This window comes from Arsukibacterium ikkense, from assembly GCF_000987775.1.
Taxonomy (GTDB): Bacteria; Pseudomonadota; Gammaproteobacteria; order Enterobacterales; family Alteromonadaceae; genus Alishewanella; species Alishewanella ikkense.
Genome location: NZ_LAHO01000011.1, coordinates 57,672 through 173,014 on the forward strand (window position 1 = coordinate 57,672; position 115,343 = coordinate 173,014).

The window sequence follows — 115,343 nt, forward strand, 5'->3', positions numbered from 1 at the left end:
CGGTAAAAATTATTAACCTGAATAACGGCTATTTAGGTATGGTGAAGCAGTGGCAGGATATGAACTATGAGTCACGCTATGCCAGCTCATATATGGACTCCCTGCCCGACTTTGTCAAACTGGCGGAAGCTTATGGCCATGTAGGCATTCGGGTAACCGAACCCGAGCAACTTATTCCGGCGCTGGAGCGGGCCTTTGCCCTGAAAGATCAGCTGGTATTCCTCGACATTCATATTGACCCGAAAGAGCACGTTTACCCGATGCAAATTCCGGGTGGGGCCATGAATGAGATGTTTTTAAGCAAAACAGAGAGGACTTAACATGCGACATATTATTTCTGTACTGCTGGAAAACGAATCAGGCGCCTTAGCCCGGCTGGTAGGTTTATTTGCCCAGCGCGGTTACAACATTGACTCGCTAACCGTGGCCGCCACTGAAGATGCGACCTTATCGCGCTTAACCCTGGTTACCCATGGAAATGATCAGGTGATTGAGCAAATTACCAAGCAGCTGCATAAACTGATTGAAGTGGTAAAACTAACCGACTTAAACGACTCGCCGCATCTGGAGCGCGAGCTGATGCTGATTAAAGTTAAAGCCAGCGGCGCCCAACGCGATGAAGTAAAACGCTGTGCCGACATTTTTCGCGGCCAGATCATCGATGTTACCGCCAGCACCTACACCGTGCAGTTAGTTGGTACCAGCGATAAACTGGATGCCTTTATCCAGGCACTGGCCGGCACACCCATTCTGGAAGTGGTGCGCAGCGGTGTGTCAGGTATTGCCCGCGGTGAAAAGACCCTGGCGTTGTAAGGCGCTATTTCCACAGCATGGTAACGATATCATGCTGTGGGATCCTGCTGCATTTACATTGAACAGGTACAATGTTATTTTCGGCTGCTAGCCATTAAGGAGCCATGACAGCCAATGCTTTTTTTCCGCGTCATTTTCGTTGTTAGCTGCTTTGCCAGTAACCTTAGCTATGCGAACGACAGTTTGCCACCGGTATTAAACAGTTATCCAAAGTGTGAATACCCGCTGCTCATGCAGGCTAGAGCCTCTGATAAAGCCATTGTCATGGAAGATAATATTGAAGACGCAAAACAAGCCCTACTACAAAACGCGATTATTAAAGTAAGGCAGCAGGCAGCTGCAGCTGGCGCTGACGCAGTTATTTTGACCGAGGTTCAGGGGATCATGGGCAACAGTCAGTCTCTCAGAACCATCAGGCATTCCGGCTTCGAAGTAAAATATAGCCTTACAGGCGAGTTAATTTCCCTGTGTCAGGAAGACCTTTCATTACCCACAGTCTACACACCTTACAGCAGTGCAGGTGTTCGCCAAGGTCAGACCCAGCAGCAAGCCCTGGCCACCAATATACAGTTTGAAATTTCTATACCCGTTAAAAACCAGCAAGCCAGCGAGAAACTGCTGCCACTGGCGGAAGCTATCTCGCTAACACAAGGGTTTTATGGCGCTGAACCCGGCATGAGCACCGAGCAAGTACAGACGTTATTTGGCACGCCTGACGCCGTGCTGACCCTGAAAAATAACAACATGGCGTGGATTTATGGTCAGGAGCATCTGGTCATCTTTGCTGGCAGCACTGCCGTTGCTTTTCAACAGAGCAACCATATACTGTCAGCAGAGATTAAAATGCGTCTGGTCGAAAACCTGCGCTTTCAGCAGCACAACTGGCAACTTGATAACCGTTTTGGTCGGCGCACTGCAATCGCAGATATTAGGGCCTTTTATCAGGAGCAGCTCATTCAACTGGATCAATATCAATTTGCCCTGCAGCGGAAGGATCGCCAGTTAATCCTTGAGTTTGCTCCCTATCTGGATGTAAAGAGTAGTGAAAACCAATTACAGCTGGTTAATATCAGCCTGCTGTCACGCCCGGTTGCTCTCGAAAAAATACAGCTGAAGTTACCCTCGCCTGACGAACTAACGTCGCTGAAAAGCAGCCTGGCGAAATTGGCCACATTAGCAGCAGCAGGCTCTTTTACCATTCCCCAAAATACTATTTTTAATCGAATTCAGCTACGGGATGGTAATGAACTTAGTGTGTTAACACCAACCCTGGCCGTGAGCTATCGTAATGGTAATATTGCCGGCCTGCGCGTTACTAACATTATTAACGATTATGCAGTCAGTGATATTCAACAACAGCTGGCATTGCTGGCGTTGCCAGCTAGCCGGGATGACTTTATGGCGCAGTTTCCTGATGCTTTTGACAGCCTGAATCAACTGACCCTGTACGGTGATAATGTAGAAATAAAAGCCACTTACAACAATGAGGGCCTGCTCGACAGCCTTAATATCAACTGGTACTAAGGCGTGTTGAAATGTTCACGACAACAGCCCGCTGAACCAGGCTAAGAACAACAAAGCAAAGCCGGTCAGATACAACAGCCCCGCCCAGCTCAGTAGTTTCAGTGGCCAGCTTAAACCCATATCACCTTTGCCCGTCATCAAACTGTAGTTCAGCCAGGCGAACACCGGGGTGGTTAAAAACGCCAGGGTCATAGCAAAGGTGAGCAAAGGGCCAAGGGCGGCCTGGAAGAACAAAATCAGCGCCATGCCACTGGCCGCCTGCAGCAGCAACCAGCCACTCAGGCTGGCGCGGTTGTCCGGCTGTTGCCAGCCCAGCAGCGTGCACGACTCGTTCAGGGTGCGGGCATAACCATCCAGCACGGTGATGGTGGTGCCGAACATACATAGAAAGGCTATCAGTGCTACCAGTGGCCTGGCCCAGTCGCCAATAGTGCTGGCATACATGCCAATCAGTTGCTGGGCAAAGGCCGCCCCGGCCATGGCGATATCCTGCTCGGAGCCGTATTGCACCAACGCCCCCAAACTGACAAACACTAATGCCAGCGCAGCGGTAAGCCAGTAACCCAGATTAAAATCGAACAGCCCCTGCTCACGGCTAATGGTTTGCTGGCGGAGTTTAGCTTTAAGCCACAACGAACTGATGGCAGATATTTCAATTGGCGCCGGCATCCAGCCCATTAACGCCACCAAAAAGCCCAGCGATACCAGTTGCCAGGGCGAGGGGCCGGCAAAATCGGCCGGGGCATTACTGCCGTTACTTACGGCAATAATCACCGCCGCGACGGTGGCCACCGTTAACAGCAGCATAATCAGCTTGGCCACCTTATCCAGCGCCCGGTAATGGCCCAGCAACAAAATGACTAAACAGACAGCCAGAATTAATGCACAAAGCAGCGGTACCGCTACCGGCCAGGGCAGCGCATAATGCAGTAAGCTGGCCGTCAGCAACAGCACGCCGGCGGTATTAACCACAGCGGCAATAATATTTAAGCCGATAAAGCTGTAAAAGTAGGCTTTACCCTTGCGCTGATAGCCCTGCAACAAGCTTTCATTGTGCTGCAGGGTGTATTGCACCCCAAACCGGAAAAATGGATATTTTAGAATATTAACCAGTAAGATCAGCCAGATAAGCTGCCAGCCATATAAGGCACCGGCCTGAGTAGAGGCCACCAGATGTGAGCCACCAATAGCGGCGGTTGCCATTAATATACCCGGGCCTAATGCCTGCAGGCGGCCTCGCCAACGTTCGCGCCAACCTTGTTGCTGAACTTGCATAGTCTACACTGCTTATTGTTATTTGTTGCCGGCTAGCTTAGCCTAAGCAAATTAACGATGCAGCAACAGTTTGCCTACCCTGGCAAACAATACAAGGTTAGCACTATGCAGGATGAACAGCTCGATCAGGCCATGTTGTTTGAAGTGGTCGAAAACCAATTAGCCGACAACTACCCCAGCGAAGTAAAGGCTACCCTGATGCGGTTGCGGATGACCGGCAGCAGCTATGATGATGCTATTGCCATGATAGCCTGCGCCCTGGCGCCGGAAATGGTCGATGTGATAGAGCACCAGCAAAGCTTTAATTTGGCGCGCTATGTCAGCCATTTAAACTTATTACCACAAACGCCCTGGCTGGAGGAAAGCTAACCATGGACGCTGACGATATTATTCACCAGGCCTGGCACCAGCGTTTTGTGCTGGCCGGCGACGGCGAGCAGGCACAACTGGATTATCAGCTGGCCGGCAATACCATCAACTTTACCAATACCTTTGTACCACCGGAGTTGCGCGGCCAGGGCCTGGCTGAAAAACTGGTGCGCTACGGCCTGGCCTGGGCCAGAGCACAGAACTTAACCATTTATGCCAGCTGCTGGTATGTGAAAAAATTCCTGGACTAAAAAAGGACTTACTATGTTATCACGCCTCACTTTTGCCCTGGCGGTGCTGTTAGGGAGCACCATCCTGAGCGGATGTAACACCAACAGCACCATCGCTGCTGAGCAGAGCAGCAGCCTTAATGTGCCGCAATACAGTGCCGAGCAATTTTTTGCCACCAAAACCTATTTTGGTAATGATATTAATCATAATGCCACTGCGATGTTGGTCGCCTCGGATGAAAGCGGCGTATTTAACCTGTATCGGGTAAGCCTGGATGGCAGTAACTGGCAGCCATTAACGCAATCGACTACCGATCCGGCCTTTCCGGTCAGCTGGTTTCCACAAGATGACCGGCTGCTGTATACCGCCGATCAGGGCGGCAACGAGCTGAACCATGTGTATTTGCGTGAAGTGGATGGCACAGTGCGGGACCTGACCCCCGGCGATAAGCTTAAAGCTTACTTTGTTGGCTGGCATAACGACCATAGCTTTTACATTGCCAGCAACGAGCGCGACCCGCGCTTTTTTGACCTGTATCACTACAACGGCAGCGACTACAGCCGCCAGCTGGTATTTAGCAATAGTGATGGCTATGGCATCAGCGCCGTGAGTAAGGACGGCCGCTATGTGGCACTGAGCAAAGAGCGCAATAATGCTGACAACAACCTGTACCTGCTGCAGCTTGGTAACAGTAACGCCAGCCCGGTATTAATTACCGGGCACCAGGGTAATATTTCGCATCAGGTGTATGGTTTTACCCCGGACAGCACAGCATTGCTGTTTGGCGCCAATGGCAGCAGCGAGTTTGTTGCGGCCTACAGCTACAACCTGCAAAGCGGCGCGACCTCACCCTACAGCCAGGCCGACTGGGATATCAGCTTTATTTATTTCAGCGATGATAAACAATACCGGGTACAAGGGGTCAATGCTGATGCCTCAACGGTGCTGAGCATTACTCACCTGCCCACGGGCAAGGCCCTGCAGTTGCCAGAGCTGCCGGCCGGCGATTTACGCGGCGTGACCTTTTCCGCTGACAGTAAATATCTGAGTTTTTACTTAAACGCTGATAACAGCCCGTCTAATCTATATGTCTGGCAGCTGGGCAGCCCCGCTGCAAAACGTTTAACCCAGGCGCTGGACAGCAGCATCAACGAGCAGCATCTGGTACAAAGCAAGGTAGTGCGCTTTAACAGCTTTGACGATGTAACCATACCAGCGCTGTTGTACAAACCACATCAGGCCACAGCTAATACGAAGCTGCCAGCGGTGATCTGGATCCATGGCGGTCCGGGCGGCCAGTCGCGTACCGGCTACAATCCGATGCTCCAGCATCTGGTTAATCATGGATACGCGGTATTATCGGTTAATAACCGCGGCTCAGCTGGCTATGGCAAAACCTTTTTTCACCTGGATGATTTGCGCCACGGTGAGGATGATTTGCAAGACATTGTGTACGGTAAAAAATACCTGCAAACCCTGGACTGGGTAGCTGGCGATCGCATTGGCGTAATGGGCGGCAGCTACGGGGGTTACCTGACCATGGCAGCCATGGCCTTTACCGACGAGTTTAACCTTGGCATTAATATTTTCGGGGTAACAAATTGGGTGCGCACCCTGGAAAGTATTCCACCCTGGTGGGAGGCATTTCGGGAGTCGTTATATGCCGAGCTGGGTGATCCGGCAGTAGACGGCGAGCGGCTGCATCGCATATCTCCGCTGTTTCACGCTGATAAGGTTAAAAAGCCGGTGCTGGTAGTGCAAGGTGCTAACGACCCACGGGTGTTGCAGGTTGAAAGTGATGAAATGGTCGAAGCCATTCGCGCCAATAATGTGCCGGTAGAATATGTATTGTTCGAAGATGAAGGCCATGGTTTTCTGAAAAAAAGCAACCGGATCACCGCCCAGCAGGCCTATCTGGCATTTTTAAAGCAGTATTTGTAACAACAGGCTTTGCAAATAACCACCTGTCGCTGCCAGCGGCACGTGGTTATGCAGCAAAACCATTACTAAGCCACGATACCAAGGCCAGTTAGCGCAGCAGTGAAAACTGATTACCACCGCGGCTTTGTGCATGCAACATAGCAGCAGCTGCGCGCTCGATCAGCAAGCTGGCATCGTTACCATCTTCCGGAAAGCGGCTAATGCCAATACTGGCCGTAATGTCCAGTGGCTCAGGACAAATGCCATTAAGCAGGGTCAGCTTTTGCATCAGCTTTTCCGCCACCAGCACGGCATCATAGATGCGGCTGACATCGGTGATTAACAACAGAAACTGACCATCGGCCTGCTGACTGATGCTATCGCACTCGCGTACAACGGCCAGCATGCGCGCCAGCGTCAATTCGCTCACCTGCTTCGCTACTGTTATGCCATAGCGTTGCCCAATATTCTGATAATGATCCAGCTGTACAAATAACAATGCAAAGCCATGGCTGTGGCGTTGTGCCTGTTTAATCATAAATTGCAGCTGGCGCCGCATATGCTGTTTATCTGGTGTATCAGTGTGCTCAGCTGACTGCTGACTCTGGCGCAGCGCCAGCATTTCGCAAAGCGTCCGTTCAGTCAAATCTTCTGCCCGTTGCAGTGCCTGCTCTAACTGAGCATAGCTACGCCTGGGGGCCAGCAGAATTTTGTGATGCAGAATCGGCCAGACACCATAAATATGGCTGATACCATTAGGTTTACTTTGCATACTGGCCTCCTGCCTGCTGTCGCTAAATCCTGCGACCGCGGATCAGCCGCACTGCCACTACTACCAGGGCTACCACCAGCAAAATATGAATAAAGCCACCCATGGTGTAAGACGACACCAGGCCAAGGGCCCACAGAATAATCAGTAATACAATAATGGTTTCTAACATAACGCTTTCCCTGTTAACTGTCCAAAGAGTCTGACTATACCGCAATGTATTCCGCTGGTATGTGCGCTGTCACACATAGCTATTGATATTTTTCAGGGTGCGCTAACGCACAGAGAACGGCTCAATATCCGCGTAAGCTGGCTAGGTTATCAACTGAGGATCTGAGCATGAAAATACTAACTACTTTACAGGCGTTGCTGTTGACGCTGCCGCTGCTGGCTGTAACCGGCTGCGACAACAAACCGGCAGCAGCGGGTCAGAATAGCCAGCAACAGGACAACCGACTTGGCAGCGCCGTCACCGAAGCATTACAACGCGATGCCGTTTTTGCCCGCAGTGATATCAACGTAATGGTGTCAGCAGCAGGTCAGGTAACGCTGAGCGGCACTGTGGCATCGAGTGAAGACAAAAGACGCGCAGCTGAAATAGTGCAGCAAGTTGCCGGCATAAAAAACGTAAACAACGAGCTGGACGTTGTCAGCCCGGCTAATCCTGATTAGGTGCTAACCATCGGGCGTGCCATAGGTCAGGCACGCCATGCAGCATATCTGACCTGACTTTTCCCTCTATGTTCGACAACGAACAGAGTTAACAACTAGTCCAACTATACTGATAAGCTGTCAACATAACGATAAGGACAATCTTATGCCACAGTCGGCCAACAAGCAGCCGCTTGCTGCTACTTTGCACCAACCTGAACATAACCATCTGCTGAACGCGCTTTCTGCGGACGTGCAGCAACGGCTATTCCCGCATCTGGAACTGGTAGAAATGCCGCTGGGAAAAGTACTATACGAGTCTGGTGATGTGCTGCGCTATGTGTATTTCCCCACCGATTGCATTGTATCCTTGCTGTATGTAATGGAAAATGGCGCTTCTGCCGAGATTTCAGTGGTAGGGTTTGAGGGGCTGGTGGGTGTGGCACTGTTTATGGGCGGCGAAAGTACCACCAGCAGAGGCGTAGTACAAAGCGCGGGCTATGCTTATCGGTTATTTGGTAATCGGATGAAAGATGAGTTTAACCGCCACGGCGAATTACTGTATTTAATGTTGCGCTATTCGCAAGCGTTGATCACCCAGATGGCACAAACCGCGGTGTGCAACCGCCATCACAGTATCGACCAGCAACTCTGCCGCTGGCTGCTGTTATCCCTGGACCGCTTAAAAGATAACCACCTGATAATGACCCAGGAGCTGATCGCCAACATGCTTGGCGTGCGGCGCGAAGGTGTCACTGAAGCTGCTGGCCGGTTGCACAGACAGGGCGTTATTGATTACAGCAGGGGCCATATCCTGGTGACCAACCGCTGCAAACTGGAACAACTAAGCTGTGAATGTTATAGCGTGGTAAAAACCGAAACCGACCGCTTGCTGCCGTTTAACAAGTTAGATAAGGCCTTTAAAAAGTAGCTGTCTCTATAATTATTAATGCTAAAAATTCTAAAGCAGTACCAGCAGTTCTATGTACGATAGCGCACCGACTGCAGCGTAAGCACAGGCTAAGCTAAGCCATTAACATTGATGTTATTGGTTGCAGGTTACTATGCCTTTACTTTTTCGCACTACATTGGGTGCCCTTTTTCGGCCACTTTTACACACTTTTCGTACTTTAGTGCAGCACACCAGTGTTCGGTTTTCTCCTGCGCTATGGCAGCAAACTGCGCCAGTGCGGGCCGAATTATTCAGTGTCGAGCGACTGCAACTGCATGCCCATAGCCTGGCAGCTGCCCAGCCCATTGTCAGCGATACCACACTGTGGCAACAGTTCAGGTTGTATTGCCGCCCGGCCTTGCAACAGCGGCTGAGCGCCAATGCCCGAACCTTGCTGGCAGCTTACCGGGTCAGCGCAACACAGTTGCAAGCCGGGCATAGCATTGTCCCCGCCGCAGAATGGTTGCTGGACAACTACCATATTGTCGAGCAGCAAATCCGGGAAATTCGCGACGATTTGCCACCCGGCTATTACCGCCAGTTACCTAAACTGGCCAGTGGCCCCTTTCGTGGCTATCCCCGAGTGCTCGGCATTTCCTGGGCTTATGTCGCCCATACTGACAGTCACTTTGACCCGGCAATTCTAAGTCGCTTTTTGGCCGCGTATCAGCACGTGCAACCGCTGAGCATTGGCGAGCTGTGGGCGGTGGCCATTACCTTACGCATTGTGCTGATTGAAAACCTGCGCCGCTTAACCGACCAAATCAGCCGGGGTCTGGCGCAGCGCGCAGCAGCCGACGAGCTGGCCGATACTATTTTAGCCGGGGCAGACTGGCAGCATACCGTGCTCCAGTACCGTGGCGCACTGGATGACAGCTTTGCCGCTCAGCTGGCAAAACGGTTACGCGATCACGACCCTGGCGTCACACCCGCTTTGCAATGGCTCAGCCAGCAGTTAACCGCACAGAACGACAGTATTGAGCAGGTGGTACTCAGAGCCCAGCAGAGACTGGGCGCTTCTAATGTCAGTGTGCGCAATGTGATGACCAGCATGCGGCGGATTTCAGCCATAGACTGGACCGAACTGTTTGAAAAGGTCAGCCTGGTCGATCTGCAACTGGTTGCTGCCAGCCGTTTTGCTGAGATGGATTTTGCCAGTCGCAATTTATACCGCACGGCCATTGAGCAGTTAGCACGCCTGGCGAAATGTCCAGAGCTCACGGTAACCGCCAAGGTACTGCAGGCCGCCAGCGAGAGTGCCGCCCAGTGCAGCAACCCGGTACAAGCTGAGCGCGAAGCCGATTGTGGTTATCATTTACTCGGCCATGGCCGGGGGGCATTGCAACGGCAGCTTGGCATCAAACCCGGTATCTGGCACGCGCTGCAGCATTGGTTGGGCTGGCGCGGCATTACCAGTTATATCAGTCTGTTTATGGTGCTTTGCGCCGGTTTAATGCTGCTAGCCGGCACACTGTTAGCGATCAGCGGCCTGAGCTGGCTGTGGCTGGTATTGCTGGCCGCGATACCGCTCACTGAACTGGCCAGTGCTCTGCTGCAACATATGGCCAGCCGCTTTAGCACTGCCAATGTGCTGCCGGCGCTTGAACTAAGCCAGGGGATACCTGCTGAGCTGCGGACCCTTGTCGTCGTGCCTGTACTATTGAGCAATAAAGCCGAGTTACGCCAGCACTTACAGCGTCTGGAAGAACACTATCTGGCCGCCGGCAACGGAGATATCTACTTTGCCCTGCTGTCAGATTTTACCGACGCCCACCAGCAACACCTGCCGGCAGATCAGGCATTACTGCAACAAGCTATAGATGGCGTTGCGGCATTGAATATGCACTACACCACTGCTATAGCGCCTGCTGGTGCTGCGTCCTGCCCACGGTTTTTATTACTGCAACGCCAGCGTCAGTACAATCCCAGCGAGCAAACCTGGATGGGTGCAGAGCGCAAACGCGGCAAACTCAGCGATTTAAACCAGGTACTGCTGGCCGCCGGTAAGCAGCCGATGGCTGACGCTGGCAAGCAAAACCCGTTTTGTGGCAGCAGCGCAGCATACCCGCTGTTATCGAATGCCGTGCCGGCGCAGGTAAGGTATGTGATTACCCTGGATGCCGATACCCGACTGCCGCGCAATGCTGCGGTGAAACTGGTCGGGAAAATGGCCCATCCGCTGAACCGGCCACAATTTTGCCGGCAACAACAACGGATCATTGCCGGCTACGGTATTTTGCAACCACGCGTTACGCCTGCACTGGCATTCGCCGGGCAAGGCTCACGCTACCTGCACTTAACATCGGGCCCGGCCGGCATTGACCCCTACGCCAGCGCAGTATCTGATTTGTATCAGGATTTATTTGCTGAAGGCTCCTTTACCGGCAAAGGCATATACGATGTTGCGGCCTTCAGTGCGGCCTTACACAACAGGGTGCCCGCCAACAGCATGCTCAGCCATGATTTATTTGAAGGCATATTTGCCCGCGCCGGCCTGGTGTCAGATATCGAAGTGGTCGAAGAGTTCCCGACCCGTTACGACGTTGCCGTCAAGCGGCAGCATCGCTGGACCCGCGGCGATTGGCAGTTGCTGCCCTGGCTGGCTAAGGCACTGTTTAGCCGGCGTCAGCCTGCCTCAATCCGGATGCCCTTGCTGGGTCGCTGGAAAATGCTCGATAATCTGCGCCGATCAATGCTGGCGCCGGCCGGTTTTCTTGCCCTTACTCTGACGTTACTGCTGCCGTGGCCGCTGGCACTGCACGCCACGTTATTGCTCGCTGTGGTATTACTGCTGCCACCATTAATGCTGCACCGTTTTACCTTATTACCCCGACACAGTATTTTGCAAAACGGTGGGGCTGTTCAGCTACGCAGCCTTTACAGCAACTTACTGGCAGACTTTGGCCAAACCCTGCTCCAGTGCTTGCTACAGCTTGTATTACTGGCCGATCAGGCCTGGCGGATGAGCCATGCTATTACCATTACCCTGTGGCGTTTGCTGGTGAGCCGTAAACTGCTGCTCCAGTGGCTGACTACTGCCCAGAGTAGTGCTCAGCCGCAACGATCCCTGGCCGGCTATTACCGCCAGATGCTGCCCGGCTTAATCCTAAGCTGGTTCAGCGCTGTGCTGGTCATCTGGCAGGCGCCGCATAATCTGCTCCTGTTTGCGCCGCTGTTCAGTTTATGGCAGCTGGCACCAGCCCTGATGTATTGGCTTAGCCTGCCTGTCAGCCAGCAGCAAAGCCGGTCGCTTACCAGCACTGAGAGTAACAGCCTGCGGTTGATTGGCCGGCGCACCTGGCGCTTTTTCGAACGCTTTGTCAGTGCCGATGACAACAGCTTGCCACCGGATAATTTTCAGCAAACCCCCGAGCCGGTTATTGCTCACCGCACCTCGCCCACCAATATTGGCGTCTACCTGCTATCTGTGGTGACAGCCCGCGATTTTGGCTGGCTCGGCACCCACGCCAGCGTCTGCAGACTGGAGCAAACCTTTGCAACCTTAAGCCGGCTTAATCGCTTTCAGGGCCACTTTTACAACTGGTACGATACCCAGAGTTTACACATCCTGGCCCCCGCTTATATCTCATCGGTTGACAGCGGCAATCTGGCCGGGCATTTGCTGGCTCTGGCCAATAGCCTGGAAGACTGGCAGCAACTGCTGTTGGCACCTCAGGCACTGCAGGGGGTAAGCGACAACCTGGTACTGGCCCAACAAAGCCTGCAGCACAGCGGCTGTATGCTGCAGCATGATCCAGAGCTACACGCTTGCCTGGAAAGGCTGGCCGTTCAGTTGAAAAATACCAGCCAGCGCCTGGCACCGCTGCACACCAGCTTAATTGAACTGGCGAACCAGGCGCTGAGTCTGTACCAGAGTAGCAGCGAGTGCCACCCGGCCACGGCAACCGCGCAGCCGCACAGTGACAACCTGCTGTTTTATTTGCAGGCACTTTGGCAAACCCTGCAACAGCACCAGCACGACAACCTGGCCAGCAGCGCTGAACAGCTGCAGTTGCAACAGCGTTTAGCCAATTTGGCCGTGGACGCCAGAGCAATGGCGCTCAACATGAACTTTCGGTTTTTACTGAATACGGAACGTAATTTGCTGTCAATTGGCTACACCGTTGCCGACAATCAACTGGATAGCAGCTGTTATGATTTACTGGCATCAGAGGCCCGCCTCGCCAGCCTGTTTGCTATCGCCAAAGGCGATATCGACAGCAAGCACTGGTTTCGGCTCGGCCGCAGCGCCACGCCGCTGGGTAATGGTGCTGCCTTGTTGTCATGGTCAGGCTCAATGTTTGAATACCTGATGCCATCGCTGGTAATGCGTGCGGCAGTGGGCAGTCTGTTGGAGCAAAGTAACCGCCTGATCGTGGCGCGACAAATCAGTTACGGCCAACAACACCATATACCCTGGGGGATTTCAGAATCGGCCTATAATGCCCGCGACCTGCATCTCACCTATCAGTATTCTAATTTCGGTGTACCCGGGCTCGGTTTAAAACGTGGCCTGGCACAAAACCGGGTAATAGCCCCTTATGCCACTGCCTTGGCCAGTATGGTCGATGCACCCGCCGCCTGCCGTAACTTTGCCTGGCTGGCCCGGCTGGGTGCGCTGGGTGATTATGGTTTTATTGAAGCGCTGGATTACACGCCAGCGCGCCAACCCCAGCCCGACCAACCGGTGCTGATCCAGAGTTTTATGGCGCACCATCAGGGCATGACCCTGATCGCGATTCTCAATACCCTGCAACAGGGGCTGATGCGTAACCGCTTTCATCGCGAGCCTATCATCAGCGCCTGTGAACTGTTACTGCAAGAGCGGGTGCCCCGCGATATCCTGAATGTGCACCCGCAGGCTGAAACGGTCAGCATTGCCGCTGCTGGCAGCGAATCACTGGTGGAACTCAGTCCCGAGCCAACAGCGGCCGGCACCCCCTACACCCATATCCTCAGTAACGGTAATTACAGTGTGATGTTAAGTGCAGCAGGCAGCGGCTACAGTCGCTGGCATGGGATCGCGATTACCCGCTGGCGCGCCGATAGCACCCTGGATAATGGTGGCAGCTATATTTTGTTGCGTGAGCGCAGCAGCCCGCAATGCTGGGCGGTTAGCCTGCAACCCGCTGTCGTCAGCAACACGCCGGCGAGTGGCCATGCCGTGACCTTTAGTGAAGCAGCGGCAGAATTCAGTGTGCAGCAGAAAAAAATCAGCGCCCGCTTAACGGTGGTCGTGTCATCTGAGCACAACGGTGAAGTGCGTTGTGTCACCCTGTGTAATCATAGCCAGCGCGCGCAAACACTGGAGCTTACCTCTTATGCTGAACTGGTGCTGGGCAATACCCAGAACGACAATGCCCACCCGGCATTTTCCAAGTTGTTTGTACAAACAGAGTTTAGCAGCGAGCTCGGTGCCATTATTGCTACCCGCCGCCCGCGTACCCCTGCGGAAACACCGCTGTGGCTGGCCCATTTTGCTGTGGTGCAAGGGCTGAGCAGCGCTGATCTGGTGCAAAGTGGCGCCTTACAATATGAAACTGATCGGGCCTTGTTCTTTGGCACAGGCAACAGTTTGCAGCAGGCACAGGCGATGCGGCGCTATCAGCCGCTAAGCAACAGCACTGGCACTGTGCTCGACCCCATCCTCAGTATCCGGCCAACCGTCACCGTTGCTGCTGGCAAACAGCTAAAAGTGGCATTCTGGACCTTGCTGGCCAGCTCACGCGAGGAACTGCTGCAACTGATTGAACAACATAACGAGTTCAGTGCCTTCGAACGCACCGCTACCCTGGCCTGGACCCTGGCACAGGTGCAATTGCGTCACCTTGGCGTCAGTGTCGCCGAAGCAGCGCTATTCCAGCGCCTGACCGGCCCGTTATTATTCAATGACCCGCGCTTTCGTTCGCCGCCGGCAGCCATTAAGCGTGGTGCCGATTCGCAGGCTGGCGTCTGGCAACATGGCATCTCCGGCGATTTACCGGTAGTTCTGTTGCACATTGATGATATCGACGATATTGACAGCGTCCGCCAGTTATTGCGGGCGCACGAATACTGGCATTTAAAGCAGCTGGCGGTAGATCTGGTGATCATCAACGAGCGCGCCAGCTCTTACGTGCAGGACTTACAACAGGCGATAGAAACGCTGGTTCGCAGCAGCCAGAGCCGGCCAGCCGTCATACCGCCGGCCAGCGCACCAACGTTAAGCAGCGGCAATGTGTACACGTTGCGTGCCGATTTGATGAGCGTCGCCAGCCGCAGCTTGCTGGCGGCTATTGCCCGGGTGGTACTGTATGCCCGACGCGGCAATTTACAGCGACAGCTGCAACGTTTAGCCCCTGAGCCAGCGCATCAGCCCATAGCCGTGCCAGCAGCTGAAACCGTTGCCAGCGCACAACTGACCGACAACACAAGCGAGGCCATCGCGGGTTACCACAGCAGTAAACTGGAGTTTTTTAATGGCCTGGGTGGTTTTGCCAATGATGGCAGTGAATACGTCATTCTGTTACAGCACTACCAGCGTACGCCAATGCCCTGGCTGAATGTGATTGCCAATGCGCAATTTGGTTTTCAGGTATCCGCCTGCGGCAGTGGTTACAGCTGGGCAGAAAGCAGCCGGGAAAACCAACTTACCCCCTGGTCGAATGACCCGGTTACCGATCCCTGCGCCGAAGCCATCTATGTGCAGGACCTGATCAGCGGCCAGCTGATTACCGCCAGCTGTACCCCGGTCAACGATGGTGGCCCTTACAGCGCTTGCCACGGCTTTGGTTACAGCCGCTTTCAGCACCACGCACAGGGCCTGCAACTTAGCTTATTGCAGTATGTGCCGCTGAACGACCCGATTAAGATCTCCCGCCTGACCCTGCTAAACACGTCAACCAAACCGCGGCAACTGCAGGTCACCGCTTATGCCGAATGGGTACTGGGCAGGGATCGTGCGGCCTGCGCCCCGTATTTAATCAGTGAATTTGCCAGTGAGCACGCTGCATTACTGGTGCAAAACCCCTGGCAAACGGCTTTTGCCGGCCGGGTGGCTTTTGCGGCGCTGGGCGGCAACACCGCGTTATCCGGCTGGACCGCTGATCGCACCGAGTTTCTTGGCCGCAATGGCAGTAGCCAGAACCCACAGGCATTGCTGGCGCAGCACACATTGTGCGCGGCCAGTGGCGCAGCACTCGACCCCTGTGCGGCCTTGCAACACAAGCTGACCCTGGCCCCGGGCGAGCAAATTGAATTAGTGTTTTTTCTTGGGCAAAGCACTGATAACGCCAGTGCGCTGGCGCTGCTGACGCGCTACCGCCAGGCTGATTTAGCCGCTGTACTGCAGCAGGTGAAGCAGCACTGGCAACAGCTATTGCAGGCGGTACAGGTCAGAACACCGGACCGCGCTATGGACATTATGCTAAACGGCTGGCTGCTGTATCAAACCATAGCCTGTCGGGTGCATGCCCGGGCCGCCTTTTATCAGGCCAGCGGGGCTTATGGCTTTCGCGATCAGCTGCAAGATACCATGGCGTTAAGCTTTGCTGCACCAGAGCTAACCCGGGCCCAGTTGTTACGGGCAGCACAGCGGCAGTTTGTTGAAGGTGACGTGCAGCATTGGTGGCTGCCACACAGTGGCCAGGGCGTGCGCAGCCGTATTTCTGACGACAGGGTTTGGCTGGCTTTTGCCTGCAACCGCTATATCGAAACCTCGGGTGATAGTGCAGTACTGGATGAGGACATCAACTTTTTGCAAGGGCCGGCGTTAAAGCCTGAACAGCATGACGCATTCTTTCAGCCAATGCCAACCGACACAGTAGCGTCTTTGTATGAGCATTGTGCCCGCGGCCTGGACCTGGCAATCAGCCTGAGCAGTAAACGCGGTTTACCGCTAATTGGCAGTGGTGACTGGAACGATGGTATGGACCAGGTGGGCAGCAAGGGGCTGGGCGAAAGTATCTGGCTGGGCTGGTTACTGCTAAGCGCCCTGCGGCCATTTATTGCATTGGCTGTTGCCAGACAAGACCCGCGCGCTGCGCAGTGGCAACAGCATAGCGACACCCTGCTAAGTGCCATGGAACATTATGGCTGGGACGGCAACTGGTACAAACGTGCTACCTATGATGATGGTAGCTGGCTTGGCAGCCAGCATAGCGACGAGTGCCAGCTGGATTCGCTAAGTCAGTCCTGGGCGGTGCTATCCGATGCGGCTGAGCCGGCGCGCGCGGAAGCGGCAATGGCCGCAGTCGACCAGTACTTAGTGCAACAGCAACACCAACTACTGTTGCTGTTTACCCCGCCGTTTGACAACAGCGTCAATAACCCGGGCTATATCAAAGGCTACCCGCCGGGGCTTCGGGAAAACGGCGGCCAGTACAGCCATGCTGCCATGTGGGTAGTGATGGCATTTGCCAAACTGGGGCAGGCAGATAAAGCGCATCAGCTGTTTAGTATGTTAAATCCGCTAAACCATGCGTTAACCCCTGCTGCGGTAGCGCGTTATCAGCTGGAACCTTATGTGGTGGCCGCTGATATCTATTCCGTGGCACCGCATATTGGCCGCGGTGGCTGGAGCTGGTATACCGGCGCAGCAGGCTGGATGTACCGGGCCGGTGTTGAAAGCCTGCTTGGCCTGACCCGCCATGGCAACCATATTCGTCTTGCCCCTTGTCTGCCAGCACACTGGCCGGGTTTTAGCGCTACCGTGAACATTGCCAACAGCCGCTATGTGCTGGAGATTAGCCAGAACGTATTACCTGAGCAAGCAGGGCTGACGCTGGACGGCAACCCTATACCAGCAGAGTCTGCATTGTTTAGTCACGCCAACTGTCTAACGCTGCCGTTAGATCAACAGCAGCATCAGCTCAGCTGGCGCACCGCTCAGCAGACTGAACGTTAATGAAGGGCGTTGGGTGTTGTAGCGCACAGACGCAGACGCACGCTGGCAGTATCTTTAGGGTTCAAGGCTGCATGGCACCGGCCTTGAACCAATTGGGTCAACTCAGTGCTGAAGGCTTTAGTGATGTCTGCTGCACCAGTCCCGCTTATCAGCAATCATTTATTGCAATTATTAAACAATACTGCCCGGCAGGCGCTACTGCAACACTGTGACGTGGTGCAGTTGCAGTTTGCCGACATCCTGTGCCAGTCAAACCAGACTTATCAGTATTTATACTTTCCGCTCAGTGGTTTTATTTCGCTGGTAACCAAACTGGATAACCACAAGCCGCTGGAGTTGGGCATTATTGGCAATGAGGGCATGTTGGGCGCAACACTGGCACTGAATGTCAGCCTGGCCCCGATGCAAGCGGTGGTGCAGGGCAAAGGTAGCGCCTGGCGGATTAGCCTGGCTAAGTTACAGCAATGTATCCGGCAATGCCCGCAGCTGAAGCAGGTTCTGCAGCAATATTTGTTTGTGCAGCTGGGACAACTGGCCCAGAATGTTGCCTGTGCCCACTTCCATGAACTGCGGCCGCGACTGGCCCGCTGGCTGCTAATGAGCCATGACCGCGCCCACAGCAGCAGTTTTTACCTGACCCATCAGTTTCTGGCCGGCATGCTGGGTGCACGACGCAGCGGCGTTACTGTGGCAGCTGGCATGCTGCAACAACAGCAAATCATCAGTTATAGCAGAGGCATGATCAGTATTCTGGATCGGCAGGCGTTGCAGGGCATGGCCTGCGAATGCTATCAGGCAGCGCTGGACGATTACCACCGGATGCTGGGTGAACCTGCCCCGGACGACAGTAACGCCGTCAGTGCCAGCTAGCCACTGCCGCGCTGCGGATTACCTGACATCAGTACGGCCATAAAAAAAACCCGCGGTTGCGGGTGCTTTAACAGGCTTAACTGGCGTCTGGCCGGCGACGTGGCCGGTTTAACCACCAGCTGAGCAAGAGACCGCCGGCCACCGCCAGGCCAATTGCCAGCAGGGGGTTGCTGCGCACCCGGCTACGGGTACTTTTCGTCAGTTGCTGCTGCAGGTTATGCAGCTGCTCTCCTTTGTGCGAGATAGCATCAGCAGCATAATGGGCACCATCGGTCATTTTATTTACCGTATTATGGGCACTGTTGGTCATTTGTTTCAGCGCCGGCGAGGCCGCGGCTGAAGCGTTGTCAATGGCTTTGTGCATGCTGCCGGAGGCGGTATCCACCCCACGGTTAAAGGCGTTATTGTTGCTGCTTGGATCGGTTAAGTTGTCCATAATGATTCCGGTAATAAATGACAAAGGCCCTATTGCCGTTGTCTTAATCTCAGTATGCCAGTTGACGAACAACCGCTCGGTGCGCCAACGCGCTTATGCCCGATCGTCGCCGCGCGGCTACCTCATGCCAGGCGCGGTTGTGGCTATTGCGGGATGTTGGCAATAATCACTTCTACCCGCCGATTCTGGGCACGACCCTCGGCGGTATTATTGCTGGCAAGCGGCATATCCAGGCCTTTACCTGAAGCTTGCAGCCGGCTGGCGGCAATGCCCTGGGCAACCAGAAAGGCTTTAACCGCTTCAGCCCGGCGCTGCGATAGCAGCACATTGGATGCGGCTGAGCCCACATTGTCGGTGTGTCCTTCAATCAGCGCCGTTCGCTCGGGATGTTTATTTAAAAACTGGCCCAGTTTTACCAGATGATTACTGCTGGCGCTTTTCAGGTTAGCCTGGGCGGTATCAAACAGTACATCGCCCAGCGTCACTACCAAACCGCGGTCCGTCGGTCGGGCATTCAGCTCAGCGATTTGGGCTCTTAACTCAGCTGACGTTGCGGCAGACGCATCGGCTTGCTCGCGGGCAGTGCGGGCGTCATCCCGGGCGCTGGCTGCCTCTGTCAGTGCCATGTTTTCGCGGTTGGCCGCTTGTTGCGCCTGTTGCCGTGCCTGCTCAGCATCACTGCGGGCGCCACTGGCATCCTGACGAGCTGCGCTGGCATCAGCCCTGGCACTGGCTGCCTCGCGGCTGCGGGCAGCTAAGCGGACCTCATCACGCTGCTGGCTTAACCCGGTGCGCTGTTGCTCCAGCTGACGGGTTTGCGCCTGCGTCAGCGCCAGTGCTACTTTGCGTTCGGCCAACACTAGCCGGTGGGCCGCTAGCACACTGTCTTTTTCTGGCTGCTCTGCCACTCTGACCGCCTGTTCGGCATCTTTAATGGCCAGCGGCGCCAGTACGGCCAGTTGTTGATCAGCCTGCAACTGATTGAGTTGCAGGCGCACGTTGGCGGCACCCTCCGGGCTGGTGGGGGCGGAAGCACAACCGCTTAGCACAGCGCCGGCAAGTGCCAGGCTCAGCAATGTTTTACTGCAAGGCTTGAAACTGTTCATGGTTTGACTCCTGACTGATTACGCTGTGCTTCCTGCCTGACCGCTTCAATACTTTGCTGCATATCCTGGTTTACTTCCCGGGCTTTTAGCAGTTCGGCTTTGGCCATTGCCAGCTCGGCACTTAATTGTGCCTGCAGCGCCAGACGTGCGGCCTGCGGCATGTTTTCTGCCAGTAGCGCCTGACGTGCGCCAGCCAGTTCCTGGCGCGCCGTATCCAGTTCAACACTGGTGTAACGGGTAACCTGCGCCCGCTCGGTAACGCTAATGGCCCGTTCAGCGGCCTCGAGTTCTGCAGACGGCGGCTGCGGTGCTGCAGCGCAGCCCGCCAGCAACACAATCATACTGGCCAGCAGCATGGCTCGCTGAGCCAGCATGCCTGGTCTGTGGTTTTTTGACTCGGTAGTAATGATGGGGGTATTCATCTGCAGCTCCTGCTAGTAAGGGGCAGCAGTAAGGGGCAGCAGTAAGGGTGCGCCCAGCGCTATGATGCGCCTGGCGCTGCCAGCTTATCTGTGCGCTGGCGCGCTTAGTACCAAACATTTGCCCCTAAGTGCGAAGCAACCGGACTAGCACGTTGTATTTCTCGTTTTTTTTGCAAGGTACATGGCAGCATCGGCATAGTTGATTAATGCTGCAGGGGTATCACCATCCAGTGGAAATATGGCAACACCAATGCTGGCCGACAGCGTGACACTGTGTTCATTAAACTGGCAGGGCTGAGCCAGGGTGTACTGTATCTTGGTAGTAAAGGCACTAATATCCTCGCGGTGTTTCAGATCGGTCAGCAGCAACAGAAACTCATCGCCACCGTGGCGGCTAACCGCGTCGCTCCCCCGCACTGCCGCCATTAACCTGGCACTCATTTGTTGTAACACGGCATCACCCGCAGCATGACCGTAGCGGTCGTTCACCGGTTTAAAGTTATCTAAATCGATAAACAGCAACCCAAACTGGCTGTGCTGACGTTTCGCCACACTGATGGCATGGCCAATCCGGTCCAGCATAGTACTGCGGTTCAGAGTTTGGGTAAGGGTATCGCACTGGCTATTAAGCATCACTTGCTGTAACCGCAACTGCGTATGGCTATGCAGTGTACTGGCCTGCAGCAGCGCCATCGACAACAGCTGATTACTTTGCAGCATCTGTTGCTGTTGCTGGTACCAGATATTATGTTGCAATAAAAACTCACAACGCATTCGCACCAGCTCAGCACTTTGTGCATCAACATGCAGCTTAAGTACTGAGTTTCGTAAAAGCTCTATATTAGGATGCTGAGGTTCATTCATACTATCCTTCCCTGTACCTACTCTGATTAACGGATCATTAATTATTTGTTTTATGGTTGCGTACTTCAGACATCAACAACAGGCAAATCACTTTTAAGTGAACGACAAGTGAATTATAAAGGTGCCTTGTGACATTTATCGGTGCGGTAGCGCGCATAAGCGGGACAAGATGCAACAATGACCACTATAGGTCAGTTTATCGTCGGTTATTGCCACCGCGCTGTTTGTGCTGCTGGGCAGCGCGCTGTCTTTTCTGGCGCGCTGCTAGGCGAAAAAATAAAGGGCTGATATCAGCCCTTAGTTAATACGTCTTTAGTTGAGCAGAATCGGCCTTTCCAGCACCTTTTTCCAAATGATATTGTAACGCCCTGCCCACGACAGCTGATCCTGCTCCAACTGCGGATAGCCGGTTGCACCTCCCCGGCCAAAACTGTCATAAAAGCGATGATCAATAACAATCGACAGTTCCTGCTCACCTGCCGCCGTCAGGTTGCCCAGATTATTCAGGTGAATCGCTCTGTCATTATATAACTGACAGCTATCTTCAGCTGCTGGCTGCCAGCCCGTCGGTTGGCAAATTCGGTTATTTTCATTGCTGCGATAACGTCTGACATGCAAAGCACCAGCTTCATCAATTTGCCAGAAGCCAGGTTGTTGCGCTATTTCATTGTCACTAATTACACCATCCCGGTTTGTATCTCCAATAGATACGGTGATTGCCGTATTGTCCTCATATAACTCAAGCCAGAACATATCCGTAACGTTGAGTGGATCAGCCGGAATAACATATATACCGGGCACTGAATCTTCTAACCACCGCTGTTCACGCTTCGCAGCCGCAGCATAGGTGATTGCCCGACTATAACCACCAACCAGTGAACGGACACTGACGACAGGATTATCCTGTGTCCGCCTGACGGGCAAAACGCTGATTTCGATGGTATCAGAATCTGATAGAGTAATAACTGCCTGGCCTACACCATTAATATGCCATGGATATGAGCTTGTCTCTGCAGCCAGCCCGTCAGGGGATACGTAGTCTGCCGTGGTAAAATAGGCTACACCACCCGTTTCAGGGTTCCCGGTAAACTCAACTTCTGCAACACTCAACAATGTAGTGATATTAAAAAGTGATTCAGGAGCAAAAGTAGAGTTCTGACCAGCATATGGCAGGGCATAGGCCTGATCCATGTCGAGTACGGTAGATGCGTTTATCAGGGCATTTGGTTTAAACGCTTTAAAAGAATCAAGCTTTATGGTTATTTCAGGGTCAACCATCCCGCTATCGCGAGGAGGCATCGCCAACACCTTTTTTGCTACGAATTGCACAATGTCTGTGGTCTGGCTGGTTATCGCTAATGTCGCCGACAAAAGATAAGTTTCACGTGACTCGTTGCTTAGCAGCAAACCTGGCGTACCGAAGTCAACAACAATGCCTTCGCTTGTTTGATTCCAGTTAAAATCACCACCTGCATTGCTTTGTAACCAGCTGCCTGTTTTATCTGCCCGGATAATAATTTGCGCAAGCTCTCTGCTGTTAGCCATTTCACGGTCAATAAAGTAGTGGCCAATCAAATCAGTGAGTGCTAACTGCGACCTTACCAATTTATCGTCTGCCAGGATGGCAGCTGACGCTTCGTCGTAGACAGCACTTGCCTTAAGCTTTGCGTGATGAACGTATTCTCTGACTGCTGTGCCATCAGCTAACCAGTCTGCAATATTTGCAAACTTTGCTGGCAGAACTAGGTCAGCGTTGTCTGCAGAGTAATCCAGCACCAGCTTTATTGCCGTGGCAATAGGTAGTAACAAATCGCCATTCATCTCCGACGTAGCCTGCTGCAACTCAGCCGGGGTAGCAGGTGCAGTCCCATTATTAGCGTGCATTAGTAAGGCGTAATGAGCTGAGGTAACATTGGTGATGTTGGTGGCAAACAGTTCATTGTTGGTCAATGTGCTATCGTTGCCTGCGGCGCTGAGGATTTCAACTGTTGTGCCTAGTACCGACTGAAAAGCCACAAGGCTTGAATCTGGCGACGTTGCATTTAACACTATCAGTTCATCACTTGCATCTAATCTCAACTGAACTTCAAGGTTATATTCGCCGCTGCCATTCGCTGTAGTTGCATACCAGACCCCATCAATTCTGGCATTGACTGCCGCATTGCGAATTGGAGCATCTGACACAACTCCCTGAATATTAAATGTTACATCAACGACTTTCACTAACACCACCACACCAGCAGTAGCGTTTTTACCAAAATTATCTGTTGCGGTGACCGTAAAACGCAACTCAGTATCACGCTCAACATCTGGTGTGGTAAAACTTAGCGTTGCGGTCTCTGCGCCACTTAAGGTAACAGCCGGCCCACCTGTTTGTTGCCAGTTTATCGCAGCAATTTCACCATCATCGCTGATGCTGGCAGTAAGCTGTGTTGTTGTTTGTTCATTCGCTTCAATATCCAACAGGGCGATTACCGGCGGTTGATTGAACTTAACCGTAACAGTGGCTACTGCTGAGGCGGTAGCCCCTTGATTGTCTGTCACTGTGACCTGAAAGCTTAAATGCTGTTCTGCGCTAACCGCTGGCGCAGTGAAAGTGATATTCGCAGAGCTGGAATCTGCCAGTGCTACGGCAGTGCCATTGGTTTGCTGCCAGTGATATTTACTAATAGTACCATCATCGTCGGTTGCTATAGCGGTAACAGTGACCACTTCCGTTTCATAAGCGGTAGCATTAGTTACTGCAACCCGGGGGGCTTTATTCTGCGCAACTGCAACGTCTTCGCTACCGTTACCACCACAACCCGCCAAGATAGCCAGCGCCAATAAAATCCATGAATTCTTCCTAAACAAGATAACTATCCTTTTATTATTTTTTATAACAACGTTATATGTTTTCCGTGCCTGAAATGACGAGGAATTATGCAGAAACCACATAAAAATGAACAGTATCTTAATAATAAAAATATCAAATTATTTTTTATTTGCCGGTGAATAAACCATTAACCCTGCGTTATAGTAGGTCGCACTACTAGCAGCAACAGGAGTGCGGTGTTGCAAACCAGTCAGTTATTAATTCAGCTTATGCTGTATGTGTTTTTGCCGCTGTGGGGTATTGCCGGTTTTGTCGACTGGTGCTGCCACCGCGCTACCCGCATTGAGTACACCTCGGGCCTGCGGGAGTCACTGATCCATTCGCTAATGGGCATTCAGATGGCGGTGCCGATTTTGCTCTGCCTGCTGTTTCAGGTGAATGTGCTGATTATGCTGATTTGCATTGTGGCCTGGCTGGCGCATGAAGCCGTGGCGCATTACGACGTACATTACGCTGCACCGAAACGGCATATCAGTGTGTGGGAAATGCACGCCCACAACTATCTGGCTACCCTGCCACTGTATATGTTGCTGCTAATCGTTGTAATTAACTACCCGGTATTTGTGAAACTGATTAGCTTTAACTGGCAGGGCGAATTTTACCTGCAACGCATGCCCTATGCGCATGGTGGCGATAGTTATTTACCCTATTATCTGGGCTTTATGGCCGTGGTCTGTGTCCTGCCATATCTGGAAGAAAATCTGCGCTGCTTATTCACCGCCTTAAAACATCCGCAGGTACGGCTATGAGTGTCTATATTACCAGTAGTGGCCACTTTTTACCGGGGCCGCCAATTAGTAATGAGCAAATGGAGCCGCTGCTGGGCTTGGTGCATGGCAAGCCCAGCCGCTTAAAGCGGCGCATTTTACAATCGAACGGTATACACACCCGCCATTACGCCATGGACGCCAACCACCGCACTACGATCAGTAATGCCGGCATGGCCGCCAAAGCTGCAGAGCACTGCTTAAGCCAGAGTTTTTTGGGTAAACGACAAATTAAAATGCTCAGTGCCGCCACCAGCCAGGGCGATGTGGTACTACCCGGCTTTGGCTCAATGCTGCAGGCCGAGCTGGACTTAAGTGATATTGAGCTGCATAGCAGCCATGGCATTTGCTCCAGTAGCATGATGGCGTTAAAGGCCGCCTATACCAACCTGCTAGCCGGTGAGCAGCACAACGCCTTAGTGGTGGCCAGTGAGCTAACCTCGCGCTTATTTAAAGCCAGCCGCTATGAAGCGGCCGGCAGCGAGCTGGACTTTAACGCCGAGTTTTTGCGCTGGATGTTATCCGACGGCGCCGGTGCCCTGCTATTGGAGCGCCAGCCGCGTGACAAGTGTTTCAGAATAGACTGGCTGCGCAGTTTTTCGCACGCCGATGCTTACCCTGTTTGTATGAGCGTGGGCTATCCCAGCAACAGCAGCGACAGCCGCAGCTGGCAGGATTATGCCACCTATGCCGAGGCCGAAGCAGCCGGTGCACTGCTGATCCGCCAGGATGTGCGGCTACTGGAAAATATCGTCAAGCTCGGCGTCGATGGCTATTTGCGTTTAATCAGTGAAGGCCGGGTGCAGCCAGATAACGTTAACCATGTGCTCTGTCATTATTCGTCACATTATTTTCGTGGCAAAATCTTCGACATGATGCAGCGCGCCGGCGTGGGTATTGCTGAACACAAATGGTACAGCAACCTGTATAGCCGCGGAAACACCGGCTGCGCCTCTATTTTTATTATGTTGGATGAATTTCGGCGCACACAGCAATACCAAAACGGCGACACTATTTTGTGTATGGTGCCGGAAAGTGGCCGCTTTAATAATGCTTATATGCAATTAACCGTAGTGGAGGCCTGAATGACGGAACAAGTATTAAGCCCAAAAGGCCAACAGTGTTTACAGGCGCTAATGCGGGTGTGGTTTGAGTTTGAACGCCAGCTCGGCCGGGTACCGCTGTTGCAGCGGTTAGAGCGTGGCCAGTTTAGTAAAGCCGATTATTGCCAGTTGCTGCTGCATTGGCGCCAGCAGGTAATTGAGGGCTCGCGCTGGATCAGCCGCTGCGCCTCCAGTTTCGACCGCGACTACAGCGACGTGCGCTCGGTGATTATCGGCCATGCCCGCGAAGAACACCGCGACTATGAAATGCTGGAACAGGATTACGTTGCCGCCGGCGGCAGCCTGGCCGATATTCAACACGCAGCACGTAATATCGGCACCGAGGCCTTACACGGCTTTTTAATGTATCGGGCCAGCCAGAGCAACCCGGTCGATTTAGTGGGTGCCATGTGGATTATTGAAGGCCTGGGCCAGAAAATGGCCAGCGACTGGGCGACACAAATAGACAAAACAACCGGCGGCGATGGCAGCTACAGCCGCTTTATGCGCTACCACGGCGCCAATGATGATGACCATTTGCAAAAGCTGTATCAGTTGCTCGACCGGCTGTGTCAGAGCCCGGCGCAGCTTAGCGCGATAGTGCGTACCGCCCGGGTTACCGCCAGGCTGTATTGCCTGCAACTGGAAGAGGTAGACAATGAGTACTAGCAAAAAACCAGAGCCAAGCGCCTACCTTAACGCCATTGCCAACGATAATTCCTTGCCAATAGAACAGGCTGCGCTGGATTTATGGCTCAAAGACTTACAAAACCCGCTGCGCTGGGGCGTGCGGCCACTGCTGCAGTTTATTTTTGCCATTTTACTGCACCTTATCTGGTTTTTTAAACGGCTGCCGTTGCCGCAATTCAGCGCCCACCAGAGCTTACAGAAACTAATTTGCTGGTTTTGCACTCACTTTGTCAGTAAGGAAGCCAACTTACTGATCCTGCGCCACTATGCCACGGAATCGAATGTGTTAAATTTTCTGGCCGCCAATAGCCCCGCCAGCGATATTGCGCCGGTACAACTGTATCCCAAATGTATTGCCGACATGCAGCAGGCCAGCTTTGTTGAACATGATCAGCAGCTGTTCCGGTTATTTGGCGAACTGGGCAGCTGGCACCATCCGCCGCAACCGTTGCCAGCCACAAAGGTAAGCTGGCAGCACTGGCAACCTATTGATATGGCAAAATTTCAGCTCGCTGAGAAGCGCACGCAGTGGCTGGATTTTGAAAGCGCCCATGCGCTGTTTATGTGTTTATTCTGTTTATTGTTAACCCGCGAGCAGTACCGCGATGCCATTAACGGCTTTAACCTGGATCAGTCTATTGCTATCCGGATTGGTGATCTAGTCGGTGACAGCAACCTGCGTGAGATGGCCTATAACAAATTTCCGCATTACTTAGTCGGGCCCTGGAACTTAGGCCAGCGCTTTTTAATGCACGGTTTTTTTACCGAGCAGCTGTACGCTTATCTGGAGCAACGACGGCTGGCCAGTAACTACCCGGCCTGATGCTACGGCTCCTGATGCTACGACTAAAGTCAGCCGGCCGATAGCTTGTCGGATTGGCCGCCAGTAGCTATGGTAAAGCAGGATCAGCAGCGGACAGCGCCATGCAGCTTTATCAGCAACCAATAGCCCAGCGTATTGCCTGGCTGGAGCAACTGGGTCAGGCTCACAGCAGCCACTTTTTAAGTGCGCCACAACAGCAGGCGCGGGCGCAGTATCAGGCGGCCCACCCCAGTGCCATCGTGGCGTTAAAATGCATGGACGGCCGGCTGCATCTGCCGGTGGCCACCCAAACCCCACAGGGCATTATTCAACCGTTTCGGAATCTTGGTGGCATTTTCGATTTAGGCTGGCCTTATCTGGGCGATTTAATTGCTGACACCGTATGCCAGGCCGAGCGAGCCAACCGGCCGGTACTGGTGCTGATCACCTATCATTTCTCCCGTGGCAGCAAAGCACGCGGTTGTGCCGGCTTTAACTGTAGTAAAACGGCGGCACTGGCCGCGGCCCGCCAGCTGCAACAGCAGTTTCGCCAGTTATATCCGGATCTGAGCCGGGTGTACCCACTGGTTTGTGGTTTTGAAACCGATAGCGATGGCTTACTGATCCATGGCGGCCTGCTGCCAGACGACCAGGCAATACTCGACCTAACTTGCCTGACACCTGACACCACTATTGCCCCCTTGTTACAGCAACTTCTACCCGATATGTCAGCGCGGTTGCAGGCCGACCTACTGCCGCTGTTGCAGGGCAACCTGGCCCATATTGCCGAAATACATGGCAGCAAGCGACCGTTAGCGCAGGAGCATCGCGAGTGGATGCTGTGCATTGGTCGCGGCTTCGACTTTCTGCATGTGCCAAATACCGCACTGATTATTGGCCCGTTCAGCCCCGATCTCACCCTGCCGCTGCGCCAGGCGGCGGCGATTATTGCCGCCAACATGCAACAACGGCGGATACCGGATGATGGTGCTTTGCTGCTGGCCTCAGTACCCTATCAGCAAGCCGGCGGCGAGCAACGCCGCGCTACCTTAAAAGCAACATTTTTAGCCAACTTCGCCATGGCCACCGTGCAACAGCACCAACCGCAACTGGCTGAAAAGCTGTATATCAAAACCGCTACCCTGCACTGGCCGAGCCAGCAACTTGAATTTTTTAGTCCGCAGTAATTTGCCTGCTGAACTTAACAATCACGTTAATATCATGCAAATATCATAATTCCATGTAGTTTATTTTTCGTTTCAGCGTAGGGTTGGTTGTTTAACAACTGCACACGAGGGATTGTATGCGTATCAGTTTTCCATTACCGGCTATCACGTTAATCACTGCCAGCTTAGTGCTGGCGGGTTGCAACAGCGCTACTCCGGAACCTGCACCTGAGCAGGAACAAGTCAGCATTACCTATACATCCTATGGTGTACCGCATATTAGCGCGACCAGTTACCGTGGTATGGGCTATGGGGTCGGCTACAGCCAGGCCGCTGAAAATTTATGTACCCTGGCCGAGCAGATCACCAAGCTGAAATCTGAACAGGCCCGCTTTTTTGGGCCGGGCCCGGGCCAGCAGTTTGTGCTAAGTGATCTGGGCTACAAGGGCCTGCGGTTAACTGAGCGCGCCAGCGAGCTGCTTAGCAGCTTACCCGACAACGCCAGCGCCACACTGCATGGTTATGTGGCAGGCTTTAACCAGCGTTTAAGCGAGTTTGCCAGCCCGGCAGCTTATCCCAGCCCCTGTCGTAACGCCGCCTGGGTAGCCCCTATTACCGCCACTGAGTTGCTGGCCTATCATCTGGATTTAGCCCTGTTGGCCAGCAGCCGCAATTTTATCAGCGCTATGGCCGCAGCCCAACCACCGGGCAACGATACCGGCTACCAGCTAACACTGGATGCCAGCCGGATATTTAATGCCAATGGCCTTGGCAGTAACGGCTGGGCACTGGGGCCAGAGCGCAGCCTTGGCGCCAATGCCAGCATCCTGGCAAACCCGCATTTCCCCTGGGATGGCGAACTACGTTTTTTTGAACAACACCTGACCATCGCCGGTGAGCTGGACGTTACCGGAGTCAGCATGATTGGTATGCCAGCGGTACTTATTGGTTTTAATCAGCAACTGGGCTGGACCCACACAGTGTCACAGGGTAAACGTTTCACCCTGTACCAACTGGAACTGGACCCGGCAAACCCCCTGCGCTATCGCTATGGTGATAGCTATCGGGATATTGAACAAACCGAAGTCAGTATTGAAGTGCAGCTGGCCGATGGCAGCCTGCAGCTAATTAATCACACCCTGTACCGCAGCCACTTTGGACCACTGGTTAACCTGGCCAGTATCGACCCCAGCCTGGGCTGGAACAGCCAGAGTGCCATTGCCATTAAAGATGCCAACCAGAATAACAGCCGGATGCTGCAACAGTGGCTGGCGCTGAATAAAGCCAGTGACACCACCAGCTTTTTTGCTGCGCTGGCAGAGCATCAGGGCATCCCCTGGGTCAATACTCTGCTGGCCAGCAGCGAAGGGAAGGCCAGTTACGTTGATGCGTCGCAAGTACCGCGCTTAGCCGGGCCGGTCGATGCCATGCTTAAAGTTGCGGTGCAACAGCCACCGCTGTCCTTGCTGTGGCAGGATGGCGATGGCAGCCTGCTGCTACCTGGCAATGACCCGATGTTTGAATGGCAGGATTCCGGCCACACGATCGCACCCGGCTTAGTGCCACTGGCAGAAGCCCCGCAGCTTAGCCGTAACGACTATGTGTTTAATGCCAACAGCAGCCACTGGCTCAGCCACCTGACTGCCAGGCTGCAAGGTTACCCTTTGGTGTATGGCCCCGAGCAAACTATTCGCAGCCCACGCACCCGCTACAATGGCCTGCTGCTTAATTCAGACTGGGTGGCCGACAGCGAGTATAAATTTGATTTAGCCGCACTTAAGCAGGTGTTTAACCACAACGGCTCGCTGTTTGGCCAGTTATTCGTGGCTGATATTGTCAGCCGTTGCCAGGCGGCACCGCCATTACAACTGCCTGGCCAGACAGTAAACTTAGCTGCGGCATGCCAGACACTGGCAGCCTGGGATGGCCAGTATCAGCTGCATAGCCAGGGCGCCCAGCTGATGCGCGAGTTTCTGGCCAGCTTCCGGATACCCAGCCACCGTGCTTTGGCTGATGTGCTGTATGCCAGCGGCTTTGACAGTAACGATCCGCTCGGCACCCCAGCCGGTATTGCACCAGCCACTGCCGTAGCCGAGCAGGATCCGGTGTTACTGGCGCTGGCCAGCGCGATGCAGCGCTTGCAACAGGCTGGCATTGCCCTGAATGCGCCCCTTAATGAAGTGCAATACCTGATTAAAGCGCAGCAGCAAGCGCCCATAGCGATTGCCGGTGGTTACTCGTTTGAGGGCGCGTTTAATATGGCCGAGGGGGTGAGCGGCTCACGCAGTACCTCTAAGCTGGCCACCGTGATCACCGGCCAGGGCCGGCCCGATTCACCGCTGCTAACCCTGAGCGAAGATAACCTGAGAGCAGATGCCTACCGGCTGAATTATGGCTCCAGCTTTGTGATGGCCTTGCAGTTTACTGAAGCTGGCCCCCAGGCAGAAATGTTGCTGGCCTACAGCCAGTCGCACGATCCGGAATCGGTGCACTTTGCTGATCAAACCGCAATGTTCAGCCAGCAGCAGTGGCGGCCAATGCGCTTTAGCGCAGCCGATATTGCCGCTGATCAGGTTAGCCAGCTGTTGTTAACGGTGCCGAACCCAGATTAAAAAATAAGAAGAGGCAGTGGCCATTTAGGCTTGATATAACGCAGGATGACGCTGACGATGGCGTTGAAATAAATACCGGCGCAATACATCACGGTTTTGTTTACAGGCGGTTATGCGAGTCGCCAGCATGCTGCCATGTTGTCTTACCGGTACCATACTTAATTGCAATAACTGGCCGTCGGGTAGCTGCAGCGTAATTTCGCTGCTTAGGCGCATTTGCGCAGCTACCTCGGCACAGTCCAGCTGCAATGCCATACCAGTACTGGACAGCGATAACACTTTCACTTTACCGGTATAGCTGGCATTGCTTACACTGAGTTCATCCAGCTCCGTTAAACGCCAGCTGCGCTGATTCCCTGCATATTCCACTACTTCCGGAATGCCTAGCACCGGATTCAGCTGGCCAAACTCATCCAGAGTCATCTCCATCGGAAACCACAGCTTATAGTGTCCCACTTCGGCCAGTAAGGTAAATTGCGCCTGACCGAGCAGCGAGCCAATAAGCTTTGGCACTTCCGCCGTAACCGAGATCATATGGCTTAAGTTGTCCGAACCAGCAGGGACAACCGTGATCTCTTCATCGAATAGCGCTGCAAAATAGCCGCGCTCTTCTTCGCTAAGTATTACATTCCGTTGCATCTTACTCACACCAGGCTTTCGTAAAAGTTTCACAAATCTAACACATGCTGAAATTTCAGGCAATTTTTTGTGATAACAACTTGCATATTATAAGAAGTTGAACTAAGGCCTAGAACCAATAGCCAGCGGCTATGCCACTATAATCGCTGTGCCAGTTGGCCGGCTTGCTGTAGCCAGCGTTGGCGCTGCGCTAAAGTAGAGCTAATCACCGGCCCCAGTAGCAGGCTTTTTACCGTTTTTATGCCGCAAAACCCCAGGGTGGTGCGGCTGACCTGCCTTAAACCCGGCGCGCCATCTACCCAGCGATAGTACCAGGGCGGGGTGTCCATGGTCAGCAGCAAATGGGCAGTGCGGCCAAGCAGTAACGGCTGCGGATATTTTTTACCGCTCTGGTATTTATAGGCAAAGCCAGGCAGTAACACCCGGTCAAAAAAGCCTTTTAGCAATGCTGGTACGCTGCCCCACCAGATGGGATAAATGAGGGTAATATGCTCAGCCCAGAGTATATCGGCCTGAGCGGCCTGTAAATCCGGCTCCAGCGCTGGCGCATTTTGGTAACCCTGCAACAGCGGGTTAAAGCTAAGCTGATCCAGTTGCAGACAGCGGATGTTGTGGCTTGCCGCTGCTGCACTGTCGGCATAGGCGGTGGCTAGTGCCTGGTTTAAGCGCTCTGTGCCGCTATGTATACTGATAATTAACAGGTTTTTACAACTCATGCTACTGCCCCACTGGCGAATGACTATCTGACAGATCGCTGCATACAGTCTGTCCCTAAGGGCAGAGTCAAGCGCGGGCGGAGCAGGCCGCAATGGGCGGTATCGGCGTCTGACTGCTGCAATCAGATATTTCCTGCATAATTAACTGTAATTGCTGCTGAAGGTGCTGTAATCGGGTTATTTCGCGGCAAATTGCCGCTTGTTTCGTCGCTAACTGTTGCGCCAGCGCCGGCCAATCCGGACTGGAGCCACCGGCATTGAGCAATGGGCTCAGCTCCGCCAGCCGAAAGCCCAGCCGCTGCGCCTGGCGGATCAGGCTGATCTGGTTTAACTGCGCCGGACTGTAATAGCGGTAAGCGCCCTTGCGCTGCACCTTACCCAGTAAGCCTAAAGCTTCATACAACCGCACCGCTTTCGCCGATGCGCCGGTTTGCTTAACTACGGCCCCAATAAACATAGTGCTTCCTTGTTCAGTTTAAACCGCTCCCCTGCCAGACACTGGAGCCGGCCGGTTAAAAGCGTGCCTGATTAAAAAACGGGATCAGCGCCAGGGTCAGCGCTTGTTGGTAGACACTGCTGCGGCTTAAGCGGTTTTGCGTTAATAAGCCAATGGCGCCACCGGCTTGCTTAATGTTGTGGGTACCAAACAGCTGGTCCATCACCTCACCTAACTCTTGCCCTTGCTGTAACGCCTTAAGTGCCGCCGGCGGCAGCATCAGGCTGGCCGAGCGGGCTTTACCCAGCTTGCCGTTATGGGCAATCAGCATCCAGGCAAAGGTCATATCACCGTCTAACCCGGCTTCAATCGCTACATAGAAGTCCGCCTTTACCTGCTGTTGCAGCGCCTGCAGGCGGTTTTGTGCGCCCAACAAGGTTTCGGCGCTGCTCATTGGCTGCTCCGGCACGCCGGAGAGCACGGCAATGCCGGTAACGGTAATAGCTTGCTCGGGGAAATTGCTATGAAAGCACTGTTTCACAGCATTAATTTTGGCCGGGTTGGCCGAGGCCACGGCGATATTCCACATGGTAAAAGTACGTATTGGTTGAGTTAGCTGTTGTGTAGCATGCCAGAGCAGCTAATTCAAATGTTACCTAGTTGCCATTAGCAGCATATTTAGTTTCAATGGTAGAAAAAGAATCATCTCCCAAGCGCTACCCTCCTGGCAGCACAACGCCTTAACCACCGTTTTTGAGCTGTGCTTCTTGCTGCAAAAACTGCTTGCTTGCCTGATGCTGTTTTTCTCTGGCACTTAAATGCTTTGCCAGTTGTGCAGTTTCATCTGCAGTGCCGCGAACGATAATCCGCCTTACATCGTTATCAAAACATAATGCTGCGTTTGTACTCCAAGCTGTCATAGTCACACGATTTGTCAATAATGTGAGCGCAGGGCAAGGCTGATAGCCGGCGTATTCTGCTTTGTTATCCCAGTAAGTGTTAATGGCAAAACTGCCCATAACTACCAATACTAAACCGGCCAGCACACCTATAGCTGTGATCTTACCGTTGTCAGCGGATAGCGGTTTTTGCCTTAGCCAACACCAAGTTCGATTAGCGGCATAACCCAACATAAACAGCAGCCCCAGCAAAGCACCGGGTAAATAGCCGTGAAAGCTACTCAATACAATGAGGGGTTTAGTGCTACTAATTTCAGCTAATTGGGATTGCAGTGAGTAAAGCAGTGTCCAAGTGCCTGCGATCAGCAAAATGCAAAAAAAAATCAGGGCAATAACGTCTTTAAGTATTGATTGCTGGTTCATCGTATTACCGGAATACCATTAAATCTGCGCAGTAGGCCAGAGATGTAACTACGAGTATGTGATTCTAATTGCCGACGCACAGCATGACCCGTTGATTGAATAATGTAGTAAAAACCATCGCGGATGTCGCTTTTTACGTTTCTCTCTGTACGCTCTAAATGATCTATAATTGCTTTGGTTATGCCAAAGTGGTTGTCTAGTGCATACAATGCGCCAGCTACAATGATACCCGCAATGATTGCAGCACCAAGAGGCAGGATAGCAATGGTGGCTGCTGTACCAGCAAAATAAATTCCTGCGGCATAGCCCGCAGCACCAGAGATTACCGCTTTTACTATATCCGTGCTGACATTGGCGATCCAATTAGTCCAACGGAATTCATCTTTCAGCACCCAATCAACTGAATTGAGCGTAACAGAGAAGATTAATGAGACGAAGAATCCTCCTTTGGCTGAGGCACGCAGTGCCTGACCGCCAACACCTATGTTCATCACCTTAGTGTTCGCAGCCAAATAGCGGGTGCCGGTAAGAATTTTTCGCAGCCCTGCTCTACCTTTGAAAATAACGTAATGTTTGCCACCACGAGTATCGATGTAATAGCGGCCAAGTATACTGCCAGAGCGCTTCATTTCCCCCGCAAGCGCTACCAACATTTTGCTATCTTTAGTCGCGGAGATCATATTTGAACCAAATGCACGACCTGCTTGTTCAAGCGCTTCAGCTAGTTTCCCGCTGGTAATTTCTTCAAAAGAAGATTCAATTTGTTGTTGGCTCTTTCCTTTACTTCGTTGCTCAGCGACCCACAGCTCAACTAATTCACGGCTATCCTGCACATAAATATCATGTTGGTTTTCTTTAAAGGCAGCTTCCAGCTCAGCACGAGCGGTATAAGGATGAGGTTGCGGCATTGCTTTTCTTCCCTGAATGATCTTAATATTAACAAAACGTTATTAAAGCATCTCTTTTTCGATATCGCAAGGCTAAATATAATGCCAGTAGCGGCATTGCTGCAGTATTGTCATAGTCATTTTTGCCTAAAGTTTACCGCTTAATATTGACGTTGCAACGCTACGTCCAAGCTGAGACAACTATCCCAAACTAGGCCCGGCGGCCTCCGAGGCGATACCCAACGCCAACCTGATACGCTTCGCCGACCTCGGCCACTCGCCACATATCCAGGCACCCAAGAGTTTTCATCAGGCGCTGCTGCAGGCACTCGCGCGTTAGACAACAAGCGAACGCCCCGCCAACAATGTTTAGCCAAAATTTAAACAGCTTGCTACTGCTCAATTAACTGACTAAGTTAAAAGCTGTTTTATTTTTTGAAGGTAAAAAGTAATCATGGAGGGTTTGGGTGCTTGATGTAATTGAGATCCAGTGTAAAGCCAGTCAGGGTAGAACTGAGCCTTATCTGTGTCGTTTATCAGATGACGAACGGTATTACATAAAAGGACCTCAGGCTGGGGCAAAAGGGCTTATAAATGAAGCTGTTTGCGCTTATCTTGGTAATGTACTTCAACTTAATGTTCCAACCCACTGCTGTGCCTATTTATCACCTGCGTTGCTACGATTTGATGATGCAGCCAGCCGTGTTTTAGGCCTAGGTGATAGCGTGGTATTTGCTTCAAAGTTAATATCAGATTTGCTGGAGGTGACACCAACCAGCGTGTCTAACATGCATGCTCAATTCGCCCGTGATCTTTTTTTGTTTGATTACTGGATTAGAAATGAAGATCGCACCATGACGGAAAATGGTGGCAACCCGAACTTATTCTTTCGGGCAGCTTCCAATCAATATGTAGTACTGGACCATAACCTTGCATTTGACAGCAGCTATAATTTTAAAGCAAATGCGTGCACACACTTAGCCTTTAATGCCTGGTTCAGCGCACAGCACGATGCCATTTGGCGATCACACTATAGTGCTAAACTAGCCATTGCGTTACAGGGGCTGGCCCAGTATGCTGCCACTTTACCACCTGCATGGCTGGAAGAAGCACCGGGTTATCTGGCAGAAATAAACGATACACTAACGTTGTTTAACAGCGACGAATTTTGGGAGGCACTGATATGAAAACATTGTATCAGTATGCGATAGTACGGTTTTTACCTCATGTTGAGACGGGCGAGTTTGCTAACGTCGGCATAGTGCTGTGCGCGCCAGAATTAGGCCTGTTTGATTTTCGTCTGGCTAACACCCGCTTCGCCCGCGTAACTGATTTTTTTGAAGATCTTGAAGGCAAGTTATATAAAGCCACGCTGCAAACTGTCGAGCAAGAACTGCAACGCTTGCAAAGCTATGTAACCCGGCTCACTCCTAAAGAGCTAGCACAGCAGATGCAGGAAGTGGTGCGGCCAAGAGAAACGTTGGTGCGCTACTCAGAGCTGCGTTCTTTATATCTGGACCAGAAGCCGGCAGCAGTGATTGACCAATTATTCGAACGGCTGGTGCACCGTACTTTCCTGACCGAAGAATATCAGGAAAGCCTGATGGTTAAAGTGATTCGTCAGCAGTTAAAGGAAGAAAAGCTAACACACTTTAAGCAGCAGAAAATTCACGATAACTTAATTGAGGTGACACTGCCTTTGGTTGCCAAAACCAATGACGTTTTCGTGATCAGGCCATTAGCCTTTCGCCAGCAAACGGCTATTCGCTTGTTTGATCATGCCGAGCAATGGCTGGGCCGATTTCGGCGGCTGGTAAACCATGATGTGTTACAAAAAGACCATATTTTGCTGCCATTGCAAGGGCCTGCCGATAAAGACAACAAGTTACTGGGTGCTTATAAAGAAGTAGAGCGTGAACTGGCAGCCTTTGGCGTGCAAACCTTAGATCACAAAGACAAAGCCGGCATCAGCCGCTTTGCCAAACAAGCTTTAGTAGCTGATAGTTTTAAACTTCAATAATCCCCACACAGTTCGCGGGCCCCGAAATTCTGGGTCTTGTTACATTTTTCTTACCCCTGTACCAAAAAGTGCTTTGAAATATCCCGCACTTCCTTTAGGTTAAGCCTATATACAATTAAGGACTACCTGCCTGCAGTAGTAAAAGGAAGTTATGACCAGCCGTGCCTATGCCATTTTTGAAACCGGAATGCAGGATGTCGCCAAGCTGATCCAGCTGTTTGATAATCTGGAGTCGCAAGAGCAACGCCAACAGTATGAAGTACTAAAACGCGCTGCTTTGGTAATGACCGCAGCTGCGTGGGAGACCTATATCGAAGCTTTTGCTATTGAACAGGTGGAAGCAAAGCTTGCCCTGTCTGAGGATGAGTTCACGGCGGCATATATTCGGCGCAGACTTGACCATGAAATTAATCGGCTGCATAACCCTACCTCTGACAAAGTCAAAAAACTCTTTATCGAATTTTTAGGTGTAGATATTACAGAGTCATGGCGTTGGAACAATTACACCCCGAAAGAAGCACGTGAACGATTAGACAAGTGGCTAAAAATGCGCGGTGATGCGGTTCATCAGATTTGCCAGAGTGGTGACCCGAAAAATGCACATTTGGTGAAGCGGGAAGATTTGGATAAGGCTGTGAGGTTTTTTAGGGAGTTAGCAAACTCAACAGACGGCATAATTAAATAGTTTGTTAATTGCTAAGTAATTCGAAGTCTTTTAATACAAATTATCTAAGGGTGAAATTTTCAGTGCTTGAAAAGTATAGTGGAAAAGAGATAAACCGAGCTGGCGAGATGCTGATATCTGAAATAGTTAAAGTAGATGAATCATCCTTTTCAAAAGCAATGGATATATTGTCTTTCTGGCGTTTTAGTCACGAGTCCCCATTGGAATCTGCTTTTAAAATAGTACAAGACTACGCTACAGAACAAGATAAAAATGCGATATGTGCAAAACGTTTGAAGCGGCATGCGTCAATTAGTCTAAAACTTAAAAGATTTAGCTCTATGAAGCTAAAAAACATGCAAGATATTGGAGGATGCAGAGCAATACTCTCGACGGAGAAAAAAGTATATCAGACGTTAATTGTGCTGAAAAGGAGAAAAGAATTTAGATTCAATGATGGTCTATTCAGAATAAAAGATTACATTAAAAAGCCAAAAGATGATGGATACAGAGGCATACATCTTATTGGAAAGTTTAATGATTTATTTGGAGGCAGCCGTTCTATTGAGGTTCAGCTCAGAACAAAGAATCAACATTACTGGGCAACAGCCATAGAGATAGTCGATCTCTTTACCCAGCAATCATTAAAAACAAATCAAGGACGAAGGGAGTGGAAAGAATTTTTCATTGGCGTATCTGAGATACTTTCAGTGATAGATAATATTCATATGTTTGACAAGCTTGAAGATAGGCTGCAATTCGAGAAGCTCCTCGAAGCTGCAATAAAAAAACCTGATTTACAACAAACAATATCCAAGGTAATTGATTCATGTAAAAATATAGGAATAATAGAAAAATTAAACGCTTTTTCTCGCTCACTACAAGTCATTAACGATAATGCTGCCCAGATCCCAGCTGATGGTTACGCCCTTATAAAAATTGAGATTAATAAAAAAGTTGCCACGTTAAATGCGCAAGTTTTTGAAAGTAGTCAAGATCAAGAAGCATCAGATGCTTTTGTAGAAGCCGAAAAAGAAGCAACAAAAAAAGAAATGGTTGTCGCATTGGTTTTCACAGATGCTATTGGGGGCATCAAGGAAGCATACCCAAATTATTTTGCAGATTCATCTCAGTTCATTAAATACCTAGTTTTCATTGAAGAAATACATAAACGCCTTTCGGAAGGCCAGTCTAGTTTTATTAGCTTGTTAAGGCGAATTTTTAAGTAAGCTAAACCATCTGTCGTTCTGACACTGTGCGACGGCACTTTCACTTAGTTAACTCACTCAGGTAAACCATATTTCTGACGGATTTCCCGCACAGTTTGCAACTTGCCCTGCTCGCTGTCGCGTAGACCATTCTCGATTGCCTGACGCACGTATATCTGCTCCATCAGGTCGTCCCAGGTGGCATCAGCAGGGAGTTGATCTATCAGCTTGTGCGCGTCATCTTTTTTAAGCGGGTTTGGCATAGGTATATCTCCGTTAACTCAGTAATTGTTAGCCGGATACAGGTGAAAAGCAATAAAAAGCGCCGTAGTGGCGTTGGTTAACAGAATTCGTAAAGCGGTGAAGTTCGGCAAAGCGGTGTAACTAAGTAGGCAAGGTGTAGCGACTGGCCAAAACAACAAGGGCGTAATCTTTTGAATTACGCCCTTTACGTTGGTAGGAGCCTTTGCCCTTTTTTGCCTTAACTACCTTGGGTTGAAACAACTTGCTGGTGACTAAGGCCTTTATCGCAGTAATGTCGGCGTTGCCGACGCTGCAGGAATGTTATTGAGCGTGTTGCATTAGCAAACTACATAAAGGCTGATTAATGTAATAGTTACTACGGCCAATTTTTTCTTTATGTAACAACTCGAGCTTAACTAATTCATCTAAATACTTAGTTGCCGTGATGCGAGATACACCAAGATCATTCATAACAAATTCGATTTTGGTGTAAGGGTGGTTAAACAGGTTATTGAGTAGCTCCTGACGGTAGATTTTGGGCAAATCATCACGGATCCGGTGCTTATAGTTTTGCATCAGGACTTTTATTTCGGTAATCAGCGAAATGGTATTGACGGCGGTATCTATAACACCGTTAAGCATATACACCAGCCATGGCTCCCAATTACCTGTCTGACGCAATTGTTGGAGTTGTGTGTAATACGCAGTTTTATCGCGGATCATAAACCGACTTAAGTACAATACAGGCAAATTCAACAGATCTTTGGCTACCAGATACAAGATATTTAAAATGCGTCCGGTACGGCCATTTCCATCATAAAACGGATGGATGCTTTCAAATTGGTGATGGATAACTGCCATTTTTACCAGCGGATCAGCATCGCACAGTTCATCATCGTTAATGTAATCGATCAGGTTATCCATTAAAGCGGCTATGGTTCCCGCGTGCTGCGGCGGGGTATATATGATTTCTCCGGTGCGAGCATTTTTTAGATCTGTACCAGGCAGTTTGCGAAGGCCGGCACTGTTTTTTTCTAAGTTTTTTTGTACTTGTAAGATATCGGTAAGACGAATGAGTTTCTGCCGTCTAACAGTTTGAAACCCTTCCTTCAGTGCAAAAGCATAGTCTTGCACTTCTTTAGCTGCGGGGTTGGCAACGGCATCTTCAAATAAGTTAGCTTTATACAACTCATCGTGGGTAGTGATTATATTCTCTATTTCTGAGCTGTCTTTTGCTTCTTGCAAACTTAGCGTATTAATAAGAATAGCTTCGTTTGGGATACTGGCAGCCACGCCTTTTAGCTCAGCCAAATATCGGTGTGCTTCTGCAGTTTTTTTTAATACCGTGCGAGTTTCCCACTGCTCAATATTTGCTAGCGGTAGTGATGTGAGTACGTACGACATGTAAGCTTTCCCGATATTTCTATACACATTGCTATAATATGTATAAAAAACAAGAAAAACTATACATGTTAGGTGTGATATCTATAAATTTTCTGATTTTCTATATTTGAGCAGGGTAAAGCTGATACAAAAGTTATCTTTTAATCAGTTTAGGTCAGATAAAAGGTTGCGCTCTGATGGCGATTGGCCAAAACAACAAGGGCGTAATCTTTTGAATTACGCCCTTTACGTTGGTAGGAGCCTTTGCCCTTTTTTGCCTTAACTACCTTGGGTTGAAACAACTTGCTGGTGACTAAGGCCTTTAATGCATTGTCGCGGATGTCGCCGCGGCCATGCTCACATGCCGCTGATTTACTCATCTTGCTACTCCTGTTTAAAAAACGCGCAAAGTGTAACTGGCTGCTTAGGCCTAAGCAATAGCGATAAGTTCCCCGGTCGTTACCCCGCCGTTAAAAACGTCTGATAACTGCGGTTGCTGCTGACCTGCTGATACTGATAACCCAGCTTGTCGAGATAGCTGGCAATATCGCTGTGTTGCGCCACTTCAAAGCCGGCCAGTACATCGCCGGTGGCGGCACCGTGGTTGCGGTAATGAAACAGCGTAATATTCCAGTGTTCGCCGAGCGTATTTAAAAAATTCATTAAGGCGCCCGGGTATTCCGGAAAGTTAAACTGGTACACCTGTTCTTGTAACTGACGCGGCGGCATGCCGCCAACCATATGCCGCACATGCAGTTTCGCCAGTTCATCATCAGATAAATCCTGATAATCATAGCCGGCGTCACTTAACAGCTTAGTTACCGTATCCAGCTCCTGCTGGCCATGGCGCAGCTTAATGCCAACAAAAATATGGGCTTTATTGTTGCTGGCGTAGCGATAGTTAAACTCGGTGATGGCCCGACCGCCCAGCGTCTGGCAAAAACGGCGGAAGCTGCCTTTTTCTTCCGGGATAGTCACGGCAAATACCGCTTCCTTTTTTTCGCCCAGCTCGCAACGCTCCGATACATAGCGCAGCGTATCAAAATTTAAGTTAGCACCGCTAAGCACAGCAGCAAATTGCTGTGGCTTGGGTAGGGTGCTGTTGTTAAGTTGCTGGCTGTATTTTTTTAAGCCGGCCAGCGCTAAAGCACCGGCTGGCTCGGCAACTGCGCGTAAGTCATCAAAAATATCTTTAATGGCGGCGCATATTTCATCGCTGGTGACGGTAACTACCTCATCGCAAAAGCGTTTGGCCAGATTAAAATTTTCAGTACCAATGCGTTTTACCGCCACACCATCGGCAAATAAACCCACCCGATCCAGCGTAACCGGCTCGCCTGCCGCCATCGCCGCTTTTAAGCAGGCGGCGTCTTCCGGCTCTACCCCTATTACCCGCACATTAGGCTGTATGGCTTTAATGTATACCGCCATACCGGCCATTAAACCGCCACCGCCAACCGGAATAAACACCGCATTAAGTTGATTATGCTGGCTTAGCAGCTCTTTGGCGACGGTGCCCTGGCCGGCTATCACATCGCTATCATCAAAGGGTGGAATGTAAATAGCGCCCTCAGTATTAGCTAGCTTGATGGCATAGCTGTTGGCTTCATCAAAGGCGGTGCCGTGCAGTACCACATTACCGCCCAGTGCTCTAACTGCCGCCACTTTTATTTCCGGGGTAGTGATCGGCATCACTATGGTGGCTTTTATCTCCAGTTTGCTGGCCGACAGCGCCACGCCCTGCGCATGGTTACCGGCTGAGGCGCAAACCACGCTGGCGTGCGGGCTGTGCTGCTTAACTTTATGCAGTTTATGAAAGGCACCGCGCAGTTTAAACGAGTACACCGGCTGTTTGTCTTCACGTTTTAACAGCACAGTGTGGCCGAGGCGCTGGCTTAGTTTAGTCATGCCATCCAGCGGGGTTTCCACCGCAGCCTGATATACCGGCGACAGCAGAATGTCCCGCAGATACTGCTGCATTAACTCGGTATCTGTCTGCTCTGTTTGGACTGTTGCCAGGTTATTCATTACTCCTCCAACTTCGACACATCCCGCACCGCGCCTTTATCTGCACTACTGGCCAGCAAGGCGTAGGCTTTTAAGGCATTACTCACCACCCGCTGCCGGTTCTCTGGCTTCCAGCCCTGCTTGCCTTTGGCGTCCATCGCCGCGCGGCGCTGTGCCAGCTCGTCATCGCTGATCGCTATGCCGATTTTGCGCTGCGGAATATCAATTTCTATTTTGTCGCCTTCCTGCACCAGCGCAATAGCGCCGCCGCTGGCCGCTTCAGGTGACACATGGCCAATCGATAAACCCGAGGTGCCGCCAGAAAAACGGCCATCGGTGATCAAGGCACAGGCTTTACCCAGGCCCATCGATTTTAAATAACTGGTCGGGTACAGCATTTCCTGCATACCGGGGCCGCCTTTGGGGCCCTCGTAGCGGATAATCACCGCATCGCCGGCCACCACCTTGCCTTTTAATATCGCCTCTACCGCCTCATCCTGGCTTTCAAACACCCGGGCGCGGCCGCTAAACACCAGATTTTCTGGCTCTACCCCGGCAGTTTTGACAATACAGCCTTGCGGGGCCAGGTTACCAAACAGCACAGCTAAACCACCGTCCTGCGAATAGGCATGCTCTTTACTGCGGATACAGCCCTCGACTCTGTCATCATCTACCGACGGGTAGCGGCAGTTTTGCGAAAAGGCCACAGTAGTGCGGATACCGGCCGGGCCGGCGGCGTAGAATTTTTGTACCTCAGTTGATGGGTTGGCCTTCAAATCCCATTGCTGCAGCACCGCACCCAGCGAACTGCCGGCCACATGCGGCGTATCAGGGTTTAATAAGCCGGCGCGGTTCAGCTCAGCTAAAATGCCAATCACGCCACCGGCGCGGTGCACATCTTCCATATGGTATTTCTGGGTTGAAGGCGCCACTTTGCACAGATGCGGCACAATGCGCGATAAACGGTCGATATCGGCCATGGTAAAGTCAACTTCGGCTTCAATGGCGGCAGCCAGTAAATGCAGCACGGTATTGGTGGAGCCGCCCATGGCAATATCCAGCATCATGGCATTTTCGAAGGCAGTTTTATTGCCGATACTGCGCGGTAAGGCACTGGCATCATCATTTTTATACCAGCGGTTACACAGCTCCATGATCCGGAAACCGGCCTGCACAAACAGCTCTTTACGATCGGCATGGGTGGCCAGCAAGGAGCCATTGCCGGGTTGGCCTAAGCCCAAGGCTTCAACCAGGCAGTTCATCGAGTTAGCGGTAAACATGCCCGAGCAGCTGCCACAAGTCGGGCAAGCACTGCGCTCAATTTGCTCGCTGTCGGCATCACTGACTTTCGGATCGGCCGCCGACACCATGGCATCGACTAAATCCAGCTTGATAATCTGATCCGATAACTTGGTTTTACCGGCTTCCATCGGCCCGCCCGAGATAAAAATGGCCGGCACATTTAAGCGCATTGCCGCCATCAACATGCCGGGGGTAATTTTATCGCAGTTAGAAATACACACCATGGCATCAGCGCAATGGGCATTTATCATATATTCGACCGAGTCGGCAATCAGCTCACGTGAGGGCAGGCTGTACAGCATGCCGCCATGGCCCATGGCGATACCATCATCTACCGCTATAGTATTGAATTCTTTAGCGATACCACCGGCATCTTCAATGCTTTTTGCCACCAGCTTGCCTAAATCACGCAAGTGCACATGGCCGGGCACAAACTCACAAAAGGAGTTAACCACGGCAATAATCGGTTTGCCAAAATCGGTGTCTTTAACGCCGGTGGCACGCCACAGCGCCCGGGCGCCTGCCATATTGCGGCCTTCGGTAACAGTGGCGGATCTTAACTTTGGCATTCTGATACTCCGTTATTTGTCTTAAATGGTATGAGTTTAGGCGCGTAGCGCGGCAATGTCGGCGCTGACCAGTTGTAAATCGCGCACGTCGTATAATTTATGCAGCTGACTGGTCAGCAAATGAATAGGCTTATCGCTGCTTACCGTTAAGGTAACCGATAAGCCAGCTCTGTCACTCAACGGTGTCAGCTGTAAGCCGGCCAGCTGGTAACCGCGATAGCGGGTCACTTGCAATAACCGCTCAACTACGCTGGCTTCATTATTGGTGGTGATGGTCAGGGTATGGTTCATTAGTTAGTCTCCATGATCATATCTTCATTGGCGGCACCCGGCGGTACTAATGGCCAGACGTTATCTTTTTCATCAATTCTTACATGCAGTAAATAGGGGCCGGGCCAGGTAAACATGGCTTCCAGCGCACTTTCTACTTCATCTTTGCGGGTAATGCAGTGGCCCGGTATGGCAAAGGCAGCGGCCAGCGCGACAAAATCCGGGTTGTCAGATAAATCGGTTTCGCTGTAGCGCTCGTTAAAAAACAGCTGCTGCCATTGCTTTACCATGCCAAGGCGCTGGTTATCGACAATGACTATTTTTACCGGTAACCGGAAACGCTTAATGGTGCCCAGCTCCTGCACGTTCATCATAAATGAGCCATCGCCCGACACGGCTATTACCGTATCCTGTGGCCGGGCTAGTTTGGCGCCAATGGCTGCTGGCAGGCCAAAACCCATAGTGCCCAGGCCGCCGCTGGATAAATGGTTACGCGGGTGGCTAAAGCGCATATGTTGCGCCACCCACATCTGGTGCTGGCCTACATCGCAGCACACCACGCTGTTATCTGGCATGCGGTCGCTTAACTGCTTTAACATCAGCGGCGCATAAATGCGCTCACCCGGGTGGTCATAACGCCAGCCATGTTGCTGCTTTAAGCTGCTGCAATGGGCTAACCAGTCGCGGCAATCCGTGCTGCTGGCAATCGCCGGCAGAATTTGCCGCATATCGCCTAAAAACGATACCTGGGCAAAACGCACTTTATTGATTTCAGCCGGGTCGATATCGACATGAATGACTTTGGCATTAGGCGCGAATTTTTGCAGGTTGCCGGTGACCCTGTCATCAAAACGGGCGCCTAAACAAATTAATAAATCGCACTCTTGTACAGCCAGGTTAGCGGCCTGGGTGCCGTGCATACCCAGCATGCCTAAATAATAGGGGTTGTCTTTGGCCACCGAGCCCATGCCTTTTAAGGTAGTCACAGAGGGCATCGGGCATTGGGCTAAAAAGTCTTGCAGCTGCGCCATAGCGCCGGCCATATGCACACCGCCGCCGATATAGGCCATCGGCTTTTTGGCATGGCTAATCAGCTGGCGGGCCTGAGCGCTTTGTGCCAAAGAGGTACTGATGCTTTGTTGTTGTGGTTTAGCCGCACATTCAGCCTCGCTGACGGCAGCTAACTGCACATCTTTGGGGATATCCACCAGTACCGGACCCGGCCGGCCAGAGCGGGCAATAGCAAAAGCTTCATGTAAGGTCGCCGCCAGCTCGTCGACACTGCGCACCATAAAGCTGTGCTTGGTGACACTTAAACTTAAGCCCAGCACGTCGATTTCCTGAAAGGCGTCGGTACCCATTACCGCCTGTGATACCTGGCCGGTAATGGCGACCAGCGGCACTGAGTCCAGCATGGCATCGGCCAGTGAGGTAATTAAGTTAGTGGCACCCGGGCCGGAGGTGGCTAAACACACGCCAACCTTGCCAGAGCTGCGGGCATAACCTATGGCCGAAAAAGCGCCGCCTTGCTCATGCCGGCACAGGTAGTGCTTAATCGGGCTTTGGTAGATCGCATCGTAAATCGGCATAATAGCGCCGCCGGGATAACCAAAAATGGTATCCACCCCATGCTGCTGCAACACCTTTAATACCAACTCTGCGCCATTCATCCGAAACCTCTTGCTGCTAATTAATTTTCACACGCCCTGAAACGACAAAACCCCCGGTCCTTGCGGAGCGGGGGTTTTGTTGGATTTCGCCTTAAGCTACTTTATTTTTCCAAAACACCGCCCCCGCGGAGATTAATAATCACCACGACCACGAGGACAATAATGTTCAGAACAGCAGCTAAACGCATAATTTGATTCTTACTTATTTGCTTGGTTGAATTCGTTTTTATTTTTGGCTCTGTTTTGCAGAGCAATTGCCTATTACAAATAGCCGTCTATCAGTCTGAAGTCAACCAATTTTTGTGATCTGCTGAAAAATAATCAGTTACAGCGGTGCAGGCTTTAAACCAGTTTGCCCACGACAACACGCCGTGAATACATCCCTGTAGGCTCGTTTCCGCCCGTCCAGGGCTTCAACGGTTGTCTTAGGGCAAACTGGTTTACGCTTGATAGTTAGTATGCACTCTCATTAAAGAACTGAGTTATTTGCACCTTTAGCCTGCCACAACGTACACTTAGCTTATTCATCAGCCTGCGCGGTAGCCTTGTGGATCAGCTAGAGCTATTCGACATACCTAACCCCTGTATTGGGGTGTGTCAGAGTAACAACCGGGGCTATTGCCTGGGTTGCCTGCGCTCGCGTGACGAACGCTTTAACTGGCACCAGAAACCGGCTACTGAGCGGGCGCATATTCTGAAGCTGCTAATGCAGAGGCGGGCAAGGCTGAATGCCAAAACCAAGAAAGAGCAGGACTTGCCAGAGCAAGGTGAATCACTTGATTTGTTTTGAATGTGGCCCGTAGCGCTTATCGTTACAACGCGCGCTACTCTGACATCCTACTGACAGCTAACTAGCTTTAAGAAAAAAGTGGCTAACTTCTTTTAATTAAGCTCACCACATAAATCAGCACTATCGCCCCGACAGTCGCGGTAATCAGCGAGCCAATAAAGCCAAATGATGCAAGGCCTAATAAACCAAATAAAAAGCCGCCCAAAAAGGCGCCAACAATACCGACCACAATATTGCCTAACAGACCAAACCCTTTGCCTTTCATAATATTGCCGGCTATCCAGCCGGCCAGTGCGCCAATAATTAAAAAAGCGATAAAGTTCATAGTTAGTTTCCTTTGATTGTCGTTTTAGCCAACACAGCGGGTTAGCTAAAGCGTAGACTCTTCAGTTAAAAATGCTAACTATGCTCCATAATTTAGGAAGTTAGCTGACTAAAAATGGTAAAAATACTCAGCACCAAACTGCGTACGCTGCTCTTTTTTGCTACCCACAAGGTTAAGTTTTAAGTTAATAGAATGATCCCTGTCAGGAAACCAACTTAGAATGGCTGTTGTATCTGCAAATTTGTTGGCATTCTTAATCTTACCTGTGCTTTTCTCATATTGGATATATAGCTTTGTGTCTCCAATAAGATTCATGACCACACCTGCTTTGGCATAAATAAATGCCTTAGAATGGGTAACGTCTGTTGTAAGGCCGGCTCCCGCCATAGCATAACTGATAATATCCCTATGCAGTCTCAAGCTTTTCCCTAAAGCACCAGATACCTCAAAGGCCGATGCCAACTGCAAATCTTGTTGATAACTTTGCCGATAACCCAGGTAAAACTCGCCAGATAGCACTGGGAAGGCAGCATGGTCAGGACTTATTGATCTAAAAGAATACAGGGTAAACTCTTCTAGCTGAATTTTATTTGTATCTGGTGTCACGGCAACAGATACTTTAGCAATAATCAGCTCTGATTCTGATAAATACTGACGGTTATCGTTATGCAAAAAGTGACCTGCTGGCAAATAGTGCAACAGTGCGCGGCTATTGTATTCATCCTGCAACCAAGTCACCCCAAATGCGGAGTCTTGAGGGGTTTTTGCGGGGTGTTTATAACCAGTAAAATCAAAAATAACGTCTTTACTTGCTGTTGGAACGGTAAAACCTGATTCCAGCACATCTTGCTCTATTGCTCTCTCCACTACTGAGGTAATGTACCTGGCAGCAAGCGGGTCTGCGGCCAACTTAATAAGTTGTTGCCTTCTCGTCTCGTTGGTTAGTGATTTACGGGCAAATACCAGTTGATCAATCTCCTTTGCATCTTTCTGTGCAATAGAGTCCCGAAGTGCATGAAACAACCAGTGTGGTGCCGTGTCCAATGACGTTGCAGTTACAACACCTTCAGTCACTGCAGCCTTAACCACATCTGCTGGGCTAACGATTGTGCCTCTATGCTTTAGTAAGCTGGGTTCTAATAATGCGAGCATTTCTAACGTCAGAGTTGCACAATTAAATGACTGAAAGTAATAAGTAATGTTTACCTGATTCAATTCCCAGATATGTAGCTGCAACAAATGCAATTGCCCAGGTGTCGCTTGCAAGCTAAATTGCCAGAGGTTTCTCTGCTCTTTCTTAATATATTGCTCAACATCTTTTGCAAAGGGTTTGACGCTAAAAAAACCAGGCATACCTGTCATAGTACTTTCTATAACCAGCTTTAATGGATTAAAAGTGGTTATTTCTGTGTAGTAAGCTAATGAATGTTCAACCGGTATAGCCCGGCTGTTTAAGCCACTGGCTTTAATGAAAATATGCCCCATCATACTGGTGGCTGAAGACAGTACCTCAGAGGCATAAACCAATTCGAGTGAATCAAAAGGAACATGCTCTAAGAATGCTTTAAGTTCCGGACACTTCGAGAACCGATCTTCGGGCAAATCAAACTTCATTTGCTCAGAGAGATAACTGATCCTGGCAGGAAACCGGCAAAACGTCTCGTATGGATGCTGCTGAAACTGCTCCAAGGTAAGTTTCAATTCACTCTGAGCAGAAAAGCTTCCGGCTGAAAGCAGGAATTTCGGATCGGTTATCTGAGCTCGATTTTCTTTGCTATGAATCAGCAATGACCAGATACTCTGCTCTGACAAATTATACAAATCAGCATTTGATGCATATGCTGTCGAAAACATAGTAAAAAAAAGAGCTGATAGAAACCAGCTCTTAAAACGGTAATACATAATATTTATCGATTTACTTTGTAGTGCAACTTACAACAACAGTTTCTTGGTAATCCCACATTTTGCCGGTAGATGCGTCAGTTGTTGAACCTAAAACTCCACCAATGATGATATTTCCAAAAAATACTGGGGTTACAGACTTTTTAACTGGTGTTGCAGAATCACAGCCTTCAGCAGAGGTCCTGACTACTTTATCCTTACCGTCGCGTAAAACCACTACAGTGCCAGGTGAGGTAGTTGTTTTATCATCAACTGTTACTTCTATTGGTTGATTGTTAGAGGCAGTGACATTGATGGATTGTTGCTCAGCTGTCATGATACTTGCACAACCGGAAAGTGATAAAATTGCGGCTGCAAAACAAATGTTTTTCATTTTTTTCCCTTTAATGATTATTAGTATGCTCCTAAAAGCGACGGCAATGCTACATTTTGATAAAATTTATGTCAATCGTACCTTTTATAAATAATCACATATATTTTTTAAAAAGAGCAACACTTGAATCAATCATTGAAAAGTCAGTTTTTAACTTTAGCCACTATTGGAATTGCATTTCTAATAGTTTTTCTATTGAAATTTTTTAACATAGAAATTTAATCATTGCAGTGAACATGATCAGCAGTCAGCTTCAGCGAAGTCGTCATCCGCCAATTCCGGACCACAAATTTTTTCAAGGTGCAATGATGATTCTGGTTTGCCAGCAAAACAGACCTGTATTCGTTTAACCTGATAACAACGCACCTCGTGAAAAACTTTCAGCGCTGTTAAGTTTCAATATCGCTACTTTGCCAGCAACTCAAGTTCGGCTGCGGTCAGCGCCCGATACTCACCCTCTGCTAAATCATCAGGCAACTGCAAACCGCCAATTTTCTCGCGGTGCAGTTGCTCGACTTTGTTGCCGATAGCAGCAAACATGCGTTTTACCTGATGATAGCGCCCTTCATGAATAGTCAGCAGCGCCTCGTGCTCGGTCACTAATTCCAGTTCAGCTGGTAAGGTTGGATCTTGTTCACCGCGCAGCATAATGCCTTCGGCAAACAGCCTGGCAGCATCGTCACCAATAGGGTCGGCGGTCCATACGCGGTAAGTTTTAGCGATATGGTGTTTTGGGCTGCTGATGCGGTGCGACCACTTGCCATCATCGGTTAGCAGCAATAAGCCAGTGGTGTCTAAATCAAGCCGGCCAACGGTGTGTAAGCGCTCGACTATTGGCTCGTTCAGTAAGTTAAACACTATCGGATGATCGGGGTCGTCGTTAGCACAAAGAAAGCCTGCTGGCTTATGCAGCATTAAGTACCGCAGGCCAATGATTGCCAGTGGCTTGCCGTCTAATACAACCTGATCACTGTCACTAACTTGCCGCGCAGCCTGTTTCACTACGTCGCCATTAATACTAACCAGCTTCTGCCGAATAGCTTTGCCGGCCTGGCTACGGGTCAGGCCGGTACAATCACATATAAATTTATCTAAACGCATAACACTAATCACCTAATTTGCAGGTAACTAGTGTACCGCACTGGCAAACATTAGTCGCCTAGCGCTGACACCATAAAATTCGGATTTAGCAGCTGTTCGCGCTGATAAACCTTAGCATCAATACCTGCAAAGCTTACTGTTGCACCGGCTTCGGTGGCAACAATATGGCCGGCACCGGTGTCCCAGGCCATGGTGGGGCCAAAGCGTGGATACACATCAGCTGTGCCATCAGCCACCAGGCAAAACTTTAACGAACTGCCCACCGGCACCATTTCATGCTCACTGAACTGGGTCAGATAACCGGCTAAATCCGGGCTGGGGTGGCTGCGGCTACCCACTACCTTTACCAACTGACTTCGGCTGGCCTGGTTTACCTGGATCGGTCTGACACCACTGGCTTGCTTTAAAAATGCCCCTTCGCCTTTCGCTGCATAATAGGTTTTGGCCAGTACCGGTGCGTGCACCACCCCCAGAATTGGCTCGCCCTGATCAATCAGCGCGATATTAACGGTAAACTCACCATTGCGTTTAATAAACTCTTTAGTGCCATCCAGCGGGTCAACTAACCAGTAACGTTGCCAGTTTTTGCGGATATCCCAACTGATATCAGCGGCTTCTTCAGACAAAATGGGTAAGTCGGGAGTAAGTTTTGCCAGTTCGGCGACAATAAGCCGGTGTGCCGCCATATCAGCAGCGGTCAGTGGTGAGTCGTCGCTCTTGGCACTGATCTTAAAATCAGCCTGGTCACGGCCGTATATCGCTAAAATGGCCTCACCGGCCTGTTCGGCAATCTTAATAATCGCCGGCAGTAAAGTTACTGTCATATCATCGTCCTTGCAGGATACTGTTGAATTAAAGTTTGCAGGCAAGCTTACCAGAATTAGCCTAACCGGGTTAGTGGCTGGGCAAATACCGCGCTGTTTGGCCTGGCGCCAAACCAATGCAGCTGACGTTGCAAACTAACCACTTCGCCAATAATCAACAGCGCCGGCGATTGCACCTGCTCAGTGCTGACTTTTGCCGCCAGCTCACTAAGCTCTGTAGTAATAATTCGCTGCTGCAGCCGGGTACCGTTTTCAATAATTGCCACCGGCGTAGTGGCAGCCCGCCCGGCTGCCAGCAGTTGCTGCTGAATATGTGCCGCTTTCATTAAGCCCATATAAATCACCACCGTCTGGTTAGCGGTGCTCATGCTCTGCCAGTCGGGCTCACTGCCATCGGGCCGGCAATGGCCGGTAACAAACTGCACGCTTTGTGCATAATCGCGATGGGTTAACGGAATACCGGCATAAGCCGCACACCCCGCTGCAGCCGTTACTCCCGGCACCACCTGAAAAGCAATATTATGCGGCAGCAACGCCTGAATTTCCTCGCCACCGCGACCAAAAATAAAAGGATCACCGCCTTTTAAACGACAGATTTTTTTGCCGGCCAGGGCTAAATCGATCAAAATCTGGTTGGTATCCCGCTGTGCTACTGAATGCGCGCCGGCTTTTTTGCCAACACAAATCAACTCAGCATCGCGGCGCACCAGCTGCATAATCTCGGGCGACACCAGATAGTCGTATACCACCACATCGGCTTGTTGCATTAATTGTAATGCTTTTAAAGTTAGCAGTTCCGGATCGCCCGGCCCTGCGCCAACTACATAAACTTCACCAGCCAGTTGTTGCGGTTCGGCCAACAACGCTGCCAGCCTTTGTTCAGCCTGCGGCAGCTGATTCGCCTGGACATCGCGCACCACATCAGAGTTAAACACTTTTTCCCAGAACTGGCGACGGGCGGCAAAACCTTTAATTCTGGCTTTTACCTGATCACGAAAGCGACCGACTAATTGTGCCAGTGGCCCTAAATGTTGCGGCAACAGCGTTTCCAGCTTTTCGCGCAAACGTCTTGCCAGTACCGGCGCAGTGCCAAAGCTGGAGATAGCAATAATAATAGGGTTACGGTCGATAATTGATGGGAAAATAAAGCCACATTTCGGCTGATCATCCACGGTATTAACCAGCATATTGCGCGCGGTCGCTGCGTTATAAACTGCAGCATTAACACTATCGTTATCGGTGGCAGCAATCACCAGCAGCTTGCCATCCAATAGTTCCGGGCTGAAATAACCGGTGATCAACTCCGCCTTGCCCTGCTGCTGCCAGTTAGTAAATTCCGGGGAAAATTCAGGTGATACCACAAACAACTTAGCGCCGGCACTGAGCAAGGTACCCGCTTTACGCAGCGCCACAGACCCACCGCCGACAATCAGCACCGGTTTATCGGTTAATTTAACGAATAAAGGAAGATATTGCACAGCGGCTCCGCTAGCTGAAACTATCAGCACTTAATAACGCTTAGCATAGCGCCGAGTACGTGGTTCGCAAAATAGCTTATCACGCTCATATATAACTAAACGGAATTAATGAACCAATCTTTATGCACAAGCTCCCGCAAGCAATTGTTGTTTGAAGTTATTATTTGCATTACATTAGCTGGGTAAAATATCGGCAAATGCCGCCCCTTTTGCCCACTTTTGCAAAGAAGCGCGGTAACAACAGCATATAAATAATCAGCGCAGCATTAAAAAGGATTGAATATGTCGACTCTTAGCCAGTTTATTGAAGATTTAGCGACCAACCCCAAATTGCAACAAGATTACCAGCAAAACCCAGCCACTGCGATGCAAAACTATGGCCTGCAAAGCCACGAAGCAGAAGCGGTATTAGCGGGTGACAAGGCTCAGGTAGAAAAACTGACGGGTAAATCTGTAAATATAGTGACTTACATGTTTCCCGTTAAGTAATGATAAAGTTATTCTGGATCTTTTGTATGACAGGAGTATTGTTTTTCAATGCTCCTGTTTTTTGTTTAACGCAAGAAACTATACAAGCTCTGTTAGAAGAAGCAGAGGCGTCCAGAACAAAATCTCCAGCGACTACCCTTAGAATTCTAGCCCAACTAGAGCCAAGACTGCACCAACTGCAGCCCGAGCAACATGACTACTTTGTTTTCATTCAGGCTTATATGTATGGATTTAGAGGAGAACAAGATCAAGCAATTACCTTGGCTAGTACTATAACTTCGAGTAGTTCACCGGTTGTCAGAGTGAAAGCCTATTTACTGCTAGCCACGGTATTCGAACATAAGAAAAAATATAAAGATGCTTATGTTTCTCTTTACGAAGCGTTGAAGCATGCCAAAGTGGTTTCAGACAGGATGTTATTGGTAAATGTATATACTGTAGCAACCCAGCTTCATATCAGTGCCAATGCCTATGAAAAAGCGGTCGAATTTGCTGAAACAATTGAGGAACTTGCCAACTCGCCCAGAGGTTATTGCATAAGTTACACCCAAAAACTACACGCACTAACTAAGCTAACCGGAAACTATCCCGCAGAATTAGTTGATCAAGCATCTGTAGCTTGCGAAGAAGCAAAAGAACCTTTAATGAAGTATTCCATTAGTATTTTTACCGCTGATTCGGACGTCATTAGAACACCTGAATATGTTAAAGCAACTATGCAAGCTGCTTTACCGGAACTCGAACAGATTGGATACTTATATACAATAATTCAAGCAAAATATTATCTCGGCTTGGCTCATCACAACCTAAATGAGTTAAACGAAGCTCGGATTATTTTAGAGCAAGTCTATCTACAATCAGTAAACCTAAATGACTACCAAACCTCCAACAAAGCCATGTTGCTGTTGGCCCAACTGCATGAAAAAAATGGTGACAACACCGAAGCAGCTATTGCCTATAAACAGCATATTGCCGCACTTAATAGCTATATTGATGAATTTAAGCAGCGCAGTGTTGCCTACCATCTGGCACAAGCTGACTTTATGGAAAGCGAAAATAAACTGGCGCTGCTGGCCAACCAAAACAAGCTGTTACAGTTGGAAAGTAAGCTGCAGCAGGATGAAAAGCTCAGAACCCTGCTGATTTCTATCGCCTTACTGGTACTTTTGCTACTGGTTATTTTTGTGCTTAACAGCAAGCGGGTAGCGCTAAACCGGCTGGCCACCACCGACTTTTTAACCAGGCTGTTTAACCGCCGTTATTTTAACCAAGCCGTTAGCAAACACTTAGCCAATCGCCGCCAGCAGGGCGAATACAGCCTTATTGTGTTTGATATTGATTTATTTAAACAAATTAATGACCAATATGGCCATGCCGCCGGTGACAAGGTGCTTAGCGCTATTGCCCAGTGTTGTCAGGCGCAAATTCGGCAGCAGGATATTCTGGCCCGAATTGGCGGCGAAGAATTTGCGCTATTTTTACCAGGCTGCGGCTTAACTGATGCCAAAGAGATTGCCGAGCAGTGCCGGCGTAGCCTGGAGCAGTTAGTTATTCCGTTTGAAGACCAGTCTATTCAGATCACCGCCAGCTTTGGCGTGGCAGCCAGCAGTAATGCTGATTTTGACAGCCTGTTAAAACAAGCTGATGATGCGTTGTATAAAGCCAAAACTGGCGGTCGTAATCGTATTATGGTGCACCCCAGCGCTGCTAGCAAAGGCAGCAGTTTTGCCTGAGCAACGCCATGGCAGCCTGATTTGCCTGGGGCTGGGCATTACCCTGGGTAGCCAGCTGACTATGTTGGCGCGCGCACAGCTGGCGGCAGCTGATTTGGTGTTTTTCCACAGCAATAGCCATTACCTTGCCGGCTTTTTACAGCAAATAAACCCCAACTTAGTGGATTTGCAGCCGTTTTATCAGGCTGGCCAGCCGCGTAGCCTAAGCTACCAGACAATGCTGGATGCGGTAATCACTGCGGTAACTGCCGGCCAGAATGTGGTCTGGGCCTGTTATGGCCACCCCGGCATTGCCAGCTGGCCACCGCATGAAGCTATACGCCAGCTGAAAGCGCTGGGCTACCGCGCCAAAATGGAAGCAGGCATTGGCGCTGACGCCTGCTTATATGCCGACTTAGGCATCGACCCGATGGCCGAAGGCTGCCAGCAATTTGAAGCCAGCCAGTTTTTATTTTACCAGCGCACGGTTGAGGTCAGTGCTTACCTGCTGCTATGGCAGGTGGCCATTGCCGGTGATTTCAGCTTAGCGAAACTGGAAAGTGACAAGGGCTATATTGAAATTCTGGTGCAGCACCTGCAGCAGTGGTACCCGCCCAGCCATCAGGTTATTTTATATGAAGCCGCCGACTTACCTATCTGGCAGCCCCGGGCTGAGCGCATAGCACTGGTGGCATTGCCCGGGGCCACGCTGAATCAGATCACCACGCTGGTGATCCCACCACTACGGCCGAAAACGGTAAACAGTGCCATGCTGGACAGGCTGGGCGTACCGGCCAATCACCCACTGCGCCAACAGCCAGCGGCGACTTGAAAAACCAATAAAAAAAACGGCAACCAAGGTTGCCGCCAAAGAGGGATGAGAGAGGTATCCCGTACTAGTAAAACGTTAAAAACGTTACCACATTTTAGTGGCGGATCAGGTAATCAAAGGCACCCAGTGAGGCATTGGCACCAGAGCCCATCGCAATAATAATCTGTTTATACGGCACAGTAGTGGCGTCGCCTGCGGCAAACACACCTGGCACTGAGGTTTGGCCGCGTTCATCGACAATAATTTCACCGCGCGGCGATAACTCCAGCGCACCGCGTAGCCACTCGGTATTAGGTACCAAACCTATTTGCACAAAAATACCGGCCAGTTCGACATGATGCGATTCACCTGTTTTGCGGTCGGTATAATTAATACCATTTACCCGGTTACCATCACCGGTAACCTCGGTACTTTGCGCTTCGGTAATAATGGTAATGTTGCCCATTGAATTGGCTTTTTTCACCAGTACCGCATCGGCCCGCAGAGTGGCGGCAAATTCCAGCACGGTTACATGCTCGACAATACCGGCTAAGTCGATCGCCGCTTCAATGCCCGAGTTACCACCACCAATCACCGCCACTTTTTTACCTTTAAATAACGGGCCATCGCAGTGCGGGCAATAGGCCACACCCTTGCCACGGTATTCCTGCTCGCCGGGTACGTTCATTTCGCGCCAGCGGGCACCGGGTGCCAAAATCAGGGTTTTACTGGTTAATACCGCGCCATTGGCCAGCTCCAGCTCTACCTTGTCAGCACGGCTTAACTTAACCGCCCGCTGATTGTTCATAATATCGACGTCGTATTCCCGCACATGGGCTTCTAAGGCGTTAACCAGCTTCGGGCCTTCGGTGTACTTTACTGAAATAAAGTTCTCAATGCCCACAGTATCGGCTACCTGGCCACCAAAGCGCTCGGCTAAAATACCGGTATTCAGGCCTTTACGCGCCGCATACACTGCCGCAGAAGCACCGGCCGGACCGCCGCCGACGACTAATACATCAAACTCCGCTTTGCTTTTCAGCGCTTGTGCCTGGCGTTTTTCGGCGTTAACGTCGATTTTCTGGATAATTTTCTCCAGGGTAATCGCACCCTGCGAAAACAGCTCGCCATTTAAAAATACCGATGGCACCGCCATTACGTTACGGTCGGTTACTTCTTCCTGAAACATGGCGCCGTCGATCATCACGTTAGTAATGTTCGGGTTAGTGGCCGCCATAATATTCAGCGCCTGCACTACTTCAGGGCAAGTCTGGCAGCTTAACGAGATATAGGTTTCAAAGGCAAACTTGCCGGGCAACTGGCGAATTTGCTCAAGAATGTCAGCTTCTACCTTTATCGGGTGGCCACCGGAGTGCAGCAACGCCAGCACTAACGAGGTAAATTCATGGCCCAGCGGTACACCGGCAAAGGTAATATGGGTATCTTTAGCTACCGAGCGCACCAGCATGGCGGGTTTGCGCTCCATAGCGGTGTCGTCACGGCGCAACGACACTAAATCGGAAAGTTCGGCAATTTCGGTTGCCAGCTGTTCTACTTCGGCGGCTTTGGCGCTATCGTCTAAAGATACCACCAGCTCAACTTGTGTTTTCAGGTTCTGCAAGTAAGTTTTAAGTGTTTGCTTCAGGTTAGTATCTAACATAAAAACTCCAAAAAAATTAAGACGATACAAATTCAGGCGTCACAAAGCCTCGGCCATAATGGCCGGCTGTTATCGTTACGTTTGGGGTGTTCCGGGCAGGCATATTGCCTGCCCGGCTACCAAACAAAAAGTTTGGCAGTAGGAAGCTGGGCTACAGCTTCTTAAGAAGGGCTGTACCTAACTTCCGCTGCAATCAACAGCAGTGGCTAACATTGGTTAGATTTTACCAACCAGGTCCAGTGATGGCGCTAAAGTCGCTTCACCCGGCGTCCATTTAGCTGGGCAAACTTCACCGTCGTGGTTAGCTACGTACTGAGCAGCTTGTACCTTGCGGAACAGCTCTGAAGCTGAACGGCCGATTCCTAAATCGTGAATTTCAGCTACCTTAATTTCGCCTTCCGGGTTGATGACGAAAGTACCGCGCAGCGCTAAGCCTTCTTCTTCAATCATTACGCCAAAGTTACGGGTGATGGTGCCTGTTGGGTCAGCAACCATTGGGTAAGAGATTTTTTTGATGGTCTCAGACGCATCGTGCCATGCTTTATGAGTAAAGTGGGTATCGGTAGACACGGAGTACACTTCAACACCGATTTCCTGGAACTTAGCGTAGAAGTCAGCCAGGTCGCCTAATTCAGTTGGGCAAACAAAGGTAAAGTCAGCTGGGTAGAACACTACTACTGACCACTTGCCGGCTAAATCCTGCTCAGTTACCGGAACAAATTTGCCCTGATGAAATGCAGTGGCTTTAAATGGCTTGATTTTAGTGTTGATAATTGAAGACATAGTCTTGCTCCTTTCGGTTAGTAAATAGATTGGTAAATTGCTGTGTTCTCAATGACGACTATCATAGCCGACCACATTAAGCTTTTAAAACGAATTAAATTAATTAGTCTAATCGATTTTATAAATTAGAAGCCAAATGCAGCTTAACGGTCTGGCAGCACAGCCCTTTAGATGAGGTCAGGGCGCTGCTTTCTCAAGCGCCCTGTTATTTTAACTGACCTTTTAACTGTTAGCTTAATCGTCTTGTCTGGTGAGCTGAATTGCCCGGATATCCATACCACTGGGGTGCTGATACACCCGCAGCCCGAATTCCGGCAAAATGGCCATTAAATGATCAAAAATATCTGATTGAATACCCTCATAGGCTAACCAGGCTGTGGTATTGGTAAAACAATAGATTTCCAGCGGCAAGCCATCGGCACCAGGCGATAGCTGCCGGGCCATTAAGGTCATCTGCTGATGCACCCCAGGGTGGCTGGATAAATAGCGTTGCACATAAGCCCGGAAAGTACCAATATTGGTAATACGCCGGGTATTGACCGGCTCTTTGCCCTGTTCGGCCAGTTCACTGTTCCAGCTGTCAATTTCCTGCTGTTTTTCGGCCAGATAATCCTGTAGCAGGCTAAATCGGTTTAAATGCTTACGCTCGTCGGCGTCGAGAAAATGAATACTTTGCTGATCGAGCATCAGGCTGCGCTTGATCCGGCGCCCCCCCGACTGCTGCATGCCCCGCCAGTTTTTAAAGGCATCGGTCATAAAACGGCGGGTAGGGATGGTGGTAATGGTTTTATCCCAATTCTGCACTTTAACCGTATGCAACGCGATATCAATCACATCGCCATCGGCGTTTAACTGCGGCATTTCGACCCAGTCGCCAACCCGGATCACATCATTTGAGGATATTTGCACACTGGCCACTAAGGATAGAATAGTGTCCTGAAAAATCAGCATCAGTACCGCTGCCATGGCACCCAGGCCAGACAACAGAATAAGTGGCGAGCGGTCGACCAGAGCAGCAATCATTAAAATAGCGGCCACGGTAAACACCAGAATTTTCAAAACCTGAACATAGCCTTTTATCGGTTTGGTTCTGGCGTCGGGGCGCTGTTCATAAATATTGTTAACCAGGCTTAGTACATTAGCGATAGCCAGAGCAATAGTTAACACCACAAAGGCGTTGCATACATTGACCACTATGGTGCTAACAGTCGCGGGCACACCGTCAATCAGGGTAATACCTTTGGAGATCACCAGCGCCGGTACAATATTAGCAAGGCGGGCGACAAATGCAGAGTGCTGAATAACCTGATGCTGGCCAATGGCGCTGGCCCGTAGCGCGCGGAAAATACCGCGGATCAACACTTTTTTTACGATGTAGTTGCTAAGCCAGGATAGCAGTAACAGTAGGCTCAGGCTAAACCATAAATTGGTTTCGGGGTGTTGCGCCAGCCAGCTCTGGACAGCGCTTAAATCGTAATCCAACATAAAATAGCGTATTCCCTGTGAGCAAAAGCGATATTACGGTGGCACCTGCCTGCAGCAGGGCGTGCAGGCGCTATTATGCCGCGTTAAAGCGCTTTTGCAACCGCCGACATTAAATGCCGTCGCCATCCATATGCAGGCCGCACTCGCGGCCAAAGCCATTAAAGCGGGTGTCTTCTTCGCTCATACCGGGTTCAAATTTAGCGGTAGAATGGGTATCCCCTACCGATAAATAACCTTGCTCCCATAATGGGTGATAAGGCAGGTTGTGCTGTTTTAAATAATAAAAGACGTCTTTATTACTCCAGTCGATAATCGGCTGCATTTTTACCACACCGCGGCTGATTTCAACAATGGCTTTATCAGCCCGGCTGCTGCTCTGGCTGCGACGTAAACCGGTAAACCAGCTGCCGGCGTTTAACTCGCGCAGCGCCCGTTGCATCGGCTCGACTTTATTCAGCTGATTGTATTGTTTGGTACCCTCGGCCGTTAACCATTGCTCGCCATAACGCGCCAGTTGCCAATTAGCGGATAAGGCGGCGCGATATACCTGTAAATTTAAGCCCAGTCGCTCGGTTAGCTGATCAATAAACTGGTAGGTTTCCGGAAATAAATAGCCGGTGTCGGTTAATACCACTGGGATATCCGGCTGTTGTACCGTTACCAGATGCAGCATCACCGCCGCCTGAATACCAAAGCTGGAGCTCAGTATCGGCTGTGCCGGCAAATTGGCCAGCGCCCAGCGCACCCGCTCGCTGGCACTCAGCGGGCTAAGCAGATGATTAATCTCTGCCAGCCAGGCTTGCTGAGTGGCGTTATCCTGCTGCAGGATCTGCCGATAATCGACTGCGACACTGTTGTACATGCTCTTTCCTGCCATCGTTATCTCCGTTGGCTTGCCCGCTTTGCCGAAATGAATGTTCAAGGCTTCAGGCATGAAAGTCCGTCTTGGATACTTTCACTTCAGCCACAACCCCTTGGCGGATCACAAAATCGCCAAAACACTCACCACTATGGCGCTCAACTGCCCACTGGCCAATTAAGTTATCCAGCTCACTAAGGATTTGTGCTTCGCCCACGTTGTCTAAATACAGCTTAGGAATACGGGTGCCGACTTTGTTGCCGCCCAGATACACATTGTATTTACCCGGTGCCCGGCCCACTAAGCCCACTTCAGCCAGCATGGCGCGGCCGCAGCCGTTGGGGCAGCCGGTAACCCGCAGCACAATATGATCGTTTTGCAGCTGGTGCTTCGCCAGTAATGCTTCAACTTTGCTGACCAGCTCTGGCAGGTAGCGCTCAGCTTCGGCCATCGCCAGCGGGCAAGTAGGAAACGAGACACAAGCCATAGAATTTTTGCGCTGCTCGCTGTGGCTATCGTCAATTAAGCCATGCTCACGGGCCAGCTGTTCAATTAACAGTTTTTGCGCTGGCGGCACGCCGGCAATAATCAGGTTTTGATTAGCCGTCATCCGAAAATCGCCCTGATGCACTTTAGCAATGGCGGCCAGGCCGGTTTTCAGCGGTTTACCCGGGAAATCGAGTACCCGGCCATTTTCAATAAATAAGGTTAAATGCTGTTTACCATCTATGCCGTCTACCCAGCCAAAGCGGTCGCCGCGCGTGGTAAACTCGAACGGTTTAGCTGGCGCAAACGCCACACCAACCCGCTGCTCTACTTCGGCTTTAAAAGTATCAACGCCAATGCGGTCGATAGTGTATTTAGTTTTGGCATTTTTGCGGTTGACCCGGTCGCCATAATCGCGCTGCACCGTCACGACATGCTCAGCCACCTTTAGCGTGTGCTCCAGGCCAATAAAGCCCAATACCTCGGCTTTACGAGGATAGGTAGAGTTATCACCAAAAGTCATGGCCAGGCCACCACCGACCAGCACGTTAAAGCCAATCAGCTTGCCATGCTCGGCAATGGCGACAAAGTTAAGATCGTTGGCGTGCACATCGATATCATTGTGCGGCGGGATAACTACCGTGGTCTTAAACTTACGCGGTAAGTAGTTTTCGCCCAGCACCGGCTCGGTTTCGGTGGTTTCTACTTTTTCTTCGTCCAGCCACAGTTCGGCATAGGCGCGGGTTTTTGGCAGTAAGTGCTCGCTAATCTGCACCGCCCACTGGTATGCCTGCTGGTGTAGCTCAGACTCCACCGGGTTAGAGGTACATAGCACGTTGCGGTTAACATCACCGGCGGTAGCAATAGAGTCGATACCAATGCTGTTTAAAAACTGGTGCATCGGTTTAATATTCGGCTTTAACACGCCATGAAACTGAAAGGTCTGGCGGGTGGTTAAGCGAATACTGCCATACAGGGTTTTTTCGGCGGCAAACTTATCTATCGCCAGCCATTGCGCCGGGGTAATAATGCCGCCGGGCATCCGCGCCCGTAACATCACGTTATGCAGCGGTTCCAGCTTTTGGGCAGCACGCTCGGCCCGGATATCACGGTCATCCTGCTGATACATGCCATGAAAACGCACCAGCATAAAGTTATCGCCGGTAAAACCACCGGTAATGTCGTTGCTTAAATCCTGCTTAATGGTACCGCGCAGGTGCTCACTTTCGGCCTTTAACCGCTCGTTGTCAGACAACTTACCGCTAACTTGCAGTTCGGGTTTAATCGGATATTGGCTCATTAGTACACATCCTTCTGGTAACGCTTGGCTAGCCGTAATTCATCTAAATACTGCTGGGCCTGTTCGGCATTTTTGCTGCCATTTTGCTGCACGATATCCAGCAAGGCCTGATGCACATCTTTGGCCATGCGGTTGGCATCACCACAAATATAGAGATGCGCGCCCTGCTGCAGCCACTGATACACTTCGGCTGCGTGTTTACGCAGCTTATCCTGCACATATACTTTTTCGGCATGGTCGCGGCTGAACGCGACATCGAGCTTACTGAGCAGGCCTTGCTTTAAATAGCCCTGCAGCTCAGTCTGGTATAAGAAATCCTGGGTGAAGTGCGGGTTACCAAAAAACAACCAGTTTTTACCGCTGGCGCCACGGGCATCACGCTCTTGTAAAAAGGCGCGAAACGGCGCTATGCCGGTGCCTGGGCCAATCATGATTACCGGGGTGTCGTCATTGGCCGGTAAGCGGAAGTTATTATTCTGCTCGATAAATACCCGCACCTTATCGCCCTCGGCCAGGCGTTCGGCCAGGTAGCCCGAGGCGCCACCTAAATGTGGCTGGCCAAAGGCATCGTAGCGCACCACCGCTACCGTTAAATGCACTTCGTCCTCGACTTCCGCCTGCGATGAGGCGATGGAATATAAACGCGGTTGTTGCTTACGCAGCGCATCCACCAGTTGCTGGGCAGTCATTGCACCAGCCGCGGCCGGATGGTCACGCACAATATCAATAATTTGCCGATCGGCCAGATACGCGCGCAGTGCGGTTTTATCGGCAGCTAATTGCTGCAACGCTTGATTGGCGCTGGCAGCAGCGTATTTCTCAGCAAAGGCCGGGTACGATTGCGTCAGTTCCAGCTGCTCGGTTAATGCTTCGCTCAGGCTTAAACTTTGGTTGGCCAGGCTGACCTGGGCTGCGCCTTCCAGCGAAGTCAGGCTCAGCAATTCATTAACCAGTGCCGGATCGTTATTAAAATATAAACCCAGGGCATCGCCGGGCTGATAGGTTAAACCCGAACCTTGCAGTGAAATTTCGATATGCCGCACATCTTTGCCAGAATCACGGCCGGTGATTTTCTGGTTGGTGTATAACTCAGCAGCAAAAGGTTGCTGCTTATTGTACTGGCTTTGCGATACCGCGGCGGCTTGCCCCGGCCAGTTAATCACCTGGGCCGATGGGGTTGCAGCAAATTCCGGTTCAACCACCTTAATTAAGGCATGGTTCCAACTACTGGCCGCCGTGTCGTAGTCCACGTCCAGATCAGCGCGGGCCTGCAGCCGTTGGCCACCTAACTCAGCCAGGCGTTCATCAAAGTCGGCGGCCGTTTTACAGAAGAATTCATAGCTGGTATCACCCAGGCCCAGCACCGCAAATTTAAGCTGGGGTAGCTGGGGAGCCTTTTTACTGAATAAAAAGTTATAAAAACTCACAGCATTTTCCGGCGGCTCGCCCTCGCCATAGGTAGAGGTGACAATAATCAGGTATTGTTCGTTTTTCAGCTGGCTGCTTTTATAGTCGGCTAAATCCACCACCTTGGCCGCAATGTTCTTCGCATTAGCTAAGGCCGCTAATGCCTCGGCCACATGGCGGGCATTACCGGTTTGCGAGCCATACACTATGGTTAGCGTAGCGCTGGTTGTAGCAGCGGCTGCCGGCGCAGTGGCCTGGCCGCCGGCCAGTTGAGCACTGGCTGCCAGGTAACCACTGACCCAGGCTTGCTGAATAGGGTTAAGCTGACTAACCAAACCTTGCAGTTGCTGCACCTGTTGCTCAGACAACGGGCTGGCCTGGGCCACTAATGATGATAAAAGCATAAACACACCTATATAAACTTTATACCGGCATTTTAGCCATCCAAACGTATGCCCGTAAAAGAATGGATCTGTCTGCGTTATTCCAAATAGTAATTAAAAACAGCTAATCCACTGCAATTACCCAACATCCGCCACAGCTGCCAACGCAGTTTATTAGATCCCACAGCCTGACAATTTCACTAAAAAATAGTAAAAAACACTAACAGCAGTTACTACTAGCCGGCAGGCAATAAAAATAAATGAATATAAACAATAAGATACATATTGGCACCGACTTTGCGTTAGCAGGTAGTCATTCAACACAGTGCAAGGATTAACTTTATGAAAAGCTCTCTTATCGCCAGTGCAGTGGTATGCGGCATCCTCAGCCTTAGTGCTCTGGTACTTAGCAACAGCGCTATGGCCCATAGCAACCACAGCTGTAATATCGAATTTGATAAAGATTTAGTGATCGACAGCAGCAGCGTGCAGTTGCAGGACAACGGTAAAACGCTGTGGCAGATTAACAAAGACGGTCAGTTAAGTCTGAACGGTAAAACAATATTAGTTAACAATGATACCCGGCTGCTACTGCGTGATTACCAGGCTGGTATTCGCAGCCAAACCAGCCAAACCGTTGCGCTGGTAGAAGATGCGCTGCTGATGGCTAATGAAGCGTTAACCACAGTGCTGAACGAGCTGACAGGGAAATCGCTGGACGATTATCCGGCCATGCAGAAGGCATTAAGCAAAATCAGTGATGCCGCTAACCAGGTTGTGGTGCAGGATGGCGACAACACTTACCTGTACGGCAGCCGGCTGCACAATATTGATCAGGCCTTTGGCCCTGAGTTTGAGCAGGCTATTGAAGAAGCTGTCAGCCAGTCAATGGGCAACATTATGCTGCTGGTAGGTAAAGCCATGGTAAGTGGCGAAGGCAGCTTTGAACAGCGGATGGAAGCCTTTGGCCAGAGAATGGAGAAGTTTGGCGAAAACTTAGAAGCAAGAATGGAACTGAAAGCGTCTGCACTGGAGCAGCGTGGCGAAGCTATCTGTGCCCAGGTTACCACGCTGGATGCGCTGGAAACCCGCATTCAGCAGCAAATACCCGCCATGCAACAATACGATTTATTTAACAATGGCAACAGCGCCTTAAGCGTGCGCCGTTAATCAGGTAACTCCCAACCAAGACCTTTAGCGCAGGGTTTTGCCTGCGCTTTTTTTAAACCTCCCCAACCTGTCCCAGAAATTAAATAAAGCCGAGCGCTTTTGCCAGCAGCGGATTAATTTTTTTTTTGCCGCGCAGCATAATTTGCTAAGCTGGCGGTCAATACCCTGAAGCTTTTGGAAAAAATGGCAATGTCTATCATAAAACGGCTGTATCTGGCTGGCATATCGGCGCTGGTTATTGCCGCTATTCTGCTGTATACCCTGGCCTGGCCGGCCTGGCAGCAAGCGCTAACCAACAACGAAAGCGCCCGGCTGGCGCAACTGATTGCCAGCGCCGAACTGGCCCCTGCGCAAAGCCGTTTAAACCAGTCCCAGTTACTGGCCGATTTAAACTGGCTGGCTCACCCTGACCGGCAGGGGCGTAAACCCGGCACGGCCGGCGGTATTGCCGCCCGTAGCTGGCTGGCAGAGCAATTTGCCGATATTGGCTTGCAACCGGCAGGCAGCGATGGCTATTTACAACCGTTTAGCGTTGAGCAGCATTTTGTATTAGGCCGCTGGTTACGGGGTAAAAACGCCACCATCGCCGCGCTGGATAACGCCGCCAATGTGCTGGGCGTATTGCCGGGTTTAAACCCTGAGTTAAAGCCAATAGTGCTGACCGCGCATTATGATCATCTGGGTATGCATGAAGATAAGTTGTTTGCCGGCGCTGATGATAATGCGTCTGGCGTAGCAACCTTGTTGGAGCTGGCCCGTTATTTCAACGAAAACCCTACTGCCCATCCATTGCTGTTTGTAGCATTGGACGCTGAGGAAGGCGGCTTACAAGGGGCAGTAGCTTTATTTAAGCACCAACTGTTGGAGCCTGAGCAGCTGGCCTTTAACGTTAATATGGATATGCTTAGCCGCGACACGGATCAGTTGCTGTTCGCCGTGGGCAGCTACCAGCACCCCTGGTTAACCCCACTGCTACAGCAATTACAGCAGCAAAGTGCGGTAAAGGTTATCGCCGGCCATGACCGGCCCTGGTACCGGGCAGGTAAAACCCAGGACTGGACCTTAAGCTCTGATCATGGAGTGTTTCACAAGCACAAGGTGCCTTTTATATACTTTGGGGTGGCCGACCACGCCGACTACCACACCTCGCGCGACACTGCGGCTAAAGTCGATAGCGATTTTTACTTTCAGGTAAGCGAAACCATCTTAAGTTTTATCGTGCTGCTGGACCAACAGCTAAGCCAGCAATAATAGTGAAATTGACCACTTTAGCTGGCTTTATTGCTGCAAAAAAGTTAACCGCTACGCTTTCAAAAAATAAGTTAATGATATATAACAACTAAAATTTTGGCATTTTTTGTGCAAACTAATGGGAAGCACTACATATAAGGATCTTGTTATGTCGATCATGTTGTTTTTAAGGCAAATCTGGCTGTTCAGTCAGGTCGAACTATCGCGGCTCTGGCTCACCCGGCGCGGTTTAATGACCCTGGCCGCCACTGCCGTAATCTGGTTTGTGCTGCTGCGCTACGCTATTGCGCCAGCAAGTGAAATTATGCAGGAACCGAATTTCCAGAAAACCTTAACTGCCGCCTTTGGTATGCTTGGGCTGCATCAGTTACTGAACTGGCCCGCACCAGAGCTCACCCTGTACTGGATGCTCAGCCTGATTTTGTTGCCATTGTTAAGCCTGGTATTTACTGCTAATCAGCTATCCAGTGACGCAGCCCGCGGTACGCTGCGCTTTATCAGTCTGCGCAGCAGCCGCAGCGCTATTGTGCTTGGCCGGTTCTGCGGCCAGCTGTTAGTGCAGCTATGTTTAATAGTGCTGTCGCTGGCCGCCACCCTCACCCTCAGCAGTTTGCGTCTGGGCGCCATAGATTGGCAGGCTATTGAAGCTGCACTGCTGATCAGCTGTAATTTACTGATTGTCTTGATGCCCTTTACGGCATTAATGGCGGTATTTTCGGCCTGGGCCCGCTCATCACGGTTAGCGCTGAGTCTGGCGATCGTTAGCCTGGGGCTGACCTTTGGTTTACTCAGCTGGCTGATCCATCATCAGCCTGCTGCCTCCTTTTTGCTGCAGTACATGCCGGGCGCCCAGATCTGGCAGCTGATCCCAACCCAGGGTTGGCAAAGCCTGCAACTGGCCGTAGTACCTTTAGCCCAAACTGCCGTATTACTGCTGATTGCCCAGCAAATATTAAGCCGGAGGGCATTATAATGACCACTCAACCTATTATTAAGGTCAGCCAGCTAGCAAAAAGTTATGGCAGGAATAAAGTACTGAATAAAATCAGCTTTGAAGTGAATAAAGGCGAAACCGTCGCGTTAATTGGCCAGAATGGTGCCGGCAAAACCACCTTATTCAGCCTGTTGTGTGGCTATATTAAAGCTGACAGTGGCAGCATGCAGTTACTGGGACAGCAACCGGGCAGTGCGGCGTTGTTTGGCAAAGTAAGTGCGCTGCCGCAAGACGCCCAGCTCGACCCGGCCTTTAGCATTGGCCAGCAGCTCAGTTTCTACGGCCAGTTGCAGGGCTTATCAGCCCAGCTGGCACGCACGGAAACGCTACGGGTGCTGGCGCTGGTTGACCTGGAGCAGCACTATCACACCAAAGCCGGCGCCCTTAGCCATGGCATGCGCAAACGCGCCTGTATGGCTCAGGCTTTTATCGGCTCACCGGCGTTGATCCTGCTGGACGAGCCCACTGCCGGGCTGGATCCGGCCAATGCCCTGCATATACGCGAATTAATTAGCGATTTAAGTCAGCATGCCAGCTTTTTAATCAGCTCGCATAATATCTTCGAGCTGGAGCGGCTGTGTAATAAAGTGTTATACCTGCAAGACGGCAAGTTGCAGCAGCACCATGCCCATGCGGCCAACAGCGAAGCCTGTTTAAGCTTACAACTGAGCGCGGCTGCCAACAGCGCTGAGGTATGCCAGCAACTGCAGCAACTGGCTGGCATAACTGACGTTACCGCAGGTCGCAATCATGAGTATCAGCTGAGTTATCAGCCGCAAGCGGCAGATGACTTCGATATTAGGCTATTACAGTGTCTGGCAGCCAACGGCTGGCAATACAAACAGCTGACCAAAGGTAAAAGCCTGGAACAACAGCTATTTGCCCAGAAAAAAGCAGCCCATGTTTGAGCTGGCATTTTGTCAGCTTTCTTTACAGATACCGCCCATGGTTAGCGGGTTAAACCACCGCAAACCGTGGGCTGCGCTGAACGGGTAAGGCCAACGGGGCCATTCCCTTTTTATGGCACAAACATTGCTAACAAAACTGATAGTTTGTTAACTATGTAAATAAAAACAAAAATCTGGCTTAAGCCACTTTAAAAAGGATGTTGTATGTATAAATTGTTTGTGGTTGCAGCATTGGCCATGTGCAGCATGCTATTTAGCGTTATGGCAATGGCAGCGCCTATTTCGGTGGTTGATCACAATTATGGCCGGTTTGGCTTTAACCCCACCACTTCTGGCAGTTGCGCCAATATTGCCAGCGATCATCTGTTAATCCGTAAAGCCAGCAACTGCAACGCTTTTACTGATATTTTTTCACTGGCGTCGTTTGATGCTGCCGCCATTGATTATGTTGAGCTGACACTGGCTTTCGCGGCTACTAATAACAGTAACTGTTTAACTGGCAATTGCCCGATGGAAAGCTGGCAGCTTGATATATTAAACGCCAGCGGCACTAAGATGAGCAGCTACCAATTGCTGCAAAGCAGCAGCACGGTACAACAAACCTTTATGATTAGCCGGACAACACTGCCTGCTTTTACCGAGTTATTCAGCCAGGGCAACCTGTGGTTCAGTTTCAGTGAACCCAGCGCAACTAACCATAACTTCAGATTACTCAGCAGCCAGTTAGCGGTATTTGCGTTGCCTGCACAGCAGCCTACGCCTGTGCCGGTACCTGCCACCCTGGCACTGTTTGGCCTGGGGTTAGTCGGGTTGTGTCTGCGCCGTAAGTTTCGCCGGTAATTATCTAGCCACTGAATGCTTAGCCTGTCAGCAAACAGAATACAGCTGACAGGTCGCCCGCCGGTTTTAGCTGAATTTCACCAACCGATAGTTACTGGCTCGCCAGGCGTGAGCCTGCGCCGACAACACCTCGAACACCCGCCACCGACATAGTTTATTACAAATGAAAAAGCAGCAAGCCGTTAAATTGATTGACCCTTTTATCTAACATCAGTTACTGTTCATGGCTAATTCGCTTATGCAGGATAAAGCTATGAGTATTGCAATGATCTGGATTATCGTTGGCGTGCTGTTAATTCTGTCGGAACTACTGGCAACCAGTATTGTTGCGGTGTTTCTGGGTATTGGTGCTATTGTAGTCGGCATTTTATTACAGCTGGGCTGGATAGAGTCGCCCAGTGCTCAGTTTCTGATTTTTGGCATTGTCAGCCTGGCATTATTATTTGGCTCCCGTGGCCATTTTAAACGCTGGTTTACCGGATATACCGCCGACCGGGGCGAACAGCCGTTTAAACTCAGCGAAGATATCGGTAACCGGGTAACCGTGCTGGCAGATTTCGAACAAGGCGCCGGCCGGGTAGTATTAAATGGCGTTCAATGGGACGCCCGCTCCAGCGAGCCACTGAAAGCCGGTGACGTGGCCTGGGTTATAGCCAATGAAGGCATTCATTTAATGGTCTCGGCGCAGCAACCATAACAATTTTTAATTAAAAAAGGGAACATTAACAATGGAAGAAATCAGTATCCAAACCATTCTCACGCTGGGCTTTGCCTTAGCCGTGGTAATTACGATTGTCAAAAGCGCCCGGGTAGTGCCGCAAAAATCTAACTTTGTGATAGAGCGCCTCGGTAAATACTCGCGCACTCTCGACTCCGGTTTTCATATCCTGATCCCCTTTGTCGATAAAGTGGCGTATATCCACACCTTAAAAGAAGAAGTCATCGACGTTACCCGCCAAACTTGTGTTACCAAAGATAACATTCAGGTTGGTATTGATGGCGTGCTGTATTTGCAGGTGGTAGATCCACACAAAGCCAGTTATGGCATCAGTGATTACCGCTACGCCGCCTCACAGCTGGCGCAAACCACTATGCGCTCCGTTATCGGCCAGACTGATTTGGATAAAACCTTTGAAGAACGCGCCAAAATAAACGAAGAAGTGGTAAAAGCGCTGGACGAAGCGGCCTCGCCCTGGGGTGTGAAAGTGCTGCGCTACGAAATTTCTGATATTGAGCTGCCACTTAGCATTAAAGATGCGTTAGAGCAGCAAATGCGGGCAGAGCGGGAACGCCGCGCCGCCATTGCTAAATCTGAAGGTGAGCGCCAGGCAATGATTAACGTGTCAGAGGGCCAGAAGCAGGAAGTGATTAACCTGTCTGAAGGTGACAAGATGCGTCAGATCAACGAAGCCGAAGGTCGCGCCCGTGAAATCGAGCTGGTGGCCATTGCCACCGCTGAAGGTATTCGCCAGATTGCTGAAGCCATTAATCACCCGGGTGGTTCAGAAGCCGTTAGCCTGCGCGTTGCCGAGCAATACGTGAAAGAATTCGGTAACCTGGCCAAAGCCAATAACACCATGATAGTGCCAGCCGAGCTGGCCAATATCGGCGGCGCCGTCGCCGGCTTAACCGAAATACTGAAAATAGCCCGGCCGGGTGGTAAGTAAAAACCTGTTGCTGCAAAATAGGTTAAATTAAGTAACGAAAAGCCAGCATCAAGCTGGCTTTGCTATTTTTAAGGCAACTACCATGAAAACAATTGGCTTACTGGGTGGTATGAGTTGGCAGTCGACCATTCCCTACTACCGCATAATTAACGAAACTGTTCAGCAGCGGCTTGGTGGGCTGAATTCTGCCAAAATTGTTTTATATAGCGTAAATTTTGCTGAAATTGAGCGCATGCAAAGCGCTGGCGACTGGCAAGCTGCCGGGCAACTGCTGGCCGATGCCGCCAGCCGCCTTGAAGCAGCAGGTGCCGACTTTATTGTGCTCTGTACCAACACTATGCACAAAGTTGCTGGCGCTATCGAGGACGCAACAACTCTGCCACTGCTACATATTGCCGACGCCACGGCCATAGCAATTAAGGCAGCAGGCTATAAAACCATTGGCCTGCTAGGCACCAAATTCACCATGGAGCAGCCCTTTTACAAAACCCGGCTTACAGAACAGCATGGCCTGAATGTGCTGATCCCCAATGAAGCTGCGCGCCAGCAGGTGCACCAGATAATTTATAACGAGCTTTGTTTAGGCAAGGTGCTGCCGGAATCAAGAGAGAAATATCGCCAGATTATCAAACAGCTTATCGAGCAAGGTGCCGAGGCCATTATTCTTGGCTGCACTGAAATTTCCTTGCTGGTATCAGAGCAAGATGCAGCAGTGCCGCTATTTGATACCACCAGCATCCATGCCTGCTGTGCTGCTGAACTGGCTTTGGGATAGTGATGATTAAATTTGATCTAGCAACCAGCTACCGATTTAATCCCACTACTATCGCCACAGCGCTATCTTTGCTATAGCCACCACCTAAAAATTCAATAAAAAATCAGATCGGAGACTCGAGAAAGAGCGAAAAAATCCCCCAGTTAAAGCCGCTGCTCTCTATTTGAATTGACCACTGTAGCAGGCATATCTCATTAAATACCTGCTTATTGGCCTATTTAGCGGGCAACAACTAAGATTTTGTTTTCTGTAGTGAATTTATTTAGCTTGTTGATGCCATTAAATCCACCATAATGAATAAAAACCTATTTTATTTCACTATAGCGTGGCTTTTCTTTAATTTAGAAGCCATAATCCATTATGGTGAATTAAATAATGTTGTCAGAGGCCAGCATGAGCATAAACTCAACTTCTAAGATAGATGCGCTAATTGCACAGCGGCAACAGATGTCACAACGCCTTAAAGATATTGACGATCAGTTGTTGAACCAAATTAGAGAAAGCGCAAAGTTGGTTAATGTACCGGTGACAAACGCAGCGGTTGCCAGGCTTATTGAGCAATACTCAGCCGGTATGTCGGTAACCGATATCTGCCTGATAGCAAATTTATCACCAACTACGTATTACAACATACTGAGCAAACTCGATACGGTTAAAATCAAAACCTTGCAGACTGTACTTAACACCATCGGCCTTGAGTTATATGTAGGGGAGAAAAATACTGGTGTCAGGAAGTGACCATGAAGGAGCTAAGAGTAGGTTACGTATACAGCCATAAAAGCAAAGCGGGGACATTGAGGGAACTGGATACGCCTACAGGCGCTATCTATGAATTTCAATACACAGAGCATTATTTGCGGTACGTTAATACCCCTATTGGCGTTAATTTGCCAGTGCAGTCAGCCCCGTTTGTCTTTAACACCCTACACCCCTTCTTTGCTAACCTACTCAGTGAAGGCTGGGTAAAGCGTCATCAAGCAAAAATGGCGAGATTAGATCAGGAAGATACCTTCGGCCTGCTACTTGCTAATGGCAGAGAGTTAATTGGGCCAATAGCCATCCATGTTAACGATGATGGGGATGTTATCGGTGGTTTTGAACTCATTGAGCTCCCACTTAAAAGCCTTCGCGGTTTTTCAATTGATTTCGCCCGGGCAGCGTTTAACGACGTGGCCGTAAAGTCTTTGCCTGGCACATCCATATCTGGCGTTCAGCCAAAAATGTTTCTTAAATTGGCCGGCCGGCCTAAAACACTGACTAACGCCCAGGGTATAGGCAATTACATTGTCAAACCTTCACCTGAGAGCTTTCCCGAACTGGCCGAGAATGAGTTCATGGTTATGCAATTGTGCCAGGCTGTCGGAATGCGTGTAGCAGACCATTATTTAGTCCCGTTTAGTTGTGGTGAGCTTGCCTATGTTACGACCAGGTTTGATATGGAAGAAGACGGGCATATTAATAATTTTGTCGAAGATATGGCGTCATGCATGAATGTTGCGCCTGGGCAAAAAGACAATGAAAAGCTGTCGTATGAAAAAGCCATTAAAACTGCGCACCGGCTAAGTGGTGGCCATGCCAAAATACTGATTGATGGGTTTACACTGGTGTTGATGGCATACGTTGTCGGCAATAACGATCTGCATTTAAAAAATATGACTTTGCTGCGTGAGCGTGGCAAATCGAATGTTAAAGGGTTTAGCCCGGTGTATGACATGCTAAGTGTCGCACCGTACCCCACATACGAGGGGTATCAGTTGGTATTGTGGTTGCTTGAGTCTGAAGTCGATAACGAGTTTACCAGTTCATACAACGCTTATGGCTATTACACCAGCCATGATTTCATTGAGCTGGGAATTCGCATTGGTCTTGGTGAGAGCATGGCCAGGTCAATCATACAAAAGGTTACTGCTAAAGTAGGCCGGGCCGCTGCTAAGGTTATCATGCAAAATCCAGGCAGTGAGAAGCTAAAGCAATGTGTGCTAAATCGAATTAAAGAAAGGTTGGCCGCGCTAACAAGGCCGGCGCTTTAGAATTCTTGAGAAACCAGTCACAGCTGTGATCCCAGCAACTATTGCCGCAGCGATCTCTTTGCCATAGCCGCTACTTAGCTGCTTTAGCGCTGTGCCAAGCCTGGCTTTATGCTGTATTGAGTAATAGCTAGTTAACCCGAACCATAACATTTGCCAGAAAACTACCTGCTTTTTCATACTTGATATTCACACCATCAGCCAACGGCCTGGTCACTGTCAGGTCGTGACCATTGGGAATTAGACTCTGACTACTGGCACTTTTAAGTGTAACGTCGAGCGTGACGCCGTCCTTGGTATTTTGGGGCCGGATCACTAACATAAAATCATTTGGTAGCGGCAGCTCAGCGGTCCTGCCAATATCAACCAGATATTCCAGACTCACTTCATTTAAATCGCCTGTTGCCAGATGTTCGCCACGGTATTCAATATTTAGCACTATCGTTTCTGCCGATACCCATGAAAAATAAGTGCTCCCTAATATCAGCAATGCTGCCGTCATGATGCCCAGACCAATTTTCACCAGATTCTTTTGCTTGGCGGGTTGCTCACTGTGCGCGATAAAATAGCGGGGCTCTTTGTTAAACGCCGCACAAATGCCCTGCAGTGAATCGTTGGATGCCACGCCCGATTTTTCAATACGCTGAATGGTTCGTAAGCTGAGACCAGCCACATCGGCCAGTTGCTGCTGGCTCCAGGCTCTGGCGCTGCGCGCTTGAGTTAACACATCGCGATTTATCTTCATGTCCATACCAATATTCCGAAATAGTAAAACGCAAGTATTCAATATTTCGGTAGGGTTACGTTAGGCCAGCATTATGACAGCTCTGCGACAAAGCAGCGACATTGCTAAGATATCTTGCTATTCGAAGCTGTGTGCTTAAACGGCATACTGATGACTTATATCAGGCAGTATTTAAAGCCGGCTGGTTTGTCAGAAATGGTCATTGGCATAATTAATAGTGCGTTTTTTCTGTAGCCAGAAACTAATTGAGAAAAAGGGGCGGAGGTATTTAGTCGCTAGCTGATATCGGTTATTAGCTCTGCCCCACTTTTTCTGGTTTTTCTTACTCTTGCAACTGTGTTGCGGACAACGTAGCCCGGCTGATGACTTTGCCATTCAGGATCACCAGCTCTATAGCATCATAGGCCTGCACATCCTGCAGCGGATTCGCGCCTAGCAGCAGTAAGTCGGCTTTAAACCCTACCTTTACTTCACCAATCTGCTGATGCAACCCCAATGCACGGGCATTGCCAATGGTCAGGGCACTGAATAGCTGCGATAAACTTAAACCACTTTCCAGCCAGCGGTCCATTTCCCAGCGGCCATTAATGCCCGGAAACTGACTGTAAAACGGGCCGCTTGGGGTGTCACTGCCAAATTGCAGCCGGGCACCGAGCTGGTTTAGCTGGGCTGTCATCTGTCGAACTGTGCCAAGTGGCTGTTGGTAAGCTGCGGTTACTGCCTGATACAACTGCGCTGGCGTGTAGCTGGCGCCAGCAAAGTTATCAGCCAACTCGCGACTCATCCATTGGCCGGCCTCGCTTTGATACCACTGGTTTAATAATGGTGGTATCGCATGCTGCAGTTGCGGCTGCAGCAATAAAGCCGGGTTAAGTAACTCCTGCTCGCCGTACAATACCTGAATAGTCGGCTGCACCGCGATATCAGCCTGCACCAGTTGCTGGGCTATGGTGTTAAGCTGGCTTTCAGTTTGCGCTGGTGCCACCCCTTTATGCGGATGCCATAAACCATGCACCAGCGTATCCACCTTGGTTTGCAGTGCAAATTCGTACGCCGCCTGGGAATTGCCATGCAGATATACCGGCAGCCCCTGTTGCCTGGCCTGCTGCACTACCCCGCTGATCAAGGCTACCGACGGCACTGGTAAGTTGCGCACAGGCCCAAAGCCGCTTTCATAGAACACTTTAATGCAGCTGGCGCCCTGCTGTTTGGCCAAGGCAACCACAGCTTGCGGGCTGTGCTCGGCGGCTATAAAGCTGGCAGGATATACGTCAGGCTGAGCCGGGTCGTATAACATGTATTGACTACCCGCCACCTGAAACTGCCCCTCTTTGCCCAGCCAGACCGCCGGATAACCGTTTGGGATCGCCACCGGCGCACAAAAATAGGCCTTGGGCGCCTCAGTTTGCTGGTTCCAGTTTGATATAAAGCTGGCATCGCCGGTTAAATCGAGCACGGTGGTAAAGCCAAAATACAGATAGCTGCGTGGCATCTGCCGCCAGGCTTGCGCCAACATCGGCTGGTCGCTTTGGCTATTGCCGTTATAACCAGGTACCCCTTCTAAATGGACATGGCTGTCGATCAGGCCAGGCAACAGATACTTACCCGTGGCATCTATCTGCCGGTCAGCGCTCAGCAACTCCGTACCTATTGCCTGAATTTTGCCATCGTTTAGCAGCACATGTTGTGGGGCCGAAGGCTTTGGCTTATCACCACTGATAATGCTGACATTACGCAGCAGCACCGATTCTGCCTGCAGGCTAAAGGGCAAACTGAGGGTTAGCAGTGCCAGCGCACTAACAGCGTTAAAACGGGCAGAGCAATTATTTACAATTAATAAAAATGGGCGCATCAGGGCATTCCTTAAGTTAAGTAACGGCCTGCAAGTGTCGGCTGTTTTGCCCACCGGCTCGACTCAAAACAGGATCGAGGTCTTAAAAAAAGTGCTTTTATGGCACCCAGGGCAGTGCTGCATTTACTCCGCCCATGGTTTATGATGATGGTCCTTACTAAGGTGTCCATATGCTCAGTTACATCACCGCTATCCAGCTTGCGAACGCGTTGCTGTGCCTGTTACTGGCAGCGCAGTTGCTGTTTATGCCGGCAGCACAACCCCTACCGAAACGACTAATGGGTGTCAGCTGTCTGCTGTATGCGCATCAGACACTGCTGCTGGTGGCGATATTGCACGGCGAAGCGGGCGAACTGGCCATTATGCGGCCTTTGGTTGCGTTGTGGCTGGGCCCTTTATTGTATCTGTATTTTCGGGCAGCCCAGCAACCGTCGATGCCACTGCGCTGGCGCGACCTGCTGCATTTTGGCACTGCGACAGTGCTGTTTATTGTGCTGATAAAAAGCCGGTTATTTTTTGCCGCTATCGACCTGACCATCATGGCCAGTTTTATACTGTATTTGCTGTTGATCGCCCTGCAAATGCGTCAAGGTAAACAAGCATTACAGCACCTTGGTAATTTCGCCTCGCCGGCCTATCGATGGTTAATCTGCCTGATGTTAATGGCACTGATTAATATTCTGGCTGAAATTGCGGTGCATCTGGAACTGCAAAGCGGAGTAGCCCTGCGCTCTTCGGTTGCGCTGTTTGTAGCCGGTTGCGCGTTTTTCCTGCTGAACCTCGGCATCTTGCTGGCGGCGCTGCACCGCAGTCACTCTCTGGAGTGGATGTATATGTTAGCCACCCTCAACCCAGCCAAGCCATTTTCGCCTGAAGCCCAGCAACACACGGCAGCTATTATGCAGCGCTTTGCCCAGCTGATAACCCGCGACAAGCTCTATATGCAGGAATTTGGTATCACCCTGCCACAGGCAGCAAAAAAGCTGCAGCTACCGGCCAGGCAATTGTCGCAGGCAATTAACCAGCAATATGGCCAAAGCTACTCGGTATATCTGAATGACCAGCGCATTGCTGAGGCCAAACGGCTGTTGCTAAGCGAGCCAGACCTACCGATTATCGAGGTAATGCAACAAGCCGGTTTTAGCACCAAATCGAACTTTAACAAGGAATTTTTACGGGTTGTTGGGTTATCACCCTCGGCGTATCGGGCAGGGCAATAGTTAATTTGGTTTACACTAAGCGCAATCCTGATTAATAAACTGATCAGTAGTCGACATAAAGTTATAAGCTTCATATTGGGCCTGATTTTTCGTAAATTCCAGCTGTTGCCCGCGCAGTGAGTACTTTTATCGCTTATCTCTTATAATTGTAAACATTACAGTCACGGCTGTTACGCCGTGTCAATCAGCTCTGATCTCAGGGGCGGGTTACCGCCATCCAGGCTATATCATCAGTTTTGCCGCTTGCCTGCTCAATGAACACACACTATGTTTAAGTTATTGATTTCTTGCATATGAGTACAGCCGTGTTTTTCAGGCAGGCGTTGTTGCCTATTTCATCGTTGTTTATTTCTATTGCCTTTCTGGCGACCGGCTACGGCATGCTGATGACTTTTATCGGGCTATATTTAAAGCAGGCTGGCTTGTCAGAAATGGTCATTGGCATCATTAACTCGGCGTTCTTTCTGGGCGCTTTACTGGCGGCGGTGTTTAGCCAGAAACTCATTGTGACGGTGGGGCATGCCCGCAGCTTTTCGGCATTCTCAGCAATTATGGTTATGGCATTTCTGGGCCACACTTTGCACTATAACCCCTGGTTCTGGGCCGGCTTACGGCTGCTATCCGGCTTTGCCTTTTATGCCCTGCTCATTGTGCTGGAAAGCTGGCTGAATGAAAAAAGCAGCTCGGCTGACCGCGGCCGGGTGTTAGCGGTGTATACCGTGGTGTTTTTTATGGCCACAGCCATTGGCCAGCTGATTTTAAGCTTGGACGTTGAATCCCACGTGGTGTTTGTGTTGGGCTCAGTGCTGGTATTAGCCTCGTTGTTTTTAGTGGCTATTACCCGGATCAGCCAGCCGGTATTACCTCCATTTGAGCGCTATAGCCTACCCAAGGTTCTGCATATAGCCCCGCTGGCACTGGTAGGCAGTGTTATTGGTGGTTTTTTTGTCGGAGGCTTTTACACCATGGTGCCGGTGCTTGTGCTAAATACCTATGGCCAACAGTCGGTCGTCGCATCCTTTATGGCCATTTCAATATTTGGCGGCTTACTGGCACAATGGCCGGTTGGCACCCTGTCTGATCGTTACGGCAGGCGTAAGTTACTGGCCTGGGCCGGCTTATTTAGTGCCGCTATTTGCCTGCTACTTGCGTTGCTGGCCAGCCAGACCTGGCTATTTTATTTGCTGGGTTTTTTACTGGGTACCAGCCTGTTTAGTATTTATCCGCTAAGTGTTGCCCGGGCCAATGATAGATTGGACCATGGTAAAGATCTGGTTGAAATAAGCCGCAGCTTGCTGTTTGCTTATGGTATAGGCTCGTTTTTGGCGCCCTTAATCCTGGGGGCGGTGTTAGGCATATCCGGCGGCCTGTTTTTTAGCGTATTGGCAGTCGCCGCTTTGATGCTGGGAGGCTATGCCTTAACTGCCGAGCGCATTGCCAATGATCAGTTAAGTGTGTTTGTAGCGGTACCCGCAGCGTCGGGGGCATCACTTGCCCAGCTGGATCCGCGTCAGGATGAGCAGTGGGTAGAAGACCATAAACCGATTTTCCCAGAAGACACACCGGTCGCTAACACAACAGATACCGAAACCGAAGAAACTAATCGATCCCATTACCGCGAAGATAAACAAGCTTAAGAGCTGGTATTGTTTAGCACTATGGTTTCAGCTTCAGTCAGTGAAAAGTAACGGGCCAGTTTGTGACATGCACGTCCGATTACAGAATTGGGGGGCACTACCAGACTACATGCGACGTTGTAATGCCCCCTGTTAAGTACTAAGAATCTTTGTCTCTGGCATGGCGTACCAAATTAGTCAACCAGGATCCCCCCGAGCACCAATTGGTAGTGGAAGATTCACTTGATGCGACCGCAACCACATAAGGGCCATCGTTCCAGAACCCAAACATCGGCCCCCCAGAGTTCCCTGGTGTTAAGTCGGCATTGGTGCTCATCGAACGTGCAGGCCCGAAATCATACCAAGGCTCATCCAGCGCTTTTCGATTTTGAAAGGTTGGCCGCATGCCACCCGCAATACTACCTGGGTAGCCAATATTCCACCAATAGGGCTCATCATCCCAGGCACTATTGTAGGTTCGCGTCCCCATCCAGCCAAAAAGATCGCCTATCCGAGATGATGTGACTAAAACCGCATAGTCCTCATCATTTTCAACCCAGGCAACGGTATTCCCTGTCACCTTGGTATAATACCAAACCCTGCTTATCGCCGTTACTGCCCGCACTGCTCCGGCAGATCGATGAACTTCAACGGTGCCGCCTGAGTTGCCACTCCAGTCAACAACATGGCTGGCTGTTAAGACATGTCTTGGGCCCACTATCACGCCAGAGCCCGCTCCAGCTGCAGTAATAACCCGACAAATCGTCCCCCATGGATAGCTAATGTCATTATATGTTCTACGATCATCCGGATTAAAGACTACAAGGGGATTGACCTCTCTGCCCTGATGAAGTACCCGGGTAGGGAACGGCAATCTGGCTTTGCAGGGTTTTGGGCTTGCTCCAAACCACTTCGGGATCATTGGTACAGTGGGGTTAACTCTAAATGCCTTCTCCCGCTTTACCTCGATACCATTAAATTTGTAAGGTTCAGGTTCTTCCAATAACATTGAACGCAGATCTTTAGGTATATCGCCTTTAGGACTTCTATCAAAAAAATCAATAATTTGTGAATAAGACAGAGGCGAACCCTCTTCTTTTCTGACATCATCTTTTTTTTTAGCCATCTCAATTTCTCCATACTTTATCTATGCGAACTTTACTCCTTAAGCCAAATCGCAAAATCAGCAAAAATACCTATGCACTTTTCTTTGATTTATTTGGCACTATGTTGTGAAACGAACTGCTGCCAAAGCAAAATAGAAACTCTTCTTTTTCATTTGCCAACACCGCATAAGCGCTAGTCAAGCTGCTCGATTAAGACTGGCATTAAACTCTAGCGCAAGATTATTTTTCTGGCCACCACACACCATTAACAGTTTTTAATCAATCTTCAGGAGGAAACGAAAGCAGAAGTATTGAGTGGACCGCCTTATTGGCCATACTGCTGTTTTGGTGTTAAACCTAGTGAGGGATTACTGCTACCACTTTGGGGGTTATCAGTGAGATACGCAGTTGGATTACTGATTGTGTTGCTATTACTGCCACTATTTTCAGGCTGTACCGCGCTGATCAGCGTGCCAGAAAAGGTTAGCGAACCCCGCACGGTGCAGTTGCTTACCCATGGCCGCCACAGCTCGATATTGCTAACTGCCGCTAATCAAACCCGACTGCGCTACGCCTATGGCGACTGGGCCTGGTATGTTGACAATGAACAAGGCATCGCCAGTGGTAGCCGGGCCCTGTTTATGCCCAGTAAAGCCGCCTTTGGCCGTCAGCTAATTGCCGCAGCGCAGCCTGGTGAACAGTTGGAGCGCGCGGTGGGGGTGGGCATTGGCCAGGCTTATTTGTTTCAGGTAGAAGCCGCGCGGGTCGATGCGCTGCTGGCCCAGCTCGAACAGCAGTTTACTGCCACGCCAGCCACGCCTTTCTACAGTACTGCGCGTAATCTAAACTTTGTACCGCACAGCCACCCTTACAGCCTCAGCCATAACTCCAATCATCAGGTGGCCGACTGGCTGCGCGCGCTCGGGCTGGAAATCAGTGGTAACCAAGCATTGGGTTACTGGCGGGTTAAAGAAAATGTTGCGGCAAAGTAATGCTGTTATTTAATTAACTACTTATGGTTTAGCGTGAATAATTATTTGGCACTAACCGCAATATTACCTCAACCAGAATAGAGTGTTAGAGCATCAATTGAATTATGAGTAGTATAGACAACTCTAACATTGCAACTATTGGCCTTTTTGTTAACATGCAGGTCTTTGTGCGGACACTTAAGCTGATGGCAATGCAGTTACTGGGCCCATGGCGAATTAATGTAGAAAATTTCTGTCTGGAAGACGATAACAGCAGTCTTGAATTAGAGCGACTGCTGTTTAATTTACTGCGCTATTTTCTGGCAAACTCACAGCGGGTGATCCCAAGACAAGAGCTGGTTGAACAGGTGTGGCAGCAAGGTTTTGTCGATGACAATGCCATTAACCGGGCTATCTCTGATTTGCGTAAAGCCTTACAACACCCAGGTTTAACTGAGTCACCATTAAAAACCCACCATCGCAAAGGCTATAGTTTGCAGTGGTCTGAGCAACTTCAGCGAGATTTTGCGGCGCAACATATCGCTGCGGTCGTACCACCAACTGCGGGACCTGAGGCAAACACCAGCGAGCCTCCGGCGCTAATTGCAGACACTTCGCCGCAATCTGCTAATAAAAAGGTGCTATTCAGGCTTAAACGCAAACGGAATTTGTTTGCCCCTTTACTACTAATCTGCGCCGCTTTGCTATGGCTGTGGCAAGCAGCGCTGCCAGATGCAGAACCTGTAGTACCTGCAGAAGTTGCGACCAGCGAGCGGGGACAGGCCTCAGTCAGCATTCAACACAAGCTCACCTGGCAAAAAGGTATCGAATACAACCTGGCACTGAGCAGCAATCAGCAATTACTGGCTTACAATCATACCTTTAACAGCAAGGCAAACAGTTTAAAGGTACGTCCTTATTCTTCTACTGTGCAGCAAGATCCGGCAGAGATCACCCTATCGCAGGAGGGGTATTCATTGTTTGTACTGGGTTGGCAGCCTGAACAGCAACGTTTATTGGTGCGGCTCAATAAAGATGATATGTCTTATTGTGCCTACCAGCTTTATGACTTTACTGCATTTCCGCAGTATAAAAGCAGCCCGCTAGACTTAGCGTGCGATCCTGTTTCCCGGAATGTCGCGCAATTGAATCGTGGTGGCGACCAGCTGTACCGCATTAAACCAGCAACAGAGGCAACAGGTAGCGAACGGCTGGTGATCGAGCATTTAAAAACCGGTCAAACCGAATTACTGTTACAGCCGCGCAGTAGTGGATCCGGCGCAGGTATCGTCGATTTTGCGTTGTCACCGGATGGTTTTCAACTGGCATATCTGCATCTCACCGACCGCGTCAGTGGCTTCGTCTATCTTTATAATTTAGTGAGCGCCGAGCAACAACAGCTGGCCAGTTTTAAACAGTCTGGCAATTTAATCAACATTAGCTGGAACCAAAGCGGCAGCCATTTGTATGCTGCCAATGGTCCTGAGCTGATTAGCATTAGCGTCGCTGATAAGCAGTTAAAAAAACGAGCTTTTCCAAAAGGTCATTACTTTGGAAAAGTGCAGTTAACCGGCGAGCGTCAGGCAATAGCTTCAAACTTTAGTGCGCATACTGCCGGTAAATTAGGTGGCTGGCATATGGCCGCAGTTAAGGACCTGTTCGTGGCTGAACAAACTGTGTTTAGTGAGTTCAGCCAGGACACCGGCTCAGTTGGCATAGTCCAAGTTAACCCAAAACAGCCACAGCAACTGGCTTACAGTGCCAATAAAGGCAATGGCTGGCAGCTTTGGTTACGCAATAACGACAAAGATATTCAGCTGACGACCATAGCCGATGGTTCAGCGGCGATAAATAATCTGGATTGGTCTGCCGATGGGCGGCAACTGGTTTTTGGGTATCAGGGAAGTGTATGGTTGTACGATCTGATAGAGCAAAACCTGCGGAAACTGAGCCACGCGCCAGAATTTAACTTTCCGGTATTTGAGCCAGACGGCACCAGCATAGTGGTACAGCGTCATCAAAACAACCAGTCTCATTTGTGGCGTATCGACATCGGTAGCGGCCAGCTACAACAACTTAGCCTGCAACAAGCTACCCAGCCACATTTTGATCAAGGCAAACTGTACTACCGGCAAGAGGGAGCGCTTTACCAATTTGTTGATGGCGCTAGGAACGACATTCAAATTACCGACAAGAGCCTTTATCAGGTGATCCGAATGCACCAGGGTTGGTTGTATCAGTTTAATCAGGCGACAGGCTGGTTCAGCCGCTATCCGCTGGACCAACCGACGCAGCTGGAACAAGTGTTACATCAGGATTTAATCCAAAGCGGTTTACCGATGTTTTTTACCGTTAACCCACATCAACCACAACAGATGTTTGTGTTAAGCATCCGATATCCAGCGGCTGATTTATATCATATTAAGTGGTAACAACAGTGGGGCGGTCAGCCAGTTCTGAACCCCCTGCTATCAGATTTTGCTCAAAAGCTATACCGTACGCCTAGACCAGTGCGCTCTCGTTTACCGATAGTAGACCATTGCAGGTACATTTCCAGATCATTGCTCAGCGGATAATTTAGTGACGCTTCAGTATATACGCCTTTTTGCTGCTCTGGTGCCGCACTACTGGCCCCCATATAACCCAATCTTACCCCTACCTGCAGTTTCTCGCCCCAGTAGTTACGCCCGAAAAATCCAGCGCCATATTGGTTATAACTGTGCTGCAACGCACCAGCATAATTGGTATGGTTAAAGCGTGTTTCGGCAAACAGCTGCAACTTATCTTGATTAATGAAGCTGTATCGCACTGCCAATTCAGCACTTTCGTATTTTAAGTCTGCCAACTGTCCCTCTGCGTATGCTGCACCAGCAGCCAAATCAAACTCAAGCCGCGGCGCAATCAAGCTAAACTGCACCGAGCTACCGTTAAAGTTTCTTTGTAACAAGGCGTCATGCTCTTTAAACAGTTGTACATTCGCTGCTTTTGATATTGAGGTGGTGCTATTATTTGCATATGCCTGTCCCATTACGATGACGGATAACGCGGTTACTAAAACTGATGTGGTCATTTTCATGCTCTGTCCCTTATTAGTGCTGATTCTAAATTTCCGGCTGCATTTTTATTGGCATAACCAGGTTGAACAGCACTTTATGAAAACAGCAGAACCTTGTCGCTTATCTGCAACTTATATAATTACCGGCGGTAAAAGTCACAATTAAACTGTTGTTTTTAAAGTGTATTAACAAATATTATTTAAGCCTTATCTAGCAACACCTCAAGCCATACATCAAGCGTAGTTGCGCCAGATAAGATGCCGTTACGGGGTAATTTTGGCTACTGCTGCTAAACAGACCCACTGTTGTTGGTAAGTTGCTACCGCCCGGCTGGTATTTAAAAGTGCCAAACAGCTGATCCCAGATAATCAGCGCATGGCCATAGTTGCAGTTAGCCTCGGCTGCGTTGGCCGAATGGTGCCAGCGGTGCAGCTCGTTAGTGCTAAACAGGTAATTCAACACGCCACTGCGTAAATCAATGTTGGCATGCTGCAGCATCACCACTGGCAGGGTGAGTGCCAGATAGCCCAGTAACAGCTCGGCTGGCACGCCAAGCAGCATTAACGGCAAGGTACTGAGCATAAACAGCAGTAGATAATTCAGCGGATGAAAGCGAAAGTTATTCAGCGCATACAACCGCTGGCTGCTGTGGTGCATCGCATGCAGCAGCCACAGCCACTGCTGGCTATGGTGCCAGCGGTGCACCCAGTAGCGGCAGAATTCCAGCATTAAGGTCACCAGCAACAATTGCAGAGCAAACGGCGCCTGGCCAAGCACTTTACTATACAGGCCTGACAGATCCAGCCATTGGTACAGCGCCACCACCACCAGCGGCGACAGATATTTAAGCAGCGGGTCCAGCAGCGCCAGCAGCACGGCGGCGCTGAACAGATCGGTGCCGCTGTCGTGCTGGCTTTGGTTCCAGTGGCCGGCAAACGGCAGCCAGCGTTCCAGCAGCATCGCCACTAGCAGGATGCAGACGGCACTGCCGGACACCAGTAATTCCAGATCCAGCCCCCGTGCCCGGCCGGTAAAAAACAGGCCGAGGCTGGCGGCAACTGCCAGTGGCAGCAGCAGACGGGCAATCAAGGGTTTAAGCAGCTTGGCAGCGGTATGGTGGGGCATGGCATCATCTCCTTTATCTGATAAGCGCCAGCCTAAACCTTGCCCCTAAGGGACGAGTCAAGTGTGTTTTTAGATCAGGTCAGCGGTGGCGGGCAAGCCGGATTGTCCGCCAGACAGGCGAGGATGGCCGCCTGATGTTGCTGTAACAACAGACGTTTTTGCTCTAATACGGCAATATCGTCGGCGATATGCTGTAATTTATCGCTGATAAGCTGGTTGACAACCTGCCACGGAATGCCCTGGTTACTGTGGCTGAGTGCCTGTCTAATGTCACGCAGGCTAAAACCCAGTTGCTGCGATTGTTTAATTAAACGCACCAACGCCAGATCCTGCTGCCGGTACACCCGGTAACTGCCATGACGCGCCGCCGGCGGCAGCAGACCGATCTGCTCATAATGACGAATGGTTTTGGTTGATACACCGCATAGCTGGGCTAATTTACCGATATACATAGATTCTTACTCTGTTATTGCTAAGTGACACTAAACACTTGCTGCCACGGATACTGACATAACTGACGGCAAAACCAGCTTAACGCATTGCCTTGCTGCTGTTTGTGCCAGGCCAGATATAACTTAGCGCTGTCGCGCGGTATGCTGTGCTGCTTGGCAATCAGCTCGCCACGCGCCAGTTGCTGTTGGATCAGGTGGCGTGGTAAAAAACCAACGCCTAAGCCTTGTTGCTGGGCGGCAATTTTTTGCGCCAGATTCGCCACCAGCACTTTTTGCCGGCTGTCGAACAGGCCGGTCGACAACTTCTGGCTGTCAATGGCAGTGTCGGCGACGATAATGGCCGTTTGCTGTTGTACATCGGCCAGTGTAATGCGCTCGCTGCGCTCGGCCAGCGGGTGATGCGGCGCCACCGCAAACACAAACTCAATTTCGCCCAGTAGTTGTAACTGATAGGGGCCGCTATGCAGACTGGCAGGCACACCGATGGCAATATCCGCCCGGCCGGTATGCAGAGCTTCCCAGCCACCGGCCAGCACCTCCTGACGCAGCTGAATTTGTGTCAGCTTGCCCAGTTGCAAAAATTCGCTGATCAGCGCAAACAGCGGCTCGGGCGGCACTATAGAGTCCAGCGCCAGTGTCAGCTGCGCTTCCCAGCCACTGTCCAGTTGCTGCACCGATTTTTGCAGTTGCTCTGCTGCCTTTAACAGCTCACGCCCTTGCTGCAATAACAGCTGGCCAGCCGGGGTCAGCCGGGCCTTTTGTTTACTGCGATCAAATAAGCTGACGCCAAGGTTTTGCTCTAACTGCGCCATGGTATAACTGAGTGCCGACGGTACCTTGTATAACGCCTCGGCGGCGGCAGCAAAACTGCCTTTGCGTTCTATGGCATCCAGCGCCCTTAACGCATCTAAATTAATCAGTTGCTGCATTGGCTGTGTTACCCCATGCCGTTGGCCTGGCTTGCACCCGCCGACATTCAAATTAATTGAACTAATAATACAAAAAGCCCCGCTTTTATAGCGTGAAGTATAGCGTTATCTTTAGCACATCGACAGGTTGTTTGTGGTCGAGTGAATAACCAAACTTTACTTAACCATTAAATATTTTGACAGGTGACATATGAAAACATTGATAGCAAAATTAACTTCGACAAACGCTGGCTGGTCTGCACTGGCACTACGGATCCCGGTTGGCATTATCTTCGCTGCACACGGCGCGCAAAAACTGTTTGGCTGGTATGGCGGCTATGGCCTGCAGGGCACCGCAGGTTGGATGGACAGCATTGGCCTGAGCCCGGGTATACTGATGGCGTTTTTAGCCGGTGCGGCTGAATTTTTTGGTGGCCTGGCGTTAATTATTGGCCTGCTTACCCGGCCGGCGGCTGCGGCATTAGCAGTGGCCATGCTGGTAGCGATTTTTGCGGTGCATTTTCAGCATGGTTTGTTTATGAGTAACAACGGTTACGAGTTTGGCTTAGCCCTGCTGGCGGCCAGTGTGTCTTTGCTGTTTAGCGGCGCAGGCAAGTTGTCTGTTGATGAACGACTTGCCAAAAAACTGAATAGCTAATTGCCTTTTATCCCGGCATACCAGGCAGCCGACACACTGACTTCACCGGCTTCAAGGATCACATCCATGTGCCCCTTCAGCCTGCGCAGCATCCCTGCTGCTGTTACGTCAGCATATCGGCTACCTTGCATTTACACCGCAATAAGTAGCGACATTATTTAGTAAAAAGGAGAGCCCGATGATTACATTACGCAAAGCAGATGAACGCGGCAAAGCCGATTTTGGCTGGTTAAAAAGCCGCCACAGTTTTTCCTTCGGCAGTTATTACGATCCGGGCCATATGGGCTTTTCAGCGCTCAGAGTGATTAATGATGACTGGGTGGCACCCGGTGCCGGTTTTGATACTCATGGCCATCGTGATATGGAAATCATTACTCTGGTGTTACAGGGTGCCATAGTGCACAAAGACTCGGCCGGTAACGAAAAAGTGCTGCCCGCCGGTGAATTTCAGTTAATGAGTGCCGGCAAGGGGGTTTACCACTCCGAATTTAACGCCAGCCAGACTGAACACCTGCGTTTTCTGCAGATCTGGATCATGCCTGATCAGCAAGGTGGTGCGCCGGGGTATCAGCAGCAGCATTTTGCCAGTAAGCCCGGCTTAACCCTAATTGCCTCAGCTGACGGCAAACAGAATAGCCTGCGGCTTAAACAGCAGGCCAAATTGTACCGGCTGCAGTTGGCTGCCCCAGAGCAACTGAGCTATCCGCTGGCCGGACGCAAAGTGTATTTGCATCTGATAAGTGGTGAGCTATCGGTTAGTGACAGCAACGCCGGAGCAACAGCAATGACACAAGTCCAACCGGGCGATGGCCTGCTGGTCAGCGCGGAAACCGCCCTACAGTTAACTGCCAGTCAGCAAAGCGAAGCACTGCTGTTTGACTTGCCTTAGCCTGCTAACAAAAGTCTGCTAACAAAATAAGACGGCAACCTCTTACTGTTGATCGGCAGTCGGCAAATCGGTTTGCGGATCGGCAGTGACATTTTGCGCCAGTAAGGCTGCCACTTGTAACTCCAGTTGCTCGAGTTTTTCGCGGGTGCGCAGTAATACCTGACGCTGTACGTCAAACTCTTCGCGGCTGACAAAGTCCAGATTGGCCAGCTTTTGCTGCAATACCTGCTTTACTTTGGCTTCGGCATCATCAGCAAACTGCTTTAACTGGGGTGGCAGCGCATTACCTATTTGCTTGGCGATCTCTTCAATTTTTTTCGGATCTAACATAACAGTCTCCATTTAACCGGTGTGGCGTCGTTATCAGGGTATTCTACGGAGATAAATCCAGAAGGCGAATGCTATTTGCCGCAAATTTTGGTTACAATGCCGGCCCTGATGCAAGGTATAGGCTATGCAGTTAAATTCGCAACAAAACGCCGCTGTTCATTTTATCGCCGGGCCCTGCCTGGTGCTGGCCGGTGCCGGCAGCGGTAAAACCCGGGTTATTATCAATAAAATTGCCTATTTAATTCAGCAATGTCAGCTGCCTGCGCGGCATATAGCGGCAGTTACCTTTACCAATAAAGCGGCGCGGGAAATGCGCGAACGTATTCATGCCCAGCTGCCCAAAACCGCTACCCGCGGCCTGACTATCTCTACTTTTCATACCCTGGGCCTGGAGATCATCAAGAAGGAATGTCGGCATATTGGCTATAAAGCCAGTTTCAGCCTGTTTGATGATCAGGACAGCATGGCGTTGTTAAAAGAGCTGACAGCGAATGAGTTTCAGGGCGACAAAGATTTATTAAAAGCGCTGCAAAGTAAAATATCCGGCTGGAAGAACGACTTAACCCTGCCAGCGTTGGCGATAAAGCACGCCAGCGACCCGCAAAGTATTAATTTTGCAAACTATTACCAGCAATACAGCGACCAGCTCAAAGCCTACAATGCGCTGGATTTTGATGACTTAATTCTGATCCCGACCTTGTTGTTTCAACATAACGCCGAAGTTCGGCAAAAATGGCAGCAAAAAATTCAGTATTTACTGGTTGATGAATATCAGGATACCAATACCAGCCAGTATGAACTGGTAAAAGCGCTGGTAGGCGAGCGCCAGCGTTTTACCGTGGTAGGCGATGACGACCAGTCGATTTATTCCTGGCGCGGCGCCCGGCCGCAAAACCTGGTGCTGCTGAAAACCGATTTCCCCAATTTAAATGTGATAAAACTGGAGCAAAACTACCGCTCAGCCGAGCGGATTTTAAAAGCGGCCAATATTCTGATCGCCAACAACCCGCATGAATTTGAAAAAAAGCTGTTCAGTCAGAACAGCTATGGCGTGCCACTTAGGGTATTGCCGTGCAAACACGAAGAAGATGAAGCGGAAAAAGTGGTGGCCGAAATTATTTCACACCGCTTTATTAACCGCAGCGAATACCGCGACTATGCCTTGCTGTACCGGGGCAATCACCAGGCGCGGGTGTTTGAAAAAGCCCTGATGACCAACCGCATACCCTATAAGATCTCTGGCGGCACCTCGTTTTTTGCCCGTAGTGAAATTAAAGATGTGATGGCCTACCTGCGCTTGCTGGTGAATCAGGATGACGATAATGCCCTGCTGCGAATTATCAACGTGCCCCGGCGTGAAATTGGTGCAGCCACCTTGCAACAGGTTGGCAACCTGGCGAATAGCAAAAATATCAGTTTGTTTGCTGCCTGCTGCGACATGGAGTTGTCGATGCATTTGTCGGCCCGCGCTCAGCAGGCGGTGCAGCAATTTGCCAACTGGATTAACCAGGTAGCCGATAATGCTAAACGGGCCGATCCGGCTGAAGCTGTGCGCGATTTAATCCGGCAAAGCCATTATGAAGCCTGGCTGTTTGAAACAAGTAACAGCCCGAAAGCCGCGGAAATGGCGTTAAAAAACGTTAACGAGCTGTACCGCTGGATCAGTAGCATGCTGGAAGGCGATGATGAACACGAGCCGATGACGCTGCCCGAGGTAGTCACCCGGCTAACGCTGCGTGATATGATGGAACGCCAGCAGCAGGAAGACAATGCCGATCAGGTACAGCTGCTCACCTTACATGCCTCGAAAGGTCTGGAATTCCCCTATGTGTTTATGGTGGGCATGGAAGAGGGCTTATTGCCACACCAGAGCAGCATTGATCAAGATAACGTTGAAGAAGAGCGCCGGCTGGCTTACGTTGGGGTAACCCGGGCCCAGCGCGAATTAATCTTTACCTATGCCAAAGAAAGACGCCAGTACGGTGAAGTTATCAGGCCCGAGCCCAGCCGCTTTTTGCATGAATTACCGCAGGACGATTTGGATTGGCAGCAGGCAGCACCGGTGAAAAGCGAACAGCAACGTCAGCAAACCGGCCAGGCCCATCTGGAGCGACTGCGCCAGATGCTGAAAAAAGACTAGCCGGCGTTATTCGGCGCCAAGCGCCTTGAGCATCTGATCGCGCATTGAGTCCTGGAAAATGGCATAACGGCCACGGCCCAACGCTTTGGCATGGTACATAGCCGCATCGGCGTCGCGCAGCAGTTGCTCACCATTATTGTAGTCTGGCTGCATCAGGGCAATACCGATACTCACACCCGAATTTACTTGCTGGTTTTCCAGATAGTAAGGCTCGCGTACTTTTTCAATAATGCGCTGCGCCACCTCTTCCGCGTCATGTTCGCCCTGCAGGTTTTGCAACAGCACTACAAATTCGTCGCCGCCCAGCCGTGCCGCCAAGTCATGCTCGCGAACTGCACTTAAAATACGCTTGCTGGTTTCCACTAAAAACGCATCGCCAATATGGTGGCCGAGGGTGTCATTGATCAGCTTAAAGCGATCTAAATCCAGAAACAGCATCGCCATGCCCTCTATCGGCTGGCGCTTATGTAAGGCAAACTGGCGTTTTAGCTGCTCTAAAAACATCTGTCGGTTAGCCAGGCCGGTTAATAAGTCGTGATTGGCCTCATAAAATAATTTTTGCTCGGCTTTTTTCCGCTCTTCAACCTGCAAGCGTAAAAATAGGTTGGTTTGACGCAACTCACGGGTACTTTCAAATACTTTACGTTCCAGCTCTTCCTGATGCTGCTTTTGTTTTTCGGCTGCCAGCTTGCGCTGAATGGCCACGCCAATATGCTGCGAGACAAAGCGTAAAATACTCAGTTCCTGCTCGGTGTATTGGTAGGCATTGTTATACGCCTGCACCGCGATCACCCCGATAACCCGCTGATCGATTAGTAACGGTGCCCCCAGCCAGCACGATGATAAACGAGCCCGTTGCAAGGGATCAGCCATACCACGACGAATTTCTCCTTCAGCAGCCAGCTGTTCGGCCGCTTCGCTGTTAATCAGCCGGGCCTCGGCACAACGAATAACATACTCGGTAAACCCCCGACTGATGGGCCGCTCCCGGGCCGGTGGCGAGAACTGGTCGAGGTAAAATGGAAAGGTCAGTTTGGTTTGATCGGCGTTAAGTAACGCGATATAGCAATTATCTGCTGACATTAAACCTGACAGTACTTTGTGCATGGCTTTGTAAAAACTTTGCATATCCCGACTGCTGGCAGTCAGCTCGGATATTTCATATAACGCCGCCTGCAGACGTTCAGCATTAGTGCGTTCTTTAATCTCTTTTTGCAACGAGGTATTAATTTTCTGCAATTGCTGCGTGCGCTCTTGCACTGTCAGCTCTAATAACTCGCGGCTTTTTACCCGATCCAGTGCCGTAACAGTATGGCCACCAATACTGATAAACATCGCCAGCTGTTCCGCTCCATAGCGATAGTCACTATCGTAGGTTTGAATGGCCATAACGCCAATCAGCTGTTCATCACGCCACAGCGGTATGCCCATCCAATGCGTGCACTCTGAACCCTGCGCCTGAATATCACCATTGGCAATCATGGTGATAAACTGATCTCTGTCACACAATAAAGGTTGACGTGTTTTCACCACATAGCCAGTCAGACCGCTGGAAAATGCCGTAGAGGGGACTTGCTTGATATATTGCTGGTCTTTCTCATCAGAGAAATACTGCAACTGATATTGTTCAGTGCTGGTGTCATATAACACCACATAAAAGTTTTCAGCATGCAGCAATTCCGACACCATTTTATGGATCGCCGGGTAGAAGTCGCGCATGTCACTGATGGTACTGGCCAGTTCAGACAGCTGTAACAAAGCGCCCTGTATGGTATAGGCCTGCTTATAACGGCTGATCAGCGTGGTGAGTCGGCGCGCTTTGGCCTTGATCAGTTGGAGTTGCGATCCATTTAGCTTCAACTTTTATCTACTCTGCTGTTTGCTGAAATTGAGTTTGCCTCCCTATTATGCACAAAGATTCACCACATGGAAGCGATCAACCGTCAAACAGCTGCATATTCGTGCCTTTTTCAAAAACAAAAGCCGTGCTAGGCACGGCTTTTGTTTTACAACGCTATTTATCTGCTACACACCATCAATCATAAAGCGGATAGCCGCAGCAATTTCGTCTTCGCTACAGGTAGCACAGGTACCCATAGCCGGCATATTGTTAAAACCATCAATAGAATGCTTTAACATCACATCAAACCCCTGGGCAATGCGTGGCTTCCAGCTTGCTTCACCAGGTTTAGGCGCATCTAACGCACCGGTGCCATGACACGCAATACACGCTGTATTGTAAACTTGCTGGCCAGAGCGCGGGCCAGTGGCCTGTACTGCAGCAGCTGGTTGCTGACCAGCAATATATACCTGACCAACAGGCGCAATACGCTTAGCCAGGGCTTCATCGTTATCAGTGCTGGCAATAGCACCAACTGTAAGCAGTGACAGGGCCAGCGCAAAAGTTAGTTTCTTCATTAAAAAGTTCCCATAGCTGAAGGCGGTAATAAATTCTGGCCATTATAGCCTGCATGTCGGCGCAATTAAAAGACTGCGATGCTATTCGAAACTGCTGTTTTATTATCCAGCTGTCTTTTTTGCCATTACGAGGCCGTGCAACTAAACGATCAACAGCACTTTGCCGGCGGTTGCAGCTCGCTAAGCCTTACCCAGTATGCTTTATGCTTTTCGCTGCTTTAAGAATGGGTTTTTAATAGCAAAATTATTTAAAACAACTACTATGCATCCGACTGCTTTGTGGTAGTCTTATCGACCTACTACGTCATGGATCGACAAGTTTGTCAGCACATTCCAGACCCTGTAGAAAGTGTTTTCCACAAAACAGATATAAAAATAATAATAACAAGGGCGTTAACGATTTCCCCCTCGTTTAAAATACAAATCAAGTAGTTAGCTTTTATTCCTACCCATCATTCAATCGAATGCGTGGTTGTCTGCTATTAGTTCTGCACAATGTTATCCACAGCTTGTTAGCGTTTTTTATCCCTGGTCAGGCAGCAGCTATTCTGGCTGTCGAACGATAGCTGTGGCATGCTATAGAAAATTTTTGCCGGACGATACAACCATGGTTTATATCCCAACGAATCCGCTGATCCTGGTAGACGGTTCTTCTTATTTATTTCGCGCCTATCACTCACCACCCCATTTAACCAATTCACGCGGCGAAGCTACCGGAGCCATCTATGGCGTAATCAATATGCTGAAAAGCCTGCTGCGCCAATACCAACCCAGCCATATGGCCGTGGTATTTGATGCCAAAGGGCCTACGTTTCGCAACGAGATGTACAGCGACTACAAAGCCAACCGACCGGCAATGCCGGAAGACCTGCGTAGTCAGATTGAACCCATTCATCAGATCGTCCGCGCCATGGGCCTGCCTTTGTTGTGTATCAGTGGGGTGGAAGCGGATGATGTGATTGGCACCCTGGCCCGTCAGGCCAGTGCTGCCGGCCGCCATACCCTGATTTCTACCGGCGATAAAGATATGGCGCAACTGGTTGACGCACACGTTACCCTGATTAACACCATGACCAACACCCTGCTCGACCCCGAATCCGTTGTTACGAAATTTGGAGTGGCCCCTGAGGCCATTATCGATTACCTGGCGCTGATGGGTGACAAAGTTGATAACATTCCCGGTTTACCCGGCGTGGGTGAAAAAACCGCTGCTGCGCTGCTGCAGGGGCTGGGTTCTATCAGTAATATTTACCAGCAACTTGATAAAGTGGCCGGGCTGAATTTCCGGGGAGCCAAAACCATGGCAGCCAAGCTGGCTGAACATAAGAGCCAGCTGGAACTGTCATATCAGTTAGCGACCATTAAAACCGATGTGGAACTGAATTGTCAGCTCGATGATTTGGCCATTCAACCGGCCGACCGCCTGCAGCTGGCCGATTTATATCGCCACTGTGAATTTAAGCGCTGGCTGGCGGAGATTTTACAGGATAAACAGCCTGACACCCGGCCAACTGACAGTAACAATGCTGAAGTAGCACCAAGCGAGCCAGTGCCAGCAACACTGGATCGCAGCCAGTACCAGAGCATCCTGACGCAAGCCGACTTTAGCAAACTGTTGGCCGTGTTAGCAGAAGCGCCCCTTACCGCCTTTGATACCGAAACTACCAGTCTCGACTATATGCAGGCTGAACTGGTAGGGATGTCGTTCTCGACTGCCCCGGGTCAGGCCTGGTATCTGCCACTGGCACATGATTATGTTGGCGCGCCTGAACAGCTAAACCGGGAAGAGGTACTAAGCGCATTGAAACCCTGGCTGCAGGATAACAGCAAGTCAAAAGTTGGCCAGAATCTGAAATATGACATGAGTGTACTGGCTCGTTACGACATTACTCTTAACGGCATTGCTTTTGATACCATGCTGGAATCCTATGTATTTAACTCCGTTGCCAGCCGGCATGATATGGATAGCCTGGCACTGAAATACCTGGGCCACAGCACCATTAGTTTTGAAGATATTGCCGGTAAAGGCGCGAAACAATTAAGCTTTAACCAGATAGCGCTTGAGCAAGCCGCTCCTTACGCAGCAGAAGATGCCGATGTTACCTTGCAACTGCATCTGAAACTATGGCCTCAGTTAAGTGCCGAACCAGCCCTGGCCAAAGTACTGACTGACATAGAAGTACCCTTAATTAAGATACTGAGCAAAATGGAGCGTCATGGTGTGCTGATTGACAGTGCTCTGCTAGGAGTGCAAAGCCAGCAGTTGGCAAAGCGGATTGATCAACTGGCCGAGCTGGCATATCAGCAGGCTGGTAGCACCTTTAATATGGCGTCACCGAAACAATTACAGGAAATTCTGTTTAATCAGATGGGCCTGCCGGTACTGAAGAAAACACCGGGCGGCACGCCATCCACCGCCGAAGACGTATTGGCTGAACTCGCGCTGGAGTATGAATTCCCGAAACTGATTACCGAACACCGCGGCTTAAGCAAGCTGAAATCGACCTATACTGATAAGCTGCCTAAAGTGATTAACCCGCTAACCGGCAGGGTGCACACCTCCTACCACCAGGCTATTGCCGCCACGGGCCGCTTAAGTTCAACCGAACCAAATCTGCAGAATATTCCAATCCGCAGCGAAGAGGGCCGACGCATTCGCCAGGCCTTCATTGCCCCGGCGGATAAAAAAATTCTGGCCATCGACTATTCGCAAATTGAACTACGGATCATGGCGCACTTATCCGGCGACAAAGCGCTGCTGGATGCCTTTGCCAAAGGCCTGGATGTACATAAAGCTACCGCTGCAGAAGTCTTTGGCGTGGCGCTTGGCGCGGTAAGCAGCGAGCAACGCCGTCAGGCTAAAGCGGTAAACTTTGGCTTAATTTATGGCATGTCGGCCTTTGGTCTGGCAAAACAACTGGGGATTAGCCGCAGCGATGCCCAAAACTATGTCAACCGCTACTTTGAGCGGTTCCCGGGCGTATTGCACTACATGGAAGACACTCGCAAACAAGCCCATGAGCTGGGCTATGTCGAGACCTTGTTTGGCCGGCGCCTGTATTTGCCTGATATTAACGCCCGCAATATGGGCCGGCAAAAAGCTGCTGAACGCGCCGCGATCAATGCACCGATGCAAGGTACCGCGGCCGACATTATTAAAATGGCGATGATCAAAGTCGACAGCTGGCTAAACAGCCAGCAAACGACTGACATAAAAATGATTATGCAAGTACACGATGAACTGGTGTTTGAGGTGCCCACTCCAGCGCTGACTGCCGTGCAAACTAAGCTGGTGAGTATTATGGAAAGTGCCGCCAGTTTGCACGTACCGCTGTTGGCTGAAGCAGGCAGTGGTGATAACTGGGATCAGGCCCATTAAGGCCGCCTGCAACATGGTAATTTAATTACATAAAAGACCTTAAAAGCACCTGATAATAATTTTTTGTAGTTTTATTACATAAAAACTTGCATTTTTGGCGCAACTGGTTAAAATTTGACGGGTAGGGTACAGAGGTAAGATGTTCTATCTTTCAGCGCAATGCCACCATGGCAAGCAATAGAAAGTAGGCTTATTTAGCCGCCCCGCTGCTTGCAGCGGGGCGTTTTTTTAGCTGAAATTCAGCAAAACAACAGTCGATCTCAGTCAAAACTGAAATAAAGCAATCTTTTTTAGAGTAAATACTTTAAACATCCGGGTTTTGTTGTATAATGACGGCGTCTTAGCAATAAGACACCCTGTTGATTTGAATTATTAGCTTCTCCCCGATTGCTATAACCGACACTCTGTAGTGTCGGTTTTTTTATGGCTGTTACGAACCCGTGCTAAACCAGTTATCCAGAGTTTGCTCAAATTCGGTCATACCAATTTTGGTTAAGGAGCTGAACATGTGCACAGTGACATCCCCCATAAAAGCCAGTGAGGCTTCCCGCACTTCCAGCAAGGTTTTCTTACGGGCACCCGGTCCCAGCTTATCAGCTTTAGTGAGTAGAATAAGCACCGGAAGCTGGCTTTGAACCGCCCAGTGTACTAATTGTTGATCCAAATCTTTCAATGGATGGCGGATATCCATCAGCACCACTAACCCCTGCAAACTCTGCCGCTTCTCCAGATACTCTGATAACGACTTTTGCCATTTCTCTTTTACCGCCAATGGCACCTTGGCAAAACCATAACCCGGTAAATCGATCAATCTTTTGTCTTCAGCAAACACAAAAGTATTAATTAACTGGGTACGGCCCGGCGTTTTACTGGTTCGGGCTAAACTATTTTGGCGGGTCAGCGTATTTAATGCACTGGATTTACCAGCATTAGACCGCCCGGCAAAGGCTACTTCAATGCCGGTATCTGCCGGTAATGCCTTAATATCAGGTGCGCTGGTTAAAAATGTGGCTTGTTGGTAATTGAATTTTGCTTTATGCACTGCCTGCTCCGGCGGTTAAATTTGGGCTATTGTAACGGATCTGACGGATCGGAAGAAGCTTTTGCAGCACAGATGGGATTTTACTTTGAGCAGTTTCGTGTAAAATGGCTTATCTAATTCTTATAAACACCCCTAGTTGCCAGTTCGCTGGCGGTTTAATGCGGACAGAGACGGATATAAAATGAAAAAACTCGTACTTCCACTGACGCTGTTATTCGGTTTAATCGGTACAGCTCAAGCCTTTGATGGCGATGCTGCAGCAGGCAAAGCAAAAGCAACGACTTGCGTTGCCTGTCATGGTACTGATGGTAATAGCCCGGCTGATATTTATCCGAAAATTGCCGGTCAGCATGCCGAGTATCTTTATAAGCAGCTGACGGATTATAAGCTGGGGATGAGCAGCGGCGGCAAAGATGGCCGTAACAATGCCATTATGTTTGGTATGGTCGCTACCCTGTCAGATCAGGATATGAAAGATTTGGCGGCTTACTTCGCCTCGCAAACGATGAGCAGTGGAACCACGCCGGAAGATGTGATTACGCAAGGCGAAAAATTATATCGCGGTGGCGATCAGGAACGCGGCATTGCAGCCTGCATTGCCTGTCATGGGCCACGTGGCGTTGGCACCAGCCTGGCTGGCTTTCCCAAGATATCGTTCCAGCATGCCCCTTACCTGAAGGCAACGCTGGAAGAATTTCGCAGTGGTGCCCGTGCTAACGATATGAATGGCATGATGCAGGATATCGCCAAAAAACTCACAGATGAAGACATCAGAGTGCTCTCACTGTATTTAGGTGGCTTGCACTAATCCCCTCTTAGCACAGGGCTGCGGCCCTGTGCTAAACCAAAATTTGTGGGATATATCTTACAAAAGCGGTAAGAAAATCGCCTGCCTGAAAAAATATTGAACTTTTTTACTGCTAAGATAAATTTATAACCAACTGATTATCAGTCAGTTACCAAAAACCCCTCTACAAATAGTGCTTTTTTTTTCAGCAAAGACTTGTCATCTGTTCAGATCAGAGTAAATTAAAGCCAGTTACGTTTAGTAACAAATAACAACATGGACCAGCGCAAGCAGCACGGAAGTTAAGTGCCGATATCGGTACACTCTTTAGGCATCAGGAAGGTGCATAGCGTCGTAAGACGCCCAGGGATGAGTAATAAAGTACCAGGATGGTCGTGAAGAATAAAATTTAATACATGGAAGATAAGCAAAAATATAGGGAACTTGTACTAACAGGGTCGTTGTAAACGCATCAGGATGATTAAGCGAAATTGAGAGAAGTGTCCACCTAGGCACAAGTATAAACAGGGCGATAAGGTTATCTTATCGCCCTTTTGTTTTTTAGAAGAATGTGTTTTGTACAACATACTGTTGAAATGAGATAACATCAGCCCATGCCAGCTAATACCTTTTGCCCGCTATGCCAGGCTTTGCACCCCGTTTTATATTTTCAGGATAAGCAACGTTGCTATTTTCGCTGCGCAAACTGCGCATTGGTATTCGCCGATCGCCTTAGCCTGCTCAGCAGTCAGGCTGAATATGCGCAATACCTGCTGCACAATAACGATATGGACGATGACGGCTACCGCAGGTTTTTAGCGCGGTTAAGCCAACCCTTATTAGCGAAACTTCAGGGCAGTCGAAAACTCGGCCTCGATTTCGGCTGCGGCCCCGGGCCATTGCTGGCAAAAATGCTGAGCGACGCCGGCCAGCAGATGCAAGTCTGGGATCCGTATTTTGCTGATAACCCTGGTGCACTGCAGCAACAGTACGATTTTATTTGCTGTACTGAGGCCATAGAGCATTTTGTAAACCCCGGCAACGAGTGGGCACAGTGGCAAAAACTACTGAAACCTGCCGGCATCCTGGCGATAATGACCAAACGCTATACTGATTTACCGGCTTTTAGCCACTGGCATTATAAGAATGATCCTACCCATGTCAGCTTTTTTCATCAGGACACTTTTCACTGGTTGGCGACACGGGCAAAAATGACTGTCGACTTTGTCACGAATGATGTGGTGATTCTGCAGAAAACTGGTTAAAATATGCGCCCTTTTTTACAGGTATCCTGTTATGACGCGTCAAAAGAAAAGCCGTAATGCCGGCGACAATGGTCAGCGCCATTTACCCGCTGCAGAAGCTCGTAAACTACGCCAGCCCAAAGAAGAAACCAAGAAAAAAGGCGCGGGCAAAAAATCCGGTAGTCGCAACTCGGTTATCGAACAGAAAACAGAGCAACACGCTGGCCATAGTGGGCCCAAAGATCCCAGAACTGGCAGTAAAAAGCCGATAGCGCTGGTGGCTGAGCCGGTAGTAACACCACAGATTAAACCCGATATGCAGCCAAAAGCCCGCCTGATGAAAGCGGTACAGCCAGGCTTAAGCCCGGCCGAAGAACTGGCACAAATTGAAAACGACCTGCTATTACAACAATTGCTGGAAAGGGTTGAGAATAATGAAGTACTTACCGGCAAAGACGCTAAGTATTTCAATGCTAAAACGGCCAGACTGGAACAATTGCTTGAGCAACTAGGCCTGACAGAACAAGCAGAAACTATTGAAGACGACGATCCACTGGCGCAGTTTGAGCGTACTGATTGGCGTAAATCAATTTTAGGTGATGAGGATTAATGCATAACTCCTGGATGATAGTGTTGTTGCTAATAGCTTTGCTACTGATAGCCGGGCTGGCTTTTTATGCCGGTAAGTTGTTGTGGCTGGTAAGGCAACAACAACAGCAGCAATTACAACAGGTAAAGCAGCAACAGCATCAGCAGTTACAGAACCAGCTGTATGTCGAGCAAAGTATTTATACTATTTGTAAAGCGGTAGATGCAGGGCAATGCGAACTGTCTGAAGGCGCATTGCGGGTTTGGGTATTGCTAAACCGGCTGCCCGAGCAGCAGCAAGGCCCGTTAGCCGCAGACTACCCGGGTATTTTTCAGATGTATCAAATACTAAAAGATATGCCAACGCACCAGGCACGCCAAGCCCAAACAAAACAGGCTATCCGGCAGCAAGACAGTCAACGCTTACAGGCAGAGCAGCAACTGAAACCGCAAATTCTGGCCGACACCGTTAAATTGCTGCAACGCTTTAAACCCGCCGAAGCGCTGTAGCAGCTTTGGCTACTGCTTGTATACGGTGCCAGCTTTCATCACAAAACTAACCTGCCCCATTAGCTGAATATCCTGTAGTGGGTCACCTGGTATGGCAATAATGTCGGCAAACTTGCCGGCTTTAATGCTACCCAATTCAGTGTCTACGCCCAGCAAACGTGCCCCTTCAATTGTAGCAGACTGAATAGCCGCCATCGCCGGCATGCCAGCCTCTGTCATATACACAAACTCACGCCAGTTATCACCATGCTCAAATACCCCGGCATCGGTACCAAAGGCTATTTTTACGCCGGCTTTATAGGCATTAGCAAAGGTTTGCTGAATTAACTTACCGATACCTGCAGCTTTAGGCCGCACTAGTTCCGGGAAAAAACCGCTGATGGCGGCTTTTTCAGCAGCCCATTTGCCGGCACTGATGGTAGGCACGTAATAGGTGCCGTGCTTGCGCATTAAGGCAAAGGTTGCGTTGTCCATAAAGGTACCGTGTTCAATAGAATCGACGCCGGCTTTAATCGCACGCTCCATGCCTTCCTTACCATGGGCATGTACCGCCACTTTCATGTCGTAGTCTTTGGCAGTGGCCACTACGGCCGCCAGCTCAGCATCGGTAAACTGCGGATTTGTTCCACTTTTAGCAACGCTTAACACACCACCGGTACCGGTTAACTTAATAAGATCGGCCCCCTCTTTGTAGCGCTGGCGCACGGCCTTGCGAGCTTCGTCGGCACCGTTGATGACGCCGTGCTTCGGACCTGGATCGCCCATCTGGGCAAAGGCTATACCATTGGTTGGGTCAGCATGGCCGCCGGTAGTCGCAATAGACTTACCTGCAGCATAAATCCGCGGCCCTTTGACATAACCCTGAGTAATAGCCTTACGCAGTGCAACACTGATATGATAGCTGTCGCCCAGCTCACGTACTGTCGTAAACCCTGCCATTAAGGTTTTTTCCGCAAACACCGCCCCACGCAGCGCGAAGTCGGCCTCATTCAGGCGCTGGCTTTCACTGTATACGGTTGGGCTGAATTGAGTATAAAAATGGGTATGCATATCCATTAAGCCGGGCATCACAGTATGTTGAGTCAGATCGATCAGGGTATCGTCAGCTGCTGGCTGGCGAAAACCTGCTTCTATAGCGGTAATTTTGTCACCATCAATAATAATGGTGTAGTCAGTTAATACCTTGCCATCTTCGACACTGAGCAGCTTACCGGCATGAATCAGCGTGGCGGCACTGGCTGAAACGCTACTAAAACCCATCGTTACCGCAATAACTAGTAAAGCGTGGCGCATAATGTTTTTCCTTTTATTGACAGTGCAATGTGCACCCTCAGGCTGCTAGTTAGCAATCCGGCTGCGGCACAGGCCATATTTTGTCAGATGAACAACAGTTCTACTCCAAAATACCTATAGTGAATGGATAACCGGCACTCTTTAACTGAAAATGGCTGGCACCGGCGCAATGCACTTCGCTGGTTTGCTCAAGCAATTGATAGTAGGTATTACGATTCACGCGGGCTGATAAGCCTCGCCATAGCTGCAAATAGGGTAGCGCTTGTTGCTGATAGCATTGCAGACGTAGCGGATACTGTGGCGTCACACTAACAGCATCGCCAATGTTGGTGGTCAGGGTCAGCAGTGGGCCTTGGGCACTAGCCTGCCACTGACTGGACACCACCAGAAAGGGCGCATCTTCAACCTGGATCCGCACCTTTTCAGCCGGGGTTTGCAGATAATAGTGTTGCTGTTGACGAATTAATACTGAGGCAAATAAGCGCACCATCGGCGCCCTGCGGATCTCACTGCCCTGATACAACCAACGGCCATCAGCAGTGATCAGCAGCGGCAGATCGCCACAAAACGCTGGCTGCCAACTTTCTACCGGCGCCAGGTTCGGGCATTGTAATTGCTGTTGCAAAGACACTAAATCCATCTGGATACTGTTGTAAGCTGAGGTTGATTATAACCATAGAGGGCTGGCGGCTGAGGGTCAAGCGAGAAACCATGGCTGGTAGTCAGCTAAGGCCACTTAATCAACGAGCTGGGGTGACTGATGGGGCTCGAACCCACGACAACCGGAATCACAATCCGGGGCTCTACCAACTGAGCTACAGTCACCATAGTTAACGCTGATTATTTTAGCTAAATTTGCTGCAGCTACCAAGTTTTTTTAGCTTTTTACTGCACATGGCGTACCATCCCGGGCCCGGGATTGCTAAACTTGCCGCGTGAAAAATAACAATTTCGTCTGACTTGGTTAACTAAGGGGTGCGCAATGGAAGAAATAACCACGTTGTATCAGAACAATCATGAGTTGCTATTGAGCTATGTGTTGCAGCTGGTTGCGGCTATTTTTATCTTTTATATCGGCCGGATGGTAGCCAGAGGTTTATCAGGCTTGCTGGAAAAGGGCCTGTTATCCCGCTCTGTAGATAAAGCAGTGGTCGCTTTCCTGGTCAGTATTGTTTATGCCCTCATTTTAATTGCAACGATTTTAATGGCCTTGTCGCAAATCGGGGTGCAAACCACTTCCTTTATTGCCATTCTTGGCGCTGCGGGTTTAGCCGTAGGCCTGGCGCTGCAGGGGTCATTAGCGAATTTTGCCTCTGGCATTCTGATTATTTTGTTTCGCCCCTTTAAAGCCGGCGATTTTATTGACGGCGGCGGCGTCTCCGGCACGGTTGAGAAAATCGAGATATTCCAGACCCAAATGAAAACACCCGATAACAAGCGGGTGATTGTGCCCAATGCCCAGATTACCGGCGGCCCCATTACAAACTATTCCTCAGAGCCTATCCGGCGGGTCGATTTAGTGATTGGTATTAGCTACGATGCTGATTTGTTACTGGCAAAAAAGACCCTGGAAGAAATCTTGCAAAACGATGAGCGGGTGCTGGCGGATCCGGCCTTTAGTATTAAAGTAGCGGCTCTGGCTGATTCTTCGGTCAATTTAAACGTACGGCCCTGGGTTAATTCGGCTGATTACTGGGGGGTGTACTGGGATACTCTGGAGAAAGTAAAACTGACTTTTGACGAGAAAGGCATTGGTATTCCGTTCCCGCAAATGGATGTGCATTTATATAAAGATAAACCAGATACTAAGGAGTAAGCATGAAGTTAATCACTGTTTTGGCACTGGGCAGCCTGGCTGTCAGTAGCGCCGTCAGTGCTCAGAATACCCGTTCTGATCAGACAAAAGTGTGGCAAACCTCGGCGGAACTGGGTGCAATTACTACCTCAGGTAATACAGTAGGCACCTCGATTACCGGTAAAATTGATGCTCGTCAGGAGCTCGAGTCCTGGAGTAATCAGTATATTTTCAGCGCCTTTTTCAAAGAGGACGAAAAAACCGATGCTAATGGTAACCGCTTTAGCGAGCGTTCTGCCGAACGTTATCTTATTTCAGCAAAAGGCGCATATAAGCTGACGGTCGAGCATGACAACCTGTTTGTTATTGGCAGCCATACCAGTGATAAATTTGGTGCTTTTGAGAAATACAATACGCTGGCTGTCGGTTATGGTACCCGGCTTTTCAATGCCGAAAAACAACACTTAGATGTGGAAATTGGTCCGGGTTATTTTTCGGGTACCCGCGCCACCGGCGAAACTGAAAACGGTTTAATTGTACGCGGTGCGGCTGCCTACAAATGGCAAATCAGCGAATCTGCGGCTTTTAGCCAAACGCTCAGTGTCGAATACGGTGATGATAACACCCGAACCATTGCTGAAACCGCGCTGACCGCCAAGATTAACGGCGCCATGCAAATGAAAGCGGCGTTTCTGGTCCAGAACGATTCTGATGTACAGGCCGATAAAAAGAATACCGATACCCAAACCTCACTTACCCTCGTTTATTCTTTTTAGTTTAAACTTTTACCTTAGTCAGTTATCTGGCTAAGGTGTTATTATTTAATAGAAATTTCACATAAATAGTTTTTAAAGCGCTATTTTTAAACTATGCTTGAACTCCTGACAGCTTGTTAACTTAATCAGCCAGTTGCACCAGAGATGTGAATGATGAAACGAAACCACTCCGCCAACATGCTTCGTCTGTACCCGTTAATGGGGGTAATGATGTACCTGCTGCTGGGGATGGTTTGGATAATCTACAGTGATCATTGGTTGCTCATGCTGACAGACAGCCCAGAGCAGCTTAACCGCTACCAGACTTATAAAGGTTTATTTTATATCGGTCTGACCGGTATCCTGGCCTGGTTGCTGCTGCGTCAGCACCAGAAACTGACAGAATCATTGCACGCCAGCGAGCAAGCGTTCAGCCAAACCTTTGATCATGCGGCTGCCGGCATTGCTCATATCAGTATCCGCGGTCAGTTTTTACGGATTAACCCGCATTTTGCCAATATGCTTGGCTACAGTCCGGCTGAAATGCTGGACATGTCTTTTCAACAGATAACTCACCCAGCCGACCTGGAGCATGACCAGCAACAATTTGACCAGTTACGTCAGGATATTATTGCCAGTTATACCCTGGAAAAGCGCTATTTCAATAAGGCCGGCAATATTATCTGGGTAAAACTGGCAGTGGCTAAAGTGCTGGAAGCAAGCGATGGCACGCCTTACTTTATTGCCGTAGTTCAGGATATTTCAGCCCAGAAACTGGCAGAGCAGCAGTTACTTGAAAGTGAACTTCGTTTCCGGACGTTATTGGATAATGCGCCGCAAATTTCAGTTCAGGGATACGACGAGTTTGGTACGACCATTTACTGGAACCGGGCCAGCGAACTGATTTATGGTTACAGTAAAGAAGAGGCTCTTGGCCGCAGCTTGCTGGACCTTATTATTCCGATAGAAGCACATTCTGAAGTGCGCAAAGCGATAACCTTTATGGCTGAACATGCCGAGCCCATTCCAGCTGAAGAGCTGACTTTACGCCGTAAAGATGGCTCGCTTATTTCAGTATTTTCCAATCATGCTGTAGTAAAACTACCCGACAAAACACCACAAATTTTCTGTATTGATATTGATTTAACCGAGCGTAAACGCCAGGCCAAAGAACTGGCATTTCTGGCCGAGTTTGATCCATTGACCCAACTGCCAAACCGGCAGCATTTTAGTAACCGGCTGAGCAGCGCAGTAAAGCTGGCTAAGCGTAACCAGCAATTCCTGGCGGTGCTGATCCTCGATTTAGACCATTTTAAAGATATCAACGACAGCTTTGGCCACCAAACCGGCGACAGTTTGCTGCTGCAGGTGAGCGAGCGCCTTAACCTTTGTTGTCGGGAAACCGATACTCTGGCCCGGTTGGGCGGGGATGAATTTGTATTTCTGGTTGAGCAACTGGCACAACCAGAAGATGCCGCCAGAGTTGCCGATAAAATTCTGCAACAATTACATACCCCCTTTGCCCTGGGCCAGCAAAACGACGTCAATGTTGCCGCCTCAGTCGGTATTTGCGTTTACCCTGTGCATGCTGACAGCGCCGAAGCGCTGTTACAGGGTGCCGATGCGGCGTTATACCGGGCAAAAGCTGATGGCCGCAATACGTATAGCTTTTACTCTGACAGCCTGACCTTGCAGGCCAGGCAGCGGCTGCTGCTGGAGCAAAGGCTGCGCAATGCCATAAAGCAAAACCATTTAACCTGCTACTACCAACCGCAGCTCGACATCACCAGTGGCCGGATCATTGGCGCAGAAGTATTGTTGCGCTGGATTGATCCAGTAGACGGCATAATCAGCCCGGATACCTTTATTCCACTGGCTGAGAGTAGTGGCCTGATCCATCCTATCGGCCTGTTTGTATTACAACAGGCCTGCCGGCAGGGCCAAGCCTGGCAAATCGCTGGTCTTTCTAATATTAATTTAGCGATTAATGTCTCCGCTCAACAGTTTAATAAAGGCGATTTACAACATCAGACAACCCGTATTTTGCAGGAAACGGGCTTTAATCCCGCCTGCCTGGAGCTGGAAGTTACCGAAAATGCCTTAATGGGTGATGAGGAAGACGTGATTAAAACGATGATGGAATTACGCGCCATGGGCATTAAACTGGCGATTGATGATTTCGGCACGGGTTACTCCTCGCTGGCTTACTTAAAACGCCTGCCGCTGGATGTATTAAAAATCGACCGGCGCTTTATTGAAAATCTGCCCGAAGCTGAAGATGACCAAAGCATTGCCAAAGCTATTATCGATTTGGCACATAACCTGCGGTTTAAAGTACTGGCCGAAGGGGTAGAGACCGCCGAACAACTGGCTTTCTTACGCCAGCAGTCTTGTGACTATTATCAGGGGTACTTTTTCAGCAAGCCGGTACCGGCGTCAGAGTTTGCAGAGCTGTTACGCAAACAACGTCGCCTGCAACAAAATCCTACTGACTGATCCGGATTTGGCTGTAACCCAAACCTTGTTGCTTCTCTACAATAATTTGTACCGGCACCCGCTGTTTTAGCGCCTCTACATGGCTGATAATACCAATCATCTTGCCGCTGGCATTAAGCTGATCCAGCACCGCCAGTGCACTTTCCAGGGTATCAGCATCAAGGGTGCCAAAACCTTCGTCCAGAAATAGCGAATCAATGCTGGTTTTACTGCTAACCAGATCAGATAACGCCAGTGCCAGCGCCAGACTGACCAGAAAACTCTCACCACCCGATAAGGTTTTGGTATCCCGCGCCACATCAGCCTGCCAGGTATCCAGCACTTGCAACTCCAGCTCTGCACTAGGGTGGCGGGCCAATTGATAGCGGTTATGCAGTAACTGTAACTGGCGATTAGCCAGTACTACCAGTTGCTGCAGGGTCAGGCCCTGGGCAAAACGGCGGTACTTTGCGCCATCGGCCGAGCCAATCAGGCTGTTTAATCGTTGCCATAGTGCCAGGTGCTGCTCTGCCGCGGCAATCTGTGCCAGTAAACTTTGCTGAGCAACACGCTGCTGCTGATCACTGCTAAGCTGGTGTTGCAGCCGGCCCTGCTGCTCGCTAAGGTGCTGCACCTGTTGCTCCAGCTGTTGTAACTGCAACTGCAATTGCGCGGGCGGTTCGGCAGTGAGTTGTTGCCGCGTCAATTCTTCATAGCGCTGCTGCCGGTCTGCCAGCAGGCGCCTGCTGGCTACCTCAGCTTGCTGCAATTGTTGCTGCAGTACAGTCAGCTCGCTTAGCTCGGCATCACTGAGCAAGGCAGCCAGAAAAGCCGCTTCATCGTTAAACTCACTGACGGCCAGCGCTTGCTGCCACTGCAGGGTTGCTTGTTGCATATCTACCGATGTCTGTGTCAGCTGGCGTTGCAACACTTGTTGCTGCCCCTGTGCATGCTGCAATTGCTGTTGCACCTGTTGCAGTTGCCGGTTTACTGCAGCCAGATCCGGAGGGGCTGGCTGCTGCTGTGGCGGCTGCTGTTGCAACGCCTGCCACTGCTGCTGCCACTGCGCCAACTCACTGGACCTGGCCTTCAGTTGCTCAGTTAACACTTGTTGCTGCTGTGCCAACATTGCTTGCTGATGTGCCAGTTCAGTCTGCTGGCGCTCTGCCAGCTGTTGCTTGGCGACCAGTTGCTGCAATTGTTGCTGCTGCTGCTCCAGCTGTTGCAGCTGTTGCCCGCTGGCCGCAAGTTGCTGTTCTAATTGATGATAATGCGCGCTAAGTGCCTGCGCAATTACGCTACTGTCTGATTGCTCTGCAGGCTCAATCACACCTTGCAACAGCGGTTGCAACTGACTTTTCAGCTCCTCCAGCTCGGTTTGTTGCAGGCCAAGCTGACGTTGCAGCTGCGCGGTTTCAGTATTCAGCTCTGCCTGGCGGGTGCGTGCCGCCTCGCCCTGCATTTGTATCTTGTTTAGCTCTGTTTCTTTTTCAGCCAGTTGCTTAGCCATTGCTGAATCATCTAACTGCTGATATTCGCTGACTGCCGGGTGCTCGATACTGCCACAAAGCGGACAAGGTTGCTCTGGCTGCAAGTTAGCCCGGTGTTCAGATAACTGCATAATCAGCTGTTGTTGCGCTAATAACTGTTTTTTATCTGCTATCTGTTCATTCAGGCTTTTAAAGCGCTGGCGCAAAGTAGTCAGTTCGTCAGCCAGCGGCGCCAGTTGCTGTTGTTTGTCGGTAAGCAGTTGTTGTAATTCTGCCAGTTGCTGTTGCCTTTTTAGCTGCTGGCCCAGCAGCCGCTGTGCCTGCTGCAGCTGATACAGCCGCTGTTGTTGCTGCTGCTGTTGCTGGCGCAGCGCAGCAGCATCATTGCCCTGTGTTAACCTTGCCAGTTGCTGCTGCAACTGGTCGTGCTCTGTGCTCTGTTGCTGCAAGGTCGCTGCCAGCCCGCTCTGCTGTTGCTCTATATCTTGTTGCTGCTGCACCAGCTGTTGCTGTTGTTGCAACGAGTGTTGCTGCTGGCCTGCCAGACATTGCCAACCTTGCCAGAGCGTATTCGCCTGCCTGATGCTGGCTGCTTCAATATCGGCCTGCAGCTGTTGTTGCTCGGTGATTAACTGCTGCTGGCGCTGCTGCGTCTGTTGCAAGGCCTGAAACAGCGGTGCCAGCTTACTGGCGGGCTGATGGCGTTGCAGCCGGTCGAGTTTTGGTTGCTGTTGTTGTTGCTGTCTATTAAGGTCTGCGGCTTCCAGTTGGCTTTGTTGCAGCGCCAACTCTGCAGCTGAGACTTGCTGACACCACTGCAGCAGTTGTCGCTGCTGGCTTACTGCGCTTTGTTGCGCTGCCAGCTGACTTTTTAACTGCGCCAGTTCCGCCTTGAGTACCAGCTGTTGCTCAGCAGAAAGTAACGCTGTGGCCGATGCTTTCGCCTGCAGCAGCTCCAGCGCGGTTTTATGCTCGCGGGCGTCACTGAACACCTGCTCAGAGATCCGGCCATAAATATCGGTGCCGGTCAGCTCTTCCAGCAATTCGGCCCGCTCATTAGCATCGGCATTTAAAAAGGCAGCAAAGCTGCCCTGGGCCAACAGCATCGACTTGGTAAAGCGGCCAAAGTCCAGCCCGGTCAGCTCAGTTATCAGTTTTAATTTTTCGTTGGTTTTTTCAGCCAGAATAGTGCCATCCAGCCTGGCCAGTTCTACTTTTGCTGGCTGTAAATTGCCATCGGTCTGACCGCGGGCGCGGCGCTGGCTCCAGAAAGCACGATAGCCCTGACCTGCCACTTCAAATTCAACTTCAGCCAGACATTCACTGCTGTGGCGGCTCATCAGCTCATTGCTGGTGGGTGAGGTTTTTAAACGCGGCGTCTGGTGATATAACGCCAGGCAGATCGCATCAAGAATAGTGGTTTTACCGGCACCGGTCGGGCCAACAATGGCAAATAAACTGGTGCTGTCAAACGGCGGCTGGCGAAAGTCAACCAGCCATTCGCCGCGTAAGGAATTAAGGTTTTGCAGCCGTACCGCCAGGATTTTCATGCGTTACCATCCTGACTGCCGCTGGCTAGCTGCGGCTCAGTGTCCTGCACTTTGGCCAGTACCAGCTGATGCAGCTCTGTAAGTTGTTGTTGCTGCTCGGCCGTTAGCACTTCATCGGCCAGCCGCGCCTGCCAGACATCAGCTGGCGACAGCTCTGCCAAACTGGTTTGCTCCAGCTGCTGCAAGCTGGCACCGCTGTTACTGCGCTCACGGCGCAGCCGCAATAGCTCTACCGGTAAGTCGTTAAGCAGTTGCTCAACCCGCGGCTGTAAGTCGGTTAAATAGCCGTCGCTGCTGTTAATCACCACTTCCAGCCACAAACTGGCTCCGCTGACCAGGTTATCCAGCAACGGCTGCAGCATGGTTGGCAAGCTGGCTAAATCGGTTTTAAGGCTGGCTAACGGTTGAAAGCAGGGAATATTGACACTGCTAACGATTTTTTCACCACCGCTAAACTCCAGCAACCACAGCTGCTTTTGCTGGCGGGCTTCATCAAAACTAAGGGGGATCGGCGAGCCGCTGTAACGGATATCGGTGTTGCTGTTTAGCTGCTGCGCCTGATGAATATGACCGAGCGCAATGTAATCCGCTGGCGGAAAGCGACTTGCCGAAAAGGCCTCCAGGGTACCAATATAAATATCGCGCACTGATTCTGACTGGCTGACACCAAGGGTGGTTAAGTGGCCCGTCATTACTATAGGCAACTGCAGCTGATGCTGCTGGTTGTAGCGCTCGGCCAAAGCAAACAACTGCTGATAATGGTCAGCGATAGCCTGTTGCAAGTCTTGCTGTTTTTGCCGGCCGCTCTGCCCGGCCTGGCTTTGCAGTACATCGCGCGGCCTGATAAAAGGCACCGCAGCCAGCAAGCAGGCAGCGTCGCCACTATTATTTAGCAGCACCACTAATTGCTCCGCTAATGCAGCCGGAATAGCGGGAATAACAGTGGTACGCAGCTGCGCCAGCAGTTGTTTACTTTCGGCCAGCACGGCCGGCGAGTCATGGTTACCGCCTAAGATCACTAACTGGCAACCGCTTGACTGCAAATCGACAATAAACTGGTTATACAGCTCGCGGGCATAACTGGGCGGGGTGGCGGTATCAAACACATCACCGGCAACAATTATCGCGTCGATGTTCAGCTCATTCACCTGAGCAACCAGCCATTGCAAAAAGGCCGCATGCTCAGCGGCGCGGCTTTTACCAATAAAATGCTGGCCTAAATGCCAGTCGGAACTATGGAGAATTCGCATTGCCAGCACTATTCGTTTAGAGATCCCGCTTAGAGAACCGTCAGGCTAAAGTAAAAAGCCTGACGAAGCAGGCTTTTTGGTCATTCTTACATTCCGGCCCTAAAACGGGACTATTACACTTCCCGGAATGTAAAGACGATTTCCCATATAAATCAACCAACATACGTCTCCTAATCATCAATAACACATAAAATGTAAAGACGAAGCTAAAAGTCTTAAACGACTTTACATTTACCTCAATCGGGAACACCCCAAAGGGTTAGTCTTTACTAATTATATCGCAGTTAAAGTATATTACTATTTCAATGATACCATCGACAGAACCATTTAAATACGATGTTATCCACCACATTACATGTCATTTTGCCCTCTCTTTATCCATTTCGAGTGAAGCTCAAAAACTCGGACTAAAGCTGCGCTAACCGATGGAGACTGAAGCAATTTTTTGCAGTTTTCAAAACAATAAAACCAATGGTTGCACGATTTAAAACTGGATACAACTAGGCATCGCACATCATGGTTGTTACTGCTCTACTTTATTAATTAGTGCTCTAACGTCGGTTGAGCTAAACTTACTGTCCTCTGTTGTCCAGGCAACTGTCATCTTTGCAGCTTTCAAGCAACGTATTAAACGTGCTATATCGTTAGGATTGCCTTGAGTATGCAAATATAATTTTCTTAGGGTCCTTTCGTTAGGGCTGTGTCCTTCTGGTAAACGTTTCTCTCCGATTAAAACAGTTTTGTCTTCTTCCTTAATAACTCGTTCGGGTAGGTCAGGTCTGATCACATTCCAATTTCTTCTTAGATTTTCTATTTTTTGGGTTAGTGGTAACGAAACGGGTAAGGCAGCATTAAGATCCGTCAGAAAACGTATCAGATCGAACGGCGTGGTTGATTGACTTTGGCCAATCCCAAGCTCTAACTTTATTTGCTCTTCTTGCCATGGTTTTACGTATACGCAAAATTGACCTTTTCTATGAGCCCCATAAAGCTTTAGCTCTAACATATATCGCGTATTTCTCAGAAAGACAAACAACTGATCTTGCGTTTCGATATCATCATCGTCAAAAAACATTAGAAATAGAAATCTACCCCTTCCGTTTTGCACCTCAAACGCAATTGTTTGCTCGTCACGCTCAATAGACTCGTTAAACAATGGCGACAATCCAGAGAAATTAAACTGTGTTGACATATACTGAACCTATATTTTTAATGGATACCGTCCCTCTTGCTCTACATTAAGGGTGTCGTTATTACTACCAAAACGTTCCATGTGGTGATTTAAAGATTAATCATCTCGCTACCAAATCGTAACCAGACGCTTTGCCATAAAGTAAGGGGATGCATGTTCATGAACTACCGTGAAAAATCGCTAAATCGCCTCAGCAACATGTATTACCATCAACCAATGTTGGCCCATTTTTCGCTTCACACGCAATAAAACATGCGTCGCTATGGCTATCGGAGCGATTCTTGGAATATAAAACGCACTAGGCAAACGTGATGATGTACTCAGAGAATTTCTGATTCTCTCACAGGCAATTGATTTAAAAAGACCAGATGGGCCATCGAAATCAACTGCGTGAGCGATACCAACAACATTTCCCAATAATGAATAAGGCCGGAAGCACATATCGCTTTGCGGCCCTTGCTTTTCCATGTTGAGAGCTAGGAGCTCTCCTCAAAATACTTACTTTATTACAACGCCCAAAATCTCAGACAGTTTTCTATAAAAATCAGTCCGAGCTCTTGGATTCTTCAAGTCTGCACAGGCTTTTTCAAGCGCTGCAATGGCTTTATCTTCAGTGATTTTTCTTTCAGATACTAAAAGCTTCAGTTTCGTGTCGTATATGTATTGGAGCTCATTATATCCATCACATTGGGCACATGAAACTAAGCTGTTATCTCTTGCTCCACCTGGTTTTTTATCTTCGTACCTATACTTGTCGTTAATTTCTCGAATAGTTTTCGCAGACATCTTGTGTACTACCTCTGTTTTTTTTAACCGCAATAAGTCATCTATACAGGACTGCAAACTCTTCATTCTACTTAAGCTTAGCGAAAAACCGAGTATTGCCACTCCGACCCCTGCCGGTGTGGCAATGCAAGCTAACAGCTACTCGTGCAGGTTGAGCCGTCTTGCTCTAAACAAGTGCCACGATAAGCGCAATAGTAGCCTCTATGAGTTTCACCTTTAGTCGTTGTGCCTCCACTCATTACTGAAAATGTTTCCTCTGAATGATTTAAACTGGGTCTGCTTAATATTAATACATCAGTCGCATCTTCCACACGTGCTCCAATCATTGTGCTCGCTATCTTTTGCGCACCGAATAAACTCAATAGTGTATAAATTTCTGAGGCGGTTAACTCGGCTTCAAGGACAGAATGGTTCAGGCTAGCAAGCCCTCTATTGTTAATCACCAAGCTTTCTATAAAATCTCTTTGTGCATGCTCAGAGAGACTATTCCAGACTTCGCTGTCTTCTAACTTATACAGGTCTTCAGTAGATTTAATTTCTGCCATTTGTTTAGCGACAGATTCCGCCCAAATTTGCTGTGCGTTAACAGAGTCCAAAGATGCAAGCTTTGAATCAGCTGACACTGAAAATACTGTACATGCCAATATAGTCGATAGTAGAACCTTTTTAATAGTTAACATTATATTTCCTCGATGAGTAATTAGGCTCGTCTTTAGAGCCAGTTGCAAGTTACCGACATCAATAATGATGCCAAAAATAAGTAAAACCATATCAAACTAAAATCCGAATAATCTGGAACTTAGATGTTTTAAAGCGAACAATCCAACAAGTACTTTTCTATTTTCATTTTAATCAATACAAAACACTCAAAGCTAACCAAACTAATCTATAAACGCTTTCAAAAACTTCCAATATGCGAAAGACACATCCTCCATAATGGAAGTATCAGTGCTTTTTCAAACGAAATGGTGAACTAAGAGTAAAGGCTTGGCTAGACTCAGCTGCATAACCAAACAACCTATTAACCACCTAGTTACTAGCTAAACTAAGACTTCTTAAAAACTCCTTACTCTCTTCGGACCAGGCACCAACCTGTTTTTCCAGATCCCCATCTTTATAGTAATAAATCGTTGGAGTTCCCCAGAACTTGATAGTCTTCCAATCTTCAACTCCAACGACAATATCGTAACCCTGATTATCTGTATCTTGATAAAAATCGGCCAGATCGAAAATTGGGGGTGGTTTAAAAGCCCAAATCAAAGATACTGATTTGAATTCAATATTCTCCTCTTCTAACCAATCTTTAAGCCGCTTTGATGGCGTGCAGTAGGGAGACGACACAATTATCAAAGTATTGTCTTTATTTGGTTCGAATAACTCCAGTTCATGATTTAAAAGTAACTCACCTTTAACACCATCCTTGTTTGGCAAAAACTGTCTTACACCATCTATGTATTCTCTAGATGGTTTATAAAAGTTACCTG

102 protein-coding genes, 1 tRNA gene and 1 pseudogene (2 of these 104 cut by a window edge) are annotated in these 115,343 nt (G+C 50.0%); 49 read left to right on the forward strand and 55 right to left on the reverse strand.

Features of this window, described 5'->3' with window-relative positions; all coding sequences use genetic code 11:
- The 3 genes from WG68_RS11810 to WG68_RS11820 all read left to right on the forward strand — a co-directional run.
- Positions 1-320 carry the 3' end of an acetolactate synthase 3 large subunit gene (locus WG68_RS11810; RefSeq protein WP_046557903.1) on the forward strand. 1,420 nt of this gene lie to the left of the window's left edge, so the window shows 320 of its 1,740 coding nt (coding positions 1,421-1,740); its start codon lies beyond the left edge, outside the window; its stop codon occupies positions 318-320.
- Position 321: 1 nt separating this feature from the next.
- Positions 322-813: an acetolactate synthase small subunit gene (gene ilvN / locus WG68_RS11815; RefSeq protein WP_046557904.1), complete on the forward strand. Its 492-nt coding sequence runs from the start codon at positions 322-324 to the stop codon at positions 811-813.
- Between the two features lie 114 nt (positions 814-927).
- Complete coding sequence (locus WG68_RS11820; RefSeq protein ID WP_046557905.1) at positions 928-2,337, forward strand: hypothetical protein; 1,410 nt, start codon at positions 928-930, stop codon at positions 2,335-2,337.
- Between the two features lie 15 nt (positions 2,338-2,352).
- Here WG68_RS11820 and WG68_RS11825 read toward each other — a convergent pair whose 3' ends face one another.
- Positions 2,353-3,612 (reverse strand): NRAMP family divalent metal transporter, encoded by a 1,260-nt coding sequence (locus tag WG68_RS11825; RefSeq protein ID WP_046557906.1) that lies wholly within the window; start codon positions 3,610-3,612, stop codon positions 2,353-2,355.
- Between the two features lie 57 nt (positions 3,613-3,669).
- Between WG68_RS11825 and WG68_RS11830 the strand changes: the two genes are divergently transcribed.
- From WG68_RS11830 to WG68_RS11840, 3 genes are read left to right on the forward strand one after another with little or no spacing between them, the layout of a single operon-like run.
- The gene (locus tag WG68_RS11830; protein WP_235357726.1) at positions 3,670-3,981 is read left to right on the forward strand and encodes a hypothetical protein; all 312 of its coding nucleotides are present in this window, start codon (positions 3,670-3,672) and stop codon (positions 3,979-3,981) included.
- A 2-nt stretch (positions 3,982-3,983) separates the two neighbouring features.
- Positions 3,984-4,232 (forward strand): GNAT family N-acetyltransferase, encoded by a 249-nt coding sequence (locus WG68_RS11835; RefSeq protein ID WP_046557907.1) that lies wholly within the window; start codon positions 3,984-3,986, stop codon positions 4,230-4,232.
- A gap of 13 nt (positions 4,233-4,245) precedes the next feature.
- Complete coding sequence (locus WG68_RS11840; protein WP_046557908.1) at positions 4,246-6,153, forward strand: S9 family peptidase; 1,908 nt, start codon at positions 4,246-4,248, stop codon at positions 6,151-6,153.
- Positions 6,154-6,241: 88 nt separating this feature from the next.
- On the opposite strand, the gene WG68_RS11845 is transcribed toward WG68_RS11840, so the two are convergent.
- Complete coding sequence (locus WG68_RS11845) at positions 6,242-6,904, reverse strand: GGDEF domain-containing protein (RefSeq protein ID WP_046557909.1); 663 nt, start codon at positions 6,902-6,904, stop codon at positions 6,242-6,244.
- A gap of 22 nt (positions 6,905-6,926) precedes the next feature.
- On the reverse strand, positions 6,927-7,073 hold the full coding sequence (locus WG68_RS19550; RefSeq protein ID WP_152663087.1) for a lmo0937 family membrane protein: 147 nt from the start codon (positions 7,071-7,073) through the stop codon (positions 6,927-6,929).
- Between the two features lie 167 nt (positions 7,074-7,240).
- On the opposite strand from WG68_RS19550, the gene WG68_RS11850 reads away from it, so the two are divergent.
- From WG68_RS11850 to WG68_RS11865, 4 genes are all read left to right on the forward strand, one after another.
- The gene (locus WG68_RS11850) at positions 7,241-7,573 is read left to right on the forward strand and encodes a BON domain-containing protein (RefSeq protein ID WP_046557910.1); all 333 of its coding nucleotides are present in this window, start codon (positions 7,241-7,243) and stop codon (positions 7,571-7,573) included.
- A 145-nt stretch (positions 7,574-7,718) separates the two neighbouring features.
- The gene (locus WG68_RS11855; protein ID WP_046557911.1) at positions 7,719-8,483 is read left to right on the forward strand and encodes a Crp/Fnr family transcriptional regulator; all 765 of its coding nucleotides are present in this window, start codon (positions 7,719-7,721) and stop codon (positions 8,481-8,483) included.
- A 133-nt stretch (positions 8,484-8,616) separates the two neighbouring features.
- The gene (locus tag WG68_RS11860) at positions 8,617-17,388 is read left to right on the forward strand and encodes a GH36-type glycosyl hydrolase domain-containing protein (RefSeq protein WP_052749067.1); all 8,772 of its coding nucleotides are present in this window, start codon (positions 8,617-8,619) and stop codon (positions 17,386-17,388) included.
- A 123-nt stretch (positions 17,389-17,511) separates the two neighbouring features.
- Positions 17,512-18,258, forward strand: coding sequence for a Crp/Fnr family transcriptional regulator (locus WG68_RS11865; RefSeq protein ID WP_046557912.1), 747 nt, complete (start codon positions 17,512-17,514; stop codon positions 18,256-18,258).
- Between the two features lie 76 nt (positions 18,259-18,334).
- On the opposite strand, the gene WG68_RS11870 is transcribed toward WG68_RS11865, so the two are convergent.
- The 6 genes and pseudogenes from WG68_RS11870 to WG68_RS20025 all read right to left on the reverse strand — a co-directional run.
- Positions 18,335-18,694, reverse strand: coding sequence for a hypothetical protein (locus WG68_RS11870; protein WP_052749068.1), 360 nt, complete (start codon positions 18,692-18,694; stop codon positions 18,335-18,337).
- 143 nt (positions 18,695-18,837) lie between these two features.
- Positions 18,838-19,800 (reverse strand): OmpA family protein, encoded by a 963-nt coding sequence (locus WG68_RS11875; protein WP_046557913.1) that lies wholly within the window; start codon positions 19,798-19,800, stop codon positions 18,838-18,840.
- Positions 19,797-20,222, reverse strand: a complete 426-nt coding sequence (locus WG68_RS11880; RefSeq protein WP_200897589.1) for a DUF4398 domain-containing protein — start codon at positions 20,220-20,222, stop codon at positions 19,797-19,799. The genes WG68_RS11875 and WG68_RS11880 overlap by 4 nt, the downstream gene beginning before the upstream one ends.
- 144 nt (positions 20,223-20,366) lie before the next feature.
- Positions 20,367-21,086 carry a GGDEF domain-containing protein gene (locus tag WG68_RS11885; protein WP_052749069.1) on the reverse strand — a complete coding sequence of 240 codons (720 nt, stop codon included), beginning with the start codon at positions 21,084-21,086 and terminating at the stop codon, positions 20,367-20,369.
- 312 nt (positions 21,087-21,398) lie between these two features.
- Positions 21,399-23,549, reverse strand: coding sequence for a PKD domain-containing protein (locus WG68_RS11890; protein ID WP_161796365.1), 2,151 nt, complete (start codon positions 23,547-23,549; stop codon positions 21,399-21,401).
- Positions 23,550-23,591: 42 nt separating this feature from the next.
- A pseudogene (locus WG68_RS20025) lies at positions 23,592-24,023 on the reverse strand (PKD domain-containing protein); the annotation flags it as partial.
- A 114-nt stretch (positions 24,024-24,137) separates the two neighbouring features.
- On the opposite strand from WG68_RS20025, the gene WG68_RS11895 reads away from it, so the two are divergent.
- The 6 genes from WG68_RS11895 to WG68_RS11920 all read left to right on the forward strand — a co-directional run bounded on the left by WG68_RS11895 (position 24,138) and on the right by WG68_RS11920 (position 31,101).
- Entirely contained in the window at positions 24,138-24,710 is a 573-nt protein-coding gene (locus tag WG68_RS11895; RefSeq protein ID WP_083981875.1) for a diguanylate cyclase, read from the forward strand.
- Positions 24,707-25,813, forward strand: a complete 1,107-nt coding sequence (locus WG68_RS11900) for a beta-ketoacyl-ACP synthase III (protein ID WP_046557915.1) — start codon at positions 24,707-24,709, stop codon at positions 25,811-25,813. The genes WG68_RS11895 and WG68_RS11900 overlap by 4 nt, the downstream gene beginning before the upstream one ends.
- Positions 25,814-26,500 (forward strand): iron-containing redox enzyme family protein, encoded by a 687-nt coding sequence (locus tag WG68_RS11905; protein ID WP_046557916.1) that lies wholly within the window; start codon positions 25,814-25,816, stop codon positions 26,498-26,500.
- Entirely contained in the window at positions 26,490-27,344 is an 855-nt protein-coding gene (locus tag WG68_RS11910) for a DUF6999 family protein (protein ID WP_046557917.1), read from the forward strand. The genes WG68_RS11905 and WG68_RS11910 overlap by 11 nt, the downstream gene beginning before the upstream one ends.
- A 101-nt stretch (positions 27,345-27,445) precedes the next feature.
- The gene (locus tag WG68_RS11915) at positions 27,446-28,510 is read left to right on the forward strand and encodes a hypothetical protein (protein ID WP_046558001.1); all 1,065 of its coding nucleotides are present in this window, start codon (positions 27,446-27,448) and stop codon (positions 28,508-28,510) included.
- A 116-nt stretch (positions 28,511-28,626) separates the two neighbouring features.
- Entirely contained in the window at positions 28,627-31,101 is a 2,475-nt protein-coding gene (locus WG68_RS11920; RefSeq protein WP_046557918.1) for a penicillin acylase family protein, read from the forward strand.
- Positions 31,102-31,125: 24 nt separating this feature from the next.
- Here the strand turns inward: WG68_RS11920 and WG68_RS11925 are convergent, their stop codons facing one another.
- The 6 genes from WG68_RS11925 to WG68_RS11950 form a co-directional block, all read right to left on the reverse strand.
- Positions 31,126-31,740 (reverse strand): hypothetical protein, encoded by a 615-nt coding sequence (locus WG68_RS11925; protein WP_052749070.1) that lies wholly within the window; start codon positions 31,738-31,740, stop codon positions 31,126-31,128.
- A 137-nt stretch (positions 31,741-31,877) separates the two neighbouring features.
- On the reverse strand, positions 31,878-32,456 hold the full coding sequence (locus WG68_RS11930; protein ID WP_046557919.1) for an NAD(P)H-dependent oxidoreductase: 579 nt from the start codon (positions 32,454-32,456) through the stop codon (positions 31,878-31,880).
- A gap of 67 nt (positions 32,457-32,523) precedes the next feature.
- Entirely contained in the window at positions 32,524-32,913 is a 390-nt protein-coding gene (locus WG68_RS11935; protein ID WP_046557920.1) for a MerR family transcriptional regulator, read from the reverse strand.
- A gap of 55 nt (positions 32,914-32,968) precedes the next feature.
- Complete coding sequence (gene yjjX, locus WG68_RS11940) at positions 32,969-33,481, reverse strand: inosine/xanthosine triphosphatase (protein WP_046557921.1); 513 nt, start codon at positions 33,479-33,481, stop codon at positions 32,969-32,971.
- 151 nt (positions 33,482-33,632) lie between these two features.
- Positions 33,633-33,911 (reverse strand): hypothetical protein, encoded by a 279-nt coding sequence (locus WG68_RS19555; RefSeq protein ID WP_152663089.1) that lies wholly within the window; start codon positions 33,909-33,911, stop codon positions 33,633-33,635.
- A gap of 299 nt (positions 33,912-34,210) precedes the next feature.
- A complete protein-coding gene (locus WG68_RS11950) occupies positions 34,211-35,122 on the reverse strand; it encodes a hypothetical protein (protein ID WP_046557923.1) in 912 nt (303 codons plus the stop codon).
- Between the two features lie 446 nt (positions 35,123-35,568).
- Between WG68_RS11950 and WG68_RS11955 the strand changes: the two genes are divergently transcribed.
- The 4 genes from WG68_RS11955 to WG68_RS11970 all read left to right on the forward strand — a co-directional run bounded on the left by WG68_RS11955 (position 35,569) and on the right by WG68_RS11970 (position 39,014).
- A complete protein-coding gene (locus tag WG68_RS11955) occupies positions 35,569-36,288 on the forward strand; it encodes a HipA family kinase (RefSeq protein WP_046557924.1) in 720 nt (239 codons plus the stop codon).
- Positions 36,285-37,121, forward strand: coding sequence for a DUF3037 domain-containing protein (locus tag WG68_RS11960; RefSeq protein ID WP_046557925.1), 837 nt, complete (start codon positions 36,285-36,287; stop codon positions 37,119-37,121). The genes WG68_RS11955 and WG68_RS11960 overlap by 4 nt, the downstream gene beginning before the upstream one ends.
- Positions 37,122-37,272: 151 nt before the next feature.
- On the forward strand, positions 37,273-37,806 hold the full coding sequence (locus WG68_RS11965; RefSeq protein ID WP_046557926.1) for a HEPN domain-containing protein: 534 nt from the start codon (positions 37,273-37,275) through the stop codon (positions 37,804-37,806).
- Between the two features lie 62 nt (positions 37,807-37,868).
- Entirely contained in the window at positions 37,869-39,014 is a 1,146-nt protein-coding gene (locus WG68_RS11970; RefSeq protein WP_200897590.1) for a RelA/SpoT domain-containing protein, read from the forward strand.
- A gap of 53 nt (positions 39,015-39,067) precedes the next feature.
- On the opposite strand, the gene WG68_RS11975 is transcribed toward WG68_RS11970, so the two are convergent.
- The 8 genes from WG68_RS11975 to ilvG form a co-directional block, all read right to left on the reverse strand.
- Positions 39,068-39,256 (reverse strand): hypothetical protein, encoded by a 189-nt coding sequence (locus WG68_RS11975; RefSeq protein WP_046557927.1) that lies wholly within the window; start codon positions 39,254-39,256, stop codon positions 39,068-39,070.
- 121 nt (positions 39,257-39,377) lie between these two features.
- Positions 39,378-39,530: an alternative ribosome rescue factor ArfA gene (gene arfA, locus WG68_RS19930; RefSeq protein WP_083981876.1), complete on the reverse strand. Its 153-nt coding sequence runs from the start codon at positions 39,528-39,530 to the stop codon at positions 39,378-39,380.
- Between the two features lie 27 nt (positions 39,531-39,557).
- On the reverse strand, positions 39,558-40,640 hold the full coding sequence (locus WG68_RS11980) for a Fic family protein (protein WP_046557928.1): 1,083 nt from the start codon (positions 40,638-40,640) through the stop codon (positions 39,558-39,560).
- 149 nt (positions 40,641-40,789) lie between these two features.
- Positions 40,790-40,999: an alternative ribosome rescue factor ArfA gene (gene arfA, locus WG68_RS11985; protein ID WP_046557929.1), complete on the reverse strand. Its 210-nt coding sequence runs from the start codon at positions 40,997-40,999 to the stop codon at positions 40,790-40,792.
- Positions 41,000-41,078: 79 nt separating this feature from the next.
- The gene (gene ilvA, locus WG68_RS11990) at positions 41,079-42,647 is read right to left on the reverse strand and encodes a threonine ammonia-lyase, biosynthetic (RefSeq protein WP_046557930.1); all 1,569 of its coding nucleotides are present in this window, start codon (positions 42,645-42,647) and stop codon (positions 41,079-41,081) included.
- Positions 42,647-44,497, reverse strand: coding sequence for a dihydroxy-acid dehydratase (ilvD, locus tag WG68_RS11995; protein ID WP_046557931.1), 1,851 nt, complete (start codon positions 44,495-44,497; stop codon positions 42,647-42,649). The genes ilvA and ilvD overlap by 1 nt, the downstream gene beginning before the upstream one ends.
- Before the next feature lie 36 nt (positions 44,498-44,533).
- On the reverse strand, positions 44,534-44,788 hold the full coding sequence (gene ilvM, locus WG68_RS12000) for an acetolactate synthase 2 small subunit (RefSeq protein WP_046557932.1): 255 nt from the start codon (positions 44,786-44,788) through the stop codon (positions 44,534-44,536).
- Positions 44,788-46,437, reverse strand: coding sequence for an acetolactate synthase 2 catalytic subunit (ilvG, locus tag WG68_RS12005; protein WP_046557933.1), 1,650 nt, complete (start codon positions 46,435-46,437; stop codon positions 44,788-44,790). The genes ilvM and ilvG overlap by 1 nt, the downstream gene beginning before the upstream one ends.
- A 547-nt stretch (positions 46,438-46,984) precedes the next feature.
- On the opposite strand from ilvG, the gene WG68_RS12010 reads away from it, so the two are divergent.
- Complete coding sequence (locus WG68_RS12010; RefSeq protein ID WP_046557934.1) at positions 46,985-47,227, forward strand: DUF1289 domain-containing protein; 243 nt, start codon at positions 46,985-46,987, stop codon at positions 47,225-47,227.
- Positions 47,228-47,309: 82 nt separating this feature from the next.
- Here the strand turns inward: WG68_RS12010 and WG68_RS12015 are convergent, their stop codons facing one another.
- The 6 genes from WG68_RS12015 to cysG form a co-directional block, all read right to left on the reverse strand.
- A complete protein-coding gene (locus WG68_RS12015; protein WP_046557935.1) occupies positions 47,310-47,552 on the reverse strand; it encodes a GlsB/YeaQ/YmgE family stress response membrane protein in 243 nt (80 codons plus the stop codon).
- Positions 47,553-47,660: 108 nt separating this feature from the next.
- Positions 47,661-49,454 (reverse strand): lipoprotein N-acyltransferase Lnb domain-containing protein, encoded by a 1,794-nt coding sequence (locus WG68_RS12020; protein ID WP_083981877.1) that lies wholly within the window; start codon positions 49,452-49,454, stop codon positions 47,661-47,663.
- 13 nt (positions 49,455-49,467) lie between these two features.
- Positions 49,468-49,827: a hypothetical protein gene (locus WG68_RS12025; protein ID WP_046557937.1), complete on the reverse strand. Its 360-nt coding sequence runs from the start codon at positions 49,825-49,827 to the stop codon at positions 49,468-49,470.
- Between the two features lie 405 nt (positions 49,828-50,232).
- Positions 50,233-50,928, reverse strand: a complete 696-nt coding sequence (gene rsuA / locus WG68_RS12030; protein ID WP_046557938.1) for a 16S rRNA pseudouridine(516) synthase RsuA — start codon at positions 50,926-50,928, stop codon at positions 50,233-50,235.
- Between the two features lie 50 nt (positions 50,929-50,978).
- Entirely contained in the window at positions 50,979-51,752 is a 774-nt protein-coding gene (cysQ, locus tag WG68_RS12035) for a 3'(2'),5'-bisphosphate nucleotidase CysQ (RefSeq protein WP_046557939.1), read from the reverse strand.
- A 56-nt stretch (positions 51,753-51,808) separates the two neighbouring features.
- Complete coding sequence (gene cysG / locus WG68_RS12040; RefSeq protein WP_046558004.1) at positions 51,809-53,230, reverse strand: siroheme synthase CysG; 1,422 nt, start codon at positions 53,228-53,230, stop codon at positions 51,809-51,811.
- 282 nt (positions 53,231-53,512) lie between these two features.
- On the opposite strand from cysG, the gene WG68_RS12045 reads away from it, so the two are divergent.
- The 3 genes from WG68_RS12045 (at position 53,513) to WG68_RS12055 (ending at position 56,263) form a co-directional block, all read left to right on the forward strand.
- Complete coding sequence (locus WG68_RS12045) at positions 53,513-53,719, forward strand: hypothetical protein (protein WP_046557940.1); 207 nt, start codon at positions 53,513-53,515, stop codon at positions 53,717-53,719.
- An 896-nt stretch (positions 53,720-54,615) separates the two neighbouring features.
- Complete coding sequence (locus WG68_RS19660) at positions 54,616-55,452, forward strand: GGDEF domain-containing protein (protein WP_161796366.1); 837 nt, start codon at positions 54,616-54,618, stop codon at positions 55,450-55,452.
- The gene (locus WG68_RS12055; protein ID WP_235357727.1) at positions 55,445-56,263 is read left to right on the forward strand and encodes an SAM-dependent methyltransferase; all 819 of its coding nucleotides are present in this window, start codon (positions 55,445-55,447) and stop codon (positions 56,261-56,263) included. The genes WG68_RS19660 and WG68_RS12055 overlap by 8 nt, the downstream gene beginning before the upstream one ends.
- A 94-nt stretch (positions 56,264-56,357) precedes the next feature.
- On the opposite strand, the gene ahpF is transcribed toward WG68_RS12055, so the two are convergent.
- The 6 genes from ahpF to WG68_RS12085 form a co-directional block, all read right to left on the reverse strand.
- Positions 56,358-57,902: an alkyl hydroperoxide reductase subunit F gene (ahpF, locus tag WG68_RS12060; protein ID WP_046557942.1), complete on the reverse strand. Its 1,545-nt coding sequence runs from the start codon at positions 57,900-57,902 to the stop codon at positions 56,358-56,360.
- 216 nt (positions 57,903-58,118) lie between these two features.
- On the reverse strand, positions 58,119-58,685 hold the full coding sequence (gene ahpC, locus WG68_RS12065) for an alkyl hydroperoxide reductase subunit C (RefSeq protein ID WP_046557943.1): 567 nt from the start codon (positions 58,683-58,685) through the stop codon (positions 58,119-58,121).
- Between the two features lie 234 nt (positions 58,686-58,919).
- Entirely contained in the window at positions 58,920-60,170 is a 1,251-nt protein-coding gene (locus tag WG68_RS12070; RefSeq protein WP_046557944.1) for a mechanosensitive ion channel family protein, read from the reverse strand.
- A gap of 109 nt (positions 60,171-60,279) precedes the next feature.
- Positions 60,280-61,047, reverse strand: coding sequence for a phosphoadenylyl-sulfate reductase (locus WG68_RS12075; protein ID WP_200897591.1), 768 nt, complete (start codon positions 61,045-61,047; stop codon positions 60,280-60,282).
- Between the two features lie 49 nt (positions 61,048-61,096).
- On the reverse strand, positions 61,097-62,815 hold the full coding sequence (gene cysI / locus WG68_RS12080) for an assimilatory sulfite reductase (NADPH) hemoprotein subunit (protein WP_046557946.1): 1,719 nt from the start codon (positions 62,813-62,815) through the stop codon (positions 61,097-61,099).
- The gene (locus WG68_RS12085; protein WP_046557947.1) at positions 62,815-64,626 is read right to left on the reverse strand and encodes an assimilatory sulfite reductase (NADPH) flavoprotein subunit; all 1,812 of its coding nucleotides are present in this window, start codon (positions 64,624-64,626) and stop codon (positions 62,815-62,817) included. The genes cysI and WG68_RS12085 overlap by 1 nt, the downstream gene beginning before the upstream one ends.
- Positions 64,627-64,947: 321 nt before the next feature.
- Between WG68_RS12085 and WG68_RS12090 the strand changes: the two genes are divergently transcribed.
- The 10 genes from WG68_RS12090 to WG68_RS12135 all read left to right on the forward strand — a co-directional run bounded on the left by WG68_RS12090 (position 64,948) and on the right by WG68_RS12135 (position 74,240).
- A complete protein-coding gene (locus WG68_RS12090) occupies positions 64,948-65,775 on the forward strand; it encodes a DUF2884 family protein (protein WP_046557948.1) in 828 nt (275 codons plus the stop codon).
- A gap of 189 nt (positions 65,776-65,964) precedes the next feature.
- The gene (locus WG68_RS12095) at positions 65,965-67,026 is read left to right on the forward strand and encodes a M28 family peptidase (RefSeq protein ID WP_046557949.1); all 1,062 of its coding nucleotides are present in this window, start codon (positions 65,965-65,967) and stop codon (positions 67,024-67,026) included.
- A gap of 148 nt (positions 67,027-67,174) precedes the next feature.
- Positions 67,175-67,999 (forward strand): ABC transporter permease subunit, encoded by an 825-nt coding sequence (locus WG68_RS12100; protein ID WP_046557950.1) that lies wholly within the window; start codon positions 67,175-67,177, stop codon positions 67,997-67,999.
- Positions 67,999-68,928 carry an ABC transporter ATP-binding protein gene (locus WG68_RS12105; RefSeq protein ID WP_046557951.1) on the forward strand — a complete coding sequence of 310 codons (930 nt, stop codon included), beginning with the start codon at positions 67,999-68,001 and terminating at the stop codon, positions 68,926-68,928. The genes WG68_RS12100 and WG68_RS12105 overlap by 1 nt, the downstream gene beginning before the upstream one ends.
- 204 nt (positions 68,929-69,132) lie before the next feature.
- Complete coding sequence (locus tag WG68_RS12110) at positions 69,133-69,768, forward strand: PEP-CTERM sorting domain-containing protein (RefSeq protein WP_046557952.1); 636 nt, start codon at positions 69,133-69,135, stop codon at positions 69,766-69,768.
- Between the two features lie 253 nt (positions 69,769-70,021).
- Entirely contained in the window at positions 70,022-70,465 is a 444-nt protein-coding gene (locus tag WG68_RS12115) for an NfeD family protein (protein ID WP_046557953.1), read from the forward strand.
- Between the two features lie 31 nt (positions 70,466-70,496).
- Positions 70,497-71,435 (forward strand): SPFH domain-containing protein, encoded by a 939-nt coding sequence (locus WG68_RS12120; protein WP_046557954.1) that lies wholly within the window; start codon positions 70,497-70,499, stop codon positions 71,433-71,435.
- 82 nt (positions 71,436-71,517) lie between these two features.
- The gene (locus WG68_RS12125) at positions 71,518-72,210 is read left to right on the forward strand and encodes an aspartate/glutamate racemase family protein (RefSeq protein ID WP_046557955.1); all 693 of its coding nucleotides are present in this window, start codon (positions 71,518-71,520) and stop codon (positions 72,208-72,210) included.
- A gap of 393 nt (positions 72,211-72,603) precedes the next feature.
- A complete protein-coding gene (locus tag WG68_RS12130; RefSeq protein WP_152663090.1) occupies positions 72,604-72,948 on the forward strand; it encodes a helix-turn-helix domain-containing protein in 345 nt (114 codons plus the stop codon).
- Positions 72,949-72,950: 2 nt separating this feature from the next.
- Positions 72,951-74,240 carry a type II toxin-antitoxin system HipA family toxin gene (locus WG68_RS12135; protein WP_052749071.1) on the forward strand — a complete coding sequence of 430 codons (1,290 nt, stop codon included), beginning with the start codon at positions 72,951-72,953 and terminating at the stop codon, positions 74,238-74,240.
- Between the two features lie 127 nt (positions 74,241-74,367).
- Here the strand turns inward: WG68_RS12135 and WG68_RS12140 are convergent, their stop codons facing one another.
- Positions 74,368-74,988 carry a helix-turn-helix domain-containing protein gene (locus WG68_RS12140; RefSeq protein WP_046557957.1) on the reverse strand — a complete coding sequence of 207 codons (621 nt, stop codon included), beginning with the start codon at positions 74,986-74,988 and terminating at the stop codon, positions 74,368-74,370.
- 316 nt (positions 74,989-75,304) lie between these two features.
- Positions 75,305-76,834: an amidohydrolase family protein gene (locus WG68_RS12145; protein ID WP_046557958.1), complete on the reverse strand. Its 1,530-nt coding sequence runs from the start codon at positions 76,832-76,834 to the stop codon at positions 75,305-75,307.
- Between the two features lie 170 nt (positions 76,835-77,004).
- On the opposite strand from WG68_RS12145, the gene WG68_RS12150 reads away from it, so the two are divergent.
- Positions 77,005-78,054 carry an AraC family transcriptional regulator gene (locus WG68_RS12150; protein ID WP_046557959.1) on the forward strand — a complete coding sequence of 350 codons (1,050 nt, stop codon included), beginning with the start codon at positions 77,005-77,007 and terminating at the stop codon, positions 78,052-78,054.
- 293 nt (positions 78,055-78,347) lie between these two features.
- Positions 78,348-79,691 carry an MFS transporter gene (locus WG68_RS12155; protein ID WP_235357728.1) on the forward strand — a complete coding sequence of 448 codons (1,344 nt, stop codon included), beginning with the start codon at positions 78,348-78,350 and terminating at the stop codon, positions 79,689-79,691.
- A 139-nt stretch (positions 79,692-79,830) separates the two neighbouring features.
- Here the strand turns inward: WG68_RS12155 and WG68_RS12160 are convergent, their stop codons facing one another.
- Positions 79,831-80,796 carry a trypsin-like serine peptidase gene (locus WG68_RS12160; RefSeq protein ID WP_046557960.1) on the reverse strand — a complete coding sequence of 322 codons (966 nt, stop codon included), beginning with the start codon at positions 80,794-80,796 and terminating at the stop codon, positions 79,831-79,833.
- 375 nt (positions 80,797-81,171) lie between these two features.
- Between WG68_RS12160 and WG68_RS12165 the strand changes: the two genes are divergently transcribed.
- Both WG68_RS12165 and WG68_RS12170 read left to right on the forward strand, forming a co-directional pair.
- Positions 81,172-81,768 (forward strand): hypothetical protein, encoded by a 597-nt coding sequence (locus WG68_RS12165; RefSeq protein ID WP_046557961.1) that lies wholly within the window; start codon positions 81,172-81,174, stop codon positions 81,766-81,768.
- Between the two features lie 167 nt (positions 81,769-81,935).
- Positions 81,936-84,179, forward strand: a complete 2,244-nt coding sequence (locus WG68_RS12170) for a winged helix-turn-helix domain-containing protein (RefSeq protein WP_161796367.1) — start codon at positions 81,936-81,938, stop codon at positions 84,177-84,179.
- 50 nt (positions 84,180-84,229) lie between these two features.
- Here the strand turns inward: WG68_RS12170 and WG68_RS12175 are convergent, their stop codons facing one another.
- The 4 genes from WG68_RS12175 to WG68_RS12190 all read right to left on the reverse strand — a co-directional run bounded on the left by WG68_RS12175 (position 84,230) and on the right by WG68_RS12190 (position 87,309).
- Entirely contained in the window at positions 84,230-84,817 is a 588-nt protein-coding gene (locus WG68_RS12175) for a hypothetical protein (RefSeq protein ID WP_152663091.1), read from the reverse strand.
- 196 nt (positions 84,818-85,013) lie between these two features.
- On the reverse strand, positions 85,014-85,928 hold the full coding sequence (locus WG68_RS19120) for a sterol desaturase family protein (protein WP_052749072.1): 915 nt from the start codon (positions 85,926-85,928) through the stop codon (positions 85,014-85,016).
- A 74-nt stretch (positions 85,929-86,002) separates the two neighbouring features.
- Positions 86,003-86,380 carry a MerR family transcriptional regulator gene (locus WG68_RS12185; protein ID WP_046557964.1) on the reverse strand — a complete coding sequence of 126 codons (378 nt, stop codon included), beginning with the start codon at positions 86,378-86,380 and terminating at the stop codon, positions 86,003-86,005.
- Positions 86,381-86,400: 20 nt separating this feature from the next.
- Positions 86,401-87,309: a LysR family transcriptional regulator gene (locus tag WG68_RS12190; protein ID WP_046557965.1), complete on the reverse strand. Its 909-nt coding sequence runs from the start codon at positions 87,307-87,309 to the stop codon at positions 86,401-86,403.
- Between the two features lie 190 nt (positions 87,310-87,499).
- Between WG68_RS12190 and WG68_RS12195 the strand changes: the two genes are divergently transcribed.
- Together WG68_RS12195 and WG68_RS12200 are read left to right on the forward strand one after the other, a co-directional pair.
- Positions 87,500-87,946 carry a DoxX family protein gene (locus tag WG68_RS12195; RefSeq protein ID WP_046557966.1) on the forward strand — a complete coding sequence of 149 codons (447 nt, stop codon included), beginning with the start codon at positions 87,500-87,502 and terminating at the stop codon, positions 87,944-87,946.
- Between the two features lie 178 nt (positions 87,947-88,124).
- Entirely contained in the window at positions 88,125-88,835 is a 711-nt protein-coding gene (locus WG68_RS12200) for a pirin family protein (RefSeq protein WP_046557967.1), read from the forward strand.
- A 42-nt stretch (positions 88,836-88,877) separates the two neighbouring features.
- Here the strand turns inward: WG68_RS12200 and ubiK are convergent, their stop codons facing one another.
- On the reverse strand, positions 88,878-89,165 hold the full coding sequence (gene ubiK / locus WG68_RS12205) for a ubiquinone biosynthesis accessory factor UbiK (RefSeq protein WP_046557968.1): 288 nt from the start codon (positions 89,163-89,165) through the stop codon (positions 88,878-88,880).
- Between the two features lie 124 nt (positions 89,166-89,289).
- Between ubiK and rep the strand changes: the two genes are divergently transcribed.
- The gene (rep, locus tag WG68_RS12210) at positions 89,290-91,305 is read left to right on the forward strand and encodes a DNA helicase Rep (RefSeq protein ID WP_046557969.1); all 2,016 of its coding nucleotides are present in this window, start codon (positions 89,290-89,292) and stop codon (positions 91,303-91,305) included.
- 6 nt (positions 91,306-91,311) lie between these two features.
- Here rep and WG68_RS12215 read toward each other — a convergent pair whose 3' ends face one another.
- Together WG68_RS12215 and WG68_RS12220 are read right to left on the reverse strand one after the other, a co-directional pair.
- Entirely contained in the window at positions 91,312-93,165 is a 1,854-nt protein-coding gene (locus WG68_RS12215) for a diguanylate cyclase domain-containing protein (protein ID WP_046557970.1), read from the reverse strand.
- Positions 93,166-93,330: 165 nt separating this feature from the next.
- Entirely contained in the window at positions 93,331-93,723 is a 393-nt protein-coding gene (locus tag WG68_RS12220; RefSeq protein ID WP_046557971.1) for a c-type cytochrome, read from the reverse strand.
- 607 nt (positions 93,724-94,330) lie between these two features.
- Here WG68_RS12220 and polA point away from each other — a divergent pair.
- Complete coding sequence (gene polA / locus WG68_RS12225; protein WP_046557972.1) at positions 94,331-97,102, forward strand: DNA polymerase I; 2,772 nt, start codon at positions 94,331-94,333, stop codon at positions 97,100-97,102.
- A gap of 430 nt (positions 97,103-97,532) precedes the next feature.
- Here polA and yihA read toward each other — a convergent pair whose 3' ends face one another.
- The gene (gene yihA, locus WG68_RS12230; RefSeq protein WP_046557973.1) at positions 97,533-98,144 is read right to left on the reverse strand and encodes a ribosome biogenesis GTP-binding protein YihA/YsxC; all 612 of its coding nucleotides are present in this window, start codon (positions 98,142-98,144) and stop codon (positions 97,533-97,535) included.
- A gap of 181 nt (positions 98,145-98,325) precedes the next feature.
- On the opposite strand from yihA, the gene WG68_RS12235 reads away from it, so the two are divergent.
- The 4 genes from WG68_RS12235 (at position 98,326) to WG68_RS12250 (ending at position 101,273) form a co-directional block, all read left to right on the forward strand.
- Positions 98,326-98,952: a c-type cytochrome gene (locus WG68_RS12235; protein ID WP_046557974.1), complete on the forward strand. Its 627-nt coding sequence runs from the start codon at positions 98,326-98,328 to the stop codon at positions 98,950-98,952.
- 593 nt (positions 98,953-99,545) lie between these two features.
- A complete protein-coding gene (locus WG68_RS12240; protein WP_046557975.1) occupies positions 99,546-100,196 on the forward strand; it encodes a class I SAM-dependent methyltransferase in 651 nt (216 codons plus the stop codon).
- Positions 100,197-100,227: 31 nt separating this feature from the next.
- On the forward strand, positions 100,228-100,785 hold the full coding sequence (gene yihI / locus WG68_RS12245; protein ID WP_046557976.1) for a Der GTPase-activating protein YihI: 558 nt from the start codon (positions 100,228-100,230) through the stop codon (positions 100,783-100,785).
- Entirely contained in the window at positions 100,785-101,273 is a 489-nt protein-coding gene (locus tag WG68_RS12250; RefSeq protein ID WP_046557977.1) for a DUF2489 domain-containing protein, read from the forward strand. Before yihI ends, WG68_RS12250 begins: the two co-directional genes overlap by 1 nt.
- Positions 101,274-101,282: 9 nt before the next feature.
- On the opposite strand, the gene WG68_RS12255 is transcribed toward WG68_RS12250, so the two are convergent.
- The 3 genes from WG68_RS12255 to WG68_RS12265 all read right to left on the reverse strand — a co-directional run bounded on the left by WG68_RS12255 (position 101,283) and on the right by WG68_RS12265 (position 103,391).
- The gene (locus WG68_RS12255) at positions 101,283-102,566 is read right to left on the reverse strand and encodes a metal-dependent hydrolase family protein (protein WP_046557978.1); all 1,284 of its coding nucleotides are present in this window, start codon (positions 102,564-102,566) and stop codon (positions 101,283-101,285) included.
- A 100-nt stretch (positions 102,567-102,666) separates the two neighbouring features.
- Positions 102,667-103,206, reverse strand: coding sequence for a DUF1285 domain-containing protein (locus WG68_RS12260; protein WP_046557979.1), 540 nt, complete (start codon positions 103,204-103,206; stop codon positions 102,667-102,669).
- Between the two features lie 109 nt (positions 103,207-103,315).
- Positions 103,316-103,391, reverse strand: a tRNA-His gene (locus WG68_RS12265).
- 157 nt (positions 103,392-103,548) lie between these two features.
- Here WG68_RS12265 and WG68_RS12270 point away from each other — a divergent pair.
- The 3 genes from WG68_RS12270 to WG68_RS12280 all read left to right on the forward strand — a co-directional run bounded on the left by WG68_RS12270 (position 103,549) and on the right by WG68_RS12280 (position 107,612).
- Positions 103,549-104,382: a mechanosensitive ion channel domain-containing protein gene (locus WG68_RS12270; protein ID WP_046557980.1), complete on the forward strand. Its 834-nt coding sequence runs from the start codon at positions 103,549-103,551 to the stop codon at positions 104,380-104,382.
- A gap of 2 nt (positions 104,383-104,384) precedes the next feature.
- A complete protein-coding gene (locus tag WG68_RS12275; protein WP_046557981.1) occupies positions 104,385-105,137 on the forward strand; it encodes a DUF481 domain-containing protein in 753 nt (250 codons plus the stop codon).
- A gap of 150 nt (positions 105,138-105,287) precedes the next feature.
- Positions 105,288-107,612, forward strand: a complete 2,325-nt coding sequence (locus WG68_RS12280; protein ID WP_046557982.1) for a putative bifunctional diguanylate cyclase/phosphodiesterase — start codon at positions 105,288-105,290, stop codon at positions 107,610-107,612.
- Here the strand turns inward: WG68_RS12280 and sbcC are convergent.
- From sbcC to WG68_RS12310, 6 genes are all read right to left on the reverse strand, one after another.
- Positions 107,602-110,631, reverse strand: coding sequence for an exonuclease subunit SbcC (sbcC, locus tag WG68_RS12285; protein ID WP_046557983.1), 3,030 nt, complete (start codon positions 110,629-110,631; stop codon positions 107,602-107,604). The two genes, WG68_RS12280 and sbcC, sit on opposite strands and share 11 nt — an antisense overlap.
- Positions 110,628-111,881 carry an exonuclease subunit SbcD gene (gene sbcD, locus WG68_RS12290; protein ID WP_046557984.1) on the reverse strand — a complete coding sequence of 418 codons (1,254 nt, stop codon included), beginning with the start codon at positions 111,879-111,881 and terminating at the stop codon, positions 110,628-110,630. Before sbcD ends, sbcC begins: the two co-directional genes overlap by 4 nt.
- 523 nt (positions 111,882-112,404) lie before the next feature.
- Positions 112,405-113,073: a hypothetical protein gene (locus WG68_RS12295; protein WP_046557985.1), complete on the reverse strand. Its 669-nt coding sequence runs from the start codon at positions 113,071-113,073 to the stop codon at positions 112,405-112,407.
- A gap of 498 nt (positions 113,074-113,571) precedes the next feature.
- Entirely contained in the window at positions 113,572-113,961 is a 390-nt protein-coding gene (locus tag WG68_RS12300; protein WP_200897592.1) for a hypothetical protein, read from the reverse strand.
- A gap of 29 nt (positions 113,962-113,990) precedes the next feature.
- Positions 113,991-114,539: a hypothetical protein gene (locus WG68_RS19125; RefSeq protein WP_152663092.1), complete on the reverse strand. Its 549-nt coding sequence runs from the start codon at positions 114,537-114,539 to the stop codon at positions 113,991-113,993.
- Positions 114,540-114,888: 349 nt separating this feature from the next.
- Positions 114,889-115,343: the 3' portion of a thioredoxin domain-containing protein gene (locus WG68_RS12310; protein WP_046557986.1), read on the reverse strand. Its footprint extends 334 nt past the window's final position; 455 of the gene's 789 nt are visible here — the last part of the coding sequence; its start codon lies off the right edge, out of view; it ends in the stop codon at positions 114,889-114,891.

What these genes read in the sequence shown, in the direction of transcription:
- WG68_RS12135 (WP_052749071.1), top strand. Translation starts at nt 72,951, where the DNA reads ATGAAGGAGCTAAGAGTAGGTTACGTATACAGCCATAAAAGCAAAGCG.
- sbcD (WP_046557984.1), bottom strand. Translation starts at nt 111,881, where the DNA reads ATGCGAATTCTCCATAGTTCCGACTGGCATTTAGGCCAGCATTTTATT.
- WG68_RS12250 (WP_046557977.1), top strand. Translation starts at nt 100,785, where the DNA reads ATGCATAACTCCTGGATGATAGTGTTGTTGCTAATAGCTTTGCTACTG.
- WG68_RS11930 (WP_046557919.1), bottom strand. Translation starts at nt 32,456, where the DNA reads ATGAGTTGTAAAAACCTGTTAATTATCAGTATACATAGCGGCACAGAG.
- WG68_RS11925 (WP_052749070.1), bottom strand. Translation starts at nt 31,740, where the DNA reads ATGCAACGGAATGTAATACTTAGCGAAGAAGAGCGCGGCTATTTTGCA.
- WG68_RS12275 (WP_046557981.1), top strand. Translation starts at nt 104,385, where the DNA reads ATGAAGTTAATCACTGTTTTGGCACTGGGCAGCCTGGCTGTCAGTAGC.
- rsuA (WP_046557938.1), bottom strand. Translation starts at nt 50,928, where the DNA reads ATGCGTTTAGATAAATTTATATGTGATTGTACCGGCCTGACCCGTAGC.
- yihI (WP_046557976.1), top strand. Translation starts at nt 100,228, where the DNA reads ATGACGCGTCAAAAGAAAAGCCGTAATGCCGGCGACAATGGTCAGCGC.
- WG68_RS11965 (WP_046557926.1), top strand. Translation starts at nt 37,273, where the DNA reads ATGACCAGCCGTGCCTATGCCATTTTTGAAACCGGAATGCAGGATGTC.
- WG68_RS12255 (WP_046557978.1), bottom strand. Translation starts at nt 102,566, where the DNA reads ATGCGCCACGCTTTACTAGTTATTGCGGTAACGATGGGTTTTAGTAGC.
- arfA (WP_046557929.1), bottom strand. Translation starts at nt 40,999, where the DNA reads ATGAGTAAATCAGCGGCATGTGAGCATGGCCGCGGCGACATCCGCGAC.
- WG68_RS12025 (WP_046557937.1), bottom strand. Translation starts at nt 49,827, where the DNA reads ATGAAAAACATTTGTTTTGCAGCCGCAATTTTATCACTTTCCGGTTGT.
- WG68_RS19125 (WP_152663092.1), bottom strand. Translation starts at nt 114,539, where the DNA reads ATGTTAACTATTAAAAAGGTTCTACTATCGACTATATTGGCATGTACA.
- WG68_RS12125 (WP_046557955.1), top strand. Translation starts at nt 71,518, where the DNA reads ATGAAAACAATTGGCTTACTGGGTGGTATGAGTTGGCAGTCGACCATT.
- WG68_RS11865 (WP_046557912.1), top strand. Translation starts at nt 17,512, where the DNA reads ATGTCTGCTGCACCAGTCCCGCTTATCAGCAATCATTTATTGCAATTA.
- WG68_RS11905 (WP_046557916.1), top strand. Translation starts at nt 25,814, where the DNA reads ATGACGGAACAAGTATTAAGCCCAAAAGGCCAACAGTGTTTACAGGCG.
- WG68_RS11825 (WP_046557906.1), bottom strand. Translation starts at nt 3,612, where the DNA reads ATGCAAGTTCAGCAACAAGGTTGGCGCGAACGTTGGCGAGGCCGCCTG.
- WG68_RS12185 (WP_046557964.1), bottom strand. Translation starts at nt 86,380, where the DNA reads ATGTATATCGGTAAATTAGCCCAGCTATGCGGTGTATCAACCAAAACC.
- WG68_RS12070 (WP_046557944.1), bottom strand. Translation starts at nt 60,170, where the DNA reads ATGTTGGATTACGATTTAAGCGCTGTCCAGAGCTGGCTGGCGCAACAC.
- WG68_RS11840 (WP_046557908.1), top strand. Translation starts at nt 4,246, where the DNA reads ATGTTATCACGCCTCACTTTTGCCCTGGCGGTGCTGTTAGGGAGCACC.
- WG68_RS12150 (WP_046557959.1), top strand. Translation starts at nt 77,005, where the DNA reads ATGCTCAGTTACATCACCGCTATCCAGCTTGCGAACGCGTTGCTGTGC.
- WG68_RS12130 (WP_152663090.1), top strand. Translation starts at nt 72,604, where the DNA reads ATGAGCATAAACTCAACTTCTAAGATAGATGCGCTAATTGCACAGCGG.
- WG68_RS11820 (WP_046557905.1), top strand. Translation starts at nt 928, where the DNA reads ATGCTTTTTTTCCGCGTCATTTTCGTTGTTAGCTGCTTTGCCAGTAAC.
- WG68_RS19550 (WP_152663087.1), bottom strand. Translation starts at nt 7,073, where the DNA reads ATGTTAGAAACCATTATTGTATTACTGATTATTCTGTGGGCCCTTGGC.
- WG68_RS12295 (WP_046557985.1), bottom strand. Translation starts at nt 113,073, where the DNA reads ATGTCAACACAGTTTAATTTCTCTGGATTGTCGCCATTGTTTAACGAG.
- WG68_RS11870 (WP_052749068.1), bottom strand. Translation starts at nt 18,694, where the DNA reads ATGGACAACTTAACCGATCCAAGCAGCAACAATAACGCCTTTAACCGT.
- ahpF (WP_046557942.1), bottom strand. Translation starts at nt 57,902, where the DNA reads ATGTTAGATACTAACCTGAAGCAAACACTTAAAACTTACTTGCAGAAC.
- WG68_RS12095 (WP_046557949.1), top strand. Translation starts at nt 65,965, where the DNA reads ATGTCTATCATAAAACGGCTGTATCTGGCTGGCATATCGGCGCTGGTT.
- WG68_RS12160 (WP_046557960.1), bottom strand. Translation starts at nt 80,796, where the DNA reads ATGGCTAAAAAAAAAGATGATGTCAGAAAAGAAGAGGGTTCGCCTCTG.
- WG68_RS11935 (WP_046557920.1), bottom strand. Translation starts at nt 32,913, where the DNA reads ATGTTTATTGGGGCCGTAGTTAAGCAAACCGGCGCATCGGCGAAAGCG.
- cysQ (WP_046557939.1), bottom strand. Translation starts at nt 51,752, where the DNA reads ATGACAGTAACTTTACTGCCGGCGATTATTAAGATTGCCGAACAGGCC.
- WG68_RS11875 (WP_046557913.1), bottom strand. Translation starts at nt 19,800, where the DNA reads ATGAACAGTTTCAAGCCTTGCAGTAAAACATTGCTGAGCCTGGCACTT.
- WG68_RS11915 (WP_046558001.1), top strand. Translation starts at nt 27,446, where the DNA reads ATGCAGCTTTATCAGCAACCAATAGCCCAGCGTATTGCCTGGCTGGAG.
- WG68_RS12195 (WP_046557966.1), top strand. Translation starts at nt 87,500, where the DNA reads ATGAAAACATTGATAGCAAAATTAACTTCGACAAACGCTGGCTGGTCT.
- WG68_RS12260 (WP_046557979.1), bottom strand. Translation starts at nt 103,206, where the DNA reads ATGGATTTAGTGTCTTTGCAACAGCAATTACAATGCCCGAACCTGGCG.
- WG68_RS11880 (WP_200897589.1), bottom strand. Translation starts at nt 20,222, where the DNA reads ATGAATACCCCCATCATTACTACCGAGTCAAAAAACCACAGACCAGGC.
- WG68_RS19555 (WP_152663089.1), bottom strand. Translation starts at nt 33,911, where the DNA reads ATGGGCAGTTTTGCCATTAACACTTACTGGGATAACAAAGCAGAATAC.
- WG68_RS12270 (WP_046557980.1), top strand. Translation starts at nt 103,549, where the DNA reads ATGGAAGAAATAACCACGTTGTATCAGAACAATCATGAGTTGCTATTG.
- WG68_RS12235 (WP_046557974.1), top strand. Translation starts at nt 98,326, where the DNA reads ATGAAAAAACTCGTACTTCCACTGACGCTGTTATTCGGTTTAATCGGT.
- WG68_RS12240 (WP_046557975.1), top strand. Translation starts at nt 99,546, where the DNA reads ATGCCAGCTAATACCTTTTGCCCGCTATGCCAGGCTTTGCACCCCGTT.
- ilvD (WP_046557931.1), bottom strand. Translation starts at nt 44,497, where the DNA reads ATGCCAAAGTTAAGATCCGCCACTGTTACCGAAGGCCGCAATATGGCA.
- WG68_RS11950 (WP_046557923.1), bottom strand. Translation starts at nt 35,122, where the DNA reads ATGCCGCAACCTCATCCTTATACCGCTCGTGCTGAGCTGGAAGCTGCC.
- WG68_RS12015 (WP_046557935.1), bottom strand. Translation starts at nt 47,552, where the DNA reads ATGAACTTTATCGCTTTTTTAATTATTGGCGCACTGGCCGGCTGGATA.
- WG68_RS19660 (WP_161796366.1), top strand. Translation starts at nt 54,616, where the DNA reads ATGTTGCTGTTGGCCCAACTGCATGAAAAAAATGGTGACAACACCGAA.
- WG68_RS12220 (WP_046557971.1), bottom strand. Translation starts at nt 93,723, where the DNA reads ATGAAGAAACTAACTTTTGCGCTGGCCCTGTCACTGCTTACAGTTGGT.
- WG68_RS12280 (WP_046557982.1), top strand. Translation starts at nt 105,288, where the DNA reads ATGATGAAACGAAACCACTCCGCCAACATGCTTCGTCTGTACCCGTTA.
- WG68_RS11910 (WP_046557917.1), top strand. Translation starts at nt 26,490, where the DNA reads ATGAGTACTAGCAAAAAACCAGAGCCAAGCGCCTACCTTAACGCCATT.
- WG68_RS12200 (WP_046557967.1), top strand. Translation starts at nt 88,125, where the DNA reads ATGATTACATTACGCAAAGCAGATGAACGCGGCAAAGCCGATTTTGGC.
- WG68_RS12155 (WP_235357728.1), top strand. Translation starts at nt 78,348, where the DNA reads ATGAGTACAGCCGTGTTTTTCAGGCAGGCGTTGTTGCCTATTTCATCG.
- WG68_RS12100 (WP_046557950.1), top strand. Translation starts at nt 67,175, where the DNA reads ATGTCGATCATGTTGTTTTTAAGGCAAATCTGGCTGTTCAGTCAGGTC.
- WG68_RS11900 (WP_046557915.1), top strand. Translation starts at nt 24,707, where the DNA reads ATGAGTGTCTATATTACCAGTAGTGGCCACTTTTTACCGGGGCCGCCA.
- ilvA (WP_046557930.1), bottom strand. Translation starts at nt 42,647, where the DNA reads ATGAATAACCTGGCAACAGTCCAAACAGAGCAGACAGATACCGAGTTA.
- WG68_RS12090 (WP_046557948.1), top strand. Translation starts at nt 64,948, where the DNA reads ATGAAAAGCTCTCTTATCGCCAGTGCAGTGGTATGCGGCATCCTCAGC.
- WG68_RS12085 (WP_046557947.1), bottom strand. Translation starts at nt 64,626, where the DNA reads ATGCTTTTATCATCATTAGTGGCCCAGGCCAGCCCGTTGTCTGAGCAA.
- WG68_RS11855 (WP_046557911.1), top strand. Translation starts at nt 7,719, where the DNA reads ATGCCACAGTCGGCCAACAAGCAGCCGCTTGCTGCTACTTTGCACCAA.
- WG68_RS11975 (WP_046557927.1), bottom strand. Translation starts at nt 39,256, where the DNA reads ATGCCAAACCCGCTTAAAAAAGATGACGCGCACAAGCTGATAGATCAA.
- ilvN (WP_046557904.1), top strand. Translation starts at nt 322, where the DNA reads ATGCGACATATTATTTCTGTACTGCTGGAAAACGAATCAGGCGCCTTA.
- WG68_RS11960 (WP_046557925.1), top strand. Translation starts at nt 36,285, where the DNA reads ATGAAAACATTGTATCAGTATGCGATAGTACGGTTTTTACCTCATGTT.
- WG68_RS12145 (WP_046557958.1), bottom strand. Translation starts at nt 76,834, where the DNA reads ATGCGCCCATTTTTATTAATTGTAAATAATTGCTCTGCCCGTTTTAAC.
- WG68_RS11845 (WP_046557909.1), bottom strand. Translation starts at nt 6,904, where the DNA reads ATGCAAAGTAAACCTAATGGTATCAGCCATATTTATGGTGTCTGGCCG.
- WG68_RS19120 (WP_052749072.1), bottom strand. Translation starts at nt 85,928, where the DNA reads ATGCCCCACCATACCGCTGCCAAGCTGCTTAAACCCTTGATTGCCCGT.
- WG68_RS12120 (WP_046557954.1), top strand. Translation starts at nt 70,497, where the DNA reads ATGGAAGAAATCAGTATCCAAACCATTCTCACGCTGGGCTTTGCCTTA.
- polA (WP_046557972.1), top strand. Translation starts at nt 94,331, where the DNA reads ATGGTTTATATCCCAACGAATCCGCTGATCCTGGTAGACGGTTCTTCT.
- WG68_RS12190 (WP_046557965.1), bottom strand. Translation starts at nt 87,309, where the DNA reads ATGCAGCAACTGATTAATTTAGATGCGTTAAGGGCGCTGGATGCCATA.
- WG68_RS11980 (WP_046557928.1), bottom strand. Translation starts at nt 40,640, where the DNA reads ATGTCGTACGTACTCACATCACTACCGCTAGCAAATATTGAGCAGTGG.
- rep (WP_046557969.1), top strand. Translation starts at nt 89,290, where the DNA reads ATGCAGTTAAATTCGCAACAAAACGCCGCTGTTCATTTTATCGCCGGG.
- WG68_RS11830 (WP_235357726.1), top strand. Translation starts at nt 3,670, where the DNA reads ATGCAGCAACAGTTTGCCTACCCTGGCAAACAATACAAGGTTAGCACT.
- ubiK (WP_046557968.1), bottom strand. Translation starts at nt 89,165, where the DNA reads ATGTTAGATCCGAAAAAAATTGAAGAGATCGCCAAGCAAATAGGTAAT.
- WG68_RS12140 (WP_046557957.1), bottom strand. Translation starts at nt 74,988, where the DNA reads ATGGACATGAAGATAAATCGCGATGTGTTAACTCAAGCGCGCAGCGCC.
- ahpC (WP_046557943.1), bottom strand. Translation starts at nt 58,685, where the DNA reads ATGTCTTCAATTATCAACACTAAAATCAAGCCATTTAAAGCCACTGCA.
- WG68_RS12020 (WP_083981877.1), bottom strand. Translation starts at nt 49,454, where the DNA reads ATGTATTACCGTTTTAAGAGCTGGTTTCTATCAGCTCTTTTTTTTACT.
- WG68_RS12045 (WP_046557940.1), top strand. Translation starts at nt 53,513, where the DNA reads ATGTCGACTCTTAGCCAGTTTATTGAAGATTTAGCGACCAACCCCAAA.
- WG68_RS11920 (WP_046557918.1), top strand. Translation starts at nt 28,627, where the DNA reads ATGCGTATCAGTTTTCCATTACCGGCTATCACGTTAATCACTGCCAGC.
- sbcC (WP_046557983.1), bottom strand. Translation starts at nt 110,631, where the DNA reads ATGAAAATCCTGGCGGTACGGCTGCAAAACCTTAATTCCTTACGCGGC.
- cysI (WP_046557946.1), bottom strand. Translation starts at nt 62,815, where the DNA reads ATGAGCCAATATCCGATTAAACCCGAACTGCAAGTTAGCGGTAAGTTG.
- WG68_RS11835 (WP_046557907.1), top strand. Translation starts at nt 3,984, where the DNA reads ATGGACGCTGACGATATTATTCACCAGGCCTGGCACCAGCGTTTTGTG.
- yjjX (WP_046557921.1), bottom strand. Translation starts at nt 33,481, where the DNA reads ATGTGGAATATCGCCGTGGCCTCGGCCAACCCGGCCAAAATTAATGCT.
- WG68_RS12110 (WP_046557952.1), top strand. Translation starts at nt 69,133, where the DNA reads ATGTATAAATTGTTTGTGGTTGCAGCATTGGCCATGTGCAGCATGCTA.
- ilvG (WP_046557933.1), bottom strand. Translation starts at nt 46,437, where the DNA reads ATGAATGGCGCAGAGTTGGTATTAAAGGTGTTGCAGCAGCATGGGGTG.
- WG68_RS12105 (WP_046557951.1), top strand. Translation starts at nt 67,999, where the DNA reads ATGACCACTCAACCTATTATTAAGGTCAGCCAGCTAGCAAAAAGTTAT.
- ilvM (WP_046557932.1), bottom strand. Translation starts at nt 44,788, where the DNA reads ATGAACCATACCCTGACCATCACCACCAATAATGAAGCCAGCGTAGTT.
- WG68_RS11860 (WP_052749067.1), top strand. Translation starts at nt 8,617, where the DNA reads ATGCCTTTACTTTTTCGCACTACATTGGGTGCCCTTTTTCGGCCACTT.
- WG68_RS12175 (WP_152663091.1), bottom strand. Translation starts at nt 84,817, where the DNA reads ATGACCACATCAGTTTTAGTAACCGCGTTATCCGTCATCGTAATGGGA.
- WG68_RS12115 (WP_046557953.1), top strand. Translation starts at nt 70,022, where the DNA reads ATGAGTATTGCAATGATCTGGATTATCGTTGGCGTGCTGTTAATTCTG.
- WG68_RS12075 (WP_200897591.1), bottom strand. Translation starts at nt 61,047, where the DNA reads ATGGCAGGAAAGAGCATGTACAACAGTGTCGCAGTCGATTATCGGCAG.
- WG68_RS11850 (WP_046557910.1), top strand. Translation starts at nt 7,241, where the DNA reads ATGAAAATACTAACTACTTTACAGGCGTTGCTGTTGACGCTGCCGCTG.
- WG68_RS11885 (WP_052749069.1), bottom strand. Translation starts at nt 21,086, where the DNA reads ATGAATGAACCTCAGCATCCTAATATAGAGCTTTTACGAAACTCAGTA.